Origin of the sequence: Comamonas sp. BIGb0152 (assembly GCF_024809975.1) — a bacterium.
GTDB lineage: Bacteria > Pseudomonadota > Gammaproteobacteria > Burkholderiales > Burkholderiaceae_C > Comamonas.
The window spans coordinates 346,029-457,896 of the sequence record NZ_JANUDY010000004.1; the positions used below are offsets into that span (position 1 = coordinate 346,029).

Genomic DNA, 111,868 nt, shown 5'->3' on the forward strand with positions numbered 1-111,868 from the left:
AGTAAGCCGCCTCGAACGCCACAAAGGTGATGACCGCCGACATCTCTGCCCCGATGGGCTTGCCGATCAGCAAGGGCACCAGCAGGAAGAACCACAGAATCACCATCACCAGCGGCACGGAGCGCATGCCGTTGACGTAGATGGTGGCAGGCAGCACCAGGAACTTCTTACCCGACAAGCGCATCAGCGCCAGCAGGGTGCCAAAGAAGATACCACCCAGGGTTGCGACGATGGTCAGCATCACGCTGAACACCAGACCCTTGATGATGAAGTTCTGGATCAGATCCCAGTTGTAGAACGAAAAATCAAGATTCAAATTCATCTCAGTGACCTCCGGAGCCGCCTGCGGCGATAAAGCCCGGGATACGGCTTCTCTTTTCAATGAAGGCCATGATGCGGTTGATCACGAATGCCGAGATCATGTACAGCGCGGTCACCGCCAGGTAGACCTCAATACCGCGAGAGGTTTCCTCTTGCGCCTGCATCGCAAACAAGGTCAGCTCGGCCACCGACACGGCAAAGGCCACCGACGAATTCTTGAAAATGTTCATCGACTCGCTGGTGAGCGGCGGAATGATGATGCGGTAGGCCATGGGCAGCAGCACATAGCGGTAGTACTGGAAGGTCGTGAAACCCAGCGCCATGCCCGCATAACGCTGGCCGCGCGGCAGCGCCAAGATACCGGCACGCAGCTGCTCGGCAATACGCGCCGAGGTAAAAAAGCCCAGCGCCAGCACCACCAGCAAGAACCCAGGCACTTGCTTGAGTGCGGGGAAGATGGAAGGCACCACGTGGTACCACAGGAAAATTTGCACCAGCAGGGGAACGTTGCGGAACAACTCCACCCAGGCATTGCCCAGCCGCACCGTCCAAGGCCGGTCAGGCAGGGTGCGCAGGGTACCGATGACGGAGCCGAGGATCAGCGCGATCACCAACGCACACAAGGAAACGGAGATAGTCCATCCCCACGCAGACAACAACCAGTCCAGATACGTGACATCACCGTTTTTACCGAAACAGCCCTGCACGACCTGGCGCTCAATCGTGTCTTCACAAAATACTTGCCAATCCCAATTCATAGGACTACCTCTTTTTTTGTCTTTGTAGCAATGTTTGGTACCAGATTGCAACTGTCAAAAACCAGTACCAACAAAAACGCCCCCCCAAACCCCAGGCTGGAAGGGCGGTACCTAAATGGTGTGCTTACTTGACTTCGTAGGCTTCCATGGGCTTGTCGTTGGGGTTGGCCCAAGCGTCCTTGGTTGCAGCGGACAGCGGCAAGCCCACCTTCACGTTGTTAGGTGGAATGGGTTGCATGAACCACTTGTCGTACAGCTTCTCCAGCGAGCCATCCTTGATCTGGCGCACGATGGAATCGTCCACCGCCTTCTTGAAGGCAGCGTCGTCCTTGCGCAGCATGCAGGCGATAGGCTCGACCGACAGCACTTCGCCGACGACCTTGTAGTCAGCAGGGGCCTTGGACTTGGAGATGTTGGCCGCCAGGATGGAGCCGTCCATGACGAAGGCGTCGGCACGGCCAGACTCCAGCATCAGGAAGCTGTCAGCGTGGTCCTTGCCCATGACTTCCTTGAAGGTCAGGCCATCAGCGCGCTTGTTCTTGCGCAGGGTCTGCACCGAGGTCGTACCGGTGGTGGTCACCAGGGTCTTGCCGTTGAGGTCCTTGATGCCGGTGATGCCGGAGTTGGCCTTCACCGCGATACGCACTTCTTCCACGTAGGTGGTGAAGGCGAAAGCAGCATCCTTTTGGCGCGACTGGTTGTTGGTGGTGGAGCCGCATTCCAGATCCACGGTGCCGTTTTGCACCAGAGGCACGCGGTTTTGCGAGGTCACGGGCTGGTACTTGATCTCCAGCTTGGCCAGGCCCAGTTGCTTTTGCAGATCGCTCACAACGTTCTCAGCCATCTCGGTGTGGAAGCCAACGTACTTGCCGTTGCCCAAGGTGTAGCCCAGGCCCGAAGACTCGCGAACACCCAGGGTGATGCTGCCCGACGACTTGATCTTGGCCAGGGTATCGCCCGCTTGCGCAAACGCGCTTCCTGCCGCAACCGCTGCCACCGCAAAAGCCAGCAAATGTTTCTTCATCATCAGACCTCCAGATAAATCAATTAAGTTGTCACCGGCTGGCCTCAACAGACGCCAAAGCGACAACTGACACGCTCCGTATTGTGCAGTCCGTCCAGATAATGCCAGCAGACTAAGCGCTGCAAACATCCGGAAAATTACCAATGAACTGCTAACAATTCATAGCCTTTTTCGAACATTTCGCGTACATCTAACCAACTGCAACATGAGCAATCCGCAAGCATTGCACAGAAATTTCGAACCGCATATTAGAAATTACCCTGCAATTCCACTGAATCTATATATTTATAGACGTCAAGGACTGTGCACAGGATTGCGGGCCACCAGGTAGTCCCACAGCGCCTGTGCGCCGGTTTTCACCGCATCGGTGGACTGCGGCTTTTCCCGGTATGCACGCACATCCATCGCCACTTCCCACTGGGCTGAGCTGGGGTAGTCGGCTCGCACCAGCTTCTTGGCTTTGAGATCTTTTTTGGCTGCGCTCTGCGGCAAAAAGGCCAAGCCGTGCCCTTCGATCGCCATGGCCTTGAGGCCTTCGGCCATGTCGGTCTCGTAGACGCGATCCAGATAGGCCGGCTCGGGCGCCTGTTTCAGTGCCAGATCGGTCACCCGGCTGAGGTAGGCCCCGGGCGCATAGCCCAGAAACGGCAGCGGCACATCGGCAGCACCGGGCAGCAGGAAAAGTGGCAGGCCATCGAGCCCGGGCTTGCAGTAAGGCGCCATCACCTCGCGGCCCAGGCTCACCATCTCATAGCGTTGCGGGTCCAGCTGGATGGGTTGGGACTCATGGTGGTAGGCAATCAGCAGGTCGCAGCCGCCTTCGACCAGGCGCATCACCGCATCGTGCACATTGAGGGCGATCAAGCGGCTCTTGAACAGGCCAAAATCATTGCGCAGGCCCGAGACCCAGGTGGGGAAGAAGGTGAAGGCCAGCGTATGGGGCACGGCAAAGTCGATGATGTCCTTGCCCGAAGACGAATGCACGCGCAGCATGGCCCGCGTGCTCTGCACCGCCTGCAGTATCTCGATGGCCTGGTTGTACAGCGTCTTGCCTGCGGGCGTGAGCCGCGTCGGGTAAGAGCTGCGGTCCACCAGGTCCGCCCCTGCCCAGGACTCCAAGGCCTGAATCCGCCGAGAGAATGCCGGCTGGGTGACATGGCGCAACTGCGCCGACCGGCTGAAACTGCGCGTTTCCGCCAGACTCACAAAATCTTCAAGCCACTTGGTTTCCATCCGCGCATTATCCACACGCCAGTCGCCGTCCGTTGCAAGTGGGCAGGTGACATGCGCGACTTCGCCGCCACATCCCCGGGAAATGGATGGCTTGCAAGCCCTCCGATCAAGGCCATAATCTGGCCCCACTGGCCCACCTGCCATGCGCGGCATTCGCTGCAGATACCCATCTATCCGATGCCGATGGTCCGCTCACAAGGCGGTTTGTGTTTTCCGCATTCACCTTGGGCTCCGCCGAGTCCTCTCGCGACCGCTTGTTATGGCATCACCCTCCCCTCACGCTCCGGGCGGCAGCAGCGCTGCCACTTCCACCACCTTGCCCAGCGAGCCCGCCCCTGCCAAGGGGCTGTGGCTGGAAGACTGGCTCACGGTCCTCATCATGGCGCTCTTGGCGCTCATCACCTTTGCCAACGTCATCGTGCGCTATTTCACCGATGGCTCCTTCGCCTGGACCGAAGAGATCTCGGTATTTCTGATGATCTTGCTGGCCATGGTCGCGGGCTCGGCCGCGGTGGCGCGCAACCTGCACATCCGCATTGAATTTTTTGCCGAGCGGGGCGATGCCCGCCGCCGCAAGGCCTTTGCCCGCTTTGGTGCGCTGACGGTGGCCCTGTTGTTTGCGCTGATCTGCGTGCTCAGCATCCGCGTGGTGGTGGACGACTACCGCTATGAAGAAACCTCGCCAGGCATCGGCCTGCCGCAGTGGTGGTATTCGATCTGGTTACCGGTGTTCTCGGCCTTGATCACCTTGCGCGCGCTGGGCCTGTACCTGCGCCAGGGCCGCGCCAGCTTTGCCCATGTGGCCACCGACGGCGACGAAGCCGCCACCACACCCACCACCAGGGAGCACGCATGATTGCCACCCTGCTTTTTATCGGCTTTATCTCCTTGATGCTGCTGGGCGTGCCGATTGGCGCGGCCCTGGGCCTGGCCGGCGCCGTGGCCATTGCGCTGGCCAATGCCGATGCGCAGTGGTTTGGCCTGCTGGCCATTCCGCAGAACTTCTATGCCGGCCTGGGCAAGTACCCGCTGCTGGCCATTCCGATGTTTGTGCTGGTGGGATCGATCTTTGACCGCTCCGGCGTCGCCTTGCGGCTGGTCAACTTTGCCGTGGCGATTGTGGGGCGCGGCCCGGGCATGCTGCCGTTGGTGGCCATTGCCGTGGCCATGTTTCTGGGCGGTATCTCCGGCTCGGGCCCGGCCAATGCGGCGGCCGTGGGCGGCGTGATGATTGCGGCCATGCGCCGCGCCGGTTATCCGGGCAGCTTCTCGGCCAGCGTGGTCGGTGCCGCTGCGGCGACCGACATTCTGATTCCGCCGTCGGTGGCCTTCATCATCTATTCCGTGCTGGTGCCAGGCGCATCGGTGCCTGCGCTGTTCGCAGCCGGCATGATTCCCGGCATTCTTGCCGGCCTGGCGCTGATCATCCCGGCGGTCTGGATGTCGCGCAAACACAAGATGGGCGCGCTGGAGGCCAGCCTGCCCCGCCCCGAGTTCTGGAAAAGCCTGCGCGACGCCGCCTGGGGCCTGGCCGCGCCGGTGCTGATTCTGGGCGGTATGCGCATGGGCTGGTTCACGCCCACCGAGGCGGCGGTGGTGGCAGTGTTCTACGGCCTGTTCGTCGGCATGGTGGTGCACCGCACGATTGGCTTTCGCGACCTGTTCCCCATCCTGCGCGAGGCCGGTGAGCTGTCGGCGGTGATCCTGATCGTGGTGTCGCTGGCGGGCATCTTTGCGTTCTCGCTGTCCACCCTGGGCGTCATCGACCCGATCACCAACGCCATCGTCAACTCGGGCCTGGGCGAATGGGGCGTGATGGCGCTGCTGATCCTGATGCTGATCACGGTGGGCATGTTCCTTGACGGCATCTCCATCTTCCTGATCTTTGTGCCGCTCTTGATGCCCATCATGCAGCACTACCACTGGGACCCCGTCTGGTTTGGCGTGATCCTGACCTTGAAGGTGGCGCTGGGCCAGTTCACCCCGCCGCTGGCGGTGAACCTGATGGTCAGCTGCCGCATTGCCGGCGTGCGCATGGAGTCGACCGTGCGCTGGGTCGGCTGGATGCTGTTTGCGATGTTCTGCGTGATGGTGCTGGTCATCGCCTTCCCGCAACTCGCGCTGTGGCTGCCCGCCAAGCTGGGCTACTGATTGGAACCGGTTCTGGGTGCAGGCGAAAAGGCCCGCACCCAGCGCCCTGGATTTGCATAATTTCCCCTTGAACCACCCGGAGACAACACCATGAAAACCCGTCAATTCCTTGCCACCGCCTTGGCCGCCGCTGCGGCGCTGAGCTTTGCCGCGCCCGCCGTGCAGGCGCAGAGCAATTACAAAAGCGAGTACCGCATGTCGCTGGTGCTGGGCACGGCCTTCCCCTGGGGCAAGGGCGGCGAGATCTGGGCCAACAAGGTGCGCGAGCGCACGCAAGGCCGCATCAACATCAAGCTCTACCCGGGCGTGTCGCTGGTGCAGGGTGACCAGACGCGTGAGTTCTCGGCCCTGCGCCAGGGCGTGATCGACATGGCCGTCGGCTCCACTTTGAACTGGTCGCCGCAGATCAAGGAGCTGAACCTGTTTGCGCTGCCTTTTCTGATGCCCGACTACGCAGCGGCCGATGCGCTGACCCAGGGCGAGCCTGGCAAGCGCCTGTTTACGCGCCTGGAAAAAGCCGGTGTGGTGCCGCTGGCCTGGGGTGAGAATGGCTACCGCGAAATCTCCAACTCCAAGCACGCCATCAAGACCCCGGCCGACATGAAGGGCCTCAAAATCCGCGTGGTCGGCTCGCCGCTGTTTGTCGACACCTTCAGCGCACTGGGCGCTAACCCCACGCAAATGAGCTGGGCCGATGCCCAGCCTGCGATGGCCAGCGGCGCGGTCGATGGCCAGGAGAACCCGGTGGCCGTCTACCAGGCCGCCAAGCTCAACACCGTGGGCCAGAAGTACCTGACCCTGTGGGGCTACATCAACGACCCACTGATCTTTGTCGTGAACAAGGACATCTGGGCCAGCTGGAGCAAGGCCGACCAGGACATCGTGCGCCAGGCTGCCATCGAGGCCGGCCAGGAAGAAATCGCCATCGCCCGCAAAGGCATGATCGAAGCGGGCAAGCCGCTGGTCAAGGAGCTGAGCGCCAACGGCGTCACCGTGACCGAGCTGAGCGCTGCCGAGCGCGAAGCCTTTGTGAAAGCCACCCGCCCGGTGTATGACAAGTGGAAGCAGCAAGTGGGTGCCGACCTGGTCACCGCCGCAGAAAAGGCCATTGCCGCCCGCAAGCAGTAAACCCTGCACGCTCCCAACAGCGAAGCCACCGGTTTGCACGCCGGTGGCTTTTTTGTGGCTGCGGCTACAGGCTGCCCCGCGCTACAGCCTGGGCGGCAGCAGCGCTTATTCGAGCTTGAAGCCCGTCTCCTTGACCACCTGCTTCCAGCGGTCCGTCTCGGCCTGGATCTGCTGCGCAAACACCTCGGGCGTGGTTTTCACGGGGATGTAGTCGTACTGCTTGAGCTTGGCCAGCACATCGGGCATCTGCATGACCTTGTCGATGTTCTGCGACAGCGCAGCGACGATCTCCTTGGGCGTGCCCTTGGGCGCGAGCAAGCCGGCCCAGGAGCTGAACTCCATGTCCTTGATGCCCAGCTCGACGAGGGTCGGCACATCGGGGAAGGACGCGGCGCGCTGGGGCAGCACCACGGCCAGCGCCTTGACCTTGCCGGCCTTGATCATCTCCACGGCGGCAAAGGAGTCGAATGAGAAATCGACCTCGCCGGACACCACGGCCTGCATCTGCGGGCTGGTGCCCTTGTACTGCGCGTTGATGATGTGCGGCGCCTTGATTACCTGCTTGAACTGCTCGGTGATCAGGTTGATGATGGCGCTGCCCGACGACGCCGTCAGTGGTTTGTCCTTGTTTTGCGCCAGCGCGATCAGCTCTTGCAGCGAATTGGCAGGCAAATCCTTGCGGGCAATGATGATGAAGCCCACCGAGCAGACCTTGGCCACCGGCGCAAAGCTGGCAGCCGCTTCATAAGGCGCCTTGTAGATGACCGGGCTCAGGGTCTGGGCACCGGCCGTGTTGAACAGCAGGGTGTAGCCATCGGCCTGCGCACGGGCCACTTCACCGGTGCCGATCATGCCATTGGCGCCGCCCCGGTTGTCGATGACAAAGGTGCCCTTCATCAGCTCGCCCATCTTCTGCATCACCAGCCGGGCCACCACATCGGTGGTGCCGCCTGCCGCAAAGGGCACGATCACGCGCACCGGCTTGTTGGGGTAGGCCGTCTGGGCCTGCGCCCATTGCGGCACGCTGGCTGCGCCTGCGGCGGCTACAAGGGTGGTGAGAAAATGGCGGCGCTCAATCATGTCCATGGCGATGTCTCCTGTATCGGTTCATATTTATGAAACCATTGTGGGCAGCGCTTGCCTGGCTGTCTAATACAAGAGAGCAATGCAACCATTCGCAGGCGCTATCGCAGCATGGTTGCACAGCGGCCCGGCCCGCTCCAAAAGCGCTTGCTCGCGGCTGTCTCCGATGCGTCTAGGCCCCGGTAAACGCCAGGGGTTCGAGCGCCCAGCCGCTGGCCAGACAACGCAGGCCCCGCGCGTCATGCGGACTGCGGCCCACAGCCCGCCTGGCGACCACGGCGGGCGAGCCGGTCTGGGGTTTGCAAGGCAAAGTGGCGGTCCCATCCCTCGCAACCGGCAAGCCGTCCAAGAGAGCCTATTTATCTAATAGTATTTCTCTTCTTTATTTCAAATAAACATAGTCAAATTACACCCATGGTAAATACCCTCATCTAGGGTAAATACCAGGGTTAGCTGTCACATATTTGTAAAAGTTCCGAGCTAATTCAGTCTATTTTTGGAACAATCAGTCTGATTTTTGGCTATTTATCTGGGATACATACCAATATAAACTTCATTCCATCGTTAAACAAAAGCTGCACCGCAAGCAACAAGGCCTGCAGGCACAGCAAAAGACGACGCGAATCGACCACCAGGCCGGACGCAATACCAAAGGAAAGAAAAATGAACGCACGTATTTTCGCTATCGCCGCTACCCTGGCCCTGGGTGCCACCGTTGCCCAAGCCAACCCTTTTGAAGGCGACCGTTCCATCGCTCCTCAAGCTTCCACCACCAGCGCTGTGAGCCGCGCTGATGTGCAAGCCCAACTGGCCGATGCCCAAAAGAACCACACGATGATTGCCCAAGGCAACCAATCGACCATGAACGCCTACGAGCTGGGCAAGGGCCAACTGAGCCGCGCTGAAGTGACCCAGGCTGCACGCCAGGCGCTGGCCAACGGCTCCATCCTCGAAGGCGAATAAGCCCTCCCCTCGCTGGCACTTTATGGTGCCGGCACCTTGTCCCTGGAGCGGCGCACACACTCCCCGCCCCATCGACACAGGCCGCTGCCCCCGCAGCGGCCTTTTTTGCGTCTGCACGCCGGCCGCAAGACAGGCCTGAAAGGCGCCACCACAGCGCGCGCTGACTTGCAACAGGTTCTATCATCCGGGAACCTCTGCACGCATCCTGTCCTCTCACTGCCAGACTTTCAGGTACCACGCGATATGCCCCATGCTTTTATGCGCCGCTCGATAGGAGCGCTTTTTTTTACGCTGCTGGTGCTCGTGCTTTGCGCCAATGCGGGCCAGGCACAGGCCCAAATCAAACTCCAGATAGGCAGCGGCACCACCGCCGCCGCCATGGACAGCAGCTCCGGACCAGCGTCCAGCAATGTCGTGACCACGCCCCGCGTGCGCGCCGAGCTGGTGGCGCTGGCGCCCCAAGGCATTGAGCCCGGAAAAACCATCGAGCTGGGCCTGTTGCTGGACCACCAGCCCGATTGGCACACGTATTGGGCCAACCCCGGCGACTCTGGCCTGCCCACCCAACTGCAATGGCAGCTGCCGCCGGCTTGGGATGCGGGCGAAATCGCCTGGCCTACGCCCCACCCGATACGGGTCGGCACCCTCGTCAACTACGGCTATGAAGGCCAGGTGCTGCTGCCGGTCACCGTGCAGATCCCCAGCAACTTCTCACCCGATGCCCGCGATGTGACCGTGCGCCTGCATGCCAACTGGTTGATCTGCCGTGTGGAATGCATTCCTGAAGAAGGCCAGTTCAGCCTCACGATCCCCACCAAGAGCAGCACGGCCTTGCTGGCCGACACCTTTGCCCAGGCACACGCCCAGGTACCCGTCGCACTGCAAGGCAGCAGCCAGGCCAGCGTCGATGGCGAGACCTTGAAGCTGCGCGTCTCCGGCCTGCCCGCTGCACTGCAAGGCCAGAGCCTGCAGGTGCTGAGCGAAAGCCCCGACACCTTGCACCACGCGATGGAAGCAGGCAAGGATTTCAACCAGCAGTGGGACGGTGCGGACTGGACGGCCGTGGTGCCGCTGTCTGCCAACCGGGGCCAGACACCTGACCATATTCCGCTGGTTTTGACCACCGATAAGCACACCGCTGTCGATGGCGCCATCGGCTGGCGCGCCGTGGCCCCCATCAGCGGCCAATGGCAGGCCGCTGCCGTGGCCCAGGTATCGCCCGAGCTGGCCGCTGCGCTGGCCAAAAATGCCCAGACATCTGCCCCCACCCCGCCGCCTTCCTCGGGCAACCTCTGGCTGGCCGTGCTCGGCGCGCTGGTCGGTGGCCTGATCCTCAACCTGATGCCCTGCGTGTTCCCGATTCTGGCGCTCAAGGTGCTGGGCTTTACCGCCCACGGCAGCCAGCTGCGCGAGCAGCGCCATGCGGGCCTGGCCTACACCGCCGGCGTGGTGCTGTCCTTCCTGGCGCTGGGCGCCCTGCTGCTGGCACTGCGCTCGGCGGGCCAGCAGCTGGGCTGGGGTTTTCAGCTGCAGTCGCCGCTGGTGATTGCCGCACTGGCAGCGCTGTTTACCGTGATTGGTCTGAACCTGGCGGGTATGTTTGAGTTTGGCAGCTTTGTGCCCAGCAGCCTGGCTGGCAAGCAGGCCAAAAGCCCCATCACCAATGCTTTCCTGAGCGGGGTGCTGGCCGTGGCCATTGCCTCGCCCTGCACGGCCCCCTTCATGGGTGCATCGATGGGCCTGGCCGTGAGCCTGCCTGCCGCCGAGGCCTTGCTGGTGTTTGCCGCGCTGGGCCTGGGCATGGCGGCGCCCTATCTGCTGGCCAGTTGGATTCCGGCCGTGGTGCGCTGGTTGCCGCGCCCGGGCGCCTGGATGGATACCTTCCGCCGCGCGATGGCCTTCCCGATGTTTGCCACCGTGGTCTGGCTGGTCTGGGTGCTGGGCCAGCAAAGCGGCATCGATGGCGCAGCCACCTTGCTGGCCCTGCTGGTGCTGCTGGCCGCGCTGGTCTGGGCGCTGGGCCTGCAAGGCCGCGCGCGCTGGGCGTTTGCGCTGCTGTCCATCGCAGGCGGGCTGTACCTGGCCAGCGCCATGGGCCACAACCTGACCACGCCCGCCCCTGCGCCCGGCCAGCAGGCCAGCGGCGCACTGTGGCAGCCCTGGTCGGCACAAAAGGTGGGCGAGATCAATGCCAGCGGCAAGCCGGTGTTTGTCGATTTCACCGCCGCCTGGTGCGTCACCTGCCAGTACAACAAGCGCACCACCTTGAGCGACAGCCAAGTGCTCTCCGCCTTCGAGGGCAAGCAGGTGAGCCTGCTGCGCGCCGACTGGACCCGCCAGGACCCGGCCATCACCCAGGCGCTGAACCAGTTAGGCCGCAGCGGTGTGCCGGTCTATGTGCTGTATGCGCCGGGCAAGGCACCGCAGATTCTGTCTGAGGTGCTGAGCGTCAAGGAAGTGGTGGATGCCGTCGCCCAGCTGTAAGGGCCACCAAAAAAAGCGCCGGCATTGCCCGGCGCTTTTCTTTTTGCAAACAGCCCAGGGCAGCCCGCTCAGCGCCGCCGCGCTGCCAGCTTGCGCACCTCCCGCACCAACTGGTCCACCTCGTCAAAGCTGTTGTAGAACGCCAGCGAGGGCCGCACGGCGGTCTCCACCCCAAAGCGCCGCAAGATGGGCTGGGCGCAATGGTGGCCGGTGCGCACGGCAATGCCCTCGGCGTTCAGCGCCTGGCCGACTTCATCGGTGGTGTAGCCCTCCAAGGTAAAGGCCAGTACGCTGGCTTTGCCCGGCACCGTCCCAATCAGGCGCAAGCCATCGATGCTGGCCAGCTGCGCCATGCCGTAGTCCACCAGCGCGTGCTCGTAGCGGCTGATCTGTTCGATGCCGATGCGTTCCACGTACTCCAGCGCAGCGCCCAGGCCCACCGCATCGGCGATGTTGCCGGTGCCCGCTTCAAAGGTATTGGGCAGCGGCTGGTAGACGGTTTTCTCGAAGGTCACATCGGCAATCATGTTGCCGCCGCCCTGCCAGGGTGGCATGGCCTCCAGCACCTCGCTGCGCCCCCAGAGCACACCAATGCCGGTGGGCGCAAAGATCTTGTGGCCGGAGAACACAAAGAAGTCCGCGCCCAGGTCCTGCACATCGACGGGGGTGTGGGCAATGGACTGCGCGCCATCGATCAAGGTGGTGATGCCCCGGCGCTTGGCGATCTCCACCACCTGCTTGACGGGCACCACCGTGCCCAGCACGTTGGAGACATGGCCGATGGCCACGATCTTGGTGCGGTCGTTGATCAGTTTCTGGTACTCGTCCAAGCGGATCTGGCCCTGGTCGTCCACCGGTATCACCCGCAGCTTGGCGCCCTTGGCGGCCGCCAGCTGCTGCCAAGGCACGATGTTGGCGTGGTGCTCCAGGTGGCTGATGATGATCTCATCGCCTTCGCCCACATTCGCCCCGCCCCAGGCCTTGGCCACCAGGTTGATGGCCTCGGTGGTGCCACGCACAAAGACCACCTCGCGCGCCTCGGGCGCGTTGATAAAGCGCCGCACCACCTCGCGGGCATGCTCGTAGGCATCGGTGGCGCGCGCGGCCAAGGTATGGGCCGCGCGGTGGATGTTGGAGTTCTCATGCGCATAGAAGTGGCTGATGCGCTCGATCACCTGGCGCGGCTTGTGCGTAGTGGCCGCATTGTCCAGCCAGACCAGCGGCTTGCCATTGATGCGCTCGGACAGGATCGGGAAATCACGCCGCACCGCCTGGATATCAAAACCCGGATGGCGGTCCTGCTGCAGCCCGGGCGCCGGGTCTTGGGCGCCGTGCGGCGCAGCCTTGGCCGGGGTGACAAAGCCATTGGGCAGTTGCAGCGCATGCACAAAGTAGTACTGCGGCGCAGCGCCCGGCACCGGAGCGGGCTGGGCCTGGTGGCCCAAAGGCGCGGCATCGGCGCCCCGTGGCCCGCGCAGATCGATGCCGTTCAGATGACTATCGGGCGCAGCACGGCGGGCCTGGTCGGCCAGTGCCTGCAAGGATGCACTGCTGCCCGAAGGTGCAGCTGCTGCTGACGGCGGCTGCAGAAAATAATAACCAGCGCCAGGGGCAGACGCGGAAACGGGCGCTGCCACCGCCTGGGAAGCACTGGCTTGCGGTGCAGCCGCATGGGGCACCCCTTGCACCAACCCGCCCAGGCGGGGCTCATAGGCTGGCAGCGTGGCCAGCACGCTATCAGGCGCGCCATTGCCCGCAGCGGCATGGGGCAGCAAGGCAGGGGCGCGGTGGGCCAGCGAGAGCACGGGTGTGGGCGAGGCGGGCAGCAGGTTGCTGCCTGGCAGCACACCGGCGGGCACGGGGGTGCCCGGCACGCTGGGCCCCAGACCAGCCGGGCTGGCCAAGGGCGAGCCTGGCGGCGCAATGTTTACCGGGGCCTGCACGCCCTGCGGCAAGCCCGGTGCGCCTGGCCGCTCAGCAAACAGCGCAGAGGCCATCTGCGCGAGCAGTTCGGTGGAGATGGGCGCGCCCGAGGGCTCGGGCAGGCCGGATACGGCGGAAACCATGGCGGCTCCTTTGCTCACTTGTAGGTATCGGGGTAGTCGTGGTACTTGTTGATCTCCACGTCATCGAGCACGGCCAATGCATCGGGCGTGTGCACGGCCAGCGAGCAGTACAGCGAGATCAGGTACGAGGCAATCGCATGGTTGTTGATGCCCATGAAGCGCACCGACAGCCCTGGCCCCTGCTCGCCGGGCAGGCCGGGCTGGAACAGGCCGACCACGCCCTGGCGCTTGTCACCCACGCGCAGCAGCAAAATCTTGGATTTGCCATCGGCCACCGGCACCTTGTCCGAGGGGATCAGCGGCACACCGCGCCAGGTGATGAACTGCGAGCCAAACAGGCTGACCGTGGGCGGTGGTGTGCCCCGGCGCGTGGCCTCGCGGCCAAAGGCGGCGATGGTGAGCGGGTGGGCCAGGAAAAACGCCGGCTCCTTCCAGACCTTGGTCAGCAGCTCATCGAGGTCATCGGGCGTGGGCGCGCCCGTCAGCGGGAAAATGCGCTGCTCTTCCGTCACCTGGGCCAGCAGGCCGTAGTCGGGGTTGTTGATCAGCTCGCTTTCCTGGTTCTCCTTGATGGTCTCGATGGTCAGGCGCAGCTGCTCTTTGATCTGGTCATGCGGGCTGCTGTACAGATCGGAGACGCGGGTGTGCACATCCAGCACGGTGCTGACGGCGTTGAGGAAGAACTCGCGCGGCTGCGCGTCGTACTCCACAAAGGTGCGGGGCAGCTGGTTCTCATGCGTCTTGGCGGTGCAGGCCACCCGGATGTCTTCCGGGTTCTTGACCTGGTTGAGCCGGTAGATACCCGCCTCGACCGGCACCCATTGGAGCAGGTGGGTCAGCCAGCGGGGGCTGATGGTGGAAAGCTGGGGAACCGTCTTGGTGGCGTTGGCTAACTGCCGTGCAGCACTGTCGCCCAATGCGGTCGTGCCGCCTACATTCGCTGTCATATCTCTCTCCGGTTGCGCGTGTGAATGAACAAGAAAATGATCGCTGGCGGGCGCTGCCGCCTCAACCGGCTATCGCCGCCAAGCGGCTCATATGCTGGGCCCGCACCAGGTAGTGCTGGTGCAGCTCCTCGCCGCGCAGCACCAGGGTGGACTGCGGCACCTGCAGCGCCTGGGCCAGCTTGCCGATGGTGGCCAGCGACACCGCCACCTGGCCGCGCTCGACCTCGCCGACATAGGAGCGGTTCAGATCCGCCTGCGCGGCCAGCTGCTCTTGCGACCAGCCCATGGCTTCGCGCGAGCGGCGCACCGCCAGGCCGAAATGGTGGGAAAAGTCATTCATAGCGCGGCCTCCTCGGCGGGCAGGGCCGGCTCGCCCAGCAGGCGCTGCCCAGCCCCTTGTGCGGCGATGTGTGCAGCGGCCTGCAGCGATGCCTGGGTCACATGGGCACCAGCGGCCACACTCTGGGTCAGCCAGACATTGCCGCCAATCACCGCGCCAGCGCCCAGGGTGACCCGGCCGAGAATGGTCGCGCCGGCATAGATCACCACGCCGTCTTCCACAATCGGGTGGCGGGGCTGGCCCTTTTGCAGATGGCCTTGCGCGGTCTGCACAAAGCGCTTGGCGCCCAGGGTGACGGCCTGGTAAATACGCACCTTGCGGCCAATCACCGCCGTTTCGCCCACCACCACGCCGGTGCCGTGGTCGATGAAAAAGCGCTCGCCAATCTGCGCGCCGGGGTGGATGTCTATACCCGTCTCGCTGTGCGCCAGCTCGGCCACGATGCGGGCCAGCAGCGGCAGCTGCAGCACATAGAGCTGGTGCGCAATGCGGTGGTGGATCAAGGCCAGCACACCGGGGTAGCACAGCAGCACCTCGTCCACGGTGCGGGCAGCAGGGTCGCCTTCATAGGCGGCCTGCACATCGCTGTCCAGCAGGCGGCGAATGCCGGGCAAGGCCAGCGCAAACTGGCGCGTCAAGGCCTGGGCTTGCTCTTCGGTGCCTGCGGGGCTGCGCTGGGTGTAGCGCAGCTCCAGCGCGATCTGGGTCTGCAGTCGGTGCAAGGCGGCATCCAGCGCGTGGGCCACATAAAAGTCTTCGCTCTCCTGCAGCAGGTCATGCGGGCCCAGCCGCATCGGGAACAGCACGCCCTTGAGCAAGCCCAAGGTCTGCGCCAGTGCATCGCGCGAGGGGAACTCGCGCCCGCCCGGCTCCTGGCTGCGCTGGTGGGAATCTCGCCACTGGCGGCGCTGCTCGGCCAACGCTGCGGCCACTTCTTGGATGGGGAAAGGGGTAGTCATGGGGTGCTCTCGTAGGGGTCAAAGCGCGCTATGCATCGGTACCGACGTCAGTCCTGCACCCAGGGCAGCTGGTGGTAGCGCCAGCCATCGCCATGGCCGCGCTGCTGCAAGGCATCGAGCTCGCCCTCAAAGCCCTCTTGCACGTTGAATACATGGCTGAAACCCGCGGCCTCAGCGGCCTGGGCGGCCAGCACCGAGCGCTTGCCACTGCGGCACAGCAGCAGCGCCACCGCCTCTTTGCCACCATGGGCGGCCAGGCGCGCTTCAAGCTCGCGCACAAAGCGGGGGTTGCGCGTCAGCGCCGTGCCAGTCGCCCAAGGGACATGGATGCTGCCGGGCACATGGCCGACAAAGGTGCGCTCCTCGGCCGAGCGCACATCGACGAGCACAGCCTGCTCCTGCAGCACCAGCTTCCAAGCCTGGGTGGGGGGCACACTGCCTGCGTAGCCCAGAGCCTGGTCTTGCGCCGTTTTCCAGGCTGCCTCCAGCACATCGGGCAGGCTGATATCGGTGGTCGTCATAGGGGGCCTTTTCTGTCAAATAGATGGGGATAGCCACCAATTTAGGCCTCTGGACGCCGTTGGAACACGAATAAAAATGCGCTTGTACATGCATTTTTCACATATAGGGCGGCCGCCAGCCCACCGCTTGCGCCTATAGATATCTGTGCTGAATAGGGCTATATTGAAACCAGGGTCACGCCGTGGTCGGGAGCCATTCAGCCACCGTCCGCTGCGCGCCTCTGCTGCCGCACTGCAACAGGCCAAGCGATGCGGTCGTTCCTCAAAACAGGGCTGCAATGCCCGCTGCCTGCACACTGCAAGGTGCTGGCAGCCGGCAATGACAGCCTCCTACAGGAGACAAAGATGGCTGTCATTACCCATTCCCATGAACTGCATTCCTCTGCCCCAACCCAGAGCCCCCACAGGCGCCATGTAAGCGCCAAACGGGTGTGCCTGGGGCTCGTGCTACTGTGCGTGGCTATCGCCGCGCTGGCCCTGCCGCTGGTGCGCGATGGTTTGCAGCTGATCCAGACGCAGTTGCACTGGCCAGCGCTTTCCAGTTGGCTCGCACAGGCACCCATGGCCAGCTGGCTGATGATGTTTGTCTGGGGCGCGCTGGTGCCCCTGTCCTTGATCGCGATGCTGCGCTACCACCGCAATGCGCTGGGTGTCGTCGCGGCGCTGGCCTTTGCGGCGGTGGCCGTCATCTGGTATGTGCACATGCCCGCACTGTCCACTTGCGGCGCGCTGTACCAAGCCAGCATCTGGTGCTCAGTCATCTCCTGGGGCTATAGCCTGAGCCTGGGCATCAGCAACGCCGTCTACCTGTTTGCGCTGGTGATGGCCTTGCTGGGCGGCATCAGCTTTGCGGCGATTCCCGAGGATGATGAGCAGCAAGACACCGGGCAGCAAGCGGCCCGGTAAAGGCGGTCATCGCTGGGGCATGTCGGCGTCGGTGTAGCACAGGCTCACCGTCGCATCCCCGGGTATGGCCGGCATGCTGGCGTTCCAGGCTTCCCAGGCCGCCACCATGCGGTGCAGGCGCTCGGGCAACACGCTGGCCATATTGGCGCGCTCGCGCTCATCGGCGCGCAGGTTGAATAAATAGTCCACGCCATCGACCCGCAGGTACTTCCAGTCGCCATCGCGCATGGCCCGCTGGCCCCGGTGGTTCATGCGCCAGAACAGGGGCTGGTCTTCGTGCCAAGCCGGGTCCTGCAAAAGCGGCAGCAGCGACTGGCCATCCCAAGGGTAATCCGGAGCGGGCTGGGCACCGCCAATCTCCAGCATCGTGGCACTCCAGTCCATGGTCATGCAGGTCTGGCGGCTTTCGCCAGCGGGCGCAATGACGCGCGGCCAATGGGCCACCCAGGGCACGCGGATGCCGCCCTCGGTGAGATCCATCTTGCCGCCCACCAGGGGCCAGTTGTCCGAGAAGCGCTCGCCGCCGTTGTCGCTGGTAAACACGATCAAGGTATCTTCCACCAGCCCATGCGCCTGCAAGCGCTCCACCAGGCGGCCAATGCCTTCGTCCATGTGGTGGATCATGCGCTGGTAGCTCTCGATATTGCCACCATGCAGGTGGTAGATGGCCTGCTTGTTCTCGACCAGCTCGCGCGACAGCGCCTCGTCGTCGCGGGTCTCCCAGGGCCAGTGCGGGGCGGTGTAGTGCAGGCTCAAAAAGAAGGGAGTGTCTTGCTGCGCGCCTGTGGCCATGCGGTCGATATAGTCCAGCGCATAGTCGCTGATCAGGTCGGTCAGGTAGCCCGGCTGCGCATGCTCGGCCTCGCCAAACCAGAGGTCATGCTGGCCGTTGGCGCCGCAGTGGCTGAAATAGTCCACCCCGCCCGACATGGGCCCGAAAAACTCCTCATAGCCCGATTGGAGCGGGCTGAAATGCGGCGGGTAGCCCAGGTGCCACTTGCCCATCAAGGCCGTGCGGTAACCCGCATCGCGCAGCAGCGATGGCAAGGTCGGGTGGCTGGGCGGCAGGCCCAGGTCGGGGTTGCCACGCGTGGCGGTACGGATGGGCTCTTCAGCCGCGCCGCGCAGGCGGTACTGGTAGCGGGCCGTCATCAGCGCAAAGCGCGTGGGCGAGCACACCGGCGAGTTGGAATAGCCCTGCGTGAGCTTGAGCCCCCCGGCAGCCAGCGCATCGATGTGCGGCGACACAGCGCCAAAACGGGCATTGCGGCCGCCATAGCAGCCCAGATCGGCGTAGCCCAGGTCATCGGCCACGATAAAGATGATGTTCGGTCGTTTCAACACAGGGTCTCGCTCACAGTCATGGCAGGCCGGCACCAGGGCGGTGCGCGGCCTGCGCCAGGCAGTTCAAGGTAAAACAAATCAGGGCTTATAGCCCGACGCCTGGATCACCGGCGTCCACTGCTTTTTGTAGGCCTGCAGGGCTTTGGCGGTCTGCTCGGCGTTGCTCACCACCGGGTCCAGGTAGTTGGTCGCAAACTGCTTGTGCACTTCCGGGTCCTGCATGACCTTGTGGATGGCGGCAGCGTAGCGCTGCACCTGGGCGGCAGGCATGGACTGGGGCGCAAAGAAGGTGTTCCAGCCGACGGCAGACAGGTTCACCCCAGCCTCCTTCAAAGTGGGCACATCGGGCACGGCGGCATTGCGGGCATCGCCACTGACAGCCAGCAGGCGCAGCTTGCCCGCCTGGTGCTGCTGCACCAAGGTGTCCAGCGTATCGACGGCGACGGGCACCTGGCCACCCATCAAATCGGTGAGCAGCGGGGCCGAGCCTTTGTAGCCCACCGCCTCGGCCTCGACCCCGGCCTGCTTGCCCAGCATCAGCGCAAAAAAGTGCGGCAGGCTGCCGGTGGCGGGTACGCCAATATTGGCCTTGGCCGGGTTGGCCTTGAGCCAGGCGAGCAAGTGCTGCATTTCCTTGACCGGCACCGCGCTGGACACCGCCACACCAAACACATAGCGGTTGACTTCGCTGACCGGTACAAAATCCTGCTCCGGGTCATAGCCCAGGTTGTTCACCACCAGCGGCGCCACTACCATCACGGCGGGGTTGGCCAGCATCAGCACGGGTTGGCTGGACGGCGCATTCTTGACGAATTGCGCCGCCACCCGGCCGCCCGCACCCACCTTGTTCTCCACAATCACCGTGCTGCCCAGGCTGGCTTGCAGCTTGTCGGCCACAATGCGCGCGACCCGGTCAGTCGCGCCGCCAGGCGGGTAGCCCACGACGATGCGCAGCACGCCATCCTGGGCCTGGGCGGGCAAGGCCCACAGCGAAGACGTGGTGGCCAGCACCGAGGCAGCCATGGCTGCGGACTGGCCGAGAAAATGACGACGTTGAACCATGGGGAGTGTCTCCGTTATGAACAGGGGCCCGCAACAGCAGGCCCATGCCCTCTATGGTGCCGCGTTTGATCTAGCCCAAAGGCATAAGCTTTTTCAGCCCAAGAACCTCTGCCTGCGCAGCATGCCTGCACTGTAGAAAACCCGGGCACAATTGTTCTAATCAACCATCGCCCGGATTTACCCGCAGTGCCGCCCAACCCCCTTGCCGATCCGCAGCAGCCCAGCGACCTGCTGCTCTACCGCCTGGCCAAGCTCACTGCGTCGGCGGGCCGGCTGGTCACGCGGCTGTGCGAGCGGCATTACGGCATCACCCGGCGCGAATGGGGTGTGCTGATGTGGCTGGCGCGGCAGCCCGGGCTGCAGCCCTCGCAACTGGCCGATTTGCTGGAGCTGGACCGGGCCCGCATCTCGCGCGCCATTGCCTCGATGCAGGCCAAGGGCCTGCTGCACAAAGCGCCAGCGCTGGGCAACCGCCGCCGCGCTGCGCTGCAGCTGAGCCCCACTGGCCAGCGCCTGCACGACGAACTGCTGCCCCAGGTGCGGCGCATCAATACCGACCTGGTTGCTGCGCTCGATGCGGACGCAGTGGCCCAACTGGACCAGAGCTTGCACCGCCTGCAGCAGCAGGCCAACCGGGCCGTGCAAGCGGACGACAGCGATGCCGCTTTTCCGCCGCGCCAATCGGGCCACCGCCAAAACCATTTAGCTTAATTTCCACCGTCTTTGATCCATACCCCAGCCTGGCAAACCAGCATCCCTCCCCAGGCATCGGCAACTGCGCGACAATCCTTGCCCATGAGCACGACATTTGCACCGCTGACCAACGACACCTTCTTGCGCGCCTGCCGCCGCCAAGCCACCGACTACACGCCGCTGTGGCTGATGCGCCAGGCCGGCCGCTACCTGCCCGAGTACAAGGCCACGCGCGCACGCGCCGGCAGCTTTATGGGGCTGGCCACGAATGTGGACTACGCCACCGAGGTCACCTTGCAGCCGCTGGAGCGCTTTGCGCTCGATGCCGCCATCCTCTTCAGCGACATCCTGACGGTGCCCGATGCCATGGGCCTGGGCCTGTCGTTTGCCGAAGGTGAAGGCCCGCGCTTTGCCAAGGTGGTACGCGACGAGGCCGCCGTGCAGGCGCTGGCCGTGCCGGACATGGACAAGCTGCGCTATGTGTTTGATGCGGTGACCAGCATCCGCCGTGCGCTCGATGGCCGTGTGCCGCTGATCGGTTTCTCCGGCAGCCCCTGGACCTTGGCCTGTTACATGGTCGAAGGCAAGGGCAGCGATGACTACCGCCAGGTCAAGACGCTGATGTACAGCCGCCCCGACTTGATGCACCGCATCCTGGAGGTGAATGCCGACAGCGTGGCCGCCTACCTCAATGCCCAGATCGATGCCGGCTCGCAAGCGGTGATGATTTTTGACAGCTGGGGAGGTGTGCTGGCCGATGGCGCTTTCCAGCAGTTCAGCCTGGCCTACACCAAGCGCGTGCTCAGCCAGCTCAAGCGCACTGGCGTGGATGGCACTGACGTGCCGCGCATCGTGTTCACCAAGGGCGGCGGCATTTGGCTGCCCGAGATGCGCGCGCTGGACTGCGAAGTGCTGGGCCTCGATTGGACCGCCAACCTCGGCCAGGCCCGCGCCATCGTTGGCGGCGAAGCCGGCGGCCCCGGCAAGGCACTGCAAGGCAATATCGACCCCAATGTGCTGTTTGCGCCGCCCGAGCGCATTGCCGAGCAGGTGCGCCATGTGCTGGAGAGCTTTGGCACGCCGCACACCGACACCAGCCGCTCCGGCCCCACGCATATCTTCAACCTGGGCCATGGCATCAGCCAGTTCACCCCGCCCGAGCATGTGGCCGCACTGGTCGAGGCCGTGCACAGCCAGTCGCGTGCGATGCGCGCCTGAGCGCTGCGCCGCCATCCAAGCCAAAGCCCCGCATGCGGGGCTTTGTTCATGGTGCTGAAAGGGCTCAGGCTTGCGGCGGCCGGCTGGCCAGCGCCTGCAGCAAGTGCTCGGTGCACTGCACCATGCTCACATGCTGCTGGGCCTGGTCGGAAGGGCACAGGGCCGCCTCTGCATCGGGCTCCGCAGGGACGGACACCCAGTGCAGCCGCGCCCCCAGGCTGGCAGCCGCCTGCAGCAAGCCGGGGCTGCGGGCAATCACCGCGACCTTGCCGGCTTCCATGTTGAAGCGGTCCAGAATCTGGCGCAGCAGCGTGGCCTGGGCATCCAGGCAGTCGCAGTGGTCATCGGGCGGATGCGGGCAAAAGAACACCGCATCGACCTTGGCCCCGACGGTGGCCAGCTCCTTGTACATCTGGCGGTGGTAGTCGTTCAGCGCTGCACAGTCGTACAGGCCCCGGCCCAGACCGGGCTGGTTGGCCACCAGCACCACATGCCAGCCAGAGAGGTTGAGCCGGGCGATGCTGATAGCCGCGTCGGGCATGGTTTGCCAGTCCGCATGGCCCGTCAACTGGCCCCGCACCGGCAGACCCACAATACCGTCACGCTCGAGAATCGCAAGTTTCATCGCAGGCTCCCTCAGAAGGCAGGCTATCGGGCACACCGCCCTGCAGGGCGGCGGCCATCCAGCTTATCAGGCAGCGACCAGGCGCGACAGATCGGCAATGCGGTTCATGGCCTCATGCAAGGTCGCCAGCAGGCCCAGGCGGTTGGCCTTGAGCGCTGGGTCTTCGGCATTCACCATCACATGCTCAAAGAATGCGTCGACCGGTGTGCGCAAGGCTGCCAGGGTCTGCAGGCTGGCGGTGTAATCGCCTTCGGCAAACTGGGCATCGGCCTTGGGCGCGACGGCTTGCAGCGCGGCAAACAGGTCCTTCTCGGCTTGCTCTTGCAGCAGGGCTTCGTCCACGCGGGCGCGCACCGGGCCATCGGCCTTCTTCAGGATATTGCCCACGCGCTTGTTGGCAGCGGCCAGCGCCGGTGCCTCGGGCAGCGCGGCAAAGGCACGCACCGCTTCCAGGCGCTTTTGCACATCGGCCAGGCGCTGGGGGCGGTAGGCCAGCACGGCATCCACTTCCTGCGCGCCAAAGCCTTGCTCACGCAGGCTGCCGGCCAGGCGGTCGTAGATGAAGTCGGCCAGCGCAGCGCTGGCGTCTTCGATCTTGTCGCCAAAGGCGGGCAAGGTGCTGACCAGCAAGGTGTCCAGGTCCAGCGGCAGGTCCTTTTCGACCAGCATGCGGATGACGCCCAGCGCATGGCGGCGCAGCGCAAACGGGTCGCGGTCGCCGGTCGGCAGGTTGCCTATGCCGAACATGCCCACCAGGGTTTCAAGCTTGTCGGCCAGTGCCACGATCACGCCCACCTCGCCGCGTGGCAGCACATCGCCGGCAAAGCGCGGCTTGTAGTGGTCTTCAATGGCGTCGGCCACTGCGGCATCGAGCTGGTCGTTGAGCGCGTAGTAGCGGCCCATGGTGCCCTGCAGTTCAGGGAATTCGCCCACCATGTCGGTGATCAGGTCGGTCTTGGCCAGCATCGCGGCCTGGTCGACCTGCTTGCCCAGCGCCGTGGCGCCCAGCTGCTGCGCAATGCTCTTGGCAATCGCGCGCACGCGCTGCACCCGCTCACCCTGGGTGCCCAGCTTGTTGTGGTAGACCACCTTGTCCAGCGCTTCGACGCGCGAGGCCAGGGTTTTCTTGCGGTCCTGGTCAAAGAAGAACTTGGCATCGGCCAGGCGCGGGCGCACCACGCGCTCGTTGCCACCAGTCACTGCCGATGCATCGGCCGGGCTGATGTTGCTCACCACCAGGAACTGGTTGGTCAGCGCGCCATCGGCGGCCAGCAGCGGGAAGTACTTCTGGTTGGCCTTCATCGTCAGGATCAGGCACTCCTGCGGCACATCGAGAAACTCTTTCTCAAAGGCGCAGACCAGCACATGGGGGCGCTCGACCAGGGCCGTCACCTCGTCCAGCAGGGCTTCGTCGTCAATCGGCTTGACGCCGCCGCCCACGCGCTCGGCTGCGGCCTGCAGCTGGCGCACGATCTCGGCCTTGCGCTCGTCAAAGCTGGCAATCACCGCCCCTTGCTCGGCCAAGGTCTTGGCGTAGCTGTCGGCATCGGCAATCACCAGCGGATCGACCAAGGCTTCAAAGCGGTGGCCGTGCGTGGTGTTGCCCGCCTTCAGGCCCAGCGCCTCGATGGACAGCAGCACCTCGGTGCCGTGCAAGGCCACCAGGCCGTGGGCCGGGCGCACAAACTGCACGCTGCTCCAGCCGGGCAGCTCGCAGTTGCTCTCCAGCTGGTAGGTCATCACCTTGGGAATGGGCAGCTTGGCGATGCTCTCGGTCAGCGCCTTTTGCAGGCCTTCGGCCAGGCTGACGCCAGCGGCCGTGCTGTCATAGAACAGCGCTTCGGCCTTGCCGTCCTGGACCCGCTTGAGCTGCGGCACCACCGAGGCATCAGCACCCAGCGCGGCGAGCTTCTTGAGCAGCGCCGGCGTGGGCTGGCCGTCTGCCGACAGGCCGACGGCCACGGGCATCAGCTTTTGCGACACCTGCTTGTCGGCAGCGCGGGGCAGCACATGGGTGATCAGCGCGGCCAGGCGGCGCGGCGAGGCATAGGCCGTCAGCTGCGAGGCGTCCCCGGCCAGGCCCTGCGCGCGCAATTGCTGCAGCAGCACCTGGGCAAAGGCATCGCCCAGCTTTTTGAGCGCCTTGGGGGGCAGCTCTTCAACAAACAGTTCAACCAGAAGATTGGGAGAGGAAGTCATCAGGATTTCCGGGTATGGCGCAGCGCAAAGATCGACAGGCCCAGGGTCAGCAGCGGGAACCATACGTTGTAGAGTTCACTGACCAGGACCTGCACACCGCGCTGCGAGAAAAAGCGGTCAGCAGCAATGGGCGATACCGCAATCGGTCGCCAAGGGCTGAAAAAACGTTCGGCGCTCAAAGGCCACAACAGGGCAATGCCGCTGCCGCCGCTGGTCATCATGTCCAGCAAGGGGTGCGACAAGGTGCAGGCAAACACCCAGGCAAAGCCAGCCAGGCGCGACAACTTCCACCAGCGGGCCAGCCACAGCCCTATCAAGCCCATCAGCAGCGCAAACAAGGCCGTGTGGGTGATGCCACGGTGGGCCCAGATGCCACTGCCGGCGCTGCCAAACTGGTAGGGAATGCCATCAAAATCAGGCGCAATCGCGGCCAGCGCCCCCACCAGCAGCATGCTGGGCGGCACACGGCGGCTGCCCAGCGCCAGCGCTGCGGCAACCGGTACGGCGACATGCGTGAAGATGGTGGGCATGGGCTGCGCCTGGGTGCTGCGGTTTAGGCCGCAGCCTTGGGCGGGATCTGCGCAACCCAGTCACGCGGCGCCATCGGGAAGCCCAGGCGCTCGCGGCTGTCGTAGTAGCTTTGCGCCACGGCGCGCGCGAGGTTGCGGATGCGGCCAATGTAGGCCGCCCGCTCGGTCACGCTGATGGCGCCACGCGCATCGAGCATATTGAAGGTGTGGCCGGCCTTGAGCACCTGCTCATAGGCGGGCAGCGCCAGTTGCTGCTCCATCAAGAGCTTGGCCTGCTTTTCATGGGCGCCAAAGGCCTGGAACAGAAACTCCGCATCGGAATGCTCGAAGTTGTAGGTGGACTGCTCCACCTCGTTTTGGTGGTACACGTCGCCGTAGGTCAGGCCATCGGTCCACTGCAGGTTGTAGACGTTGTCCACGCCCTGCAAATACATGGCCAGGCGCTCCAGACCGTAGGTGATCTCGCCAGTCGCCGGCTTGCAATCGATACCGCCCACCTGCTGGAAATAGGTGAACTGGGTCACTTCCATGCCGTTGAGCCAGACTTCCCAGCCCAGACCCCAGGCGCCCAGCGTTGGGTTTTCCCAGTCGTCTTCGACAAAGCGGATGTCGTTCTTCTTCAGGTCAAAGCCCAGCGCAGTGAGCGAGCCCAGATACAGATCGAGGATATTGGCCGGCGCGGGCTTGAGCACCACCTGGAACTGGTAGTAGTGCTGCAGGCGGTTGGGGTTCTCGCCGTAGCGACCATCCTTGGGGCGGCGGCTGGGCTGCACATAGGCGGCTTTCCAGGGCTCGGGGCCAATGGCGCGCAAGAAGGTGGCGGTGTGCGAGGTTCCTGCACCCACCTCCATGTCATAAGGTTGCAATAGTGCGCAGCCCTGGTCGGCCCAGTACTGCTGCAGCTTCAAAATGATTTGTTGGAAATTCAACATGGAGAGTCTGGTGGTGGACGCAGCCTGCTGCCAGTGCCCGCGATGGGCCGCACAGCAACAAGATCGGACTGCATGCATGCCTTGCTGCCTGTCTGCACCAGCAAAGCGGTCAAAACATTTGATTTTAGTGCTTTCAGCGGGGCCATGGGCGGCGATAACCGCGCATGCCAAGGACAAGGCCGGCCCAGTGCCTTCGTCTGCCAGCAACAGCCTGCGTGGGCACCCCGCCTACCGGGCATCTGCGATCTCATTTTGATAGCAGTCCATCCGTATCCAGCAAGCAAAAGAAAAGCGCCCGAAGGCGCTTTGTCAGAGGGGATCCATGGGCTGGGCCCATTCAAGCCGCTTCCCAGCGCTTGAGCACCAGGCAGGCATTGGTGCCGCCAAAGCCAAAGCTGTTGGACAGCACCTGCTTCAACTCCGCCACCCGTGCCTTGGTCACCAAGGGCATGTCGCCCAGGGCCGGATCCGGGTGGTCCACATTGGCCGAACCGGCAATGAAGCCCTTCATCAGCATGATCAGGCTGTAGATGGCCTCTTGCACGCCGGTCGCGCCTTGCGAATGGCCGGTCAGCGACTTGGTCGACGAGAACGGCGGGATACGGTCGCCAAACACCTTGCGGATCGCGTGCAGCTCGGGCACATCGCCCACCGGGGTGGAGGTGCCGTGGGTGTTGATGTAGTCGATCGGGATCGGCAGGCCTTCGATGGCCTGGGCCATGGCCGCCGCAGCCCCTTCGCCCGATGGCGCCACCATGTCTTCGCCATCCGACGAAATGCCAAAACCGACAATCTCGCCCAGGATGGTGGCGCCGCGTGCCTGGGCATGCTCCAGGCTCTCCAGCACCAGCGCGCCGCCGCCGCCAGCAATGACAAAACCATCGCGGTCGCTGTCATAGGGGCGCGAGGCCTTGGTCGGGTCGTCGTTGTACTTGCTGGACATCGCGCCCATGCCATCAAACAAGATGGCCAGGCCCCAGGACAGCTCTTCGCCGCCGCCGGCAAACATCACATCCTGCATGCCCCAGGAGATTTGCTGGGCGGCCGCACCCACGCAGTGCGCCGAGGTCGAGCAGGCCGAGGTGATCGAGTAGTTGATGCCCTTGATCTTGAAATTGGTCGCCAGGTTGGCCGAGACCGTCGAGCCCATGCAACGCGTGACCTGGTAAGGCCCCACGCGGCGAATGCCTTTTTCACGCAAGGTGTCGGCAGCCTCTATCTGATGGGCGGGCGATCCACCGCCCGAGCCCATGATCAATCCGGTACGCGGGTGGCTGATTTGTTCGGGTGACAGGCCTGCCTGGGCAATGGCTTGCTGTAAGGAAATCTGGGCGTAGGCCGCAGCATCTCCCATGAAGCGCAATTGCTTGCGATCAATGAAATCTTCTACATTGATGCGCGGAATGCCCGCGACCTGACTGCGCAGGCCCATTTCCTTGAACACCGGCATATGGTCGATACCGGAGCGGCCTTCGCGCAGCGAAGTCTCCACGGCCTCCAACCCCACACCGATACAGGAGACGATGCCGGCCCCTGTAATAACCACCCGACGCTTCATGCTGCGTTTTCCTTGCCGTCGCCTTCACGCAGGAACAACCCCACGCGCAGGTCGTTGGCGACATAGATTTCCTTGCCGTCAGCGAGCAACCGCGCATCGCCAATGGCCATGTTCAATTTGCGCTTGATCACCCGCTTGATGTCGATTTCGTAGGTTACCAGCTTCACGTCGGGGCCGACTTCGCCGGTGAACTTAACCTCACCGGCGCCCAGGGCGCGGCCGCGACCTGGCAGGCGCAGCCAAGTCAGGTAAAAGCCGATCAGCTGCCACATGGCGTCCAGGCCCAGGCAACCGGGCATCACGGGATCGCCCTGGAAGTGGCATTTGAAGAACCACAGATCGGGGTTCACGTCCAACTCAGCGACAATTTTTCCCAGTCCGTGCGAGCCACCGTTTTCGTCAATTTCGGTGATGCGGTCGAACATCAGCATCGGCGGCAGTGGCAGGCGGCCACTTTCGGGGGTAAACAACTTGCCCTCACCCGAGGCGATCAGTTGTTCATAGGAAAAAGATTCAGCCATTGTCAGTCCAACTTCTGGTGGCGGTCACTCCGCCGCATTTCTCTGATGGTGCCAGGCACCACTACCTGCAGCTATGCATTATCGTGCTTATCGGCCCAGCCGTGCGCGACAAAGCCGTGGACTGCGCTGTGCTTTGTGGGCCAGATTTGGCCTTTATGCGTTTTTTAACAGCATTTACATTTGTGTTTACCGGGCCATGGGCTGGCCATCCGTGCCGCCAGCACCCACCATGCAGATGCCTTCTGCCGGCAACCTGCCTGTTAAACACGGCAACTGCGCAGCCGCTTAGCCTCGGCGCTGCCGCGGACGCATCCAGGCCAGCAGCAACACCAGCAAGCCAAGACCCCACAGCGGCCACAGGCCCCAGCGGCCCGCCCACTGGGCAAACCAGGTGGGCGTTGCATCCACGCCTTGCACCTGCGCCAGCAACACCCCCCGGCTTTGGTGGGGCAAGGCCTGTTGTACCCGGCCATCGCGGTCAATCACAGCCGTCGCGCCGGTATTGGTGGCCCGGATCATGGGCCGCGCCAGCTCCAGGCTGCGCATGCGGCTGATCTGCAAATGCTGGTCGATGGCAATCGAGTTGCCAAACCAGGCGATGTTGCTGGCATTGACCAGGATCGTCGGCGATTGCGCACTATCAACAAAGCGGCTAGCCAGCTCCTCGCCAAACAAATCCTCGTAGCAGATATTGGGGGCCCAGCGCTCGCCCGCCCAGCCCAAGGAAGGCTGGCTCATGCCGCCCCGGTTGAAATCGCCCAGCGGAATCTGCATCAAATCGGTGAACCAGCGGAACATCGGCGGAATGAATTCGCCAAACGGCACCAGGTGGTGCTTGTCGTAGCGGTAGGCCTCGGCGCTGCCGGGCACCAGGCCGAGCATGGAGTTGGTGTACCCCTGCTCAAAATCGCCCAAGGGCACGCCAATCAGCGCCGCCTGCTGGCCGCTGGCAAAGCGCTGCTGCAGATCCTGCCAGTAGCCATGCGGCGTCTGCTGCAGCAGCACCGGGATAGCGGTCTCCGGCGCAATCACCATGTCCGCCTGGCTTTGCTGCAGCTGCTGCGCATACCAGGCCAGGGCCATCGGGATGCCCGAGCTGGCCTGGAACTTCTCGCCCTGCGAGATATTGCCTTGCAGCAAGGCCACCGACACCGGCGGGTTGGGCGTTGCAGCCACCGAGGCCTGGGGCAGGCGCTGGGCCAGCCCCACCACAACCGCCACCACCACCAGGGCGACATAGCCGGGCCAGCGCGCGGCATGCGCGCCGCGCAAACCCGCCAGCCACATGGCGCCTGCCGATGCGACGGCACCAATGCCATAGACCCCGATCCAGGGCGCCAGGCCTGCAAGCGGCCCATCCACATGGGCATAGCCGCCCGCGCCCCAGGGGAAACCGGTCCACCACTGGCCGCGCGCCAACTCGGCCAGCAGCCAGAGCGCGGCAAACAGCAGCACGGCGCCCGCCAGGCGCTCACCCCGCCAGGCCACGAACAGGCCGCAGACAGCGGCGTAGTACAGCGCCAAAAAGGCGGCCAACGCAAAGACGGCCAGCACAGCCAAAGGCGCCGGCAGGCCGCCATAGGTGTGCATGGAGATAAACAGCCACCAGAAGGTGGCGCAGAGCCAGGCGCAGGCAAAAATCCAACCGATCAGCACCCCATGCCAGGCGCGCTGCACGCGCGTCAGCGCAGCGGGCAGCACCGCCAAGGACAGGATTTGCAGCCACCACAGCGGCTGGCCATAGCGGCCCGGGAAGCCGTCCGTCTGCCAGGGCCATGCCAGGGACCAGGCTTGCAGTACCCCGGCCAGGATCGCCATACAGGCCCACAGCCAGGGAAAGCGGCGGGGTGACTCATAGAGTGAATAAGAAGAATAGGAAGCGGGCACAGGTCAATCAGGTTTGGCAGGGAGAACCACCGCGCGCTCTTCAGGCGCAGCCGCTGGGCGCACTATACGCGATCCCCTTCTGGCCCTGGCGCAGCCAACGGCGCGGCGCGGCTATCTGAAGCAAACAACGGCAACAGTCGATAGAAATAAACAAATGCGGTAATTTTGCGACAAAGGAAAATGCATTTGAGAACAGTTATCGATTGCAATATAAAATTACAAACAAGTTATCCGCCCCCTTCGTCCAACCTCCTTCCCTGACCGCACCATGCCCTACGCACGCTATACGCCGGTGGTCCACGCAGTTCTGCTGGCCATCGGCGCCACCGGCTTTACCGCCCCTGTTCTGGCCCAGACCGCTGAGAAGACCGACGCCGCCAGCACCACCTTGGAGACCGTGACGGTCATCGGCTCGGTGGACGACCTGCAAAGCCTGGACTTCTACGCCCCCAACTCCAGCGCGGTGCTGCGCAAGAATGAGATCGATGCGCTGGGCGCACGCAAGCTCGACCAGGCCCTGCAGTACCAGGCCGGCGTGCTCAGCGAGCCCTTTGGCGCGGACAACAAGGTCGAGTGGTTCAAGATTCGCGGCTTTGATGCCTCGGTGTCGCTGGATGGCACCCCCACCTCGCCCAATGGCTACTTTGTCTGGAAGCCCGAAGTCTTTGGTCTGGAAACGGTCGAAGTCGTCAAAGGTGCCAACTCGCTGATCTTTGGCGCCTCGGAAAGCGGCGGCATCGTCAACCTGGTGACCAAGCGCCCGCACAAAGAACGCGCACTGCAGCTGAACACCGAAGTGGGCAACCAAAAGCGTTTGGGTGCCAGCGTCGACTACAACGACATTGCCAACAGCGATGGCACCGTGTACTACCGCTTCGTGGCGCAGGCGCGCCGCGAGGACGGCCAGCAGCGCGAAACCAATATGAAGAGCTACTACCTGGCGCCCAGCGTCACGATGGAGTTCACACCCCAAACCTCGCTGACCTTGCTGGGCAGCGTGCAGCGCGAAGATGGCCGCCCCACCAACGGCTTCCTGCCCGCCTACGGCACCATCACCGACACGCCCTACGGCCGCATTGACCGCCGCCTCAACGCTGGCGAGCCCGGTGTGGACCACCTCAAGCGCACCCAGTCCAGCCTGGGCTGGTTGCTGAGCCACCAGATCAACAGCGACTGGAAGTTCACGCAGAACTACAAGTACACCCACCTCGATCTGGACCAGGTCAACACCTTTGCCTATGGCTCGGACAATGACCGCACGCTCGCGCGTGGCTACACCTACACCGATGGCAGCTCCAAGAGCCATTACCTGGACAACCGCATCAGCGGCAAGATCAAGCTGTCTGACAGCATCCAGCTGCGGCCTACCTTCGGTATCGACTACCTCAAGTCCGACACCGATGGCCTGAACAACGGCTTTGGCTTTGTGCCGGGTCTGGACATGTTCAACCCCGTCTATGGCGCGCCTTTCGACATCACCGGCACGCCTTATGGCCTGCACTCCAAGCAGTGGGGCGCTTACGCCTCCACCCAGCTGCGCGTGGGCAGCCACTGGAACTTCAATGCCGGCATCCGCCATGACAGCGCCAAGAACACCGGCTCGGTCAGCGGCTCCGACGCCGCCTACGATGTGAGCAAGAACAGCGTCAATCTGGGCGCGATGTACATCACCGACTTCGGTGTCTCGCCCTACATCAGCTATTCGGAATCCTTCAAGCCCATCGCCGGCGTGGACAGCCAAGGCACGGCCTACAAGCCCTACGAAGGCAAGCAAAGCGAAGTGGGTCTGAAGATGGAGCCCTCCTGGCTCAACGGCACCCTGACCTTGGCCTACTTCGATGTGAAGGAAAAGAACGCGCTGATCTCGGACGCCTCCAACATCCAGTCGCAATCGGGCAAGCGCACCAACAAGGGCGTGGAGCTGCAGGGCGACTTCAAGCTGGGCGCGGCCACTGCTATCAAGGCGGCCTACACGCACAACAACTCCAAGCAGGACATCTCCACCAGCCAGACGGTGCGCACACCGCTGATTCCGGACAACCAGGTCAGCCTGTGGCTGAGCCACAGCCTGAGCCTGGCCAACAGCCAGAAGCTGACCGTGGCTGCCGGCGCCCGCTACAACGGCCAGACCGAAGACCAGCGCTACAGCCCCGGCAAGCGCATCTCCGGCTACACCTTGCTGGACCTGATGGTGCGCTACGACCTGAGCCGCGAATGGGCGCTGCAGCTCAATGCCCGCAACCTGACCGACAAGACCTATGTCAGCGGCTGTGACTTCTACTGCTACTACGGCGGTGGCCGCACGGTGGATGTGCAACTGCAGTACCAGTGGAAATAAGCAGCTTGTGGCAAGCGCTGCGGACAGCTTCTGCAGCGCTTGATGCACGCTTCTGTGGGACCCCACCTCCATGACGACCTCTTCCGGCAGCACCGCCCTGCCTGCCGCCGACACCGGGCCCGCACAGTGGTCCATCCGGGCTTTGCTGACCGTCGTGTTCCTGGGCCTCACCGCCGGGGTGCAGATGAGCGACTATGGCCTGCAGGCCATCTCGCTGTCGGCCATCCAGAAAAGCTTTGCCATCAGTGATGCCGCCATCGGCGCGCTGCAAGGCCTGGCGGGCGTGCTGGTGGGCAGTGCGCTCGCCATTCCGCTGGCCCGGTTTGCCGACCGCTTCTCGCGCAAGCGGGTGCTGCTGTGCCTGATTGCCGCCTCCACGGCGATGATGGTGCTCAGCGCGCTGGCGCCCAACTTCCCGCTGTTTTTTCTCGGCCGCTCGGCCGCCGGCATCACCGAGTTTGCGATGGTGCCGCTGGTCTACTCGATGATTCCGGACCTGGCCCCCCAGCGCCACCGCGTGCTGGCCAACCTGGGCTTTGCCGCGCTGGTCTCCAGCGGCGCCAGCGCCGGCTTTTATTTTTCGGGCGCTATCCAGAGCACGGCGGTCGCGCTGATTCCGGGCGATATGGATGCCTGGCGCAAGGCCTTCTTGCTGCTCTCCGTCGCCGGCCTGCCCTTGCTGCTGGCAGGTTTCTTTACCGCCGATCCCGCCCGCCACATCGCCAGCAGCGATGGCGCCAGCGGTGCCTCGCTGCGCCAGTTCCTGCGCCTGCGCTGGCAGTCCGTGGCGCTGTTTGTCGGCATCGCCGGCAGCCTGATGGTTGCCGTACAAGGCCTCAACCAGCTGATCGCCCTGGCGCTGGAGCGGCGCTTTGAGGCCACGCCCGCCCATATTGGCGAGGTGATGGGCCCGATCCTGCTGGTCAGCACCCTGGGCTGCCTGCCCGTGGTGGCCTGGCTGGACCGTTGGCTGGCCCGGCGTCTGGGCCAGGCGGTGCGCCCGCTCATCATGGGCGTCTGCGCGCTGCTGGCTGTTCCGGCGGTGCTGATGCTGTTCTCCACCGCCTCGCTGCCGCAGGCTTTTGTGGTGGTGGGTCTCTTCCTCTTTATCACCTGCACCGCCAATGCGCTGGTGCCCACCATGCTGCAGGACCTGGCGCCCGCAGCGCTGCGCGCGCGCATCTTTGCGCTGTGGAGCTTTGTGGTCTCAGTGTTCAGCGCCCTGGGCCCGCTGCTGGCGGGCTTTATCTCCACCTGGGTGGTGCAGGGCCATTTGCTCAGTGCCATCACGGTCACCGCCGTGCCAGCGCTGCTGGTATCAGCCTGGTGCGCCTGGGGACTGTTTCAGCGCAGCCGCCCCCAGGCAGCGCTGCAACGCTAAACCGCTGGCGGTTTGCCGGCCGTGGCGCAGTGCTGCGCAAAGGCCCACAGGCGCGCGGCCTGGCCCAACACGCTCTCCTGCTGGTCGCTTTCCTGGTGGCCGCTGTCCGGGTTCAGCAGCAACAAGGCAGGCGCCGCGCTGGTGGAGCGGCGGCGCACATTGGCCAGCAGCTTGGCGGGCTCCCAGTAGGGCACCCGATCATCCTTGAGTCCAGCTGTGCACAGCAGCGGCGGGTAGGCCGCCTCGCGCACGTTCTCGTAGGGCGACAGCGCCGCGATGTAGTCATAGGCGACCGGGTCGGCCAGCGGGTCGCCCCAGTCCGGCCGCAGCAGCGGAACCAGCGGGTGGTCGGCATCGCTCATGGTGTTGAGCATGTCCACAAAGGGCACCTGCGCAATCACGCCGGCCCATTGCTGGGGCTGCATGTTCATGGCACCACTCACCAACAGGCCACCGGCCGATATGCCATGCGCCACCGTCTGCTGCGAGGTGGTGTAGCCCAGCTGCTGCAGATGCAGCGCGCAGGCGATGAAGTCGGTCATCGAGTTGCGCTTGTGCGCGCGGCAACCGCCCTGGTACCAGTCATGGCCCTTTTCCGAGCCGCCACGCACATGGGCAATCGCATAGCGGTAGCCGGCATCGACCCAGGCCAGCGCGGGCAGCGAAAAAGAGGCCTCGTGCGCGATGCCGTAAGCGCCATAGCCCGTCAGCAGCAGCGGCTGGGGCTGGCTGCTATCGATATCCTTGCGCGAGAGCACCGTCAGCGGCACCCATTGGCCGTCGTCCGCGCGCGCCTGCAGGCGCTCGATGCGGTAGTTCGTCGTATCCAACCCGCTCCAGGTTTCGCGCCCCATCTCGGTCATCTGGCCATCGGCCAGGCGGATGTCCAGCCAGCGCGGCGGCTGGGCCGGTGTCTGGTGCTTCAGGCGCACATGGCTGGCATCCCAGTGCTGGCCGGGCAGCAGCTCCAGCGTGTAGGCCGGCTCGTCAAAGCGGATCGTGGTTTCTGCCCCGTCGCGCTGCAGCAGCACCAGCTGGTGCAGCCCGTCGACGCGCTCCAGCCGCACCAAGGTGCTGGCAAAGGGCTGCATCTTGATGATGGGCACGCCAAGGCGGTGGGCGGCCAGGGTTTGCTGGGGCTGCAGGTGCTCGGGGTCCAGCCGCAGAATCTGCCGGTCAGTGGCGCCCCCGGCATTGGTCAGCGCCACCAGGCTGCCATTCCATTCATTGACCTCGTAGCGGATGCCGCGCTCGCGCGGGCGCAGCAGCCGGGGCGCCGCATGCTCCTGGCCAGCGGCGATCAGGCGGACCTCGCTGGTGTCCGGCCCGAACAGGCTCAGCACCACAAAGCCATTGGCCGCCGTGCGCGCCACGCGCATAAAGAGCGCCGGGTCGGTCTCCTCATGCACCAGCACCGGCTGCCCGCCCTGCAGCGCGCTGCGGTACAGGCGCGAAGGCCGGCTGTGCGCGTCGCGCCAGATCCAGAACAGGTCTTGCGACGACGGCGAAAAGGTCAGCCCGCCATAGCCAAAGGCGTCCTCGGTCACCAGCACCTGGGTTGTGCCCGTGTGGGTGTCGAGCACGCAGATGCGATGCCGATCGTTGCCGATCAGGTCTTCCGCCCAGGCGTAGTAGCGCTCATCGGGGCTGGCCTGGTGGTCGGTGGCGCGGTAGTAGACATGGCCTTGCGATTGCACGGCCTCATCGACCAGGGTCTGCACCCGGCCATCCGAATGGCGGCGCACAAACACGCGCTGGCCGCCCGCCCCGGGCTGGCTGCTGTAAGCCCAGCCTTGCAGCGCGGCGGGCGGCGCCAGCGCGGTGCTGCAGACATGGGCGGCCATCGCATCGTAAAAGCGCTGCGCCGATGGGGCCAGCGGCGCCAGCATCTGCGCCGCATAGTCGCGCTCAGCCTGCAGCAGGCTGCCCAAGGGCTCGGGCAGGTTGTCCATCGTGCGTGTGCCGGTCTCGGGCACGTACTTCAGCCAGGCAAAGTCATCATTGCGCCGGCGGCCCAGCTGTTCAATCCAGTGGTCTTGGGGCTCGGCATGGGGGGCGTTGATGGCCGGCCAAACCGGCTGGGCTGCGCCGGATGCGTCTGCCGGGGTGGGGGCTTGTGGGGATGTGGGCATGGATCAGCATTTTAGGGAGGCTTGGCAGCACCGTCAGCCTGAGGGCCGAACGCTTGCCCGCTGCGGGCCCTGCCGGAAGCGCCCCTAAAAAAATGGCAGTGAATCCGGGATTCACTGCCATGGGGGCATCGGTGGCGATAGGCCGGCACCCAGCTGGCCTGGCCGTCCTCAGGCGTCCGCTGCAGGGTCCGACACCGGCGCAGCCCGCTGCACGCGGAACCAGCGCACGGCGCCGCCCTTGGTCAGCAGCACCTCAAAGTGCAGGCCGCCCAGCATGATGTGGGCGCCGCGCTTGGGCACATGGCCCAGCTCATGGGCAATCAGGCCGCCAATGGTCTCAAAAGATTCATCGGGGTCACTGCTCTCCAGCACCACGTTGAACTCGTCGGCCACCCGCTCGACGGGCGTGTCGCCCGAGATGCGGAAGGTGTCATCGGCCAGCGCAAAGATGTCGCCCTCGTCTTCGGGCAGATCGAACTCGTCCTCGATCTCGCCCACGATCTGTTCGAGCACATCCTCGATGGTGACCAGGCCCGCCACACGCCCGAACTCATCGATGACGATGGCCAGGTGGTTGCGGTTGCCACGGAACTCACGCAGCAGGTCGTTGAGGCCCTTGCTCTCGGGCACAAACACCGCCGGGCGCAGCAGCGCACGCAGATTGAGTTGGGGGGAGCGTTGGAGCTTGAGCAAATCCTTGGCCATCAAGATGCCAATGATGTTTTCCTGCTCACCCTGGAACACCGGGAATCGCGAATGGGCGGTGTTGATGACGGTATGCAGCACCGACTCGTAGTCGGCCTCGATGTCCACCAGGTCCATGCGGGGGGCGGCAACCATCACGTCGCCAGCGGTCATGTCTTCCATTCGGATGACCCGCTCCAGCATCACGCGGGAGTCCGCGTTGATGACATCGTTGCTTTCGGCTTCCGCCAGGGTTTCGATCAACTCGTCCGCAGAGTCTGGGGCCGGGTGAATCAGTTCAGCGACCTTTTGAAAAAAGGTGCGTTTGTCTTCCTTGTCGGGGAAGCGCGAGGGATGGGGGTCTGACACTGTCGTGGAATGCAGGACGTGCGGTAGTGAAACAAGCAATCAGGATATCAAATTGCGGATTTCCTCCGAAATCGCTGCTGAATTCTTCAGCAGTTTTTCAGACGCCCCTCCTCCACCGTTCACTGGCCCGATTTGTGGCGGCCCTGCTGCACATCGCGCCGCACTTCCTGCACCGTGGACAGAAAATCCCAGAACTGGCGCGCCTGCTTTTTGAACTGGTAGTCCATCTCGCCCATCTGGTCCTCGACCAGGTCAGCCATGCGCGTGTCAAAGCCGGCGGGCGGCAGCTTCAGATAGGCCTCGGATTCCGAGCCATCGCGCTCCACCGTGGCGCCAGCCTTGCGGGCGATTTTCAGCATCGCGGTGTTCTCGGACAGGGCGTGGATGAACAGCATCTGCACCCCTTTGGTGCGGGCATCCATGGCCGCACGCTCGAACAAGCGGCTGCCCAGACCCTTGCCGCGCCCTGTTTTGAGCACAGAAACGCCAAACTCGGCGCAGCTGGCCATGTTAGACGACGGCGGCGCGTAGGCCACATGGGCCATGGCGATCAGCTTGAGGTGGCGGTTGTAGATGCCAAAGATCTCGTCGCGCTCGAAGTTGAGGCTGTCCACATAGCGCTCGATCTGCGCATCGCTGGCCTGGTAGCCAAAGCGCAAATAGCGGTCCTGCGCATCGAGGCCCTGCAGATGGGCGAGGATGCGCGGGCGGTGACGCTCACTGAGGGCGCGGATGGGAACCATAGAGGCAGAAGGTCGGGGCTTCTTGCCGTCTGGGGAAGTTTTGCTGTCGCCCAAGCGGCCAAAGAAGGGGAAAAACGCCATCATGCCGTTGGCAACGGATGAAGGGAACCATTCTTTAGTCGTGATCATAGGGCGAATATACGGGTTAACCCGTGCATTATCAATCATGCTGCGATGCAGCATATTTCGTGCCTATGGCTTACCCTCAGCTTACAAAGGGTATTCAGCGCCCGTGCCCATGCGGCTTTGCGCCGCTAGTGGCCACTTTGCCATGCGGCTTTGAGGGCGTGCCGGTGGCGGCACGATCGCAGCGCCCTTTGCGCTGGCGCAAGCCTGAGGCGCTTTACACGCCGGGCAAAACCGGCAGCGCTGTGGTGAGCTTGACACGGTCCAGCACAAAGCTGGTCTTGCAGTCCTGCACCGCAGGGTGGCGCAGCAAGGTGTCCATCACAAAGCGGCTGTAGTGGGCCATGTCGGCAACCACCACCCGCAGCAGATAGTCCATATCGCCCGTCAAGGCCACGCATTCCACCACTTCGGGCCAGCTTTGCACGCTGGCGCGGAAGAGATCCAGCGGGTTGCGCTTGCTCGCCTCGGTGAACTTCTCCAGCCGCACATTCAGATACGCCGTCATCGACAGGCCCACCGCCTCGGGCTTGACCAGGGCCACATAGCGCTCGATGACGCCCACCTCTTCAAGCCGCTTGACCCGGCGCAGCACCGCGCTGGACGACAGGCCCACCTGCTCGCCCACGACGTCATAGGTCTCGCGGCCGTTGTGCTGCAGGCGCTGCAAAATGGCACGGTCGAGCTTGTCCAGCGGGTAGGCGGTGGTGGTCATAGAAGAGGCCTCAATGGTTTTTGCTGCACTGCAACAGCGCAACACAACAGGATGACGCAATTTTAATGCTTGGTTTTTGATACAAACACATAAAACAAGCTAAACCAGTGGGTAGGGCGTGATAAATCGCCAAAATGCTGCGCGTCAAGACCGGTACAGTGGATCCAAAGCAGCCAGCCCATGCTGGCGACACCCGAGACGATCCACAGGAGACCTGCGATGACAGCCGCCATCCCCCACCAGACCACCGAATTCACGACCTGGGACAACCCCATGGGCACCGATGGTTTCGAGTTCATTGAATATGCCGCGCCCGATCCGGTCGCCATGGGCAAGGTCTTTGAGGCCATGGGCTTCAAGCCGGTGGCGCGTCACCGCCACAAGAACGTCACCCTCTACCGCCAGGGCGAGATCAACTTCATCATCAACGCCGAGCCTGACAGCTTTGCCCAGCGCTTTGCCCGCCTGCACGGCCCCAGCGTCTGCGCCATCGCTTTCCGCGTGCAAGATGCCAAGGCCGCCTACGAGCGCGCGCTGGGCCTGGGTGCCTGGGGCTATGCCGGCCAGGCCGGCCCGGGCGAGCTGAACATTCCCGCCATCAAGGGCATCGGCGACAGCCTGATTTATCTGGTGGACCGCTGGCGCGGCAAGAACGGTGCGCAAGCCGGTGATATCGGCAACATCGGCTTCTTCGATGTGGACTTTGAGCCGCTGCCCGGCATCAGCGCCCAAGAGGCCCTGAACCCCCACGGCCATGGCCTGACCTATATCGACCACCTGACCCACAACGTACACCGGGGCCGCATGGACGAGTGGGCCGGCTTTTACGAGCGCCTGTTCAACTTCCGCGAGATCAAGTACTTCGACATCGAAGGCCAGGTCACCGGCGTCAAGAGCAAGGCCATGACCAGCCCCTGCGGCAAGATTCGCATCCCCATCAATGAAGAGGGCAAGGAAAAGGCCGGCCAGATCCAGGAGTACCTGGACATGTACAACGGCGAAGGCATCCAGCACATTGCGATGGGCTCGGACAACCTCTACGAGACGGTGGACCAGTTGCGCGCCGGCGGCGTCAACCTGCTCGACACCATCGACACCTACTACGAGCTGGTGGACAAGCGCCTGCCTGACCACGGCGAAAACCTGGCCGAGCTGAAAAAGCGCAAGATCCTGATCGATGGCACCGGCCAAAAGCTGCTGCTGCAGATCTTCAGCGAGAACCAGCTGGGCCCCATCTTCTTCGAGTTCATCCAGCGCAAGGGCGACGACGGTTTTGGCAATGGCAACTTCAAGGCACTGTTCGAGAGCATTGAGCTCGATCAGATGCGCCGCGGAGTGCTATAGGAAAAATTGAACGGCCGCCGCTTTGATCTTCCTCAATTTGCCATGCGGCCTCTCTATACTCCGGAGCGATTTATCAATCTGGAAACAATTGTGAAACGCTCCGTCACCCTCGCCGCCGTCCTGTCTGGTTTCATGTTGGCTGCCAGCGCGCAAAACGCCAGCCAACCCCTGACCTTTGTGGTGCCCTACCCTGCCGGTGGCCCGCTGGATACCTCGGCCCATCTGCTGGCCCAGGGCGCACAAAAGCAGCTGGGCGCCATCACGGTGGCCAACAAACCCGGTGCCGGTGGCGCCACAGGTGCCGCCTTGGTGGCGCATGCCAAACCGCAGGAAAACATGGTGCTGATGGGCGCGGTGGCCACGCATGCCGTGCTGCCCCACCTGGGCAGCGCCGTGCAGTACGACGCACAAAAGGATTTCAAACCCCTTATCTTGGTGGCGCGCGTGCCCAACGTGCTGGTGATGAAAAAGAGCCGTGCGGACCAGCTGGGCATCAAGACCACCTCGGAGATGGTCGCCTACATCAAGGGCCACCCTGGCAGCCTGAAGATGGGCTCGGGCGGCAACGGCAGTATCGGCCACATCTCGGGCGAGATGCTCAAGTCGCTGGCTAACCTGCAAATGCCCAGCGTGCCTTACGCCGGTGCGGCACCCGCCCAAAAGGCGCTGCTCGGTGGCGAGATCGATGTGGTGTTTGACAACCTGGCCTCGGCCCTGCCGCTGGTCCAATCGGGCGAGTTGCTGGCTCTGGCGGTGACCACCTCGGACCGCAATGTGGCGCTGCCCCAAGTGCCCCCGGTGAACGAAGCAGTGCCGGGTTTTGACGTCGCCACCTGGTTTGGCGTATTTGCCCCCGCCAGCCTGCCCGACCAAGATGCGCAGAAGTACGCCTACTCGTTCCAGGCCGCACTGACCGACCCGCGCTTCAAGGCCGAGTACCTGAAGATGGGCATCGCCCCCGAAGACATGCGCCTCAAGGAGCTCTCGCACTTTGTCTCGCAAGAAGGACGCAAGTTTCAGTTTCTGATCAACACGATCAAGATCAAAGCCAACTGAGCGCCTGCAGACCACAGACTGCGGGTGCCCGGCTGGCTTCTATAACAAAGAAAGGAGCACAGCATGGGACAAGCACCCGTGGTTTATGGACAATCCGACCGGCCACCGCGCGGCGACTACAGCCGTGCGCAGGAAGACTACACCTGCGCACAGAACTACGCCGCCTACACCGAGGCCGACCACGACACCTACCGGCGCCTGTATGCGCGCCAAAAGGCCTTGCTGCCAGGGTTGGCCAGCCAGGCCTTCATCGACGCACTGCCCTCGCTGGGCGTCGAGGACCGCATCCCGCGTTTTGAAGACATCAACCAGCGCCTGCGCCAAGCCACCGGCTGGGAGATCGTCGCCGTCCCGGGCCTGATCCCGGAGGTGCCATTCTTCAGCCTGCTGGCCAACCGCAAATTTCCCGTCACCGACTGGATCCGCAAGCCCGAAGAGTTCGACTATGTGGTCGAGCCCGACATCTTCCACGACCTGTTCGGCCATGTGCCCTTGTTGTTCAACCCGGTGATTGCCGACTATGTGCAGCGCTACGGCCAAGGTGGCCTTAAGGCCGAGCGCCTGGGCGCCTGCGAGATGCTCAGCCGCCTGTACTGGTACACGATCGAGTTCGGCCTGATCCGTGAGCAGGGCGAGATCCGTGCCTATGGTGCAGGCATCCTCAGCTCATCGGGCGAGCTGCTGCACTCCGTCACCAGCCCCCTGCCCCAGCGCCTGCCGCTGTCCTTGGAGCGCACCATGCGCACCCGCTACAAGATCGACAGCTACCAGCAGACCTACTTCGTCATCGACGATTTCCAGCAGCTGTTTGACATGACCGAGGGCGATTTCACCCCCGTGTACGCCGCATTGCGCGGCCTGCCGGAGCTGGCCGCTGACGCGCCCGACTGATCGAGGGCGGCCCAGGCTCAGCGGTAGCGCTTGCCGGTGTGCGAGGGCAGCTCGGCAAACAATGCCTTGTACTCCTGCGCAAAGCGGCCAAAGTGCCAAAAGCCCCAGGCCAGGGCCGCATCAGAGACGCTGCTGCCTTGCTTGATCGCGCGGCGTGCACCATTGAGGCGCACGGCGCGCAGATAGCTTTGCGGCGAGATGCCCAGCACTTCCTGGAACGAGTACTGCAAGGCCCGGCGGCTCACCGCCAGGGCCTGGCACAGGTCCTCCACCGTCAACGTGCCATCGGCGCCAGTCGCCACCACCCGCTCCCGCGCCAAGCTGACGATATGCGCGCGCCGCTGGTAGGACAGCTGCTCATCGGCATCGCCCTCCACCCCGTCGCGCAGCACGGCGGCAATGGCGGCCAGCACATCGCCCGCCATCTCGTCCAGCTGCCGGGGCGGCAGGGCTTCGCGGGCGGTGGGTGCCAGGCAGTCCTGCATGTCGGCCAGCAGAATCGGCAGGCGCCAGCGCTCATGGGCAGAGACCGGCCGCAAATGCGGCTGCGCCAGCTGGGCCTGCAGCCGTTCGCGCTCGCAAGCCGTCAGGTAGGGATCGAGGCTGGCTTGGTCCACGACAAAGTCGATGATCTCCATGCCGCCCGGCGAGACAAACTCAAACGGGCCATCGCCCGAGAAAACAATCGCATGCCCCTCACCACAAGGGCGGTTGCAAAACATGGTGTTGCCCGGAATGCTGCGCGGCAGCCCAATGGCCAATTGCCCCGCACGCAAGGCACCGGTCTGGTGCAGTGCCTGGCTGGAAAACTCGCGCCAGGCCTGGATGGGCCCTAAATGCAGGCTGGTCACCCGGCCTTCAAAACTGCCGGCCGACAGCTGCTCGTAGCGCTGGTTCCAGCCCTGCAGCAAAGCTGCCTGCTCATCGACATCACAGGTCTGCGCTACCTGCGATGCCGGTGCGCCCAAGGCCAGGCTACCGCTCAGCGGTGGTGATGGACAAGGGGCGCTCAGGGGCATAAAGGCGCAGCGGCAGCGGTAGGCATACCGGCATGGTCATGCAAAAAGCGGACCAAGGTCAACCCAGCCTTCCCCTTAGCCAGATTTGCCGAAATCGGATAGAGTGCGGCCCGCATTCTTGCCACCATCAGGACCATGCATGCCAGACCGCATCCCAACACCGACAACGAGGTAGAACATGGCCGATAACGCAACGCAGACGGGCGGGAGTTCCGCGCACCCAAGCAATTATTTCGAGCAGCGCCAGCTCAAGCGTGGCGCAGCGGGCTGGCTGCTGCTGGTCGGCCTGGGCGTGGCCTATGTCATCTCGGGCGACTTCGCCGGCTGGAACTTCGGCCTCAAGACCGGTGGCTGGGGCGGCCTGCTGGTGGCCTCGGCACTGATGGCCACGATGTACACCTGCATGTGCTTTGCATTGGCTGAGCTGGCCACCATCGCCCCCACCGCCGGCGGCGGCTACGGCTTTGCCCGGCGCGCCTTTGGGCCCTGGGGCGGCTTTCTGTGCGGCGTCGCCATCTTGATGGAATACGCGATTGCCCCGGCGGCGATTGCCACCTTTATCGGCGCCTACTGCCAGTCGCTGTTCGGCATCGATGGCTGGATGGTCTACCTGGGCTTTTATGCCGTGTTTCTGGGCATCCACATCTATGGCGCGGGCGAGGCCCTGCGCCTGATTTTTGCCGTCACCGCGCTGGCAGTCGTTGCGCTCGTGGTCTTCATCGTCGCCATGGTGCCGCATTTCCAGGTCAGCAACCTGTTCGACATTGCGCCTACCGAGGCCTGGGGTGCCAGCAGCTTTCTGCCCTTTGGCTACATCGGCATCTGGGCCTGCATTCCCTATGGCATCTGGTTCTTTCTGGCGGTGGAAGGCGTGCCCCTGGCTGCCGAAGAAGCGCAGGACCCGCGCCGCGATCTGCCGCGCGGCTTGATCGGCGCCATCGTCGTGCTGGTGCTGTTCTGCGGACTGATCCTCGTGCTGGCACCGGGTGGGGCCGGCGCTGCGGCCTTGATGAACTCGGGCAACCCGCTGGTCGAAGCGCTGGAGTCCAGCAAGGTCCTGGGTGGTCCCACCTGGATCAGCCGCTTCGTCAACTTTGTCGGCCTGGCCGGGCTGATCGCCAGCTTCTTCTCGATCATCTACGGCTACTCGCGCCTGGTGTTTGCGATGTCCCGCGCGGGCTACCTGCCCCGGGGTTTATCCTTGACCACCCAGCGCAAGACCCCCTATCTGGCCTTGCTGGTGCCCGGCGCCATCGGCTTTGCGCTGTCCTTGACCGGCCAGGGCGATCTGCTGATCCTCGTTGCGGTGTTTGGCGCCACCATCTCCTACGTGATGATGATGGCCTCGCACATCTGGCTGCGCATCAAGGAGCCGAACCTGCCGCGCGCCTACCGCACGCCGGGGGGCGTGTTTACCTCGGGCATTGCGCTGGTGCTGGCCTGCATTGCCGTCGTGGCCGGCTTTCTGGTAGACCCTCGGGTGCTCATCGGTGCCGTCATCGTCTACGCTGTCTTCGTCGCCTACTTTGCGCTGTACAGCCGCCATCACTTGGTGGCGGACGCCCCCGGCGAGACAACACCCTGACAAGGCCCCTGCCCCATGCCCTATTTCCATACCGTTGGCGCAGAGCGCCATGTGTTCGCCTCGCTGCGTGAGCTGATGGCCAAGGCCACCCCTGCCCGCTCGGGCGACCACCTGGCCGGCGTTGCGGCCCGCCATGACACCGAGCGCGTCGCCGCGCAAATGGCCATGGCGGATCTGCCCCTGGCCCACTTTCTGCAAGAAGCGCTGGTGCCCTATGAGAGCGACGAGGTCACCCGCCTCATCATCGACAGCCATGACCGCGAAGCCTTTGCGCCAGTCGCGCACCTGACGGTGGGTGGCTTTCGCGACTGGCTGCTGTCGGACGCCGCCAACGAAGCCAGCTTGCGCGCGCTGGCACCCGGCCTGACCCCAGAGATGGTGGCGGCCACCTCCAAGCTCTGCCGCAACCAAGACCTAATTTTGATCGCGCAGAAATGCCGCGTGGTCACCCGCTTTCGCAGCAGCATCGGTCTGCCCGGCCGCATGTCCACGCGGCTGCAGCCCAACCACCCCACGGACGACCCCTCGGGCATTGCCGCCAGCCTGCTCGACGGCCTGATGTACGGCAATGGTGACGCCGTCATTGGCATCAACCCGGCCAGCGACAGCATCGCCGCCGTCAGCACCTTGCTGTACATGCTCGACGAGGTCATCCAGCAGTACCAGATCCCCACCCAGTCCTGCGTGCTCACCCATGTGACCACCAGCATCGAGGCCATTGGCCGGGGTGTGCCGGTGGACCTGGTGTTCCAGTCCATCGCCGGTACGCAAGCTGCCAACCGCAGCTTCGGCATTGACCTGGCCCTGCTGCAAGAGGGCTATGAAGCCGCGCAGAGCCTGGCACGCGGCACGGTCGGCAACAACGCCATGTACTTTGAGACCGGCCAGGGCAGCGCGCTGTCGGCCGGCGCCCACCATGGGCTGGACCAGCAGACCTGCGAAGCGCGCGCCTATGCGGTGGCGCGCAAGTTCGAGCCACTGCTGGTCAACACCGTGGTCGGCTTTATCGGCCCCGAGTACCTCTACGACGGCAAGCAGATCATCCGCGCTGGGCTGGAGGACCATTTCTGCGGCAAGCTGCTGGGGCTGCCGATGGGCTGCGACATTTGCTACACCAACCATGCGCAGGCCGACCAGAACGACATGGATGTGCTGCTGACCCTGTTTGGCGTGGCCGGCATCAATTTCATCATGGGCATTCCGGGCTCGGACGACATCATGCTGAACTACCAGACCACCTCCTTCCACGATGCGCTCTACCTGCGCAAGACCCTGGGCTTGCGGCCCACGCCGGAGTTTGAGGCCTGGCTGCAGACCATGGGCATTGCCCAAGCCGGCGGCCCGGGCCTGCGCCTGGCCGAGGACCTGCCCGCACCCTTTTCGCAAGCGCTGGCCCAGCTCAATTGAAGTTCTTCATGTCCCCACGCCCTTCTGCCCCAGCAGCCCTGCCCGCCCCGGCCGAGCCCGCCAGCCCCGCCGTTACCCCCAACCCCTGGGAGCGCCTGCGCCAGTTCACCAGCGCCCGCATCGCGCTGGGCCGCGCCGGCACCAGCCTGCCCACCCGCGCCCATCTCGACTTTGCCTTGGCCCATGCCCAGGCGCGCATGGCCGTGCACACCGAGCTTGACATGGATGGGCTTGCGGCCGGGCTGCAAGCGCTGCACACCCAGCCGGTACTGCGCCTGCACAGCGCAGCCCAAGACCGCCCCACCTACCTGCAGCGCCCGGATCTGGGCCGGCGCCTGAGCGCCGAGTCGCGGGCTCTGCTCCAGGGCCTGCCCGCCGCCAAAGCCGATATGGCGTTTGTGGTGGCCGATGGCCTGTCGTCGCTGGCCATCGAGCGCAACGCCCTGCCTTTTCTGCGCCAGATGCTGCCGGCCATCGCTGAGCAATGGCATATCGGCCCGATCTGCCTGGTGCGCAATGCACGCGTAGCGCTGGGCGACGAGATTGGCGCGGCGCTGGGCGCCTCGCTGGTGGTGGTGCTGATCGGCGAGCGCCCGGGCCTCAGCTCCCCCGACAGCATGGGTTTGTACATGACCTGGCAGCCCCGCCCGGGCATGACCGATGAGTCGCGCAACTGCATCTCCAATGTGCGCGAGCAAGGGCTGAGCTATGCCCAGGCCGTCCACAAGCTGCACTACCTGATGCAGCAGGCGCGCCAGCGCCAGCTCTCGGGCGTGCCGCTCAAGGACGAGTCCGACACGCTGGCCGCGCCCCAAGAGGCCCGCCAGGCCTTCATGCTGGGCAGCACCGGCTCGCAAACGCCCCGCTGACGCCTGGGTGCCAGCGCCAGACACACCGCGTCTGCTAGGCTGGTGGTCTTGCCCCTTCGCCTGCGCCACCATGTCCGCCTCCACCGCTTTGCTGCCCGCCGATCTCCAGTTCATCGAGCGCGGCTGGCTGTCGGCCAATAACACGGTTTTTACAAGCGGAGTGACAGCGGTGGTCGACACCGGTTACTGCAGCCATGCCGAGCAGACGGTGAACCTGGTCGAGGCCAGCTTGCAGGGCGTGCCGCTGCAGCGCATCGTCAACACCCATTTGCACAGCGACCACTGCGGCGGCAATGCCGCCTTGCAGCAGCGCTGGCCCCAGGCCCGCACCAGCATTGCGCCCGGCCATGCACAGGCGGTGGCCGATTGGGACGAGGCCCAGCTGAGCTACCGCCCTACCGGCCAGGACTGCCCGCGCTTTCAGATGGACGAGCTGCTGCAGCCCGGCACAGAAATCGAGCTCGGTGAACAGCGCTGGCAAATCCATGCCGCGCCTGGGCATGACCCGCATTCGGTGATCCTGTTCGAGCCCGCCTCGCGCATCCTGATCTCGGCCGATGCGCTCTGGGAAAACGGCTTTGGCGTGGTCTTTCCGGAGATCGAAGGCACAGCGGCCTTTGACGAGGTAGCGGCCACCCTGGATGTCATCGAGCGCCTGCAGCCCCTCTTGGTGCTGCCCGGCCATGGCAGTGCATTCAGCGATGTGGGCAGCGCCTTGCACACGGCCCGCCAGCGGCTGGAGCGCTTTGTGCAAAGCCCCGAGCGCCATGCCCTCTATGCCGCCAAGGTGCTGCTCAAGTACAAGCTCTTGGAATGGCAGCAGCTGCCGCTGGTGGAGATCAACCGCTGGCTGGCCGCCACGCCCTACTACGGGCTGCTGCACCAGCGCTACTTTGCCGACCAGGACCTGGCGCAGTGGCATGCATCACTGGTGGCTGACCTGGAGCGCTCGGGTGCTGCCCGGCGTGAGGGCGAGCTACTCATCAACCAGTAGGCACGCCCCCGCAGCGCCATGCGGCACTGCGGAATAGCGACTGGTCAGGGCAGCTCTTTGGACAGGTCCGGCTCACCCTCGGGCTTGGGGCCTACCGAGCCCAGACGGGCGCGCAGGGACTGGGGCTGGCCCGTCAAAATGGCCGCATAGCTGGTGGTGTTGGCCAGCACCTTTTTCACATAGTCCCGGGTTTCGGCAAAGGGCACGTTCTCGGCCCAGATGGCGCCATCGAGCACCGGGCCATTGCGCCAGTTGCGTGGCCGGCCGGGGCCCGCGTTGTAGCCCGCAGCGGCCAAGGCCATCGAGCCATCAAAATCATCCAGCGCCAGCTTCAGGTAGGCAGTGCCCAGGGTGATATTGGTGTCGCGGTCATTGATGCTCGCGGGTGTGAAATCGGTCATGCCGATCTTGCGGGCGGTCCAGCGGGCAGTGGCAGGCATGATCTGCATCAGACCCGAGGCACCGACGCCCGAGCGGGCATCCATGATGAAGCGGCTTTCCTGGCGGATCAGGCCATAGACATAGGCGGGGTCCAGGCCAATCTCGCGCGAGCGGCTGACCACCGCATCCTTGAAGGGCATGGGGTAGCGCTGGCCGACGTCGACCACCGTCTTGGTGCGCTCGCTGGTGTTGATGCAGCGGTCCCAGATCTGGCGCTGGCAGGCCAGCTCGGCGGCCGCCAGCAGCTCGGCATCGTTCATGCCGCCGCGCTGGTGCAGGTTGGTCATGTAGTTCCATTCGCGCACCCCTTCACTGCGCAGGCCCAGCTGGATCGCATAGAGCGCACGCGCCAGGCCCGCATTGCTGCGCACCAACTGGCGCGCCTGCTCGTCAATGGCAGCGGGCTGGGTGGCGATGACGATGGGCTGGCCGAGTTCCTCCTGCGCCAGCTGCTCGTAGAAACCTTGGGTGCCGGCAATCTTCTGCAACAGCTGGCGCGACTGCTGGGTCTGTGCCTCGCTGATGCGCCCCGCCTGCAAGGCCTTGGCCTGCCAGTACATCCAGGTGGGGTCCTCGCGCTCCTCGGCGCTCATGGCCTCGATGCTCTTGCGCACCTGCAGCCACTGGCCGGCCCGCAGCGCGGCGCGGGTCTTCCAGGCCAGCAGGTCGTCGCTCAAGTTGGCTTCCTTGCCCACCTTGGCAAAGCTGGCCAGTGCGTCGGGCGACAGGCGCGTGGCCTGCGTCTTGCCGATCACGCCCCAAACCCAGTCGCGGCGCGGCTGCGACAGCAGCTCATTCCAGCGGCTGTCCATCAGGGTGGCGGCACCCTCGGGGTTGTCCGCCGCGATCTTGATCAGCGCCAAGGTCGCCAGCTCCTGCTGCTCCGAGGACTGGGTCTTGGGTTTGGCGGTCAGGTACTTGCTGGGCGACTGCAGCATGCTGGCAAAGGCAGGCAGTTGCATAGGCGCTACCACCTCGACGGCGGCCCGGGCCGCACGCGGGCGGCTCGTCTCCATGGTCTGGCGCGCCCTGCGCCAGATGTCATCGGCCTGCAGGCCGCCGGCCGAGAACAGCTCTGAGGCCGCCAGATTGCAGCCGTCTTCCGAATCGCGCTGCGCATACCAGTTGTTTTTGACCGTGCTGGCCAGCGGTTCGCGCTGGCCGCCCTTGGCCAGGTCGATCACCGCCGCATAGCAGCGCAGCTCGCGGTCGTCGCCCATGCGGAACGCCGGGTACATCGCATTGAAATTGCTCCAGTCTCGGCGCTGGCCCAGCAGGCGCAGCCAGTCGTTGCGCAGGCGGTCTTCCTGGTAGGTGCCGGCCCAGCGGGTCAGGAAGGCCTGCACATCATCCTGCGTGGCCTCATTCAGCCGGGCGCGCAGCTCCCAGTAAGCAGCCCAGGGCTCGAGCACATGGCCGCGCGCATTGGGCAGCAGCTGCGTGAGCTTGTTTTTCTCGCGCTTGCGAAAGGCTTGCTGCATCTCGACGATGACATCGTCGTTGACCATGCCGCTGCTGACCGACGGGCTCGATTGCAGCTGAACCGGCGTTTGTACAGGTGCTGCGCCTTGCAAAATAGTCTGGGCTGCGAGCGGGACCGTGCCACTGACCAGCAGGGCCGCTATCCAAGGGGTAAACAAAACATTCCTACGCATAGCCGCTCCAGGTTGCAAGAAAGCGGCGCTATCCAGCGGCGCCAGGGTGAACCCTAAAATCATACACACCGCTAGGCCTGCACACCGTCTCCAGGGCTGCATTCTTCGGCATCCGCTTACACGCACTTACCCAATCGCCCCCAGCCTGTAAAAAAGATACCTAGTTTTCACGGTAACCCATTTGCCTGCGACCTCACTTTTGGCTGTCAGAATGGCTGACCCAGCGTGTTTCTGTAGGGATATTTGCAATGGATAAAAAAGCCGTGCGCCAAGCGCTCATCGAACAGCGTCTGCATATGCCCGATCGCCTGGAGCGCGCCGAACAGCTCCAGCAGGTGCTGCGTTTTTGGCTGATGGAACGCCAGGATGCCGTGATCGGCGCCTACTGGCCGATCAAGGGGGAGTTTGACCCCCTGCCCGCGCTGCACCGCTGGAAGGAAGACGGCGCACTGATGGACGAGCCCAAGCTGCGCCGCATCGGGCTGCCCGTGGTCAACAAGCAGCACAAGACCTTGAGCTTCCACGCCTGGTACCCCGGCTGCCCCATGGAGATGGACGCCTACGACATCCCCAAGCCGCAAAACACCGAACTGGTCGTGCCCACCTTGCTGTTTGTGCCCTGCGTGGGCTATGGCCCGGGCGGCTACCGCCTGGGTTACGGCGGCGGCTTTTATGACCGCACCCTGGCTGCGCTTGAGCCGCGCCCGTTCACGGTGGGCCTGGGCTTTACCAATGGCTTTGTCGATGACTTCGAGCCCGAAGCGCATGACCTGCCGCTGGACGCCATCCTCAACGACAACGGCGTGGTCTGGCCCCTGAGCGAATCCTGAGAGGGGGCAGGGCTGCAGACCCCTGCCACCCCGCGCAAGTCCCCCTGTGGGGCCGCGCATACGGTATAAAACCGATGGCGTTTAATTCACTGAATGGTCTAGATCATGCTGCAGCTTTATATCGGCAACAAAAATTATTCCTCCTGGTCCATGCGCGCCTGGGTGCTGCTGCGCCAGGCCGGCATCCCTTTCGAAGAGAAATTTGTCCGCTTCGACGGCTTTGACAGCCAGTCCGAATTCAAACGCACGATGACGGCGCTCAGCCCCACCGGCACGGTACCGCTGCTGCGCGATGGCGATACCAGCGTCTGGGACAGCCTGGCGATTGCCGAATATGCGGCAGAGCAGTTCCCCGAGAAACAGCTCTGGCCCCAGGACAAGGCAGCCCGCGCCAGCGCGCGCAGCATTTGCGCCGAAATGCATGGTGGCTTTACCGCCCTGCGCAGCGCCTGCCCGATGAACATCGAGGCGGACTTGGCCGAGGTCGGCCGTATCGTCTGGCGCGACAACGCCGCCGTGCGCAAGAATGTCGAGCGCCTGTGCAGCATGTGGAGCCACCTGCTGGCCCAGCATGGCGGCCCCATGCTGTTTGACCAGTTCAGCATTGCCGATGCCTACTACGCACCGGTGTGCTCGCGCCTCAAGACCTACCAGCTGCCCGTACCCGGCGAAATTGCGGCCTACATCGAGCGCGTGCACCAGCTGCCAGGCGTCAAGGCCTGGATCGATGCGGCGCTGGCCGAGCAGGATTTTGTGGCGATGGACGAGCCTTATCGGGCTGAGCGCTGAGCACGGTCCCCAGCAAACCGCGCCTGACGCTGCCCTTCGGGTGTCAGACGCGTTTTAATCAAAAAGCTTGGACAGGCCGGTACACGCGCGCATCCAACGGCGCATTGATGCTGATGAGGTATGCAAAGCGCTCGTCCTCCGGCAGCAAGCCCTGGATGGACTCAAACAACGCCGCGTGAGTCAGGTTCTGGCGCATCAGCGCTTCCACTTGTGGCGCATCCGTCGTCCATGCACTGCGGCGCAAAGCGCGCTCGGCCACGTCGTCGGCATTCAAGGGGCCATAGACATAGACCAGTTCATGGGCGATGGCCTGCCACTGCGCCGCTGACACCTGCCCACTGCGCAGCACATGGTCTTGCATGGCCTCCTCGGTGGCGGCTTGCTGGCTCTCGCGTTGCGCATCGTAGGCCGCCTGCCATTGCTGCTCGGTCAGCGCAGGCACTTCGTTGCCCAGGGCTGCAGCATCCTGCATGGCCATACGCCGCCACTGCGCCAGGCCCGGCATGGGCAGCGACAGCTGAAAGTCCATCATCTCGGCATACATGCGCGTGTTGAGCTGGCGCAGGTTCTGCGGTGTAGCAGCCACCACCGCAGCTTGCAAAGGCCGGGCTGCGAGCCACTGGGCCAGCTCCTGCATGGGCGTGTGCTGTGGAAACTGCTGGTACTGGATATGGCGGGGATAGTGCTCCGCACGAAACACCGGGTTGGTGCCAGCCCCCAGCGCAGCGCCGTTGTCGTAAAAACGGACCAAGTCCGTGCAGAAGTAACGGTCCGCCAACTCCAGCACCAGCGCAAGGCTGCCGTTCTGCGCATGGGTGCCTGCCCAAACCTTGACACTGGGCATTTCGTCAATCGTGTAACGCCCGGCCGATGCATAGCCCAAGCTCTTGAGTTGATGCATGACCTGGCGCACCTGCGGGTCCGTGAACTGCAGTTTCTCCAGCTGCATTGTGATGCGCGGCACCACGCCTTGCTGGGCGCTGCCAAGGGCCTGCGCATGCTTGAGCATGCGCGAAAAATACCAGCGAATGCCGAACTTCAGCAGCACAAACAGACCCACAAAGGTCAACGCAACGGTGGCCAGCACCACGCCAATGGTTGTCCACATAAACCCCTCCCTCTTTGTAATACTACGGATTGGCGAGCCAGCCATAGGGCCGCACGCCGCGCCGAGCAGCATAACGAGGAAGCACCATTAACGCAAAGAACTCATAAGGTCCGTAAATACTGCGTCCCGATAAAGCGCTCCGGTTGCACACCATGTGGGAATATAAAAAGCGTCTACCGATGGCTCACCCGTCGGTAGACGCTTTTGTTTCAAAACCAATCAGTGCTCAAATCCCTTTGGACGAAGGATGCGCAAATGCATCCCGGGTTTCGGCGTTCAGCGGGTAGTTGATGTTGATGCCCTTGGGCGCAATCGGCGACATGAACCAGCGGTGGTAGAGCTTCTCCATCTCGCCCGACTGCATCAGGCCCGAGACGGTCTCGTCGACCAGCTGCTTGAAGGCGGGGTCGTCATTGCGCAGCATCAAGGCCTGGTTCTCGGTGCGCAGGCTCTCGCCCACAATTTCGTAGTTGTGTGGGTCACGCGCATTGGCGATCTGGCCGGCGAGCAAGATATCGTCCAGCACAAAGGCGGCGGCCTTGTCGCCCTGCACCAGCAAGAAGGACTCGGTATGGTCCTTGCCCGGCACATTGTTGATGTCCAGCTTGCTGGCCCGGTCGGCCTGGCGCAGCAGGCGGAACGAGGTGGTGCCGGTGGTGGTGGCCACCGACTTGCCTTGCAGATCGGCAATGCTCTTGATACCGGACTCCTTCTTGACCAGCATGCGCACGTTGTAGCGGAAGATGTCCGGCGAGAAGGCCACCTGCTTTTGCCGCTCCACCAGGTTGGTGGTCGAGCCGCACTCCAGATCGACGGTGCCGTTTTGCACCAGCGGAATGCGGTTGGCCGAGGTGACGGCCTGGTAGTTCACCTTCAGCGCGGGCAGCTGCAGCCGGGTTTTGATGGCATCCAGAATATGCGCGCAGATGTCCATGCTGTAGCCGATGGGCTTGAGATTGGCATCCAGGTAGGAGAAGCCGAACGAGGCCTCACGGTAGCCCAGGGTGATGGCACCCGCGCTTTTGATCTTGTCCAGCGTGCTGCTGCTTTGCGCCATAGCGCCCACCGAAACACACACCAGCGCAGCCAGAGCCACCGCACGCTTCACACCCGTTTTCACTTGCATATCCATGATCCTCCTGGCAACCCATCGGTGCCGGCCAATGCCTTGCGGCGTTTTAGAACTTTTGCTCCTTTTTTATTTTTTTTGGATCATATGTTCCATATCGCACAATAGCTACCCGTGATTTCCCTAAATCTGAAGAAAGACCAGCCGCCATGGGCGTAATCGACCAATTGCGAGACCGCTTTGCCTCCCTGAGCCCGTCGCTGCAACAGGTGGCGCGCTATGTGCTCGACCACCCCAATGAGGTGGTGACGCAATCGATGCGCAATGTGGGCCTGCATGCCCAGGTGCCGCCCACCACCTTGGTGCGTTTTGCCCAGACTTGTGGTTTTGAAGGCTGGAACCCGTTCAAGCAGGCGCTGACGGCCGATATGGGCCTGGCCAGCGAATCGGGCAACCAGTACGGCGAGCGCGCCCGCAGCCTGATGGGCCGCGCGCAGGACAAGCAGCTCACCGCCGAGATGTTTGCCATGCAGCGCAGCAACCTGGATGTGACCGAGCAGCACAGCGCAGCGCGCCTGACTGCCGCCGCCAAGCTGCTGGAGAAGGCCGGCCAGGTGCATGTCATGGGCATGCGTGCCTGCTTTCCGGTGGCGTTCTCGCTGGTCTATGTCTACCGTTTGTTCCGCCGCTCGGTGCATCTGCTCGAAGGCATGGGCGGCGTGCGTGAGATGCAGCTGCGCGCCATCGACCAGGGCGATGTGCTGGTCGCCATCAGCTTTGCGCCCTACTCGCAGGAAACCGTGCAGGCGGTCGAGCTGGCCCGCGCGCGCGGCTGCAAGGTACTGGCCTTGACCGACAGCCTGGCCTCGCCGCTGTCGCTGGCGGCCGATGAAACCCTGCTGTTTGCCGTCAACAGCCCGTCCTTCTTCCCATCGGTCACCGCCGCCCAGGCGCTGGCCGAGTCGCTGCTGGAAGTACTGGTCAGCCGCGCCGGCCCACAGGCCGTGGCCCGCATCGAGTCGGCCGAGGGCGAGCTGCACAGCAGCGGCGTCTATGTGCAACCGGTACGCAAGTAAAGCAAGTTACGCAGGTAAACTGCCGCGATGAATACTTATATGGTCGGCGGCGCAGTGCGGGATCGCCTGCTGGGTCTGCCGGTGAATGACCACGACTGGGTGGTGGTGGGCTCTACACCCGAGGCCATGCTGGCCCAGGGCTTTGTGCCGGTGGGCAAAGACTTTCCGGTGTTTTTACACCCGCGCACACATGAGGAATATGCACTGGCCCGCACCGAACGCAAGTCCGGCCGGGGCTACCGGGGCTTCAGCATTGCCACCTCGCCCGATGTGACCCTGGAGCAGGACCTGGCCCGGCGCGATCTAACCATCAATGCGATGGCCGCCCCGGCCGATTGGAATGGCCGCGACCCCGTCACCGACCCCTATGGCGGCCAGGCCGATCTGCAGGCCAAGGTGCTGCGCCATGTGACCGAGGCATTCCGCGAAGACCCCGTGCGCATCTTGCGCCTGGCGCGCTTTGCCGCCCGCTTCCATGGTTTCAGCGTCGCGCCCGAAACCATGGCCTTGATGCGCCAGATGGTGGCCGAGGGCGAAGTCGATGCCCTGGTGCCCGAGCGCGTGTGGCAAGAGCTGGCACGCGGCCTGATGGAGGCCCGGCCCTCGCGCATGGTCGAGGTGCTGCGCGATTGCGGGGCGCTCGCCCGCCTGCTGCCCGAACTGGACCGCCTCTGGGGCGTGCCCCAGCGGGCCGACTACCACCCCGAGGTGGATACCGGTATCCACGTGATGATGGTGCTGGACCGCGCCGCCCAGCTGGATGCGCCGCTGCCCGTGCGCTGGGCCTGTATTGCGCATGACCTGGGCAAGGGCACGACCCCTGCCGATGTGTTGCCGCGCCACATTGGCCACGAAGAGCGCAGCGTGGCGCTGGCCCGCGCCGTGCACCAACGCCTGCGCGTGCCCAGCGACTGCGCCGAGCTGGCGCTGATGGTTGCTGCCGAGCATGGCAACATCCACCGCAGCCCCGGCATTGCGCCGGCTGCCGTGGTGCGGCTGCTGGAGCGCTGCGACGCCTTTCGCAAACCCGAGCGCTTTGCCGACGCCCTGCTCGCCTGCCAATGCGATGCCCAAGGCCGGCTGGGGCTGGAGGACAAGCCCTACCCCCAGCGCGACGCGCTGCTGCGGCTGCTGGCCGTGGCGCAGGCCGTCAGCACCAAGGACGTGGCAGAGCGTGCCGCCCGCTCAGGCCGCAAAGGCGCGGAGATTGGCGCGATGGTGCATGAGGCACGCTGCCATGCGGTAGCGCAGGCCACAGCAGTGGACGCAGCAGCAAACCCTGCAAGCGGGCAGCCTTAAAACCTCAGCAGCCCAGCCGCGTGCCAGCGCAATCAGGCTGGCGGGGGCGGCACCGCGTGCAGCAGCACCGGCACCTCGCCATCGCCGTTGACGCTTTCCAGCTGCACGCCAAAGCCCCACAGGCGCGCCGCGTGTTTCAGCACCTCTTGCACGTCCTCGGCCAGCGGGCGGCCCTGGTACTGGGTGTGGCGCAGGGTCAGGCAGCGGTCGCCGCGCAGGTTCACGTTCCAGACCTGGATATTGGGCTCGCGCGCGCCCAGGTCGTACTGCTGCGACAGGGTCTGGCGCAGGTTGCGGTAGCCGTCTTCGTTGTGGATGGCGCTGACCAGCAGCTCGCGCTCGCTGGCGTCGTCATGGATAGCGAACAGGCGCATGTCGCGCATCAGCTTGGGGCTCAGGTACTGGCCGATAAAGCTCTCGTCCTTGTAGTTCTGCATGGCGTGGTGCAGCGCCGGCAGCCACGGCGTGCCTGCCAGATCGGGGAACCAGCGCCGGTCTTCGTCGGTCGGGTGTTCGCAGATGCGCTGTATATCGCGGTACATCGCAAAGCCCAGCGCATAGGGGTTGATGCCGCTGTAGGCGCGGTGGCCGGCGGGCGGCTGGTAGATGACATTGGTATGCGATGACAGCCATTCGATCATCACGCCGTCGGTAAGCCAGCCTTCGTCGTACAAGGTGTTGAGCAAGGTGTAGTGCCAGAAGGTGGCCCAGCCTTCGTTCATCACCTGGGTCTGGCGCTGGGGGTAGAAGTACTGGGCGATCTTGCGCACGATGCGCACCACCTCACGCTGCCAGGGCTCCAGCAAGGGGGCGTTCTTCTCGATGAAGTACAGCAGGTTCTCTTCTGGCTCTTTGGGAAAACGCTCCTGGTGCTGCGCCGGGCTGTTTTTGTCCGGCCGCGCCGGCAGGGTGCGCCACAGCTCGTTGATCTGCTGCTGGACATAGGCCTCGCGCTGCTCACGCTCGGCGCGCTCGCGTGCCAGGGTCTTCTTGGAGGGGCGGCGGTAGCGGTCCACCCCCAGGTTGGCCAGCGCATGGCAGGAGTCGAGCCACTGCTCCACGGTGGCGATCCCGTGTTTTTCCTCGCACTGGGCAATGAAGTCCCGCGCATAGAGCAGGTAGTCGATGATGCTGCCCGCATCCGTCCACATGCCAAACAGGTAGTTGCCCTTGAAGAAGCTGTTGTGCCCATAGGCCGCGTGGGCAATCACCAGCGCCTGCATCGCGGTGGTGTTCTCCTCCATCAGGTAGCTGATGCAGGGGTTGGAGTTGATGACGATCTCGTAGGCCAGGCCCATATGGCCTCGGCGGTAGCGGCGCTCGGTGGCCAGAAACTCCTTGCCATAGCTCCAGTGGCGGTAGCCCACGGGCATGCCCACACTGGCATAGGCGTCCATCATCTGCTCGGCCGAGATGACCTCCAGCTGGTTGGGGTAGGTGTCCAGGCCATAGCGCTCGGCCGTCGCGGCAATCGCCGCGTGGTAGCGCTCGATCAGCTCGAAGGTCCAGTCGCTGGGGTCGGGCAGGGGCTGCCTCGGTCGCTGGCCCGCAGGCCGGGGCGTGGCAGGCACCTCGCGCTGGGAGCGGTCACCGGAAAATGGGGCCTTCCAATGCTGGGAGCCCTTGCGCCGGGCCAGCACAGGGTATTGAGAAGGGTTCATACCGCTACCCCCTCCTTCTTGAACAGGTCACGAAACACCGGGTAAATATCGCCGGCCTCTGCCACCTTGCGCATGGCGAAGTGCGGGAACAGCGGCAAGAGCTGGCTGTATTCCTCCCAGAGGCTTTGCTCTTGCGGCACCACTTGCACATAGGCAAAGTAGCGCACCAGGGGCAGGATCTTGTCAGCGAGCAGGCTGCGGCAGTTGCCACCATCGTCGCCAAAGTTGTCGCCGTCGCTGGCCTGGGCCACGTAGATGTTCCAGTCCGCTACCGGGTAGCGTGCACGGATGGTCTGCTCCAGCAGCACCAGCGCGCTGCTGACCACGGTGCCGCCGCTCTCGGTGGAATGGAAGAACTCGTCCTCGCCCACCTCGGCCGCCTGGGTATGGTGGCGGATGAAGACGATGTCGATCTTCTCGTAATGGCGCGTGAGGAACAGGTACAGCAGGATGAAAAAGCGCTTGGCCAGGTCCTTGCGCGCCTGGTCCATCGAGCCCGATACATCCATCACGCAAAACATCACCGCCTGGCTGCTGGGCTCGGGGACCTTGGTGCGGCTGCGAAAGCGCAGATCCAGCGGATCGAGAAAAGCCACCTTGCCCATGCGCGCCTGCAGCCCGGCGATGCGCTGCTGCAGCTCGGCCAGGGCTTCGCTGGTGCCGTCGTCCTGCGCCAGCAGCTCAGCCAGCGCGTCTTCCAGCGCCTTGAGTTCGCGGTTTGGTGCCTTGGTCAAGGCAATGCGCCGGCCCAGCGCACCGCGCATGGTGCGCAGCACGGCCAGGTTGTGCGGCGTGCCATCGTGGCTGTAGCCGGCGCGGCGCGTCTTGTACTGCAAGGTGCTGGCCATGTGGGTGCGCAGCAGGCGCGGCAGGGCCAGGTCTTCAAAGAACAGCTCCATGAACTCTTCCTTGGTCAGGGTGAACGTGAAGTCGTCTTCGCCCTCGCCGCCGTCACTGGCCTGGGAGCCGCCACCGCCTGCGCCACCCTGGGGCCGGGCAATGCGGTCGCCTCGCACATGCTCGGTATTGCCCGGGTGCACGGTGTCGCGCACCCCCCCCTGCCCATGGTGAAAGCTGGGCTCCTGGATGTCCTTGCGCGGGATGGTGATGTTCTCGGCCTGCTCGATGTGCCGGATGTCGCGCTTGGCAACAGCGCGGCGCACCGCATCGGCAATCTGCGCCTTGTAGCGGCGCACAAAGCGCTCGCGGTTGCCTACCGACTTGTTCTTGCCGGCGAGCCTGCGGTCGATGATTTGCAATGCCATCTCTGCCCCCCATGCATGGCCCGGCACGTTCGGTGCCGGCTTGCCGTTCTCAATGCCTCAGCTGCTCTTGCGCACGCGCAGGTACCATTCGCACAGCAGGCGTACCTGCTTGGGCGTGTAGCCCTTGGCCTCCATGCGGGTGACGAAATCCTCGTGCTTGCGCGCGTCCTCGGCGCTGGCCTTGGCGTTGAAGCTGATGACCGGCAGCAGCTCTTCGGTGTTGGAGAACATCTTTTTCTCGATCACCAGGCGCAGCTTTTCGTAGCTGGTCCAGCTGGGGTTCTTGCCCTGGTTGTTGGCACGCGCACGCAGCACAAAGTTGACGATCTCGTTGCGGAAATCCTTGGCATTGGCAATGCCGGCGGGCTTTTCCACCTTCTCCAGCTCGGCGTTGAGCGCGTTGCGGTCAAACACCTCGCCGGTGTCGGTGTCGCGGTACTCGCTGTCCTGGATCCAGTAGTCGGCGTAGGTGACGTAGCGGTCGAAGATGTTCTGCCCGTACTCGCTGTAGCTTTCCAGATAGGCGGTCTGGATTTCCTTGCCGATGAACTCGGCGTAATGCGGCGAGAGGTACTCCTTGATGTAGCTGGTATAGCGGGTCTCCAGCTCGGCAGGAAACTGCTCGCGTTCGATCTGCTGCTCCAGCACATACATCAGGTGCACCGGGTTGGCCGCCACCTCGGTGCTGTCGTAGTTGAACACCTTGGACAGGATCTTGAAGGCAAAGCGCGTGGAGATGCCCGACATGCCCTCGTCCACGCCCGCGTAGTCGCGGTACTCCTGGTAGCTCTTGGCGCGCGGGTCGGTGTCCTTGAGGCTTTCGCCGTCGTAGACCTGCATCTTGCTGAAGATGCTGGAGTTCTCGGGCTCCTTCAGGCGCGTGAGCGCCGCAAACTGCGCCATCATCTTGAGCGTGCCCGGCGCACACACGGCACTGGCCAGCGAGGACTCGCGGATCAGCTTTTCGTAGATGCGTACTTCCTCGGACACACGCAGGCAGTACGGCACCTTGACGATGTAGACGCGGTCGAGAAAAGCTTCGTTGTTGCGGTTGTTGCGAAAGGCCTTCCACTCGCTCTCGTTGCTGTGGGCGAGCACGATGCCATCAAAGGGAATGGCGCCAAAGCCTTCCGTACCCTTGTAATTGCCCTCCTGCGTGGCCGTGAGCAGCGGATGCAGCACCTTGATGGGCGCCTTGAACATTTCGACGAACTCCAGCAGGCCCTGGTTGGCCAGGCACAGGCCGCCCGAGTAGCTGTAGGCGTCGGTGTCATCCTGGGCAAAGTTCTCCAGCTTGCGGATGTCTACCTTGCCGACCAGGCTGGAGATGTCCTGGTTGTTCTCGTCGCCGGGCTCGGTCTTGGCCACGCCCACCTGGCGCGAGATGCTGGGGTAGCGCTTGACGACCCGGAACTGGCGGATGTCGCCGCCGTACTCCTCCAGGCGCTTAACGGCCCAGGGCGAGAGCACATGGTTGAGGCAGCGGCGCGGAATGCCGAACTGCTCTTCGAGCACCGGGCCATCCTCCACCGCATCGAACAGGCCCAGCGGTGATTCGTTGACGGGCGAGCCCTTGAGAGCGTAGAACGGCACTTTCTGAATCAGGTACTTCAGGCGCTCGGCGATGGAGCTCTTGCCGCCCCCCACGGGGCCCAGCAGGTAGAGGATCTGCTTGCGCTCTTCCAGGCCCTGGGCGGCATGGCGGAAGAAGCTCACCACCTGCTCAATGGCGTCTTCCATGCCGTAGAACTCTGCAAACGCGGGATAGCGGCGGATCACCTTGTTGGCAAACAGGCGAGAGAGGTGCGGATCATTGCGGGTATCGGTCATCTCCGGCTCGCCGATGGCGGCCAGCATGCGGTGCGCAGCCCCCTCGTAGACCATGGGGTCACGCTGGCACAGAACAAGAAACTCGTCGAGCGACATTTCCTCTTCGCGCAGACGCACGTAGCGGGCGGCAGAGTTGCTGATGACATCCATACGACCTCCGTGGCGGCACCAAAGGGGCTGACCATGCCGCAAAGTTGTTAGGGACCCTCTGCAAAACTCCCGGTGGTGGTCTGAACGCGTCCATACCATTTAGCGAGGGTTTTGCAGTGCCTCCCTAGGCATCCGTTATCGTGACTTGGTTTTAGCACCTTACGTCCGCTTTGACCAGATCACATGTCCTACACAGGGATGTCCACAATGCAGGCAATATTTCTGGTTACGGCGCCAGCACCCGCGCCGGGCCTGAAAGAGGCCCGCAGACCTCCGGATTTGCACGCAGCGAGGGGCCGCCATTGCGGTGCCAGACGGCGCCCCCGCATCGTCATAAAAACGACACAGCAGCGTCATACCACTGCCATCCGAGCCACCGATACTCCGTGCGCACCACAGAGCATGTTGGCCCGGATTTCTCATGGGCCTCTGTGGTGCATCCAAACACCACATAACATCCCACGGAGTTACCGATATGAGCGCAGTGCTGACCTCGCGTCGCCGTCTTTTGCAATTTCTGGGCAGCGCACCATTGCTGCCTTTGTCCGGCTCCCTGTCTGCAGCAGGCCTGCTGACCGCCTGCGGCGGTGGTGGTGATGACGATGGCCCAACGGCCCCCTTCAAGTCGCTGAGCTTCTCCAACATGGCCGCGCCCAACCTGAGCAACCCGGCAGCGATGGCGACCACTTCGACCACCGCGGTGATGACCATTCTGTACGCCGACGACAGCAAGCGCGAAGTAGCGCTGGCCTATGAATCCTTCTTTGTCACCGGCGACATGGTGGCCGACGGCAAGGGCGGCAAGATCCTCGCTGGCGGCTACTACGACATCAACAACCAGCCCATCATGGACAAGTCGGTGCCCGGCAGCGAGCGCCATTTCTTCTCTGACTGCCCCGATGGCTCCTCGATCGTCCAGGTTGCCGATGCCAAGGTCGACGGCGTCAAGGGCAAGCCCGTGTTTGCCGTGGTGCAGTTCGAATACGCCTCCAAAGACCTGTCGGGCGCCGATGCCTACGGCACCCTGCCCTCGCCCATTGCCGTGCTGACCCTGGACCAGAACCAGGACACCGGCAAGCTGAGCCTGGTCAAGTACCACAACGTCGATATGTCCAAGGCCCACGGCCTGTGGATCACCTGCGGCGCCAGCCTCTCGCCCTGGAACACCCACCTGTCCAGCGAAGAGTACGAGCCCGATGCCTTCACCGCTGCCAGCTCGGCCCAGTTCAAGGCCTTCAGCAAGCACGTGTTTGGCAACGAGACCACGGCCAACCCTTACCACTACGGCCACCTGCCTGAGATCACCGTCAACAAGGACGGCACCGGCTCGGTCAAGAAGCACTACTGCCTGGGTCGCATCTCGCACGAGCTGATCCATGTGATGCCCGACAACCGCACCGCGCTGATGGGCGATGACTACACCAACGGCGGCCTGTTCATGTTTGTGGCCGACAAGGAAAAAGACCTGTCCGCCGGCAACCTGTATGTCGCGCATTACACCGATGTGCTGACCGACACCTCGACCGCCAAGATGGAGTGGATCCACCTGGGCCATGCCACCAGCGCCGAGATCGAAGCGCTGGCGAACAGCGTCAAGCCGACCGACATCATGGAGTCGCTGACCACCGACCCGAAAGATGCCAGCTACACCGCCGTGTTCCTGGACGGCAAGGCCGCCTGGCTCAAGCTCAAGCCCGGCATGGAGAAGGCGGCAGCCTTCCTCGAAACCCACCGCTACGCCAACCTCGTCGGCGGCTCGATGGCCTTTACCAAGATGGAAGGCACCACCGTCAACATCAAGGACAAGGTCGCCTACTCGGCGCTGGCCAACATCCAGACCTCGATGATCAACGGCGACAAGGCCTGGAATGCCAAGCACAACGTGAGCTTCCCCAAGACCGTGAAGGCGGGCGGCGTGCTGGCCCACAACCTGGGCGGCGGCATCAAGGACCGCCAGGGCGCCACCATCAACAGCGAATGGGTGCCACAGCAATCGCACATGCTGATGATGGGCGAGGACATTGCCGCTGACGCACTGGGCAACACCTCCAACCCTGACAAGGTCGCCAGCCCGGACAACCTGAAGTTCTCCGAAAAAATGCGCACCCTGTTCATCGGTGAAGACAGCGGCAACCACGTGAACAACTTCCTGTGGGCCTACAACGCCGACACCAAGCAGCTCTCGCGCATTCTGTCGACCCCTGCCGGCGCAGAATCCACCGGCCTGCATGCCGTGGATGAGGCCAACGGCTGGACCTACATCATGAGCAACTTCCAGCACCCCGGTGACTGGAGCGCGTTGCATGCCAAGATCAAGGACCAGCTCGATCCGCTGATCAACGCCAACTACAAGAACAAGTTTGGCGCCTCGGTGGGTTACCTGACCGGCACGCCACAAGCGGTCAAGTTGTAAGCCCGTTCAGAGAGCGCGTGGCCACTCGCGCGCTCTCTGCAAAAACAGCCATGCCATCCAACCGGATGGCATTTTTCATGGGCAAGCGCAGTTACAGAACCGACTGCAACCAGCGCACGATCTCGCCCGGCGGCATCGCGCCGGAGATGCGCGCGGCCTCATGCCCGCCTTTGAACACCACCATGGTCGGGATGCTGCGGATGTTGAAGGGCTGGGCCACATGGGGATAGGCCTCGGTATCGAGCTTGGCAAAGCGCAGCCGGGGCTCCAGCTGCTTGGCCGCCTGGGCGTAGCCCGGGGCCATCTGCAGGCAGGGGCCGCACCAGGGTGCCCAAAAATCGACCACCACGGGGATATGGTTGCGCCCCAGCTGCTTGGCAAAGCTGTCAGCATCCAGCGCCACCGGTTCGCCGCTAAACAAGGGCTGGTGGCAGCTGCCGCAATCGGGCTGCTGGGCCCACTGCGCGCGCTGCACGCGGTTGGTGGTATGGCAATGGGGGCACACAATGTGCAAGCTGTCTTCGGTCATGGGGCAATCTCCTGCTGCCCATCATAGGCAGCGATGCAAACGGCCAGTTGCAGGCCAGAGCCGCATATTTCAAGCCAGAGAGAGCAGCACCGGCTGGTGGTCGGACAGCTGCGTGGCGCTGTCGCTGTGCCAGGCCCGCACCTGGCCGCGCAGGCTGTCGCTGACCAGCACAAAATCACAGGCCACTGGCGCAGGGCCCCAAGTACGGTCAAACACACAGAAGGTGGCTGGCTGCGGTGCATTCCCATGCAGCAGCGGCCAGCTGTCATGCCACAGCGGCGAGCCATCGGCCTGGGCAGCCACCAGGGCGGCATAGGCGGCCTCGCCAGCGTGCATGTTGAAGTCTCCGCACAGCACCGCATGCGGGGTGTGCACGGGGGTGGTATAGGGCGTGGCAGCGGATGCAGCACCGGGCGGTTCCTGCAATTGCGCCAGTGCCTCAGCATGGATGGCCCGCAAGGCCTGCACCTGCGCCAGGCGTTGGCTGGGGCTGTGGTATTCCAGGTGGGTGCACATCACCCGCACCAGGCCCAGGGCTGGGTCGCGCACCGTTACCACCAGGCAGCCCCGGGGCATGCTCACTACGCCGGCCTCGGCCCGCCAGGGCAGGCGGTGCTGCGCTACCTCGGCCACCGGCAAGCGGCTGGCCACCACATTGCCAAAGCGGCGGCGCTGGCCGTTGGCATCAAAGCCATCGGTGGTGGCGCCAAAAAACAGCTGCCAACCCGGCAGCAGTGCCTGCAGCTGCGCCAACTGGTCACCCGGGGTACCCGCCAGCGCGCCGTGGCCCACGGCCACTTCCTGCAGGCACAGCACATCGATGCCGCCTGCGCTGTCGCCCATGGCCAGCGCATGGCGCACGATGCGCGCCGGATCGGCCAGGCCATCGAGGCCGCAGCACCATTGCACATTCCAGGTCAGTATTTGCATGTGGAGAACTTTGTGGATAACGGCAGCGCCGGTTGCCCAAGATTGTGCAGCAACCGCGATGCCTCAGGCAGGCACGGTGCTGGCGTGCTGCGGCAGGTAGCTCGGCCTGTCCGCCGTCATCCCGCTTTTGACGTGCTGCGTCAACGCATCGGCCAGCACCTCATCAGAGCCCGATTCGAGCGCATCGAGTGCGCGCCCCACGATCTCCTGCGGGCTGGACTTGGGCGCATCCAGCCCCCGTGTCAGGTCCGTATCCACATAGCCCATGTGCAGGCCCAGCACTTGCGTCTTTTGTGCGGCCAACTCATAGCGCAAGGAGTTGGTCAGCGACCAGGCAGCGGACTTGCTGGCCGAATAGGCGGCCAGCTCGCTGCCGTTTACCCACGATGCGACCGACAACACATTGAGCAGCCCACCGCCGCCCTGGGCCGCGAGAATGGGCGCAAAGGCCTTGCTCATGCGCAGCACCGCGAAGAAGTTGGTCTCGAAGATGCGCCGTGCGACCTCTTCGCTGTCTGCGGCAAGAAACCCGCCTGGCTGGGCGATGCCGGCATTGTTGATCACCAAGCTGACATCCGAGGCCTGCGCGGCGGCAGCCGCCACGTCCTCAGGGCTGTTGACATCCAGACGCAGCGGATAGACACCGGCTTGTGGGGTGATGGTGGCAGGATCACGCGCAGCGGCGTAGACCTTGCGGGCGCCCCGAGCGAGCAACTCGCGGACAAAGGCCTGGCCAATGCCCCGGTTGGCACCGGAGACAAGAACAACAGCGTTTTCAATTTTCATAGGAATCTCCAAGTTTTCTGAGGGGAGGAAATGCGCTCACTTGCGCTTGATGACGACTTTGCCTTTGGCATGGCCCGCGTCCACGTAGGCCAGTGCTTCGTTGGTGGCGTCGAACGGAAAGACGCGGTCCACCACCGGGCGGATAGCGCCGGATTCGATGAGCGCGGTGATCTCGCGCAGCTGCGGGCCATTCGCGGTCATGAACAGGAACGCGTAGCCAACACCCCGTTTTTGAGCCCTGCGCCGAATGCCCGCACTCAACATCCGCATCACCCATTGGACGAATCCGGAAGCAGCGATCGCTCTGCCGAAGTCGGGGTCGGGTGGGCCGGAAATGGAGATCAGCTTTCCACCGCTGTGGAGCACGCGCAGGGAGGCATCGAGCGTCTTGCCGTTCTGGCTGTGGAGCACCACGTCGTAGCCGTGCAAGAGGTCTTCGACGTGCTGCGCCCGGTAGTCGATGACGATATCCGCACCCAAACTTTTGACGAAGTCCGCGTTGGCTGCACTGGCGGTCGTGGCCACCGTGGCGCCCAGGTGCTTGGCCAGCTGGATAGCGAAGCTGCCCACACCGCCCGAGCCCGCTTGAATGAACACCTGCTGGCCGGGGGCCAATGCGGCTTTCTCGACCAGGGCCTGCCATGCCGTTAAACCCACCAAGGGGATGGAGGCCGCTTGCTCCATCGTCAGGCCCTGGGGTTTGAGCGCCAGTGACGCCTCTTTGACGGCTACAAACTCCGCAAAGCTGCCGATGCGCAAATCATCGAGCCGCGCATAGACCGCATCGCCCAATTTGAATTTGCGCACCCGCGCTCCGACTTGGACCACCACACCCGCCACATCGTGGCCCAAGATGAGGGGCAGGCGATAAGGCAAGATGCGTTTGAACTCGCCATGGCTGATCTTGGCGTCCAGCTGGTTGACGCCGGCGGCATACACCTCCACCAACACCTCATCCTCACGCAGTGGCGGCATACCGACATCTGCCAGCCGCAAGGCCGGCCGGCTGGCATAGCGGTCCAGAACAAATGCCTTCATATTTCTTCTTTCATATGACGATCATCATATTAAATGATAAAAAAAACAGCGCTATGCGCCAGGGGTGGCTTGAGCGGTCGGCGGAACCAGGTGGTTGAGCGCAGCTTCGCGCAGGCTGTCCGACAGGGCCGGGTCATCCACAGCGCGGGCCAGCAGCAGACTGCCCACCATGGTGGACAAGGTGACGAGTGCCTGCTCGTGCGCGCCGGCTTGCCCCCAGTCAGGCGATTGGCGGGCGATGAGATCCACCATGGCCTTGATGTGCTGGGTGGCCACGCGGCGCACTTCAGGGGCCTGGCGCGCGGTTTCGGAGCCCAGCGCTGCCAAGGGACAGCCTTGCTCCACAAGCTGCACATGCGCCTTGGAGAGATAGGCGCTGAGCATGGACTCCAATGCCATGGCGGGCGCGGCCTTGGCTACCATGTCAGCGACGGCTGCGGCAGACTCCGCACAGGCCTTGCTGGCGGCTTCTGCCAGCATCGCCTCGCGTGAGGCGAAATGGGCGTAGAAGGCGCCATGCGTCAGGCCTGCCTCCTTCATGATGTCGGCAACCCCCGTCCCGCCGTAGCCGCTGCGGCGAATGGCCCGGGCAGCCACGGACACAATACGCTCGTGCGTGGCTTGCTTGGCGGCGGCTCGGTCGTTGGTGGAAGTTTTTCGCATGATAGACATCATACCTAATTTTTTCGAAGTCCGTGCATGGCAGGGCTAAAGCCGCAAACCCGTGGTGCCCAAACCCTACACGTCCGACACGTCCGATAGCGCCCCTCGCCGTCTTAAAGCCGCTGGCCCTGCGCACTCAGCCATTGGAACACCTGCAAAACAGTGTCCGAGCGCGCGGGCCCCGCTACCCCTGACAGCCACCAGGTCGTGCCTGGCAAGCGGGGATAGCCAGGCAGAATCTGCAGCTGCCCGCGCGCAAGGCTGGCGTCCACCAACAGGCTTGGCAGGCAGGCCATGCCGCGCCCCTCCAGAACGGCATCCAGCACAAGGCGGGCATCATCGTAGATGGCAGGCTTGCGAAAGCCGTCCAGCGGCCCCAGAAACAGCGCGGCCGTCGCCTCGCTCGTCAGGCTTTCTTCCAGGCAAATCAAATCTGTGTGCAGGTGGTGCTGCGCTTGGGGAATAGCGCCCAGTTTCTCGGCGATGCCGGCAGGGGCCACCAGCAACCACTCGTCTTGCAGCAACGGCAGCTCCTGGAGTCCAGGCTGCAAAAGAGGCCGGTTGCTGATGGCCATGTCGACATCAATTTCATCGACAAAGCGGGCACTCTCATCCACCGACAGCACCAGGCACAGCTCGGGCAGCAGGGCCTGCAGCAGCGGCAACCTGGGCTGCAGCCAGCCATACAGCAAGGGCGCCGGGCACACCAAAGACACCAGGCCCGGATCCAGGTAGGTGGCAATGCGCCCCAGGCCGCTGCGCAGGACAGTCAGCGTGCGCTGAACGCTGCGCAGCAGCACTTCGCCCGCAACCGTCAACTCCACGCCACGCCCGGCGCGGCGGAACAGCGGCTGCATCAGCTGCGCTTCCAATTGCTGCACCTGGTGGCTGATGGCCGACTGGGTGACATGCAGCTCGTCCGCTGCACGCGAAAAACTGCCGTGCCGGGCCGCCGCCTCGAACCCCATCAACAGCTTCATGGAGGGAATACGCTGCTCAGACATATGAGAAATATTAATTAATTCTGACAAATCTTATCATTTGATCTCATACCTTTCGCCCGCCACAATACCAATTGGTCCGATAGTTCGGTGGTAGCAGACCCCATGTTTGGGGCAACAGGATGAGTGATGAAAACAGATCGAGATGCCATGCCCGACAGCACAAATACGGGAAACACAAGGGCAGCAGGCGGCCCGATGGCAGCCCCAAGCCGCCCGCTGGGCTGGTGCATGCCCGACGAGGTCGACGCCCACAAGGCGACGTGGATGGCTTACGGCGCGTCCAGCGCCATCTGGCCACGCGCACAAGTGGCGCAACTGCAACTGGCCCTCGTGCGCATTGCCAATGCCATTGCCGCTTACGAGCCCGTCAACATGCTGGTGCGCCCGGCAGACATGCAGGCAGCGCGGCAACTGCTGGATGCGAAGGTCACCCTGATTGCCGCCCCGCTGGACGACCTGTGGATGCGTGACACCGGCCCGGTTTTTGTGCGCAATGCCCACGGTGAGCGCGCTTGCGTGGGCTTTAACTTCAACGGCTGGGGCAACAAGCAAGAGTTTGGCCATGACCGACAGGTGGCCGCCTTGGTGGCTGCGCAGGCGCAGCTGCCGCTGCTCGCCACAACGCTGGTGCTGGAAGGCGGGGCCTTGGAGGTCGACGGCCAGGGAACGGCCATCATCACCGAGAGCTGCGTGCTGAACCGCAACCGCAATCCAGGCTGGAGCCGGGCTGATTGCGAAGCAGAACTGCAGCGTCTGCTCGGGATTCGCAAGGTGATCTGGTTGCCAGGCATCAAGAACATGGACATCACGGATGCGCATACCGACTTCTATGCCCGCTTTGTGCGCCCCGGTGTGGTGGTCGCCCACCGCGAGATGAACCCGGCTTCTTATGACTACGCGCTGACACGCCAGCATCTGGAGATACTGCAAAACGCCACCGATGCGGACGACCAGCCGCTGGAGGTGATCGCGATCGATGGCCCAGGCCAGATCCGGCCTGGGCACAATCCCAAGACATTTGCCGCTGGCTACATCAACTACTATGCCAGCAGCCAGGCCATCTTCCTGCCCGAATTCGGCGATGCCCAGGCCGATGCCCACACCAAGGCGCAGTTCGCGCAGCTCTACCCAGGACGGGCAGTGGTTCAAATCAACATCGACCCGATTGCCGCAGGTGGCGGCGGCATCCACTGCACCACGCAGCAGGAAATTAGCTAGGAGCCAACAGCATGCAACGACGACAATTTCTCTCGGCCAGCACCGCGCTGGCGGCCAGTGCAACTGTGGGTATGCCAGCGCTGTCCGCTCCTGCCACCAGCACCAACAACGGATGGCACATGCCAGACGAAGGCGAGCGCCATGCTGCAACCTGGATGGCCTTTGGCGCCAATGACGAGGTATGGGGCAGGCGCCTGAAATCAGGCGCGCAGCAGAACCTGGCCCTGATTGCACAAACCATCGCCAGCGTGGAGCCCGTTCACATGCTGGTCAATGCGGAAGATTACGACCTGGCAGCGCGGCTGTGCGGCAGCAAAGTCAAGCTGGTGGTGCAAACCATTGATGATCTGTGGATGCGCGATACCGGCCCGGTCTTCGTGAAAAAGCCAGGCGGCCTGTTCACCGGGGTGGATTTCAACTTCAATGGCTGGGGCAAAAAGCAGTACCACCGCAACGATGCGCGGGTCGCCGCCTTTGTCTGCCAACAAGCCGGTGTGCCCGTGCTCAAAAGCAGCTTGATTTTGGAGGGTGGCGGCATTGAGGTCGATGGCCAGGGCACGGCCATCATCACGGAAAGCTGTGTGCTCAATGCCAACCGCAACCCGGGCGTCAGCAAGGCGCAGTGCGAGCAGGAACTGCAGCGGGTGCTGGGCATCGACAAAGTCATCTGGTTGCCCGGTATCGCCGGCCGTGACATCACCGACGGCCACACCGATTTTTATGCCCGTTTCTGCGCGCCTGGGGTCGTGGTTGCCGGTTTTGAAAACGATAGGTCTTCGCCCGAGCATGCCATCACCCAGCGCCACCTGGATATCTTGCGCAAAGCCACCGACGCGCGTGGCCGCCCGCTGAAGGTGGTGCGCTTGCCGGGGCCAGATGAGGTGCGGCCCCAATACGAAAACAAGGACTTCGCTGCGGGCTACATCAATTTTTACGTCTGCAATGGTGCCGTGATCAGCCCTGAGTTTGGCGATACCCGGGTCGACCGCAACACCAAGGCCATTTTGCGTGAGCAATTTCCGGGCCGCGAGATCGTGCAACTCAATATCGATGCCATCGCGGCGGGCGGTGGTGGCATCCATTGCACCACGCAGCAGCAACCCGCCTGACAGCTGCCCTCCAGGGTCCGCAGGCGCTAAGCCTGCGCAGAGGCCGCTTCGCGCAGCTGGAACACATTGCCCTCGCAGTCCATCGCATTGCAGGCGCGAAAGCCCGGCCCCGCCCAGGCGTCTTGGAGCAGCGCGCCGCCGAGGCTGGCGGCCTGCGCGCCAGCGTCCGCCAGTGAAGGGACGCAGACAAAGAACTTCAGCGCCGCGCTCTCGCGGCGCTGGGGTGGCGCGGTGATGTGGATGCGCTGGGCGATGGCTGCCGGGATGGCATGCAGCTCCAGCTGCAGGGCGCCCGATACCAGCACCACCCAGCCGGGCTCGCGCTGCAGCGCGTGCAGGCCCAGCACCTGGCTGTAGAACTGCGCGACGCGCTCGGTGTCTTTGACATACAGAACCACGCCAGCCTGGGCTTTTGCGGACATACAAGACTCCTCAGCCAAAGAGCGCCACTCTAGCGCCTTTACTTGATCCCTGCCCGCATAAAGCTCTGCACAAACTGGCGCTGAAACAGGATAAAGCCGACGAGCAGCGGTGCCGAGGTCATCAAGGTCGCGGCAGTGATGGTGGACCAGTCCACCCCCTGCTCCACGCTGGAGAACACCTGCAGCCCCACGGTGAGCGGGCGTGACTCCACACTGTTGGTGATGATCAGCGGCCAGAGAAAATTGTTCCAGTGAAAGCTCACCGACACCAGCGCAAAGGCGGTGTAGACGGGCCGGGCCAGCGGCACATAGACGCGCCAGAGAATCTGCAAGGTGCTGGCGCCTTCCACCCTGGCGGCCTCGTCCAGCTCCTTGGGGATGCCCATAAAGGTCTGGCGTAGCAGAAAGATTGCAAAGGCCGAGGCAAAGTACGGCAGACCAATCGCAAACAAGGTATCGACCAGGCCCAACCGCGCCATGGTCTGGTAGTTCTCGACCAGCAGGATGTCGGGCATGATCATCAGCTGCACCAGCACCAGCGCAAAGGCGATGTTCTTGCCCCGGAACTGGTAGCGCGCAAAGGCAAAGGCGGCCAAGGTGGACAGCACCAGCTGCGCCGCCAGGATCATGGCCACCAGCAAGGTCGTGTTCAGAAAGTAGCGCGCAAACGGCGCCGCATCCCAGGCATGGCGAAAATTCTGCAAGGTCCAGGGGGCGCTCAGGTCAAAGCGGATCGCGTATTCGCTGGGGTGGAAGGCCGTCCAGAACGCATAGGCCAGCGGCAGAATCCACAGCAGTGCCAGCAGCCAGGCGGCAGCGGTGTCCAGCCAGGTGTGGCGGTAGATGACGGCAGGGGCTTGGCTGCTGCTCATTGGTAGTGCACCTTCTTGTCCAACACAAAGAACTGGAACAGCGCCACGCTGGACAGCACCACCACCAGCACCACGGTAATGGCGGCTGCGTAGGCCGTATCCCAGAACTTGAAGCCCACCTCATACAGGTGGTAAAGCAGCAAGGTGGTGGCATTGTCCGGGCCGCCCCGGGTCAGGATAAACACATGGTCCACCAGGCGGAAGGCATTGATCACCGCATTGACCAGCACAAACACCGTGGTCGGCATCAGCAGCGGCCACTGCACCCGGCGAAAAAAGTACCAGCGCGATGCACCCTCAATCGCCGCCGCCTCCTTGAGGCTGGGGTTGAGCGTTTGCAGGGCCGCCAGGTAGAAGATCATGAAAAAGCCGGCTTCCTTCCACACCGCAACGAGGGTGACGGCCCCCAGCGCTGTTGATGGGCTGCCCAGCCAGTTGTGCGAAGGCAGGCCCAGCGCACCGGTCACCTGCTCCAGTAGGCCGTACTGCGGCGTGTAGAAGAACAGCCAGATATTGGCGACCGCAATCATCGGCAGCACCGTGGGCGTGAAATACGCCATGCGCACAAAAGTGCGGCCCGCAATGCGCTCGTTCACCCACACCGCCATCAAGAGCGCCAGGCCGATGGAGGCTGGAATGGTGGCCGCTGCAAACCAGAGGTTGTTGCGCACCGCCTGCCAGAACACCGGGTCGTCGGCCATGGCCTCGTAGTTCTCGATGCCCACCCACACCGCCGCCCGTGCGCCCTTGGGGGTGGAGTAAAAACTGTCGATCAAGGTCGCCACTGCCGGCCAGTGGGTGAAGGCGACCAGCAGCACCAGCGCAGGCAGCAGCAGCAACCAGGCGTGGATGCTGCGCTGGCCGCTGCCGGCGATGGACGAGGAAGAGGCGCTCATGCGTTTGGTTTCTGTTAACAGGGCTGGTTCATTCCCAAAGCCTGACCCGCCATGGCCTTCAAGCAGGCCAGGCCGGATGGGGCTTTATTGGTAGCTGCGCAGGATGCGGTCCGCTTCCTTCTGCGCATCCTTCATCGCTTGCGCCGAAGTCTTGGTGCCGTTCAGCGCAGCCTGCACCGCGTCGTTCAGCACCTTGGTCACGCGCTGGTTGTCATGCGTGGAGAACTCGGCCACCGAGACGGGCAGCTGGTCGCGCGCGACCAGCGCTGGCGGGAAATCCTGGCCGTATTTCTTCAAGATGGGCGTGTCGTAGGCGGCGGGTGAGACGGCCACATAGCCGCTGTCCATGCTCCACTGCGCAGCGCGCTCGGGCTGGGTCACCCACTTGGCAAACTCAAAGGCGGCCTGCTGCTGCTCCTTGGGCGCCTTTTTAAAGATGTAGAAATTGCCGCCACCGGTCGGCGATCCGCCCTTGCGCACATGGCCGGCGATTTGGCCGACCCCGAAATCAAACTTGGCGTTGGCCTTGATATTGGTCAGGTTGCCGGTGGTAGTGATGATGATCGCGGCCTTCTTTTCCAGGAAGTCCTTGGGGGTCGTGCCCCACTCGATCACGCCCTTGGGATGTACGCCTTCCTTGGCCAGGTTGACCCAGAAGTCCAGCGCCTCAATCACCTTGGGGTTGTCGAAGGTCACCTTGGTGCCTGCCTCGTTGGCCAGCAGCACATCGTTGGGGGTGGTCAGGGTCTGCAGCATCCAGTAGGCAAAACCGGTCGACGGGATCTGGATGCCGTACTGGCTGACATTGCCGTTGGCGTCTTTCTTGCTGAGCTTCTTGGCCGCTTCGCCCAGCTCCTTCCAGGTGGCCGGGGCCTTGTTCGGGTCCAGGCCGGCTTCCTTGAAAGCATCCTTGTTGTAGTACATGACCACGGTGGAGCGCTGGAAAGGCACACCCCAGGTCTTGCCACCCGTCTGGCTGTTGGCCATGAACGCCGGGTAAAAGCCCTTGAGCCAGGCCTTGTCGGCATCAGTTTTGGCGAAGTCGTCAATCGGCACGATCGCGTCTTCATCGATCAAGGTGAACATATCGGTCGACAGCAGCACCGAGGTGGCCGGCGCCTTGCCCGATTTGTTGGCAGTGAGCGCCTTGACGATGGTCTCCTGGTAGGTGCCCGCGTAGATCGGGGTGATCTTGTACTGCGGATGCGCCTTGTTGAAATCATTGGCATAACCATCGATCACCTTGGTGATCGGGCCGCCCACAGCGACCGGGTAGTAGAAAGGCACTTCCAGCGGATCAGCCGCATGCGCCAGGCCGGCACCCAAGCCCAGCATGGCGACGGCCGAGGCGGCCAGGGTCTTCAAAAAAATATGGCGTTGCACGGAATCACTCCTCGGGTTATGCGCCTGCACGCAGGCGCTGCACAAACAGTTCAGTCAAAGAAAAAGGGCTTGCCTCAGGCCATGCGCCGGCCATTGGCATCGAAGAAATGCATGTCTTCAGGGCGCCAGGCCAGGCGCAGCGCCTGCCCCACCGCTACCGCCTGCTGGCCGGGGGCCCGCACGGTAATCTGCTCGCTGCCAATCGCGCAACGCAGCACCACATCGGCGCCCAGGTATTCGGTACCGATGACCTGCGCATCCACGCCCTCAGCGCCCAGGCAATGCACCGCCTCGGGCCGCAGACCCAGCGATGCCGCGCCAGCTGGCACCGGCAGCTGCACCTGGCTGCCGGCAATGGCGCCTTCACTGAGCCGCAGCAGGTTCATCGCTGGCGTGCCGATAAAGCGCGCCGCAAAGGTGCTGGCAGGGCGGGCATACATCTCGCGCGGGGTCGCGCATTGCTCGACCCGGCCCTGGTGCAGCAGCACCACCTGGTCGGCCATGCTCATGGCTTCGGTCTGGTCATGGGTCACATAGACAACGGTCAGCCCCAGGCGCTGCTGCAGCTCGCGCAGCTCGGCACGCATCTCCTGGCGCAGCTGCGCGTCCAGGTTCGACAGCGGCTCGTCCATCAGGCAGACATGGGCCTGGGCCACCAGGGCCCGGCCCAGCGCCACGCGCTGCTGCTGGCCGCCGGAGAGCTGGCCCGGCTTGCGCTCCAGCAGCTGCGACAGCCCCAGCAGCTCGGCGGTGTCCTTCAGCCGCTGCGCAGCCTCGGCCTTGGACACCTTGCGCACCGCCAGCCCAAAGCCAATGTTCTCGGCCACCGACAGATGCGGAAACAGCGCATAGTTCTGGAACACCATCGCAATGCCGCGCTGCGCCGGCGGCAACTGCGTCACATCGCGCCCCCCAATCAGCACCTGGCCGGCGCTGGCCGTCTCCAGCCCAGCGATGATGCGCAAGGTTGTGGATTTGCCGCAGCCCGACGGCCCAAGCAGCACGCAAAAGCTGCCTGGCGCGATCTGCAGATCGACCGAATGCAAGGCCTTGGTGTTGCCCCAGGATTTGGCAACCTGCCGTAACTCAATAGATGACATCGCGCCAGTGTATGAAAGCGCGATGACAATTTGTTTACAAGCTTTCCCTTAGCTGACAAGGCGCTCCAGGTAAGGCGGGTCTATCCACCCTCGAGATTTGCTTACAACCATGACAGATGCTGCGGTGCAGCACATTAAACCGTGGTCGTCAGAAATTCGATGCTGTCATTGGTCGCCAAATCCACCCGTAGCCAATCAGACTCAGGAAGTCCTGGCTCCCCAAAGGAGTGAACATGCACGCGGCAGCGATCGGGGTGCCAGCGGTTCCACAACAATGAGCACTGAATACGGTTCTCGCCATTGCCCATTCTTGCAATGGCTTGGTGCTGTCCATTGACTGCGCAGTGCAGCTGAACACCTTGCCAGTGCGGCGCTGTATACACTTGCGAATCTTCCGCAGGGTCATCACCATCGTCTTGCAGCATTTGCGCTTCTTGCCGCTGCAAGTCCTCTGCCATGGCGATTTCTGTAGGAGGTGTTGGGTGCTCACTCTCTATCAGAGTGACCACCAAGCGGTCATCTTTTTTTATCGGATGAAAATCTCCCCAATGCGCATGCGCCTTGCGTCCATCCAATATTTCATACATCCCAGACGCATAAATATCCGCAAGCACTTCGCCGTCAGCAGACATACCCAGTAGCAGCGAATACATCAGCGCCTGATCTATGCCAACACGCCATAGCAGCGTTCCATTCAACTCGACTTGCAGACAACGCATCGGCACATCTCCCTTCTCGTGTTCATGCGCCAGCGTAGCCTGCTAGAGCCAGCGCGCAATCCCGGCCGCCATCAAGCTCAGCACCACCGTCGTCGCAATCGGCAGCCACAGGGTTCTGCCAAACAGCCGGATCTCAAAATCCCCCGGCAAGCGCCCCAGCCCCAGCTTGCGCAGCAGGGCGGCAAAGCCGTTGAGCAGCAAGAGCGCGAGGAAAATCACAATCAGCCAGCGGATCATCGCAGCGCCTCCGGCAGGGTAGTGGGTGGGAAAGCCATCATGCGGCGCGGTACACCTGCTCGCCGGCAATCCAGGTTGCTTGCACGCGCAGGCGGCCAATGTCGGCGGTGGGCACGCTGAAGATATCGCCGTCCAGCACCGCAAAACTGGCTTCAAAGCCGGGGGCGATCTGGCCGAGCTGGCCCTCGAACGGCGAGAGGCTGGCCGCGCGTGCGGTGTAGAGCAGCAGGGCCTGCGCCACCGTCAGCGCCTGGCTGTCGACAATGGGCGCACCGTTGTAGGCACGGCGCTGCACGGCAGCCTGGATGGAGACAAACACATTGTCCGGATCGGCCCAGGTGGTGGCCGGGGCGTCGGATGACAGCGCCACATGGTCGATCTCGTCATAGAAGGTCTTGAGCGCGTAGGACTGGTCAAACTCCGATGCAACCAGGTTCTCGGTATAGGCCTCGTACTCGGCAAACATAAAGATGATCTGCGTGGCCACGCCCCACTGCATGGGCATGGCGTTCATCTGTGCGATCTGCGCGGGCTTGAGCAAGGTGGCGTGCTCCAGCCGCACCGATGGAATACCGCAGGGCAGCCAGGGCTGCTTGTCAGCAAAAAAGTCGATCACCAGCTGCAAGGCCGCATCGCCCATCGCATGCACCGCCATCTGCGCGCCGTTGGCCACCGACCATTCATAGGCCTGCGCCAGCGCCGCGCTGCTGAGCAAGGACATGCCGAACAGGCTGCCGCTGTGCTTGTAGGCACAGCTGCACCAGGCCGTCTTGCCGGAGATGGAGCCATCGGCAAACAGCTTGATGCCGGCGATCTTCACCCGGCCGTCCTTTTGCGCGGCCTCTAGCCCCGCCCGCAAATCGCCTTTGCAAGGCTCCCAAGAAAAATACAGCGCCGCCTGCTGCTTGAAGCCAGCCTGGGCCGCATCGCGGTAGACATCGAGGTGGTGGAAAGGCTGGGTGAAGGCCATCATGTCGGTGACCGCCACAATGCCGCGCTCGCTAAAGCGCTGCGAGGTGCGCGCCAGGCTGCCCACCGCCTGCGCGTAATCCAGCACCGCCTTGGCGCGTTGCACCACGCTGTTGGCGGCCAGCTCGGTCAAAACACCATTGGGCGTGCCATCGGCATCGCGGCCAAAGTGGCCGCCAATGGGATCGGGCGTGTCCTTGCCAATGCCCGCCAGCGCCAGCGCACGGCTGTTGCAAATGCCCGAATGGCAATCAGATCGGCCCACATACACCGGCTGCGTGGTCGATACCAGATCCAGGTCATGGCGGGTGGGCGTGCGCCCCTCTTTCAGCTTGGACTCGTCGTAACCCCATCCCTCAATCCAGTCATTGGGCCCCAGCCCCGCCTTGGGGTGGTTTTTCAGCGCCGCAATCAGCCCCGGAATATCTTCAACCAGCGGCACCGTGCAAGGCACCGCATCGACGATCTGCGACAAAAAGGTAGGGTGCGTATGCACATCGATAAACCCCGGCACCACCGTGCGCCCCTGCAAATCCACCTCACTGTCCGCCACCGGCTGCGACGCATCGCCCACATGCCCCACCCAGCGCACCAGCCCATCCTCCACCACAAAAGCCGTCGCGAAATCGCTCTCGCTGCGGCCGGTAAAAACATGGGCATGGGTGAACAGACAAGAGGGCATGGCAAGGGGCGCAAAAGCAAAGGCGGCAAAGAAGCCGCCATTGTCCGCGATTGCAGTAACCACCCAACAAACCGCTGCCCCCGGATGTTCAAAACAACCAACCACGCAGCAAGCGCAGCGCCCGCACCACCACCACCCATGGCGAGATGGGCGCGTAGGCGCGGCGTCGGGGGCGCAGACAATATGCCGGTATGGCAAGCCCCCGCAACAAAGCCTACGCGCCCATATCGCCACCCCAAAACGAAGACCATCTACGCCCCAACCAATGACAGCACCGCCAGGGCAGTCACCCCACAAAAAATGGCCAATAAACAAAAAGAAAGGCCATCCGAAGATGGCCTTTCAATCAACATTTACACCGGGTCTGTATGCCCTGGGGCTCGGTTCAGCATTTGGGTTCGCTTGTCTGCGCTGAGGGAAAGATAGCGCTCGTACTGGCGGAGGATGTCGGCGATCAACTCCTCGCTGCGCAAATACTGCACGTCATAACCCGAACGCCCATCTTCAAAGAAAGTCACCGGCTCGTACATATAGCGGCGCTCCTTGCTGCCAGCGCTCTCCCGCACCGTGAAGGTGGGAATACTGCGGCGCACCGCACGCACGCCATAGACAAAGTCACGCAGCTTTTCGACGGGCACGACCAGACGCACTTCGCTGTCGGCATCGCCCTCCAGGCTGTCTTGCACATGGGCTTGCAGGCCGCGTTTTTCCATCTCGGCCGCCACTTCGTTCATGGCGGGCAAGGCGGTAGAGCGCAAGAAGCGCTGCACATCGGCCTTCAGCGGCTGGTGCACGATCTGCTCCAGGCGCTTGCGCCAGTGCTGGCCGCTCCAGAAGTTGGTGGCGGGCGCCAGGTCAGGCGAGTAATGGGCCAGGTCGGCCACCATGCCGCGCCACAGCCCAACGCAGAGCACCAGCATGATCAGCGCCACCGGCAAGGCCGCAACCAGGGTGACGGCCTGCAAGGCGCCCAGCCCCCCGGCCAGCAGCAGCACGATGGAGGTAACGCCCAGCAGCACGCACCAGAACAGGCGCTGCCAGACTGGCGACTCGTTGTTGCCCCGGGACGCGATGGAATTGACCACCAGCGCACCCGAGTCAGCCGAGGTGATAAAGAACACGCCAATCAGCAAGACCGCCAGCCAGGACACTGGTTTGACCCAGGGAAGGTACTCGAAGAAGCGGAACAGCAAGGCGTCCACATTGGTCGCGGTTTGCGCCAGCGCGCCGCCTGCCAGGTGGGCATCGGCCCAAATGGCGCCGTTGCCAAAGGCCGTCATCCACAGCAGGTTGAAGGCGGTGGGCACCAAGAGCACGCCGATGACAAATTCACGCACCGTGCGGCCCCGCGAGATGCGCGCGATGAACATGCCGACAAAGGGCGACCAGCTGACCCACCAGGCCCAGTACAGAATCGTCCAGCCGCCAAACCAGCCCTCTTCGCGCGAGGGCGCATAGGCAAAGGTGCGCAGCGACATGCCCACCAAGCCCTGCAGGTAGTTGCCAATGTTCTCGCTCAAGGCTTTAAAGATATGGGCCGTGGGGCCGGCGATGATGACAAAGCTCAGCAGCAGCACCGACAGCAGCATGTTGAATTCACTCAGGCGGCGCACGCCCTTGTCCACTCCCAGCAGGGCTGAGAGGCTGGCCAAGGTGACGACCACCACGATCACGGCCACCAGAAACCCGGAGGTCTGGGTTTCCCAGCCCGTCAGGGTGTTGATACCGGCGGCAATCTGGCGCGCGCCATAGCCCAGGGTGGTGGCGATACCGGCAATGGTGCCCACCAGCGCAAACGCATCAACGCCGTGGCCGATGGGCCCGTTGATACGCTCTCGCAGCAAGGGGTACAGGCCCGAGCGCATGGTCAGCGGCAGGTTGTAGCGAAAGCCGAAATAGGCCAGCACCAGGCCCATGGTGCCGTAGACCGCCCAGGCATGAAAGCCCCAGTGGAAGAAGGTGGCTTCCATGGCCTCACGCGCAGCGGCCGGCGTACCTGGCTCCTGCGTGGCGGGGTTGAGGAAATGCTGCAGCGGCTCGCCCACACCAAAGTACATCAGGCCAATGCCCATGCCCGCTGCAAACAGCATCGATGACCAGGAGACAAAGCTGAACTCGGGTTTGGCATCATCCGGCCCCAGGCGGATATCGCCATAGCGGCTGGCGGCCAGCACGACCAGAAACAGCAAAAAGGCGCTCAGCGCCATCACGTAGAACCAGTCAAAACTGGCCACCACCCAGCGCTGCGCGCCCGAGAACAGGCGGTCTGCTGCCTCGGGTGCCAGCACGCAGACGAGCAGCAAGGCGCTGAGCACCAGCAGCGCGGGTACGACGACGGGCAGTGACATGGTCGAGCCAAAGCGGTTTGGCAACGGCGCCGTTGTCGGCGCTGTCGGCTGCGGCGACGGCGGCGCCCCGGCAGCAGGCGCTGCCGAGGTATCGGGAGAAGGATTTGTCATAGGTACACCAGGAACGGGGCGAGCCTCTTCTTTGGCAGGCGCGCCACAACAGCGCCCCCCTGCTCCCCATGAGCCATGGTCCGGCGCTGCAAACCTATCAGTATGCAATAAGCATTAGAAAACTTCTATGCGGTTGCAATTATTGTCAATCCGCAGCAATCCCTAGATGGCTGGCACCAGGGCCTGGCTGGGTCGGCCCCGGGTGGCGGGCCCTCTGCAGCCGCCCCACCGACAGATGGGCGTTGCGCTGGCTATCCCGGCCTCTTGCTTGCATTAGGCCATGAGAAAAAACGCCGGCCATGGACTGTTGCATATTAGCAACGCCATACCGCACAGCGCTGGTCCGCTCAGCGCTGCACGCCCCAGCGCTTGACGGTGACCCGTTCGAGCGGGTGAAAGCCCAGGTTCTCGACCAGCAGGCCAATGATGATCACCAGTGCCAGCCCGGCAAACACCTGGTCGGTGTAGAGCTCGTTGCGGCTTTGGAAGATATACCAGCCCAGGCCGCCCTTGCCTGAGGAGGCGCCAAACACCAGCTCGGCGGCAATCAGGGTGCGCCAGGCAAAGGCCCAGCCAATCTTCAGCCCCGAGAGGATGGAGGGCAGCGCGGCAGGCACCAGGATCTGCAGCACATAGCGCGCGCCGCGCAGGCCGTAGTTGCGGCCGGCCATGCGCAAGGTCTCCGGCACCGCCTGAAAACCGGCATAGGTGGCCAGCGCCAGCGGCCAGAGCACGGAATGCACCAGCACCGCCAGCAAGCTGGCCTGCCCCAGGCCCAGCCACAGCAAGGCCAGGGGCAAGAGCGCAATGGCGGGCAGCGGGTTGAACATGCTGGTCAAGGTGGTCAGCACGTCGCGGCCCCATTGGCTCGATACCGCCAGCACCGTCAGCAGCAAGGCCCCGGCCACACCCAGCAGATAGCCCTGCAGCAAGATGCCCAGCGATATCGCCGCCTTGCCCAGCAGTGCGCCGTTGCCCAGCTCGCGCAGCAAGGTGGCTGCTGTCTGGCCAAAGGTGGGCAGCAGCAGGTCGTTGTCCTGCCAGCGCGCTGCCAGCTCCCAGGCCAGCGCCAGCAGCGCCAGGATGAGGGCCTTGCGCAGTGCCGGGTGCTGCAGCAGCCGCCGGGCCAGCGGCAGGCGTCGCACCGTCAGCTGCGCGGGCGCATCGGGCAGCGGGTATTCCGCCTCGGGCCGGATCGGCGGCAGGGCCTTGGCATCGCCAGGCCATGCAGAAAGGGGGGTGGATGCCATCGGGGTCTCTTTTCTGGTATCAGGCCACGCGGCGCAAGCCGGTGGCTGCGCTGCTGCTGGTGTCACCGGCGGTCTGCGCGCCGGCCCGCTCTTCATCGAACAGCAGCCGGTGGATGCGCTGGTGCGCGGCCTCGAACTCGGCGCTGCCGCCGCTGGCCAGGCCAAAGGCATGGGTGTTGATCTCTGCCCGCAGCCGCCCCGGGTGGGGCGAGAGGATGGCCACGCGGCTGCCCACCACCAGCGCCTCCTCGATCGAATGGGTGACAAACACCAAGGTAAAACGCAGCTCCTCCCACAGCGCCAGCAGCTCCTCTTGCATGCGGCGGCGCGTGAGGGCATCGAGCGCAGCAAAGGGCTCGTCCATCAGCAGCACCTTGGGGTGCATGGCCAGCGCACGGGCAATGGCCACGCGCTGCTTCATGCCGCCCGACAGCTGGTGCGGGTGCACATCGGCAAAGCGGCTCAGCCCCACTTTTTCCAGGTAAAGGTCAGCACGTTCACGCGCCTCGGCCTTGCCGGTGCGGCGCGAGGCCAGCAGCGGAAACATGACGTTCTCGCGCACCGTCTTCCAGGGCGGCAGCTGGTCAAACTCCTGGAACACCATGACACGGTCAGGCCCGGGGCCCTGCACCTGGGCACCTCCCAGGCGGATAGCGCCTTCACTGACCGGCACAAAACCGGCCATGGCCTTGAGCAGGGTCGATTTGCCGCAGCCCGACGCCCCCAACAGCACAAAGCGCTCGGCCGCATGCACCTGCAAGCTCACCTGGTGGGTGGCGCGCAGCACCCTCGCACCCGTCACATAGTCGATGCTGACCCGATCGACCTCCAGCAAGGCAGTGCTGGCGGACACCTGCTGGCTGGGCACTGGCGGGCTGGTGCTAACACGGCTGATCAGGCGGTCAGCCAGCTCGGCCTCGGCCAGGCTGGCATAAGGCTCGGCGGCGCTGCGCAGCCAACTGCCCCGCGACAGGGCAACATCGCCATCTTGCGCAAAGGCGTAGGGCCAGCGCATCTCAGTTCCCCCCGGAGATGCGGGGGTCGTCAAAGAAATAGTCGCGCACCGATTCGGGCTTGGTCTTGATCACCCCTACCCGCTGCAGGAACTGGCCCAGGCCTACGGTGTTCTGCGGCTGGATGGTGAACTGCACCTGCGGGTTCTTGATGATCTGCAGCACCAGGTTGCGGTCGACCTTGCCGCCGCCACCGCTCTTCAAAAAGATATCAGCCGCCTGCTCGGGGTTGGCCTGCACAAAGCGGGCCGATTCATCAAGCGCATCAAGGAAGGCGCGGTAGGTCTTGGGGCTTTCCTGGCGGAATTTCTCGGTGGCGTAGAGCACGGTGGACGAGGCGGGCCCGCCCAGCACCTCGTAGCTGTTGAGCACAATACGCGCATTAGGATTACCCGCCAGCTCCACCTCCTGGAATGGCGGATTGCCAAAGTGCGCGGTGATCTCGGTGCCGCCCTTGATGATGGCCGCTGCGGCATCGGGGTGCGGCAAGGCCACCTGCAGCTTGTCGAGCCGCTGGTAATGCTGCTCGCCCCAGAGCTTGGCCGAGGCGTACTGCAGCACCCGCGACTGCACCGAAACACCAACGGCCGGCGTGGCAATGCGGTCCTTGTCGGTAAAGTCGGCAATGGTCTTGACCTGCGGGTTGTTGCTGACCAGGTAATAGGGGAAGTTGCCCAAGGATGCCACGCCCTTGACATTCTGCTTGCCCTTGGTGCGGTCCCAGAGGGTGAACAACGGGGCCACACCAGCGCCGCCAATATCGACATTGCCCGAGAGCAGCGCATCATTGACCGCCGGGCCGCCCGAGAACTGCAGGTAGCTGACCTTGATATCCACACCCTGGGCCTTGCCCTGCTTTTCAATGAACTGCTGGTCTTGCGCCACATTCAGCAGCAGGTAAACGATGCCGTACTGCTGCGCAATGCGCAGCTGGCCTTCTGCCGCCTGCGCGCCACCGGCGCTTACGCCCCAGAGCACGGCGGTGGCGGCCAGCACGGCGGCGGCATGTTTGCTGGCAGCTCCCAGGCCGGAGCTGCGGGCGGTGGCAGCGGGGCTGCCAGAAGGTGTCGAGGCCTTTTTGCCGGGCTGCTGGTTGCGCAGCGCCCATGGTTTGCGGATGTTCATAGTGCTTGTGAAGGTATGGCTGGAGTCGTTGGGCCGCAGCGCAGCACCACCGCGCTGCAGCAGCGGGTGGGCGGGTACTGGGGGCTGGCGTCAATCGCCGCTGTCAGGAGGAGCGGGCAGCGCAGCCGCAATGGCGAGCGCCGGCGATCAACAACAGGCGGCAGCCAGGCGGAGCGACAGCAGAAACAGCTGCTGGTGGCGCTGCGGGCGCGGCAGCCCGGTCAGGCGCGATGGGTGCAGTGCGGCGTTCATACCGGCACATCCCCTTCGATCGTGGTGCGGTAGAGCTTGCGGCGCTGGCCGGCTGGCACGCCGGTGGCCAGGTGCAGCACCGCGCGGTTGTCCCAAAAGACCAGGTCCCGGTCACGCCAGTGGTGGCGGTAGACAAACTGCGGCTGGGTGCTGTGGGCAAACAGCTCGGCCAGCAGCGCGGCCGAGCGGCCCTCGGGCAGACCCAGAATGCGGGTGGTGAAATGCTCGCTGACAAACAAGGACTTGCGGCCGGTTTGCGGATCGGTGCGCACCACCGGGTGGACAGCGGGTTTGACCTCGGCCACCTGCGCGGCACTCAGCGCCGGGCGGAAAGCATTGCGCTCGCGCAGTGCCTCATATTTCAGCAAGTAGCTGTGCTCGGCCAGCAGGCCCACCAGCTGCTGCTTGAGGGTATAGGGCAAGGCCTCGTAGGCGGCGACCTGATCGGCAAACAAGGTGTCGCCCCCCACATCTGGCAGCTCTTGCGCATGCAACAGCGATCCCATCGCAGGCTGGGGCTTGTAGGACAGGTCGGAGTGCCAGTACGCACCGGCATCGCCCAGGCCCACCGGCTGGCCGTTTTCGATGATGTTGGAGACGATCAGGATCTCGTCATGGTCCGCCAGTTGAAAGTTGCGCAGCACATGGCGCTGCAGCGGCCCAAAACGGCGGCTGAAGGCAATCTGCTCAGCAGGTGTGATGCGCTGGTTGCGGTAGACCACCACGCTGTGGTCCAGGTGCGCCTGCTGCAGCCGGGCAAAGTCGTCCGGCCCCAGGGGGCGCGACAGGTCCAGGCCGACGACTTCGACGCCCAAACGGGTCTGGGTGCCGCTGGGCTGCGGGATCGGCCGCACGCTGAAGCCCTGCGCACCTGCGGCAACGCCCGCCTGGTGGGAGCTGTCAGGCACGGGGCGGCGGAAGAAAAACGGGTGGGCGGTCAGAACATCAAACAACGCGGACATGGCAGCTTTCCTTGGCGGACCAGTGATGGACCCACTGTAGAAGGCGCGCTGCGATCAGAAAACGAATTAAAACGCGTATCTTTATGCGCAAATCGATGATCTGCAGGCCACCCACGGCCTGCCCGGGTTGCACAACGCGCTGCCCTACGCGCCGTCATACCGGCGTCATGCAACGCGGCGATCATCGCAGGCTGTCGGTGCACAACAAGCCAGCCTGCATGTTCCGCGTCGGGGCCCCAGATGGGGCGCCCTGGCCTGGAGCCATGTGTCAGGGCTTGGCACCGGCAGCCCAATTTTTGGTGGTCACCAGGGAGATGCAAGGCATGGCACTGCTGTGCCCACCAGGCCCAGCGTGCCCAACCGGCCCCCGCCAGCCGCTCTGTGCGGCCCCTCCTTGCCACCCCTTTTGCACCCACCTAGGCGCCGCAAGCGCTGGCCGCCCAGCAGGCTTCAGGCTACAGCCGGTGCATGCGGTCGCCCTGCACAAAGCCGGCTGGCTCCCAAGAGGCCACGCCTTTGCTGAGCATGATGGCCTTGAAGAACTCGCCCATCTCATGCTCCATCATCAGCTTGGCCGCCTTGCTGCGGGCGATGACCTCAAGCTGGTCGAGCTTGGCACCCAGGCCGCAGTTGATCAGGAAATGGGCCTGGCTGGTGTAGCCCAGCACGTCCATGCCGGCATCCTGCGCGGCCACGGCAATGCCAGTAAAGTTCACATGCGCGGTGATGTCCTTGAGGCCCACCAGCACCAGCGGGTCGCTGTCGACCTGGTGCAGGTGGTGGCATACGAGGGTGCCCATATGGCGCTGCGGGTGGTAGTACTCGGACTCGCCAAAGCCATAGTCGATCAGCAGCACCGCGCCGCAAGTGATGCGGTCGGCCAGGGTCGCGACAAAGGCTTCGCCCTGGGGATGGATCTCGGTCAGGTACTCGGCTTCCGGCGGCAGCTCTGGCTCTACCGGCGGGCGCAGCTGGGTGGGGCGCTCCGCCCAGGCAAAGCGGATGTCCTCGCCATCCTCTGACACGCTGCCCACCACCACGCCACGCTCTTGCCACACGCCCTGCTGGCGCAGCAAGAGCTTGACCGGCATGGCATCGAGCACCTCGTTGCCGACCACCACGCCCTGCATCTGCGCGGGCAGGCTATCGGCCCACTGCACCTGGTCGCCAAAGCGGGCCAGGCGCTCTTGCTGGCGCAGGCGCAGGCTGCCGGAGACGTCGACAATCGTGTAGCGCGTGCAGGCGGTGCCCAGGGTGGACAGCAGCTGCTCGGCCAGGGCACCGGTGCCGGCGCCAAACTCCCAGACCTCGCTGGTGCCGGTATGCGCAAAGGCATCCTGCACCTGGACGGCCACCAGCTCGCCAAACACGGGCGAGAGCTCGGGTGCGGTGACAAAGTCACTGCCGTGCTCCGGCATCACGCCAAATTTGCTGCGGCTGTTGGCGTAGTAGCCCAGACCGGGCTCGTACAGCGCCATGCGCATGAATTCATCAAACGGGATCCAACCACCGGCCTGGGCAATAGCCTCAGCCATGCGCTTGGCCAGCACAATCGTTAAACTAGAGGGTTCTGTATTCACCCCCCTATTGTCGCCGCTTGCTGAGCGCTTGCCATGCCCATGCCTACATCGACCCCACGCACTGTACTGGTCACTGGCGCTGCCAAGCGCCTGGGCCGGGTGATTGCGCTCGGGCTGGCCAGCCATGGCTGGCAGGTGGCGGTGCATTACCGGGGCTCGGCTGCAGAGGCCGCGCAGACCGCCGCCGAATGCGCAGCGCTGTCGGGCCTGAGCGGGCATTTTGACGCCGATTTCGAGGACGAGGCCGCCGTACGCGCGCTGCTGCCCCGGGTGGTGGCGCATTTCGGCCAGGTCGATGCGGTGGTCAACAGCGCCTCGCTGTTCGAGCACGACAGCGCCACCGATTTTGGCTATGCCGCGCTGGAACGCCATGTGCGCAGCAATACGGCGGCACCCATTGTGCTGGCCCAGCTGCTGCACCAGCATATCTGCCAGCGTGGCGACCAGTCCCAGGGCGTGGCGGTCAACCTGCTGGACCAGAAGCTGTGGAACATGAACCCCGATTTTGTCAGCTACACGCTAAGCAAGGCGGCGCTGGAAGCGGCCACGACCTTGCTAGCCCAGGCGCTGGCACCCCGATTGCGGGTGGTGGGCGTGGCGCCGGGTTTGACCTTGACCAGCGATTACCTGAGCCCTGAGCAGTTCGAGGCACTGCACCGCATGAGCCCGCTGGGACGATCTTCCACCGCGCAAGACGTTGCAGCCACCGTGCGCTTTGCGCTGGAAAACAGCTCCATCACTGGCACCAGCCTGCTGGTGGACGGTGGCCAGCACCTGATGCGGTTTGACCGCGATTTTTCGATGATGTAGCGATTCTTCGCTGCCTTGCTGCTTTTATGACGACATTTGACACCGGGTTGCAAACCCTGAGCTTGACGGGCCTGCGTTTTGATGCCAATTTAGGCATCCTCGCCCACGAGAAAACCGCGCCCCAACCCATTTTGGTGGATGCGCAGATCAACCTGGGCCAGCAGCCGTTGGCACCCAGCGATGACGACATCACGCATGTGCTGGACTACCGCAAGGTGCGCCATATCATCATCGATGAATGCACCGCCGAGCATGTGAACCTGCTCGAGACCCTGATCGGCAAGGTCGCGCAGCGCCTGATGCAGTTGCCCAACGTGCGCGGCGTGCGCGTGAAGATCGCCAAGCTAGAGATTTTTGACGATTGCGAAGTTGCAATCCACACCGAAACCGGACAATGGTGAACCTATGAATGCCCCCACCGATACCGCACTCCTTCAGCCCCAGCCAGCAGCTGCCCCCGGTTGGGACTTCGACGATGCCGCCAGTGACGATGCGCAGGACGCGGTCTCCAGCGAAAAGCGCCTGAAGATCCAGCGCGAAAACCACAAGCTGGAAAAGCGCCTGTGCCGCGAGGTGGCGCGCGCCATTGGCGACTACAACATGATCGAGGACGGCGACAAGGTGATGGTCTGCATGTCCGGCGGCAAGGACAGCTACACCCTGCTCGACATCCTGATGAAGCTGCGCGCCCGCGCGCCCATCAAGTTTGACCTGGTGGCCGTCAACCTGGACCAGAAGCAGCCCGGTTTTCCCGAGCATGTGCTGCCCGAGTACCTGAAAAGCGTGGGCGTCGACTTCCACATCGAAAACCAGGACACCTACAGCGTGGTCAAGCGCGTGGTGCCCGAGGGCAAGACCACCTGCGGCCTGTGCTCGCGCCTGCGCCGCGCCATTCTGTACCGCGTGGCCGACCAGCTGGGCTGCAACAAGGTGGCGCTGGGCCACCACCGCGACGACATCGTGCAGACCTTGATGCTCAACATGTTCCATGGCGGCATCATGAAGGCCATGCCCCCCAAGCTGGTCAGCGACGACGGCAAGCATGTGGTGATCCGTCCGCTGGCCTATGTGCCCGAGAAGGACACCGAGCGCTGGGCCCAGTACCGCGACTTTCCGATCATCCCCTGCAACCTCTGCGGCAGCCAGGAAAACCTGCAGCGCCAGATGATTGGCGACATGCTGCGCGAGTGGGACCGCAAGCATCCGGGCCGGGTCAACAACATGTTCCGCGCACTGCAGCATGTGGTGCCCACCCATTTGGCCGACCCCAAGCTGTTCGACTTCCAGAACGCCAAGCCCACCGGCATCGCCGATGAGAACGGTGACAAGGCCTTCGACCACGACGATCTGCCCACCAACCCCTCCTTGCCCGCAGGCATGCAGGTGGTACAGCTGGGTTGATTCCCGGCATTACGAGCCATGCAGCCCTGCTTGTCGCCCCTGACTGACAGCCGCTGCGGCTCCCACCGTTTATTGTTGAGCGCATGCGCTGTGTCTTTATGGCGCAGCGCTTTTTTTTCGGGAGATTGCGCCATGTTTCTATCCTTTGACAAGGCGGCGTTGCCAGGCCTGCCGCAGTGGCGGCGCATCGCCGGTATTGCGGCCATGGCCTGCGCCAGCCTGTGGCTGGCCGGTTGCGCCGGCGTGCGTACCATCGACAGCGATGTGCAAAGCTATTCGACGTTGCAACAACTGCCTTCGCCCCCGACCTACCGGTTGCAGCTGCTCCCCTCCCAAATCGCACTGGGGCCACAGTTTGATACCGTGGTGCAACAGGCCGAGGCCTCGTTGGCGGGCGTTGGCTTGCGCCGCGACGACGCCCAAGGCAGCGTGATCGCGCAGATCGATGCGCAGGCCCGCTACATTCCAGACAGCTGGCTGATGCCCGGCAGCCCTTATCACCCTTATGGCGGCTTGGGCTGGGGCCCCGCCTGGGGTTGGGGCTGGCGCGGCGGCATGATGTGGCGCGACACCGGCCCCTCGCTGCACTTCCGCGCGGTGCAGCTGACCTTGCGCGACGTCAAGACGCAGCAAGTGGTGTACGAGACCTCCGCCCGCTACGAAGATGTCTGGGTCGATGACCAGGTGATCTACCGCATCCTGTTCGACTCGGCCCTCAACGGCTTTCCCAAGCCCCCGCAAGGCCCGCGCCGCGTCAGCACCACCACGGCAGGAGCGCCCGCCGCGACCCCAGCCGCACCGGTGCAGGCCACGCCCGCCGCCAAACCCTGAGCCTTGAAGACGCATGCACAGCACCCAGATCATTGCCATCCGCCACGGGGAGACCGATTGGAACCTTGCCGCACGCATCCAGGGCCATACCGATATACCGCTGAACAGCAACGGCCAGCAGCAAGCACAGCGGCTGGCCCTGGCGCTGGCAGACACACCGCTGGCCCATATCTACAGCAGTGACCTGCAACGCGCCTGGGGCACCGCCCAGGCCTTGGCACAAAGCAATGGCGCGCCGCTGAGCGCCCATGCGGCCTTGCGCGAGCGCTGTTTTGGCGACTATGAAGGCGCGCGCTTTGCCGATATCGAGCTGTCTGACCCGCCCTCGGCCTTGCGCTGGCGCAAGCGGGACCCGGTGTTTGCACCGCCCCAGGGTGAGTCCTTGCTGGCGCTGCAAGCCCGCGTGGCCCAGGTAGTGGCCGAGTTAGCCGCCAGCCATCTGGGCCAGCAGATCGCCCTGGTCGCCCATGGCGGCGTGCTCGACAGTCTCTACCGCCTGGCCACCCGCCAGGACATCCAGGCCCCCCGCACCTGGGAGCTGGCCAACACCGGCGTCAACCGCCTGCTCTGGTCCCCGGACAGCGGGCTGACCCTGGTGGGCTGGGGCGATACCAGCCATCTGCACAAGACAGGCCTAGACGAAACCATACGTTAGCCAAACCGCTCAGGCCTGCCCGCATTTCCCAACCGCTTGACACGCTTTAGTCCGCAGCCAGGCTGGCGCGCGCGCGCCGCCGTGCATGGCGAGGGCGGAGCGGAGGCATTTTGAGACAGATTTTGTATCTAGGTGCGCATGGCTTGTTGAGACAACACACCGCGCCGTCAGACAGAGCCGATAAAATAACAACGTATGTCAGCATTCACTCTCTTGACAGCAATCAAGTGACATTTAATTACTTTTAGAATTCACTAATTGCTTGATCATTATTGATAGTAGTGCGACCATCTATAGACGAGTTCAATGACTCCTCTGCTAGATTACTTAAAAGGTATTGACCCTTATATGCCAGACGCCGAGCTGACCCGTAAACCCCTGCCCACCCCCTCCTTGCGCCAGCTGAGCTGTTTCAAGGAAGTGGCTACGCACCGCAGTTTCAGCCGTGCCGCGCAGGCCCTGTCCATGAGCCAACCCGCACTGTCCTCGGCCATCCGTGAGCTGGAGACCTTGCTGGGCACCGCGCTGTTTGACCGCAGCACCCACCATGTGCGCCTGACATCCGCAGGGGAAGCCGTGCGCCCGCAGGTGGAATGGATGATCAACAATTTTGTGCAAGGCGTGCAGGACCTGCAGCAGTTGCTCAAATACCAGGCTGATACCGTGCGGATCAGCTGCATCCCCTCCACCACCCACCTGCTCGCCCCTTGGTTGGCCACCTGGCAGCAGACCCACCCGATGGTGGACCTGCAGTTGCACGACATGCGCAACGACGACCTGCTGGCCTCGGTGGCCAATGGCAGCTCCGATATCGGCCTGGGGCTGGAGTTCACGGTTCCCCCTTCGGTAGAAACCCAGTTTGTCACCGAAGACGAGGTCATGGCGGTCATTCCCGCCAAGCACCGCCTGGCGCAAAAGACCGACCTCAAATGGACCGACCTCAGTGATGAACCCCTGGTGGTGCTCTCGCGCGGCAGCACCTACGAAATGATCGTCTCGGTACTGGAGCAGCAAGGCGTGGGCACCAGCCACACCGAAACCCTGAGCTATACCGAATCCCTTTATGCGCTGGTGCAAAGCGGCCTGCGCATTGGCCTGCTCTCACGGCTGTATACCCAAGGGCATCAAAACGATGACTGGGTCACCGTGCCGCTCAAGGCACCGCTGCTGTCCCGCCGCATCTGCCTGATGACGCGGGCCGCCAATGGCAGCCGCCGCGCCATCGTGCAGGAGTGCTGGGACTACCTGCGCGAGAACATGAGCTCCGAATCGCCCCCCAACAAGCGCGCCAGCAAAGCAGCAGCCTGAGCCTAGACCAGGGCGCCCTGCCCGGGCGCTCCGCCCACCAGCCCCAAGTGGCGGTAGGCGGCCTGCGTCGCCATACGGCCACGCGGTGTGCGCTGCAAAAAGCCCTGCTGGATCAAATACGGCTCGATCACATCCTCGATCGTACCCGGCTCCTCGCCAATACTGGCGGCAATATTGTCCAGCCCCACCGGCCCCCCATCAAAACGGTGCACCACCGCTTCGAGCAGCTTGCGGTCCATGACGTCGAAGCCCAAAGGGTCGACATCGAGCATGGCCAAAGCACGGCTGGCGATCTCTTGGGTGATGCGGCCATTGCCTTTGACATCGGCGTAATCACGCACCCGGCGCAGCAGCCTGTTGGCAATACGCGGCGTGCCCCGGGAGCGACGGGCAATCTCCAAACCGCCCTCGTCGTCGGTCGGCGTGTTCAGCAGCCCGGCACTGCGCATTACGATCCGGTTGAGCTCTTCCGTCGTGTAGAACTCTAGCCGCGCCACAATGCCAAAGCGGTCGCGCAGCGGGTTGGTGAGCATGCCAGCCCGCGTGGTGGCCCCCACCAAAGTGAAGGGCTGCAAATCCAGCTTGATCGAGCGTGCGGCCGGGCCTTCGCCAATCATGATGTCGATCTGGTAGTCCTCCAGCGCCGGGTAAAGTATTTCTTCGACCACCGGCGAGAGGCGGTGAATCTCATCGATGAAGAGCACATCATTGCGCTCCAAATTGGTGAGCAGCGCCGCCAGATCCTTGGGTTTTTCCAATACCGGGCCGCTGGTCTGGCGCAGGTTGACCCCCAACTCCGAGGCGATGATGTGCGAGAGCGTCGTCTTGCCCAGACCCGGGGGGCCGAACAGCAGCACATGGTCCAGCGCCTCGCCGCGTTTTTTGGCCGCGCCAATGAAAATCTCCAGCTGCTCACGCGCCTTGACCTGGCCCACATACTCATCGAGCTGCTTGGGACGAAGCGCGCGCTCCAGCACCTCCTCCTGTGGCGAGGACTGGCTCGCGGAAATCACGCGGTTGTCAGGGCGGGGAGCGGGTGCAGTAGCGAAGGAATCGGTGTGGATAGTCATGGGTCAATGCAGGCGCGGCGAGGATCCTAAGAACCTGTTCAAAGTCTCCTCGCGCCGCGACAGTGTCTTTGCGAGATGGGATGCGAGGGGGGCACCTAGCCGCGTAATACCGCAGCAATAGCCGCGCTATTGCGAGGATTTGCAACGACGCAGACCGCTCGCAAAGCCACTGTCCCTATGGGTTGGAGTGAAATCGGGAGATTTCTGCGCGCTGGCCCTTGCTTGCACCCCGGTGCAAGCTGCGTTTCATCGCTTCGAACTCATCCCGATTGCACTCCAACGCGGCTGCGTAGAGACTTTGAACAGGTTCTAAGGCGCAGCCCACACATAATAAGCCAGTCCGTCGTACAAAAGCGCCGCATCGCTGCGCCAGGCATCGCGCGCCTGGGTTTGCGAGGTGTAGTGGTGCACGCCGGGCACATACTGGTAGGCCCGGTAGATGGGCTCCACCCCGTCACCTGGCTGCGTGGGCGACCACCAGGCAATGCCCTCGTAGCGCCACGAAGGGTGGTAGGTCTGCACAAACTGCTGCTCGGCCTCGCTCGTGGTGTAGAAATGGGCGACCACCTCCGGGTTGAAATAGCGGTGGACGGGCACCATGCGGGGATGCTCGCCAGCGGCGGCATAGAACGCGATGCCATCGAACACCAGATCATTGGGAAAAACGGCAATCACCTGGTCGCGCTCGGCCACCGACAGGGTGTAGAACTCGCCCCCCGACTGCCGTACCTGAAAGCGGTACACCGGCCAATGCGTATCGCTGTTCAACACCGCATAGGCGCCCAGCCAGGCCGAAAAGCTGGTTGCAATGGCTTGGTCCAACCGGCCATAGACCACCCGCCCGTCTTTGGCGGCGCACCAGTTGTCACCACCGGTCAAGGTCCCGGTCACTCGGCCGTTGACAAACAAGGCCGAGCCGCTCGATCCAGCTTCAATACCGCCCTGGCTCCAGAGCACGCGATAAAAACCTCTATCCGGCTGGGATTGCGGCATGCAATCCAAGCCTCGTCCAACAGCAGCTACGGTGCAGGCAACGTAATCCTCGAAGATACCGGACGCCATCATCATCCAGTCCCCATGCGGATGGTGCAGGCTTGCCACCTCCGCACCCAGGGGCAGTGTCGTCGCATCCCAGCCCGCAAACAGGGCACCCGCCGGGGGCACTTCGTCTAACTGCAGCAGGGTCATGTCATGGGAGATGCTCGAAGCCAGCCAGCGCGCTCCGCTGTACTGCTCTGCATGGCCGGCAAACAGCTGCGTGCTGTTGCAAGACTGCGAGTAATAGAACCAGGAGGTCTGCAAGGTTGATGCTGTCGTCTGATCCTTTACACAATGTGCTGCCGTCAGCACATAGGGGGTCAAATCCTGGCGGGGGTTGTTGAGCAAGGTGCCGGTGCACTGGAAGGTGCGGGCCTGGCTCACATAAAATATACGGATTACGGCATCGCGCTGGTCGAGCAGGGTCTCCTGGCAATTCACATCCAGCTGGCAGGCGTTGTATCGGCGTTTTTCCCTCGGCGCGGCAGCATCAACAATGCTAAGCACTTCAACTAAGCTAGGCGGCACCACGATCTGCGAGACCTGGGGCATGGCCCACTGCAGGCTGCTGCTTGGCAGCGCCGCCGGCAGCAAGATCTCCAACACCGGCGTGGGCCCCACATCGGGCGTCCACCAGGTGCGCGCCCCGGTCTGTGCATCGGCAGCCAAGCGCTCCAGCAGTGCAGCGCCCGTCACCTCGTAGCTGGCGGGAGACCCGGGTGATGCATAGAGACGGAACACGGCCATCGCCGGCAAGGCGGCAAACTCCAGACCCAAACGCAGGCCATGGGCATCAGCTGCTACCCACTGCAGTGCCGCCACCTGCTGGCCCGATGCCAGGCTGCGCCACTGCAGCAGCCGCCCGACCTTGGCCGCAGTGTCCATGGTCTCCAGAGTGCGCGCCACGCCAATCTGGCGAACGCCTCCTTCATCCGGAGCCAGGTCTTTGAGGCCCTGCCAGGGCGGCAGTACCACGGGGACCACGGCAGCGGCCGAGAGCAGCACGGCATCCTTAGCCAGCACCGCGCCTGAGGCCGGCGGCATTCTGCGCGCATCCAGCTGCAAGCCCGCATGGGCCCAGCCGCAGCTCCCCGCCACCAAGAGCGCCGACACTAGGCGCCGCCAATGCCCCGAACCTGCCAAACCAAAGCAAGACACAATGCGACAAGACATGATGGACTCCTCGCTGTTGCGACAGGGAACATGCCGCCGATCAACACAAACTACTGACCAGATACAGTCAATCTAAAGCAAGCACTCACATCAAGCAAGCTATCCACTAGTACAAAAACAAAACATTGGTTAACTGCGCAAAGAAAAGGGCCTGCGAACAGGCCCTGGGGTGAGGAAGGCAGTGCGTCTGCCGTCGCGGTGGCGCCGATCAGCCGCCCAGCCAGTGCGAGGCTCCGTCAGTAAAAAACCTGTCAAAGCGGCCGTAGGTGCTGCGGCCTCGTGGCGCCAGGCAGCGGCTATTGCTGCCGTACAGGGTGCCAATCACACGGCCATCGCTGAACAGCGCAGATCCGCTGCTGCCACCCTCGGTCCTCCCCAGGCTCCAGCTAACTTGGTAGAAACCGCCGTTCGCATCTCCCCCACTGCAGCTGAAGCCGCCGCCACTGAAGGTCTGGCAGCTGACATGGTCCGCGACAACGCCCACGGTGTACTTGAGCAGGTCGCCACCGGGGTGATGCAGGCCGTAGATGTCTTTGCCCTTTGGGGCCAGGTTTGTTGCATCCCAGCCTGCATAGCTCACCCCCGCCGGAGGCATCTCGTTGAGCCGGAGCAAGGCGGAATCAGTCGTGGACGTGGCGTGCAGCAAGCTCGCACCGGCGCTGCGCCATGCATTGTTGGCACCAGGCACGCCAGAATTGCAGCTGCTGGAGCGGTAGAGCCAGCGGGTCTGCAAGGTCGAGGCCACCGACTGGGTGGAGATGCAGTGATTGGCCGTCAGGAAGTAAGGCACGTAATCAAGTTTGGGGTTATTCAGCAAGGTCCCGGTACACAGATAGGACGCGCCGTTGTCTCGGGTGAATAACATTCGGGCCACCGCATTGCGCTCAGTTTGGTAGTGGTCGGTGCAGGACGCATCCATGCGGCAACTGTCCAGCGCATCGGCTTTGGTGGAATCTGTCTGCTCCCTTTCAGCCCATTCAGAATCGGTTGGCAACGACAGGTTGTAGTAAAGGTGCGAAACCATGGGGATCGCGATGCGCAATGCCTCTGGGGGCATTCCCGCTGGCAGCACCACTTCCACGGTGGTGTCGCCTGCACCGACCTCGGGCGTCCACCAGGTGCTGGCCGCTGCGCCAGCCGCTCCCGCCTCGCGATTCTGCGCCAGCAGTGCGTTGATTTCCGCGCTACGGCGCTCGACGATGGCGCCGGGATGCTCCTGGCTGTAGATGCGCAGCAGCGCGCCATCGGGCAGCTGCTCAACCAGCACGCCGGCACGCACGCCATAGGCACCCGTCGACTGGATATTGATGGCCGCGACCTGCTGGCCGCTGGGCAAGGCAGTCCACTGCAAAGCCGACTGGGTTTGCGCCACCGAGGTGGTGGCGGGCACTGCGCGCGGGGCACCAATCTGCAGCGCCGGGCCGGTAGCCTCATCGCTTGCCAAGGTCTTTTCCATTTCCAGCTCGGGCAGTACCACCCAATGCGTTGGCACCCGAGCGCCTAAAGGCACCGGCACAACTTTAGACGATTTTATGGCCGACGCCGGCAATACGACCGAGTCCAGAATATAGGTTGTAGGCTGGGCCACCGCCATGCCCGCGATCCATAAAAGGCCGAGCACTGAATATTTTGAATAGGCCATGATATATCCACTCCAGTTCAACTGCGATTTAAACGCCCGCAAACAGCCGAATGGCGGCTTGCTCATTTATTCTGACAAGAATGCATTAAACCATTACCCACAACAGTAAATTAAGCAGCAGCTAGTAACAACGATGCACAGCGGATTCGCTCTCATTCCCTACACACCATGGATTCACACAAAAAAACGCATCCATCAATTTGATTTTTTATTCTCTTTATTCAATATCAAAATCCAGACTCCGTTTTCAGTAGCAGGTTCACAGCTTTAATAATTTTGCCAGGCTCCTGAAAAATGGATGTTATTAAAAGATACCAATACTACTCAACGATTTATAAATACGCAGCCGTGCAGCCGCTTGCGTCTCATTACTAGGGACCCTCTGCAAAACTCCCTGCCGTGGTCTGAACGCGGGCTCGGGCGATCCGCTGCGTTGTCTTCCTTGTCAATAGCTACGGCTCGACTGCAAAAGACGCCTTGCGTCTCATCCCGATCCGCGTCCATCCCGCTTGGCGAGGGTTATGCAGAGGATCCCTAGAGATCCCTCTGCAGTCCCCCGTGGATATCCGCTTCGCACTTGAAGCATGTCCCCAGACGAAAAAACCTGCCGTTTCACGGGCAGGTTTTCAGCGATGGGACGCGATCAGAGATGGACTTATCAGCTGGCCAGCCAACTCCAGATGCGGCTGCTGAACACTTTGTCGAAGCGGCCATATTCGTCGGCAAGGTCGGGGGTGTCGCAGCTGGCGCCACCGCCAGACAAGGCCGCGATCACACGACCCCTGCGGAACAAGCTGGAGCCGCTGCTGCCGCCCTCGGTCGTGCCTTGGCTCCAGCGCACCGTGTAGAAGTTACTGTTCGCATCCCCGGGGCTGCAGTCATAGTCTTCGCCGTCAGGTTTGCACTCTCTATAGCCCGTAACGGCCCCGACGCTGTACTTGAGCAGGTCACCCCTGGGGTGGTGCAGGCCATAGACCGCCTCGCCCGTCTGGCCTGCAGTGCGTGCATCCCAGCCGGCCAAGGTCACGCCAACAGGCGGCATCTCATTGAGCTGGAGAAACGATAAATCGGTGGCGCTAGCGGCGTACAGCAAGGTGGCACCGGCACTGCGCACTGCAGCATTGGCACCGGGCACGCCGGAGTTGCAGCTGCTGGAGCGGTAAAACCAGTTGGTCTGCAGCGTCGATGCCGCCGACTGGGTCGAGATGCAGTGGCTGGCCGTCAGGAAGTACGGTGCATAGTCGCCCTTGGTGTTGTTCAGGAGGGTACCGGTACACATGGAAGAATCGCCATCGGAGTGCGTGAATACCATGCGGGCCACTGCATTGCGCTCGATCTGGTAATTGCTGGTGCAAGAAGCATCCAGGTTGCAACGGCCCGAGGCCTTGGCCGTCTCGGCCAGTTCCGCCTTGGTTGGCAAGGACAAGTTCTGGAAGATGTGCGAGACCACGGGAATCGAAACGCGCAATGCATCCACAGAGGTACCGGCTGGCAGCACCACTTCGACAGTTGCATCGCCTGCGCCGACATCAGGCGTCCACCAGGTGTTGGCGGCAGCGCCCGTTTCGCCGGCCTTGCGGTTTTGTGCCAGCAGGGCATTGATCTCGGCACCGCTGCGCTCAACGATGGCATGGGGGTGCTCTTGGCTGTAGACGCGCATTTTTGCACCATCGGGCAGGCTGTCGACCAACACGCCGGCGCGCAGGCCATAGGCGCCTGTCGACTGGATGTTGATGGCCGCCGCCTGCTGGCCGTTGGGCAAGGCGCTCCACTGCAGGGCCGACTGGGTCTGCGCGACGGAGCTAGTGGCGGCAACCGTACGCCGCGAGCCAATCTGCAGTGCACGGCCGGTATCGCTGACGGTCTTTGGCGCCTCCAGCGCTGGCAACACCACAAAATGGGTCTGCACCGCAGTGCCCAAGGGCAGGGGCGCCACTGCCACCGATTTGATGGCCGAGGCGGGCAGCACCACCGAGTCCAGGATATAGGCCGTGGGCCGGTTCGCACCGCCGTTGTCGCCGGAGCCACCGCCGCAACCGGCCAGGGCCAGGGCCGCAGCCACCCCCGTGGTCCACAACAGGCTGGGCACTGCATACTTGGGATATTTCATGGATTCGTCTACTCCGCGTCAAATGGTAGTCAAGATGCCTGCGAGCGGCCAGATTACCGGTCGCTTTTTCATTCTCTGGACGCCAGGTGTCATCAACGATTCCATTGGTAACCATCAAAAAACCCAATAAATACTATAAAAACATAGACTTATCACATCACCCAACAGCAATAAATTAACAACTTCAAACTAAATGCAAAAAATAATAGTCATTGACTATTTAGATTCCCTCTTAATCCAACGCGTCCTCGGGTGGGCTGCAGCCATTGCATCGCAGTCTTTTTAGCTATGACCGTCTCACGGGCCCGGTCGGTCACGTCCATACGGCGAACCTGGGGGCCAGCGGGCACCAGTGGTCAAGCACCACCCTGGCCCACCCTCGCCCACCCTCGCCCGCCCTGGCTGAAAGGCACTTGGGCCTTTCAGCATCTCCCATGACGAAAAAAACCTGCCGTTTCACGGGCAGGTTTGTCGGCAATCTGAGGGTCTGCAACAAACAGGCCCTCAGAAGCTGCGGCTGCAAGGCCGCAATCACACGCTCACGCTATCAACTAGCCAGCCAGTTCCAGATGCGGTTGCTGAAGACTTTGTCAAAGCGTCCGTAGTAGTCGGCCGCGTTGGGGGTCAGGCAGCTGGCGCCGCCACCATACAGGGTAGCAATCACGCGGCCATTGCGGAACAGCGAAGAGCCACTGCTGCCGCCCTCGGTCGTGCCCTGGCTCCAGCGCACGCTGTAGAAGCCGCTGTTCGCATCGCCGGTGCTGCAGGAGATGGCTTCACCGCCTCCAGAGGAACAGCTCATATAGCCCGCCACAGCGCCCACGCTGTACTTGAGCAGGTTGCCGCCGGGGTGGTGCAGGCCATAGACCGCATCGCCCGTCTGGCCCGCAGTGCGTGCATCCCAGCCGGCCAAGGTCACGCCCACCGGTGGCATTTCATTGAGCTTGAGCAGCGCCGAATCCGTCGCGCTGGTGGCGTACAGCAAGGTGGCACCGGCACTGCGCAGCGCAGCATTGGCACCGGGCGCGCCGGAGTTGCAGCTGCTGGAGCGGTAGAACCAGGCCGTCTGCATCGACGAGGCCGAGGCCTGGGTCGAGATGCAGTGGTTGGCCGTCAGGAAGTACGGTGCATAGTCGCCCTTGGTGTTGTTCACCAGGGTACCGGTACACAGGTAGGACTTGCCATCGGAGCGGGTGAACACCATGCGGGCCACCGCATTGCGCTCAGTCTGGTAGTTGTTGGTGCAAGAAGCATCCAGGTTGCAGTAGGCCGAGGTGTCCGCTTTGGCGGCCTCTGCCTTGGTGGCTTCTGCCAACTCAGCCTCGGTGGGCAGCGACAGGTTCTGGTAGATGTGCGAGACCACGGGGATCGAGATGCGCAGCGCATTGGCTGCCGTGCCGGCAGGCAATACCACTTCCAGCGTCGCATCGCCTGCGCCTACATCGGGCGTCCACCAGGTGTTGGCGGCCGCGCCGGTCTCGCCGGCCTTGCGGTTTTGTGCCAGCAGGGCATTGATCTCGGCACCGCTGCGCTCAACGATGGCATGGGGGTGCTCTTGGCTGTAGACGCGCAGCTTGGCGCCATCGGGCAGGCTGTCGACCAGCACGCCAGCGCGCAGGCCATAGGCGCCTGTCGACTGGATGTTGATGGCGGCCACTTGCTGGCCATTGGCCAGAGCGCTCCACTGCAGGGCCGACTGGGTCTGCGCCACCGTGCTGGTGGCGGCCACGGCGCGCTGCGTACCAATCTGCTGTGCCGGGCCGGTATCGCTGACGGTCTTTTCTGCTTCCAGCTCGGGCAACACCACAAAACGGGTCTGCACCGAAGCCCCCAAGGATGCCGGCGCTACTGCGGCCGATTTGATGGCCGAGGCCGGCAGCACCACCGAGTCCAGGATATAGGCCGTGGGCTGGGTTGCACCACCGTTGTCGTCGTCGGAGCCAGAGCCACCGCCGCAACCGGCCAAAGCCAGTGCCGCCGCCACGCCCGTGGTCCACAACAGACCGGGCACTGCATACTTGGGATATTTCATGGATTCGTCCACTCCGTGTTCATTGGTATTGATGGTGAAAGCCAGCCAAACAGATGTCCAGCTGCCTGAGGATGCCAGCGCGGGCTATTTTGCCAGCGCTTTGAGCGCCTGTTTGATACCGTCGGTTACGCTGATGTCGGCAGGTAACAGTTTCAGAGCGGCAGCCGCATCCTTGTCGCTGTAACCCAAGGCCACCAGGGCTTGCAAAATGTCGACCTGGGCATCGCTGCTTGCGGCCGTCCGCGCACCCATGTCTGCGCCCAGCTTGCCTTTCAGCTCCAGCAGCAGGCGCTCTGCGGTCTTCTTGCCAATGCCCGGCACTTTCACCAGCCGCCCCGCTTCTTGCAACGAGATCGCCTGTGCCAGGTCCTCAACCCCCATGCCGCTCAGGATGGACAGCGCCGTGCGCGGGCCCACGCCGGTGATCTTGATCAGCTCGCGGAAAGTCTGGCGCTCCTGGGCGCTGCCAAACCCGTACAGCAGCTGCGCATCCTCACGCACGATAAACTGCGTCAGCAGCGTGATGGTTTCACCAACGGCTGGCAGGTTGTAGAAGGTGCTCATGGGCACCTGCACCTCATAGCCCACACCATGGCAATCCACCAATACTTCGGGTGGGTTCTTTTCCACCAGGGTTCCGCTCAATCGGCCTATCATTTGTATCTTTCCTTGTAGCTTGTGTGCGGCCGCCCTGTGTGCGTCGCCTGCCGCCTGCAAGCATACTGAATTTTTCACTGGAATTTACCGCGTGATCCTGCGCCACACCTTTACGCCCCATAACAACAACCGCATTGCCAACCTCTGCGGGCCGGCCGATGCGCATTTGCGCCAGATCGAAAACCACCTGGGCGTCAAGATCGCCCACCGCCACGAGCAGTTCAAGATCGACGGCCCCAAGGCCGTCGCGGGCGACACGCTGGAGCTGTTGCAGGCGCTCTACGAAATGGCCGATGGCCCCATCAGCGAGGACCAGATCCAGCTGATGATGGCGGGCGACAGCGAGATGATGGCCGCGCCCGAAGATGGCATTGTGCTGAACACGCGCCGCGCCGATCTGCGCGCCCGCACGCCCAACCAGAATACCTACCTCGAGAATATTGCCGCGCACGATATCACCTTTGGTATCGGCCCGGCAGGCACCGGCAAAACCTACCTGGCGGTGGCCTGCGCGGTCGATGCACTGGAGCGCAGCCAGGTGCAGCGCATTGTGCTGACCCGCCCTGCCGTGGAAGCGGGCGAGCGCCTGGGCTTCTTGCCCGGCGATCTGTCGCAGAAGGTCGACCCCTATCTGCGCCCGCTGTACGACGCGCTCTATGACCTGATGGGCTACGACAAGGTGCAAAAGGCGTTTGAGCGCAACGCCATCGAGATCGCACCACTGGCCTTTATGCGCGGCCGCACGCTCAACAACGCCTTCATCATCCTGGACGAGGCCCAGAACACCACGCCCGAGCAGATGAAGATGTTCCTCACCCGCATCGGCTTTGGCGCCAAGGCTGTGGTTACTGGCGATGTGAGCCAGATCGACCTGCCCAAGGGCCAGATGAGCGGCCTGATCGATGCCGAGCAGGTGCTCAAGCGGGTCAAGGGCATTGCAGTCAACCGCTTTACCACCGCCGATGTGGTGCGCCACCCGCTGGTGGGCCGCATTGTGGATGCCTACGACAAGCAGCGCCGCTCCAGCCGCGACGACTGATCCCCTCCAGCGCCCCCCCACGGGCGCAACCCTGCCAATAAAAGACCGACATGGCGTTGAACCAACTCACCCTCTCGCTGCAATTTGCCCGTTTTGATGGCGTGGCCGAGCACCGTGCGGCGCTGACGCGCAGCCAGGTCACGCGCTGGATTCGCCATGCGCTGGCCGATGATGCCGAGATCACCGTCCGCATTGTCGATAGCGAAGAGGGCCAGGCGCTGAACCGCGAGTACCGCCACAAAGACTACGCCACCAATGTGCTGACCTTTGACTACCAGCAAGAGCCCACGGTGCTGGCCGACCTGGTGCTCTGCGCCCCCGTAGTGGCGCGCGAGGCGCTGGAACAGAACAAATCGCTGCAAGAGCACTATGCCCACTTGCTGGTGCATGGCACCTTGCACGCCCAGGGCTGGGACCATGAGACCGGTGAGCAGGATGCCGAAGAGATGGAAGCCTATGAGACGGCCATCCTGCAAGAGCTGGGTTTTGCCGATCCGTACCAGAAGTAAGCCGCGCAGCCCTGCCTGGGCCGTCAGCCATCGCGCATTGGGCGCTTCTGCCTCAAGGCAATGCTGACTTTTGGGCGACTAATCCAGCGGTTTCTCGGCACCATTCCTACCTAGAATCCTCCTCACAAAGGCCATGCAGGCGGCGGTACACCGCTGCTGCAGTGCCCACAACAGGAGGAGACATGCTCGACACCACGATTTTGCTGGCCGCCGCGCTAGTGGCCGGCGCGCTCAACGCCGTTGCTGGCGGCGGCAGCTTTTTGACCTTGCCTGCGCTGGTGTTTACCGGGGTTCCACCCGTGGTGGCCAATGCCACCGGCACCGTTGCGCTGCTGCCCGGCTATGCCGCAGGCGCCTGGGGCTTTAAAGACGATATGCAGGCCCCACCCGGCCTGTCAATGCAGGCCGTTATTGCCCTTGCCCTGCTGGGCGGCGCGGCAGGGGCCGCGTTGCTGCTGGTCACGCCCGAGGCGGCCTTCCGCAAGATCGTGCCTTGGCTGCTGCTGGCGGCGACCGCCATGTTTGCCTTTGGGCCGCAGCTGCGCAAATGGGCCACAGGTGCCCAACATGGCGGCACGCCATCGCGCAGCAAGGCCGCGCTGGGCATGTTGGCCGTCTCGGTCTACGGCGGCTACTTCAATGGCGGGTTGGGCATCTTGCTGCTGGCCTTGCTGGGGCTGCTGGGCCAGACCAATCTGCATGCGATGAATGGCACCAAGAACCTGGTCTCTGCGCTGCTCACCGCCATTGCGGTCGCCATCTACGCCGCCGGCGGCGTGGTGCAGTGGCAGCCGGCCTTGCTGATGATGGTCGCTGCCACCTTGGGTGGCTACCTGGGCGCCCGGGTGGCGCGCAAGATTGCGCCGCAGTGGCTGCGCGCCGGCATTGTGCTGACCGGTTTGGTGATGGCGGTGCTGTTCTTCTTGAAGGCTTAGAAGGCTGCACCTGGCCGGCCACACCTAGCCGGCCGCACCTAACCGAGCCGGGGCGCCTTGACCACCTCGATCAGCGCATCCAGCGCCGCAGAGCGGCTTTGCGGATGCCAGACAAAGGCACCCGCTGTCAGCGCCGTCTGGCCGTGGCTGCTGTGCAGCGGTACAAAGCGCACACCGGCCATGCCGGCCCGCTGCATGCACGAGGGCACCAGCGCCACGCCCTGGCCAATAGCCACAAGCGCAATCACCGCCAACCACTGGCGCACCGCATGGCTGGTGCGCGGGTGGATGCCCGCGTTGTGCAGGCAGGCGATCACATTGTCGTAATTGGCGGGGCTGACATCGCGCACAAACATCACAAAGCGCTCATGGGCCAGGCTGCGCAAATCCAGGCTGGCTTGCTGCGCCTGCGGGTGGTTCTCCGGCAGGCAGCAGACCAAGGTATCGGGGGCCAGCGGCCACAGCTCCAGCCCCGGCGCGGGCGTGATGATATTGACAAAGCCCCCTTGGAGCTGGCCGCGCAAGATGGCCGCCTGCTGCTCGGTGGTGGACATCTCATGCAAGGTGATGTCGATATCGGGCCGCTGCTGGGCAAAGGCCTGCATCACATGGGGCAGGTCGCGGTAGATCATCGAGCCGGTCACGCCAATATCGAGCTGGCCCTGGCGCCCCTGGGCCACATTGCGTGCCACGTCGGCGGCGCGCTGGATCTGGCTGAGCACCTGGCGCGCCTCGATCAAAAAGGCGGCGCCGGCATCGGTCAGCCGCACCTGCTTGGCATCGCGCTCCAGCAGCCGCACGCCCAGGTCCTCTTCCAGCGATTTGATGGCCACTGACAACGGAGGCTGGGTGATGGCCAGGCGCTGGGCCGCGCGGCCAAAATGCAGCTCCTCGGCCAGCACCACAAAATAACGCAGCAAATGGGTCTTCATCTGCGTATCATGCCCCAGCCAATGCGGGCTGGCCGCCCGGCGAGGGGGATGGCCCGGCACCGCGCTGCGCATGGCACCGCCTAGTACGACTTGGGCAGGCCCAGCACCTTCTCTGCGATAAAGCACAGAATCAGCTGCGGGCTTACCGGCGCCAGGCGCGGAATCCAGCTCTCGCGCATCAGCCGCTCCACATGGAACTCCTTCGCATAACCCATGCCGCCATGGGTAAAGATGGCCGTCTCGCAAGCCTTATAACCCGCCTCTGCCCCCAGGAACTTGGCCGCATTGGCCTCAGCCGCGCAAGGCTGGTGCCGGTCATACAGCCAGGCCGCTTTCATCGCCAGCAAAAAGGCCGCCTCCAGCTCCATCCAGCGCTCAGCCAGCGGGTGCTGGATGCCCTGGTTCTGGCCAATCGGGCGGTTGAACACCTCGCGCTCGCGGGCGTACTGGGTGGCGCGGCCCAGCGCCGCACGGCCCAGGCCAATGGCCTCGCAGGCAATCAGAATGCGCTCGGGGTTCATGCCATGCAGGATGTATTCAAAGCCCCGGTTCTCCTCGCCAATGCGGTCTTCCACGGGGATGCGCAGCCCATCGATGAACAGCTGGTTGGTGTCCACGCATTTGCGGCCCATCTTGGCGATCTCATGCACCTCGATCTTGCTGCGGTCAAAGTCGGTATAGAACAGCGACAGGCCTTCGGTGCCCTTGCATTCCTCCACCGGTTTGGTGCGTGCCAGCAGCAAGATCTTGCTGGCCTGCTGGGCGGTAGAGATAAACACCTTTTGCCCATGCACCACATAGTGGTCGCCATCGCGCACCGCCCGGGTCTTGAGCTTGAGCGTGTTGAGCCCCGTGTTGGGCTCGGTCACGCCAAAGCAGGCCTTGTCCTTGCCGGCAATCAGCGGCGGCAGCATGCGCGCCTTTTGCGCGTCTGTGCCATAGACCACAACCGGGTGCAGGCCAAAAATATTCATGTGCACGGCAGATGCGCCCGACAGGCCGGCGCCCGTGGCCGCAATCGTGTGCATCATCAAGGCCGCCTCGGTGATGCCCAGACCGGCCCCACCATAGGCCTCGGGCATGGCAATGCCCAGCCAGCCGGCATCGGCCAGCGCCCGGTAGAAATCTTCGGGAAAAACGCCATCGTTGTCACGCGCATGCCAGTAGTCGGCATCAAACGGGGCACAGACTTTCTCGACGGCGTCGACGATCTGTTGCTGCTCTTCGGTCAGGGCGAAATCCATGGTCTTGCGGTCCTCAATATCCAATCAGTGGCGCGGTGCCTTGCACGGCGCAGGGTCACATCGCAGCTCAGGCCGGCCGGCGCACGCGCTCTGGGTTCTCGCCATACGGCGGGCTGTAGATCACCAGCAGCTTGGCAGGCGTGTCGCTGGTGGTCTGGAAGATGTGCATCTTGTCGGCCGGAAAAAAGCAGGTATCGCCCGGCACCATCTCAAAGCTCTCGCCTTCGACCTCCACATGGGCCGTGCCTTCCAACAAGTAGCAGGCCTGCTCCATGCCGGGGTGGGCATGGGGCAGCGCGCCGCCGCCCTTGGCAATCTCGCCCAGCACCACTTCCATGTGCTGGGCGCCCACATTGGCCTGGCTCACTAGGCGGCGGTTGATGGTTCCGGTATGGTTGGCCGGGCTGTAAGCCTCTACCTCGGAGGCGCGGATCAGGTAGCGCGAAGTCATCGTGTTGCGTTCATCGTGAGAGGGGTTCAAGGGACGCTGCATCCATAGGGGCTATGGCGCGCTGCAGCGGCATTAAGGTATCTGTGCAAATCGTTGCAGCGCTTATTGCGCAGGGATATCGGCCTGCTTGACCAAGCGCCCCCAGTACGCCAGCTGCTCGCTCACATACTGGGCAAACTCCTGCGGCGTCTTGGTAGGCCAGACTTCAAAGCCGATCTGCTCGAGCTGCTTTTGCACGGCCTCGTCGGCCAGCACCGCCTGCAAGGCGGTGTTGATCTTGTTGACCACTTCCGGGGGCGTGCCCGCAGGCGCAAAAATGCCATTCCAGGAGGTGATGTCAAAGCCCGGCAAGGTCTTGCCGATGGGCGGCACATTGGGCAGGATCTTGCTGCCCTTGGCGGCGGTCACAGCCAGGGTACGCACCCGGTCGGTCTTGAGCATGCTCCAGCCCGATCCCAGATCCACCACATACATCTGCACCTGGTTGCCCATCAGGTCGGTCAGCGCCTGCGGGCTGGATTTGTAGGGCACGCCGACGATATCGGTCTTGGACAGAAAACGCAGCGTCTCGGACGCCACCAGCGAGGTGCTGTTGGGCGTCGCATACGAAAGCTTGCCCGGGTTGGCCTTGGCGTAATCAATCAGCGCCTGCACCGAATCGGCCGGCACCGAAGGGTGCACCGCCAGTGCAAACGGCAGCTCGCCGACGCGGGCAATCGGCGTGAAATCCTTGACCGGGTCGTACTTCAGGCTTTTGACCAGCCAGGGGTTGGCCGAATGCGAGGTATTGGTCGTCATGAACAAGGTGTAGCCATCGGGCTTGGCCTTGGCCACCAGCCCCGCCGCAATCTGCGCATTGGCGCCTGCGCGGTTATCCACAATCACCGGCTGCTGCAGGCGCTCCCCTAGCTTTTGGCCCACCGCCCGGGCTACGGCATCGGTGCCGCTGCCTGCCGCAAAGGGCACGATCATCGTGATCGGTGCATTGGGGTAGCTGCCCTGCGCACCGCTGGCACTGGCTGCCATGGTTGCAGTGGCGAGGGCAGTCAGGGCGAGGGTCGCCCACCATTGGCGTCGTTGCATGCTTTTGTCTCCTGTTTTTAGTCAAACCTCTCCGGGTCCGAGCTTGCATGGTGCAGTCGTCAACGATTCGCGTCCAATGTTTTATATGGATGGTTTGATATACAAATCGAATTCTTAGATGGAGGGGTAAATACTGTGAAAAAAACAGGTATTTCAACCATAAGGCCCTAGCAAGCTTCCTAAAATTCACGATTTCCGTATGAATTTTCACCAGGACATCACTATGCAATGCAGCAGTTTTATCGCCACCAGCATCGACGGCTTTATCGCCAAAACCGATGGCAGCCTGGACTGGCTCGATGCGGCCAATGCCACCGTGCCCGAGGGGGAAGATTGCGGCTACGCGCAGTACATGGCCGGCATCGATGTGATCCTGATGGGCCGCAAAACCTTTGAGACCGTGCTGGGCTTTGGCGCCTGGCCGTATGACAAGCCGGTCTATGTAGTGTCCCGCCAGTGGAGCGCCCTGCCCGCTGCCGCGCCTGCCACTGCCCAGCTGTGGAAAGACAGCCTCCCCGCCCTCAGCACCCATCTGGCCGCCAACGGCGTGCGCGCAGCCTATGTCGATGGCGGGCAGCTGATCCAGTCCTTCATCAATGCACGACTGCTTGACGAGATCACCATCACCCGCATTCCCGTGCTGCTGGGCAGCGGCCTGCCGCTGTTCGGGCCCCTGGCCGACGACTGCAACACGGTGGCGGCGCAGCATCTGCAGACGCGGAGCTATGACTTTGGGTTTGTGCAGAGTGACTACCGGCTGGAATATGTGGCGGCCGGGGAGTAACGAGCGATCTCGGCTTTACGGCTGCGTTTGGATATACGCGCTTGCTGCCGGATGCAGAATGATCATTCTTATTGAACCGTTCAAGGTGCGTTTGATACCCTTGCTCCATGACCGCCATGCACGTTTTGCTTGCAGCGCTGATTGCGACAGTTTTGGATGAATAAGGCTACGTAGCCCATCAGCATCTGCGCCATTATGTTGCATTTTGCCAAGCGATAGGACATGCAAGCGGTCTGAGATAAGCATCACCCTCAAAAAATAAAACGCAAAGCTACCTTTTTAAAATTTACAATTTTTAGGAATTATAAAAAATCCTTCAAATCTTTTTCTATAAGATGCGTCTTGACTTATCAAATGATAAGTCCAGTAGACATACAAATCTTGCCACTCAAGAACATCACGCATGCCTCCAAAAAAACTTGAGATTTCCACGAATTTACTTATTTTTCGCCCACTCAGATTCAGCACATCCACGGAGTGAGACGCAAAGTAATCTTGCCGTATTTTTGTATAAACATCATTTTTCTTATGGAAAATATTATAATTTACACCAAAATCCCCAAAAGACCAAGGCATAGCCAATTCATAGACATGTAGAGATTTTTCATTCTCTGCGTGAAGCACATGCTTGACCACCACTTCATCTTTCGTGCATTTTTCAATACGCAAGTCGAAACTTACATTCGCATAGGAATTAATGGACTGGATAACTATTAAAAATGAAAAAATCCACTTCATGGTTTTAGATCCACTTCTAGATGCTCAAATTTCAACAAAGTCAGATCAGCCTTTATTTTTCTCGGTAGCATGCGGCTGGCGCTGCATATCCGCACTTACCAGCCAACATTAAAAAAATTCCTTGCTTTTCTCCTATAGTCGTGATCGCAATGAGACCAGCCTCTTCAGTGTAAACAAATCTCAAATTATATACCTCGAATTCCCTATCGATCAAGTAAGCGAGATATTTTTTACCTAAAATAGATCTACTACTTATTCCTGAAATAGTGTATTTGACATTATCAAAAACCCAAGATTCCATATGTCTATTTAATTTTTTTGGCACCGCAAACTTAAAATTATCCGCATTAAAACAATAAAAACCATTAGTTTTCGGACAAAATTCAACATTACCGACATAGTGATACCATGCGCTATACCGAGGATTGTCGCTCAAGAGAAATTGATTTTCTGGATATTTGATATCAAAATAAAGCCATTCCTTGGCATTAGACAAGCCAGAAATTAACAAAATGATTACCGAGACAATATGCTTATTCATACATACAATGTCTCGTCAAGTGTCGAGGGGGCCTCGCCCGCCAAGGCTTCATCCAGCTGGTGGCCGTTATCCAAGGTACTAGATAATTCATTTGCGACATTAGCTAACCCCATCCTCTTCATCAGTAAATTTAATTAATACGCCTCTAATCAGCCAATAGTTAATTAGCCACGCCATAAAACAACCAAGAAGAAAGCAAAATAGACTATCATATATAGTACCCATTATGGCTCCAGCGAAATAATATGCAACTCCGACGATCACCCCTAATGATTTCAAAAGGGAAAATTTCTTTTTACTGATTTTCATTATCTTCCAATTAAATTTTCATTTGCACGGGCAGTCCAATTTATCTCTATTTGCGAATATTCCATACGCTACATTAATTACTCCGAGTTGAACTGCCCCGCCCAATGTGGGCTGCACAAACCTATAAAAGCCTGCCGTATTGTTTATGGTCACTGGAACGGTTGCCTCTGGACGCACCCAAATATTCCTCGGGAATGCACCTATAGATGATGCATATCTTTCCGTACCAAATAGCTCACCACTCGATGCTCTCAACCTTGTTTGAGCCATAACACACGTGCCTAACTACTACTTATAAGATGCAGGCATATCCAGCGTTGTTGTTCTAGACGGGCAAGGATAGCGCACACATAATTGCATTTTGGCAATCAATCATTGCGCCAACAACCGGCTTCATATTTTAATCCGTCTTCTCTTATCTCATTTTTAATATAAATTAGCTTCTGATTATAAATCGCCGCCCGCGTAATCAATCCATCATCGGACGAAGGTTCAAAAAAACGCAAATAATTACCAAGGGGCACATACATTCCTATTTCTTTTTCAACATATTCTTTTGGAGTATAGGGAGGGAATACACAAATGTAATCATATTTAACTTTGATTTCCCTACTGCCCTGGATCAAAATAATCAAAACGCAAAGGAAAATATATAAAGTATTATTTAAGATTCTCATGGTATTTTTATTGCTGTATCAAGCAAACCAGTAGTTTCATCAATGAACCAAAGCTCCCCATTCCCTAACTTCTCATCGCAGTTCATTTCGCAATCATTTTTATCATCCGAGAAAGCTGAACACTCACGGCCTTTGCTATTGTTGTGATAATCCATAATTTCTTCTTTTTCAGGTTGTTTACGTTTTTGGGTCCCGTATACCTCATGGGTATCACCTACCTTTTTTGCCTGTTCAACACCCATTCTTAGACTCATGATGCAGGACCAGTAGCAGTGTCTGAATGCATCTCCGACCCCATTATGAAGCTCGTGAATCGCGAATTTCTCTTTAGACCTTTTAAATGCTTCTGAATTATCAGCTCTAGTATTCCATGCATCTAATGGCCCAATATTCCAAATGTGAGCAATCTCTTCTATCAGCCCTAAAGAATCATATTTCGTTAATGGATTGCGAACATACCCACTCGAATGAAGTCCTCCAAGCAAACCGATTGGGTCTTGGTTAATATAATCACCTACTCCCGGCTCATAATACCGATGCCGGTTGTAATAAAGCCCCGTCTCCCCATCCGCATGCTGCCCCGGCAACCGAATCGGCTGGTACAAATCCCCCGGGTTATGCTCCGCCCTCACATTCCCCCAGGCATCTAATTGCACCGCCCAATCCAGCCGGCTGTCTTCCCGGATCAGCGCATTGGGCGTTCCCAGGTGGTCGCAGAGGTAGTGGCGAATCTCTACCTTTTGCTCCGCTTCTTGGCGTTGGTCGCTCACCGTTTGCTCGTAGTCCTGCAGCTGCTCGCGCATAAAGGCCTGCACATCCTTGGACATGGACATAAAGGCTATGTTCTGGGGCAGGGATGCGTTGAGCGCTTTGATATCTGCGAGGGCGCTGCGCAAGGCGTCTTGCACCACGCCTGGTGAGGTGTTGGCCAGCAGTGCATCGCCCAGGTCTGGTTCGGCTTTGCTGGCTCTTCGCAGCTGGATGAGTGGGGTAAACGACCCTGGCTCGTAGATGGTGTGGATGACTTCTGGTTGGGCTGCACCGTCGTCATCTTTGGCGTTGGCGCTGTTGAAGCGCTCGGTGTGGATGAGGCGGTCGCCGTCCCAGCCGAAGTAATCTGTTTCGCTCAGGTCACCTGCTTCTGAGTTGGCCGGCATGCTGTATTTGGCTAGTCGCCGTCCAAAGGCGTCATAACGGTACTGCTGGGCGGTTCGTTTTTCGTTGTCTGTGACGATTACCTGCACCAGTTGGTTGCCACTGTCATACATCAGCTCCAGCTTGCGGCCCGTGGCGTCGTCCAGGCTCTGCACCCGGTTGCCTCGGCTGTCATATTCGTAGTGGATCTTTGCGCCTTGGCTGCTCGCGTCTTCCTGGTTTTCGTAATAGGCCACGCGGTTGCCGGCCCAGCGTTTGCTGGTGTGCAGCGGCTGGTTGCTGCTGGGGTCAGGATCCGCCTGCAACGGATTGAAGTCGCTGCGCAGCAGTTGCTCTTTGGTGATGGGGTTGGCTTGAGCGGCGGCGCGTTGTTGGGCACGCAGGCGGTCGGTTTCGTTAAGGTGGCCGGTGATGGCGTCTGGGGTTGCGGGCTTTGTCTCTGGCCCGGCGATGGGCAGGCGGTTGCCTGCTGGGTCAAACTGCCAGCGCTGCGAGCCAGCATGCGGCGTGTGGGAGCCTGTCAGGCGCCCCGCTGCGTCGTAGGCAAAGCGGCTGATGCCGGCGTGGCTGCGCATGCCAACCATTTGGCCCAGGCTGTCGTAGTAGTACTGCTTGGCGCTCATGGCGCCGAGCAGCGTTGGTGGCACGCGGCGGGTGTTGCCACCGCCTTGGGATGCCCCTGGGATGGAGAGCATGTCATCCAGCGCACTGCCTTGCTCCAGGCCCAGCCACTGCATGGTTTCCATGCGCCCAGCTGCATCCCAGCCGAGCTTGCGGTAGAGGGGTTTGGCGGTGTTCTCGCCAGGTGTTTGGCTATTGATATCAGTGAGGACTTGGCGGTGGATCTCTCGGTG

At 62.9% G+C, this 111,868-nt stretch carries 98 protein-coding genes (1 of these 98 running past the window's edge); 34 read left to right on the forward strand and 64 right to left on the reverse strand.

The features are described 5' to 3' along the window. From M2375_RS10520 to M2375_RS10535, 4 genes are all read right to left on the reverse strand, one after another. Nucleotides 1–322: the 5' end (the start) of an amino acid ABC transporter permease gene (locus M2375_RS10520; RefSeq protein ID WP_259165820.1), read on the reverse strand. It extends 350 nt beyond the left edge of the window; the window shows 322 of its 672 coding nt (coding positions 1–322); its start codon is at nucleotides 320–322; its stop codon lies off the left edge, out of view. Nucleotide 323: 1 nt separating this feature from the next. Beyond that, nucleotides 324–1,079 carry an amino acid ABC transporter permease gene (locus tag M2375_RS10525; protein WP_259165825.1) on the reverse strand — a complete coding sequence of 252 codons (756 nt, stop codon included), beginning with the start codon at nucleotides 1,077–1,079 and terminating at the stop codon, nucleotides 324–326. Nucleotides 1,080–1,203: 124 nt separating this feature from the next. Beyond that, nucleotides 1,204–2,103: an amino acid ABC transporter substrate-binding protein gene (locus M2375_RS10530; protein ID WP_259165827.1), complete on the reverse strand. Its 900-nt coding sequence runs from the start codon at nucleotides 2,101–2,103 to the stop codon at nucleotides 1,204–1,206. A gap of 294 nt (nucleotides 2,104–2,397) precedes the next feature. Continuing rightward, nucleotides 2,398–3,336 (reverse strand): LysR family transcriptional regulator, encoded by a 939-nt coding sequence (locus M2375_RS10535; protein WP_259165829.1) that lies wholly within the window; start codon nucleotides 3,334–3,336, stop codon nucleotides 2,398–2,400. A gap of 259 nt (nucleotides 3,337–3,595) precedes the next feature. Here M2375_RS10535 and M2375_RS10540 point away from each other — a divergent pair, with 259 nt between their 5' ends. The 3 genes from M2375_RS10540 (at nucleotide 3,596) to M2375_RS10550 (ending at nucleotide 6,615) form a co-directional block, all read left to right on the forward strand. Beyond that, entirely contained in the window at nucleotides 3,596–4,192 is a 597-nt protein-coding gene (locus M2375_RS10540; protein ID WP_259165831.1) for a TRAP transporter small permease, read from the forward strand. Next, nucleotides 4,189–5,487: a TRAP transporter large permease gene (locus M2375_RS10545; protein WP_259165833.1), complete on the forward strand. Its 1,299-nt coding sequence runs from the start codon at nucleotides 4,189–4,191 to the stop codon at nucleotides 5,485–5,487. The genes M2375_RS10540 and M2375_RS10545 overlap by 4 nt, the downstream gene beginning before the upstream one ends. A 90-nt stretch (nucleotides 5,488–5,577) precedes the next feature. Then, nucleotides 5,578–6,615, forward strand: a complete 1,038-nt coding sequence (locus M2375_RS10550) for a DctP family TRAP transporter solute-binding subunit (protein WP_259165834.1) — start codon at nucleotides 5,578–5,580, stop codon at nucleotides 6,613–6,615. A 105-nt stretch (nucleotides 6,616–6,720) separates the two neighbouring features. Here the strand turns inward: M2375_RS10550 and M2375_RS10555 are convergent, their stop codons facing one another. After that, entirely contained in the window at nucleotides 6,721–7,701 is a 981-nt protein-coding gene (locus tag M2375_RS10555) for a tripartite tricarboxylate transporter substrate binding protein (protein WP_259165837.1), read from the reverse strand. 660 nt (nucleotides 7,702–8,361) lie between these two features. On the opposite strand from M2375_RS10555, the gene M2375_RS10560 reads away from it, so the two are divergent. Then, on the forward strand, nucleotides 8,362–8,661 hold the full coding sequence (locus tag M2375_RS10560; protein ID WP_259165838.1) for a hypothetical protein: 300 nt from the start codon (nucleotides 8,362–8,364) through the stop codon (nucleotides 8,659–8,661). Between the two features lie 243 nt (nucleotides 8,662–8,904). Next, nucleotides 8,905–11,145, forward strand: a complete 2,241-nt coding sequence (locus M2375_RS10565; protein ID WP_259165843.1) for a protein-disulfide reductase DsbD — start codon at nucleotides 8,905–8,907, stop codon at nucleotides 11,143–11,145. A 68-nt stretch (nucleotides 11,146–11,213) separates the two neighbouring features. Here the strand turns inward: M2375_RS10565 and M2375_RS10570 are convergent, their stop codons facing one another. The 5 genes from M2375_RS10570 to M2375_RS10590 all read right to left on the reverse strand — a co-directional run bounded on the left by M2375_RS10570 (nucleotide 11,214) and on the right by M2375_RS10590 (nucleotide 15,978). Then, nucleotides 11,214–13,211, reverse strand: coding sequence for a family 2A encapsulin nanocompartment cargo protein cysteine desulfurase (locus M2375_RS10570; RefSeq protein WP_259165846.1), 1,998 nt, complete (start codon nucleotides 13,209–13,211; stop codon nucleotides 11,214–11,216). Between the two features lie 14 nt (nucleotides 13,212–13,225). Then, nucleotides 13,226–14,158 (reverse strand): family 2A encapsulin nanocompartment shell protein, encoded by a 933-nt coding sequence (locus tag M2375_RS10575; RefSeq protein ID WP_259165850.1) that lies wholly within the window; start codon nucleotides 14,156–14,158, stop codon nucleotides 13,226–13,228. 61 nt (nucleotides 14,159–14,219) lie between these two features. Beyond that, nucleotides 14,220–14,498 carry a helix-turn-helix domain-containing protein gene (locus tag M2375_RS10580; protein ID WP_259165853.1) on the reverse strand — a complete coding sequence of 93 codons (279 nt, stop codon included), beginning with the start codon at nucleotides 14,496–14,498 and terminating at the stop codon, nucleotides 14,220–14,222. Beyond that, nucleotides 14,495–15,457: a serine O-acetyltransferase EpsC gene (gene epsC / locus M2375_RS10585; protein ID WP_259165856.1), complete on the reverse strand. Its 963-nt coding sequence runs from the start codon at nucleotides 15,455–15,457 to the stop codon at nucleotides 14,495–14,497. Before epsC ends, M2375_RS10580 begins: the two co-directional genes overlap by 4 nt. Nucleotides 15,458–15,504: 47 nt before the next feature. After that, nucleotides 15,505–15,978 (reverse strand): rhodanese-like domain-containing protein, encoded by a 474-nt coding sequence (locus M2375_RS10590; RefSeq protein WP_259165859.1) that lies wholly within the window; start codon nucleotides 15,976–15,978, stop codon nucleotides 15,505–15,507. A gap of 345 nt (nucleotides 15,979–16,323) precedes the next feature. On the opposite strand from M2375_RS10590, the gene M2375_RS10595 reads away from it, so the two are divergent. Then, entirely contained in the window at nucleotides 16,324–16,884 is a 561-nt protein-coding gene (locus tag M2375_RS10595) for a hypothetical protein (protein WP_259165863.1), read from the forward strand. Nucleotides 16,885–16,890: 6 nt separating this feature from the next. On the opposite strand, the gene M2375_RS10600 is transcribed toward M2375_RS10595, so the two are convergent. Continuing rightward, entirely contained in the window at nucleotides 16,891–18,228 is a 1,338-nt protein-coding gene (locus M2375_RS10600) for a sulfatase (RefSeq protein WP_259165871.1), read from the reverse strand. Nucleotides 18,229–18,306: 78 nt separating this feature from the next. Continuing rightward, on the reverse strand, nucleotides 18,307–19,290 hold the full coding sequence (locus M2375_RS10605; protein WP_404979305.1) for a Bug family tripartite tricarboxylate transporter substrate binding protein: 984 nt from the start codon (nucleotides 19,288–19,290) through the stop codon (nucleotides 18,307–18,309). 186 nt (nucleotides 19,291–19,476) lie between these two features. Here M2375_RS10605 and M2375_RS10610 point away from each other — a divergent pair, with 186 nt between their 5' ends. Both M2375_RS10610 and hemE read left to right on the forward strand, forming a co-directional pair. Further along, nucleotides 19,477–20,001 (forward strand): MarR family winged helix-turn-helix transcriptional regulator, encoded by a 525-nt coding sequence (locus M2375_RS10610; RefSeq protein WP_259165878.1) that lies wholly within the window; start codon nucleotides 19,477–19,479, stop codon nucleotides 19,999–20,001. 84 nt (nucleotides 20,002–20,085) lie between these two features. After that, the gene (gene hemE / locus M2375_RS10615; RefSeq protein WP_259165880.1) at nucleotides 20,086–21,201 is read left to right on the forward strand and encodes a uroporphyrinogen decarboxylase; all 1,116 of its coding nucleotides are present in this window, start codon (nucleotides 20,086–20,088) and stop codon (nucleotides 21,199–21,201) included. 64 nt (nucleotides 21,202–21,265) lie between these two features. On the opposite strand, the gene M2375_RS10620 is transcribed toward hemE, so the two are convergent. The 7 genes from M2375_RS10620 to lnt form a co-directional block, all read right to left on the reverse strand. After that, a complete protein-coding gene (locus M2375_RS10620; protein ID WP_259165881.1) occupies nucleotides 21,266–21,826 on the reverse strand; it encodes a histidinol phosphate phosphatase in 561 nt (186 codons plus the stop codon). Nucleotides 21,827–21,892: 66 nt separating this feature from the next. Beyond that, nucleotides 21,893–24,025: a glycine--tRNA ligase subunit beta gene (glyS, locus tag M2375_RS10625; RefSeq protein ID WP_259165884.1), complete on the reverse strand. Its 2,133-nt coding sequence runs from the start codon at nucleotides 24,023–24,025 to the stop codon at nucleotides 21,893–21,895. Further along, entirely contained in the window at nucleotides 24,025–24,555 is a 531-nt protein-coding gene (locus M2375_RS10630; RefSeq protein ID WP_259165888.1) for a metal-dependent hydrolase, read from the reverse strand. The genes glyS and M2375_RS10630 overlap by 1 nt, the downstream gene beginning before the upstream one ends. A gap of 23 nt (nucleotides 24,556–24,578) precedes the next feature. Next, nucleotides 24,579–25,487: a glycine--tRNA ligase subunit alpha gene (glyQ, locus tag M2375_RS10635; protein WP_259165893.1), complete on the reverse strand. Its 909-nt coding sequence runs from the start codon at nucleotides 25,485–25,487 to the stop codon at nucleotides 24,579–24,581. 337 nt (nucleotides 25,488–25,824) lie between these two features. Further along, the gene (fabB, locus tag M2375_RS10640) at nucleotides 25,825–27,045 is read right to left on the reverse strand and encodes a beta-ketoacyl-ACP synthase I (protein WP_259165894.1); all 1,221 of its coding nucleotides are present in this window, start codon (nucleotides 27,043–27,045) and stop codon (nucleotides 25,825–25,827) included. Further along, nucleotides 27,042–27,566 (reverse strand): bifunctional 3-hydroxydecanoyl-ACP dehydratase/trans-2-decenoyl-ACP isomerase, encoded by a 525-nt coding sequence (gene fabA / locus M2375_RS10645; RefSeq protein WP_116926625.1) that lies wholly within the window; start codon nucleotides 27,564–27,566, stop codon nucleotides 27,042–27,044. The genes fabB and fabA overlap by 4 nt, the downstream gene beginning before the upstream one ends. A gap of 285 nt (nucleotides 27,567–27,851) precedes the next feature. Continuing rightward, the gene (gene lnt / locus M2375_RS10650) at nucleotides 27,852–29,453 is read right to left on the reverse strand and encodes an apolipoprotein N-acyltransferase (protein WP_404979306.1); all 1,602 of its coding nucleotides are present in this window, start codon (nucleotides 29,451–29,453) and stop codon (nucleotides 27,852–27,854) included. A gap of 268 nt (nucleotides 29,454–29,721) precedes the next feature. Here lnt and M2375_RS10655 point away from each other — a divergent pair, with 268 nt between their 5' ends. Further along, nucleotides 29,722–31,791: a TonB-dependent siderophore receptor gene (locus M2375_RS10655; protein WP_259165900.1), complete on the forward strand. Its 2,070-nt coding sequence runs from the start codon at nucleotides 29,722–29,724 to the stop codon at nucleotides 31,789–31,791. A 70-nt stretch (nucleotides 31,792–31,861) separates the two neighbouring features. Further along, entirely contained in the window at nucleotides 31,862–33,172 is a 1,311-nt protein-coding gene (locus M2375_RS10660) for an MFS transporter (RefSeq protein WP_259165901.1), read from the forward strand. Here the strand turns inward: M2375_RS10660 and M2375_RS10665 are convergent. From M2375_RS10665 to M2375_RS10680, 4 genes are all read right to left on the reverse strand, one after another. Beyond that, the gene (locus M2375_RS10665; RefSeq protein WP_259165902.1) at nucleotides 33,169–35,304 is read right to left on the reverse strand and encodes a prolyl oligopeptidase family serine peptidase; all 2,136 of its coding nucleotides are present in this window, start codon (nucleotides 35,302–35,304) and stop codon (nucleotides 33,169–33,171) included. The two genes, M2375_RS10660 and M2375_RS10665, sit on opposite strands and share 4 nt — an antisense overlap. 168 nt (nucleotides 35,305–35,472) lie before the next feature. Next, entirely contained in the window at nucleotides 35,473–36,357 is an 885-nt protein-coding gene (locus M2375_RS10670) for an HlyC/CorC family transporter (RefSeq protein WP_116926628.1), read from the reverse strand. 119 nt (nucleotides 36,358–36,476) lie between these two features. Then, entirely contained in the window at nucleotides 36,477–37,100 is a 624-nt protein-coding gene (locus tag M2375_RS10675) for a GNAT family N-acetyltransferase (RefSeq protein ID WP_404979307.1), read from the reverse strand. Nucleotides 37,101–37,443: 343 nt separating this feature from the next. Continuing rightward, nucleotides 37,444–37,941: an Lrp/AsnC family transcriptional regulator gene (locus M2375_RS10680; RefSeq protein ID WP_259165908.1), complete on the reverse strand. Its 498-nt coding sequence runs from the start codon at nucleotides 37,939–37,941 to the stop codon at nucleotides 37,444–37,446. A 219-nt stretch (nucleotides 37,942–38,160) separates the two neighbouring features. Between M2375_RS10680 and hppD the strand changes: the two genes are divergently transcribed. The 3 genes from hppD to phhA all read left to right on the forward strand — a co-directional run bounded on the left by hppD (nucleotide 38,161) and on the right by phhA (nucleotide 41,232). Further along, nucleotides 38,161–39,285, forward strand: coding sequence for a 4-hydroxyphenylpyruvate dioxygenase (gene hppD, locus M2375_RS10685; protein WP_259165910.1), 1,125 nt, complete (start codon nucleotides 38,161–38,163; stop codon nucleotides 39,283–39,285). Nucleotides 39,286–39,375: 90 nt separating this feature from the next. Next, complete coding sequence (locus M2375_RS10690; RefSeq protein WP_310473169.1) at nucleotides 39,376–40,341, forward strand: tripartite tricarboxylate transporter substrate binding protein; 966 nt, start codon at nucleotides 39,376–39,378, stop codon at nucleotides 40,339–40,341. Between the two features lie 63 nt (nucleotides 40,342–40,404). Next, a complete protein-coding gene (gene phhA / locus M2375_RS10695; protein ID WP_259165913.1) occupies nucleotides 40,405–41,232 on the forward strand; it encodes a phenylalanine 4-monooxygenase in 828 nt (275 codons plus the stop codon). 17 nt (nucleotides 41,233–41,249) lie between these two features. Here the strand turns inward: phhA and M2375_RS10700 are convergent, their stop codons facing one another. Then, nucleotides 41,250–42,251, reverse strand: coding sequence for a helix-turn-helix domain-containing protein (locus M2375_RS10700; protein WP_259165914.1), 1,002 nt, complete (start codon nucleotides 42,249–42,251; stop codon nucleotides 41,250–41,252). A 178-nt stretch (nucleotides 42,252–42,429) separates the two neighbouring features. On the opposite strand from M2375_RS10700, the gene eat reads away from it, so the two are divergent. From eat to M2375_RS10720, 4 genes are all read left to right on the forward strand, one after another. Next, nucleotides 42,430–43,836 carry an ethanolamine permease gene (gene eat, locus M2375_RS10705; protein WP_259165916.1) on the forward strand — a complete coding sequence of 469 codons (1,407 nt, stop codon included), beginning with the start codon at nucleotides 42,430–42,432 and terminating at the stop codon, nucleotides 43,834–43,836. A 15-nt stretch (nucleotides 43,837–43,851) separates the two neighbouring features. Beyond that, a complete protein-coding gene (locus M2375_RS10710) occupies nucleotides 43,852–45,243 on the forward strand; it encodes an ethanolamine ammonia-lyase subunit EutB (RefSeq protein ID WP_259165919.1) in 1,392 nt (463 codons plus the stop codon). An 8-nt stretch (nucleotides 45,244–45,251) separates the two neighbouring features. Next, nucleotides 45,252–46,112 (forward strand): ethanolamine ammonia-lyase subunit EutC, encoded by an 861-nt coding sequence (gene eutC / locus M2375_RS10715; RefSeq protein ID WP_259165920.1) that lies wholly within the window; start codon nucleotides 45,252–45,254, stop codon nucleotides 46,110–46,112. Between the two features lie 70 nt (nucleotides 46,113–46,182). Further along, nucleotides 46,183–47,106: an MBL fold metallo-hydrolase gene (locus M2375_RS10720; protein WP_259165921.1), complete on the forward strand. Its 924-nt coding sequence runs from the start codon at nucleotides 46,183–46,185 to the stop codon at nucleotides 47,104–47,106. A 44-nt stretch (nucleotides 47,107–47,150) separates the two neighbouring features. Here M2375_RS10720 and M2375_RS10725 read toward each other — a convergent pair whose 3' ends face one another. After that, a complete protein-coding gene (locus M2375_RS10725) occupies nucleotides 47,151–49,202 on the reverse strand; it encodes a transglycosylase SLT domain-containing protein (RefSeq protein WP_404979308.1) in 2,052 nt (683 codons plus the stop codon). A 248-nt stretch (nucleotides 49,203–49,450) separates the two neighbouring features. On the opposite strand from M2375_RS10725, the gene M2375_RS10730 reads away from it, so the two are divergent. Beyond that, nucleotides 49,451–50,032: a 5-formyltetrahydrofolate cyclo-ligase gene (locus tag M2375_RS10730; RefSeq protein WP_259165926.1), complete on the forward strand. Its 582-nt coding sequence runs from the start codon at nucleotides 49,451–49,453 to the stop codon at nucleotides 50,030–50,032. 105 nt (nucleotides 50,033–50,137) lie between these two features. Next, nucleotides 50,138–50,821 (forward strand): glutathione S-transferase family protein, encoded by a 684-nt coding sequence (locus tag M2375_RS10735; protein WP_259165929.1) that lies wholly within the window; start codon nucleotides 50,138–50,140, stop codon nucleotides 50,819–50,821. A gap of 58 nt (nucleotides 50,822–50,879) precedes the next feature. On the opposite strand, the gene M2375_RS10740 is transcribed toward M2375_RS10735, so the two are convergent. Next, entirely contained in the window at nucleotides 50,880–51,929 is a 1,050-nt protein-coding gene (locus M2375_RS10740) for a hypothetical protein (protein WP_259165932.1), read from the reverse strand. Between the two features lie 226 nt (nucleotides 51,930–52,155). After that, nucleotides 52,156–53,055 carry an amino acid ABC transporter substrate-binding protein gene (locus M2375_RS10745; RefSeq protein WP_404979309.1) on the reverse strand — a complete coding sequence of 300 codons (900 nt, stop codon included), beginning with the start codon at nucleotides 53,053–53,055 and terminating at the stop codon, nucleotides 52,156–52,158. 152 nt (nucleotides 53,056–53,207) lie between these two features. Between M2375_RS10745 and M2375_RS10750 the strand changes: the two genes are divergently transcribed. Next, a complete protein-coding gene (locus M2375_RS10750; RefSeq protein ID WP_259165934.1) occupies nucleotides 53,208–54,074 on the forward strand; it encodes a MurR/RpiR family transcriptional regulator in 867 nt (288 codons plus the stop codon). A 27-nt stretch (nucleotides 54,075–54,101) separates the two neighbouring features. After that, nucleotides 54,102–55,373: a multifunctional CCA addition/repair protein gene (locus M2375_RS10755; RefSeq protein WP_259165941.1), complete on the forward strand. Its 1,272-nt coding sequence runs from the start codon at nucleotides 54,102–54,104 to the stop codon at nucleotides 55,371–55,373. 32 nt (nucleotides 55,374–55,405) lie between these two features. Here the strand turns inward: M2375_RS10755 and M2375_RS10760 are convergent, their stop codons facing one another. The 3 genes from M2375_RS10760 to M2375_RS10770 are packed head-to-tail and all read right to left on the reverse strand — an operon-like array spanning nucleotide 55,406 to nucleotide 60,279. Further along, a complete protein-coding gene (locus M2375_RS10760; protein WP_259165943.1) occupies nucleotides 55,406–57,034 on the reverse strand; it encodes a SpoVR family protein in 1,629 nt (542 codons plus the stop codon). Further along, the gene (locus tag M2375_RS10765; RefSeq protein WP_259165944.1) at nucleotides 57,031–58,299 is read right to left on the reverse strand and encodes a YeaH/YhbH family protein; all 1,269 of its coding nucleotides are present in this window, start codon (nucleotides 58,297–58,299) and stop codon (nucleotides 57,031–57,033) included. The genes M2375_RS10760 and M2375_RS10765 overlap by 4 nt, the downstream gene beginning before the upstream one ends. Nucleotides 58,300–58,356: 57 nt before the next feature. Then, complete coding sequence (locus tag M2375_RS10770) at nucleotides 58,357–60,279, reverse strand: PrkA family serine protein kinase (RefSeq protein ID WP_259165946.1); 1,923 nt, start codon at nucleotides 60,277–60,279, stop codon at nucleotides 58,357–58,359. Nucleotides 60,280–60,754: 475 nt separating this feature from the next. On the opposite strand from M2375_RS10770, the gene M2375_RS10775 reads away from it, so the two are divergent. Then, a complete protein-coding gene (locus tag M2375_RS10775; protein ID WP_259165949.1) occupies nucleotides 60,755–62,692 on the forward strand; it encodes a PhoX family phosphatase in 1,938 nt (645 codons plus the stop codon). Between the two features lie 91 nt (nucleotides 62,693–62,783). Here M2375_RS10775 and trxC read toward each other — a convergent pair whose 3' ends face one another. From trxC to M2375_RS10805, 6 genes are all read right to left on the reverse strand, one after another. Further along, a complete protein-coding gene (gene trxC / locus M2375_RS10780; protein ID WP_259165951.1) occupies nucleotides 62,784–63,221 on the reverse strand; it encodes a thioredoxin TrxC in 438 nt (145 codons plus the stop codon). 69 nt (nucleotides 63,222–63,290) lie between these two features. Beyond that, nucleotides 63,291–64,151, reverse strand: a complete 861-nt coding sequence (locus tag M2375_RS10785) for an endonuclease/exonuclease/phosphatase family protein (protein WP_259165959.1) — start codon at nucleotides 64,149–64,151, stop codon at nucleotides 63,291–63,293. A 63-nt stretch (nucleotides 64,152–64,214) separates the two neighbouring features. Further along, a complete protein-coding gene (locus M2375_RS10790) occupies nucleotides 64,215–64,937 on the reverse strand; it encodes an SDR family oxidoreductase (protein ID WP_259165960.1) in 723 nt (240 codons plus the stop codon). A 36-nt stretch (nucleotides 64,938–64,973) separates the two neighbouring features. Beyond that, complete coding sequence (locus tag M2375_RS10795; RefSeq protein ID WP_259165962.1) at nucleotides 64,974–65,975, reverse strand: NADP-dependent oxidoreductase; 1,002 nt, start codon at nucleotides 65,973–65,975, stop codon at nucleotides 64,974–64,976. A 51-nt stretch (nucleotides 65,976–66,026) separates the two neighbouring features. Continuing rightward, nucleotides 66,027–66,650, reverse strand: coding sequence for a TetR/AcrR family transcriptional regulator (locus M2375_RS10800; RefSeq protein ID WP_259165963.1), 624 nt, complete (start codon nucleotides 66,648–66,650; stop codon nucleotides 66,027–66,029). Between the two features lie 101 nt (nucleotides 66,651–66,751). Then, nucleotides 66,752–67,618, reverse strand: a complete 867-nt coding sequence (locus M2375_RS10805) for a LysR family transcriptional regulator (RefSeq protein ID WP_259165964.1) — start codon at nucleotides 67,616–67,618, stop codon at nucleotides 66,752–66,754. Nucleotides 67,619–67,837: 219 nt separating this feature from the next. Between M2375_RS10805 and M2375_RS10810 the strand changes: the two genes are divergently transcribed. Together M2375_RS10810 and M2375_RS10815 are read left to right on the forward strand one after the other, a co-directional pair. Next, a complete protein-coding gene (locus M2375_RS10810; RefSeq protein WP_259165966.1) occupies nucleotides 67,838–68,860 on the forward strand; it encodes an agmatine/peptidylarginine deiminase in 1,023 nt (340 codons plus the stop codon). 11 nt (nucleotides 68,861–68,871) lie between these two features. Further along, a complete protein-coding gene (locus tag M2375_RS10815; protein WP_259165967.1) occupies nucleotides 68,872–69,969 on the forward strand; it encodes an agmatine/peptidylarginine deiminase in 1,098 nt (365 codons plus the stop codon). Between the two features lie 26 nt (nucleotides 69,970–69,995). Here M2375_RS10815 and M2375_RS10820 read toward each other — a convergent pair whose 3' ends face one another. The 14 genes from M2375_RS10820 to M2375_RS10885 form a co-directional block, all read right to left on the reverse strand. Then, nucleotides 69,996–70,391, reverse strand: a complete 396-nt coding sequence (locus M2375_RS10820) for a VOC family protein (RefSeq protein ID WP_259165969.1) — start codon at nucleotides 70,389–70,391, stop codon at nucleotides 69,996–69,998. A 38-nt stretch (nucleotides 70,392–70,429) separates the two neighbouring features. Then, complete coding sequence (locus M2375_RS10825; protein ID WP_259165972.1) at nucleotides 70,430–71,263, reverse strand: carbohydrate ABC transporter permease; 834 nt, start codon at nucleotides 71,261–71,263, stop codon at nucleotides 70,430–70,432. Beyond that, nucleotides 71,260–72,159: a carbohydrate ABC transporter permease gene (locus tag M2375_RS10830; protein ID WP_259165974.1), complete on the reverse strand. Its 900-nt coding sequence runs from the start codon at nucleotides 72,157–72,159 to the stop codon at nucleotides 71,260–71,262. Before M2375_RS10830 ends, M2375_RS10825 begins: the two co-directional genes overlap by 4 nt. Before the next feature lie 84 nt (nucleotides 72,160–72,243). After that, on the reverse strand, nucleotides 72,244–73,494 hold the full coding sequence (locus M2375_RS10835; RefSeq protein ID WP_404979311.1) for an ABC transporter substrate-binding protein: 1,251 nt from the start codon (nucleotides 73,492–73,494) through the stop codon (nucleotides 72,244–72,246). A 122-nt stretch (nucleotides 73,495–73,616) separates the two neighbouring features. Further along, nucleotides 73,617–74,642, reverse strand: coding sequence for an ABC transporter ATP-binding protein (locus tag M2375_RS10840; RefSeq protein ID WP_259165979.1), 1,026 nt, complete (start codon nucleotides 74,640–74,642; stop codon nucleotides 73,617–73,619). A 134-nt stretch (nucleotides 74,643–74,776) separates the two neighbouring features. Beyond that, a complete protein-coding gene (locus M2375_RS10845; protein ID WP_259165981.1) occupies nucleotides 74,777–75,361 on the reverse strand; it encodes a hypothetical protein in 585 nt (194 codons plus the stop codon). Between the two features lie 42 nt (nucleotides 75,362–75,403). After that, nucleotides 75,404–75,598: a DUF2905 family protein gene (locus M2375_RS10850; RefSeq protein WP_182326675.1), complete on the reverse strand. Its 195-nt coding sequence runs from the start codon at nucleotides 75,596–75,598 to the stop codon at nucleotides 75,404–75,406. A 37-nt stretch (nucleotides 75,599–75,635) separates the two neighbouring features. Then, nucleotides 75,636–77,249 (reverse strand): amidohydrolase, encoded by a 1,614-nt coding sequence (locus M2375_RS10855; protein ID WP_259165986.1) that lies wholly within the window; start codon nucleotides 77,247–77,249, stop codon nucleotides 75,636–75,638. 353 nt (nucleotides 77,250–77,602) lie between these two features. Next, nucleotides 77,603–79,597, reverse strand: coding sequence for a BCCT family transporter (locus M2375_RS10860; protein WP_259166087.1), 1,995 nt, complete (start codon nucleotides 79,595–79,597; stop codon nucleotides 77,603–77,605). Between the two features lie 458 nt (nucleotides 79,598–80,055). Continuing rightward, nucleotides 80,056–80,958, reverse strand: coding sequence for an ABC transporter permease (locus M2375_RS10865; protein ID WP_259165987.1), 903 nt, complete (start codon nucleotides 80,956–80,958; stop codon nucleotides 80,056–80,058). Nucleotides 80,959–80,977: 19 nt separating this feature from the next. Next, a complete protein-coding gene (locus tag M2375_RS10870; RefSeq protein WP_259165988.1) occupies nucleotides 80,978–81,973 on the reverse strand; it encodes an ABC transporter ATP-binding protein in 996 nt (331 codons plus the stop codon). A 1-nt stretch (nucleotide 81,974) separates the two neighbouring features. Then, on the reverse strand, nucleotides 81,975–83,096 hold the full coding sequence (locus M2375_RS10875) for an ABC transporter substrate-binding protein (RefSeq protein ID WP_259165990.1): 1,122 nt from the start codon (nucleotides 83,094–83,096) through the stop codon (nucleotides 81,975–81,977). Between the two features lie 248 nt (nucleotides 83,097–83,344). Further along, nucleotides 83,345–84,310 (reverse strand): TauD/TfdA family dioxygenase, encoded by a 966-nt coding sequence (locus M2375_RS10880; RefSeq protein WP_259165994.1) that lies wholly within the window; start codon nucleotides 84,308–84,310, stop codon nucleotides 83,345–83,347. Nucleotides 84,311–84,765: 455 nt separating this feature from the next. Then, nucleotides 84,766–85,845, reverse strand: coding sequence for a class I SAM-dependent methyltransferase (locus tag M2375_RS10885; protein WP_259165996.1), 1,080 nt, complete (start codon nucleotides 85,843–85,845; stop codon nucleotides 84,766–84,768). An 84-nt stretch (nucleotides 85,846–85,929) separates the two neighbouring features. On the opposite strand from M2375_RS10885, the gene M2375_RS10890 reads away from it, so the two are divergent. From M2375_RS10890 to M2375_RS10915, 6 genes are all read left to right on the forward strand, one after another. Continuing rightward, nucleotides 85,930–86,700, forward strand: coding sequence for an SDR family oxidoreductase (locus tag M2375_RS10890; protein WP_404979312.1), 771 nt, complete (start codon nucleotides 85,930–85,932; stop codon nucleotides 86,698–86,700). Between the two features lie 26 nt (nucleotides 86,701–86,726). Beyond that, nucleotides 86,727–87,101 (forward strand): dihydroneopterin aldolase, encoded by a 375-nt coding sequence (locus M2375_RS10895; protein ID WP_259165999.1) that lies wholly within the window; start codon nucleotides 86,727–86,729, stop codon nucleotides 87,099–87,101. A 4-nt stretch (nucleotides 87,102–87,105) separates the two neighbouring features. Beyond that, a complete protein-coding gene (gene ttcA, locus M2375_RS10900; protein WP_259166000.1) occupies nucleotides 87,106–88,101 on the forward strand; it encodes a tRNA 2-thiocytidine(32) synthetase TtcA in 996 nt (331 codons plus the stop codon). Between the two features lie 132 nt (nucleotides 88,102–88,233). Further along, on the forward strand, nucleotides 88,234–88,932 hold the full coding sequence (locus M2375_RS10905; protein WP_259166001.1) for a hypothetical protein: 699 nt from the start codon (nucleotides 88,234–88,236) through the stop codon (nucleotides 88,930–88,932). 13 nt (nucleotides 88,933–88,945) lie between these two features. Further along, nucleotides 88,946–89,587, forward strand: a complete 642-nt coding sequence (locus M2375_RS10910) for a histidine phosphatase family protein (protein WP_259166003.1) — start codon at nucleotides 88,946–88,948, stop codon at nucleotides 89,585–89,587. A gap of 306 nt (nucleotides 89,588–89,893) precedes the next feature. Then, complete coding sequence (locus M2375_RS10915) at nucleotides 89,894–90,895, forward strand: LysR family transcriptional regulator (RefSeq protein ID WP_259166004.1); 1,002 nt, start codon at nucleotides 89,894–89,896, stop codon at nucleotides 90,893–90,895. 2 nt (nucleotides 90,896–90,897) lie between these two features. Here the strand turns inward: M2375_RS10915 and ruvB are convergent, their stop codons facing one another. The 6 genes from ruvB to ruvA form a co-directional block, all read right to left on the reverse strand. Beyond that, nucleotides 90,898–91,965 carry a Holliday junction branch migration DNA helicase RuvB gene (ruvB, locus tag M2375_RS10920; protein WP_259166008.1) on the reverse strand — a complete coding sequence of 356 codons (1,068 nt, stop codon included), beginning with the start codon at nucleotides 91,963–91,965 and terminating at the stop codon, nucleotides 90,898–90,900. Between the two features lie 309 nt (nucleotides 91,966–92,274). Further along, nucleotides 92,275–94,176 (reverse strand): trypsin-like peptidase domain-containing protein, encoded by a 1,902-nt coding sequence (locus tag M2375_RS10925; RefSeq protein WP_259166009.1) that lies wholly within the window; start codon nucleotides 94,174–94,176, stop codon nucleotides 92,275–92,277. 208 nt (nucleotides 94,177–94,384) lie between these two features. Next, nucleotides 94,385–95,668 carry a serine protease gene (locus M2375_RS10930; protein WP_259166010.1) on the reverse strand — a complete coding sequence of 428 codons (1,284 nt, stop codon included), beginning with the start codon at nucleotides 95,666–95,668 and terminating at the stop codon, nucleotides 94,385–94,387. Nucleotides 95,669–96,476: 808 nt separating this feature from the next. Then, nucleotides 96,477–97,928, reverse strand: a complete 1,452-nt coding sequence (locus tag M2375_RS10935; protein WP_259166011.1) for a serine protease — start codon at nucleotides 97,926–97,928, stop codon at nucleotides 96,477–96,479. Between the two features lie 547 nt (nucleotides 97,929–98,475). After that, nucleotides 98,476–99,960, reverse strand: coding sequence for a serine protease (locus M2375_RS10940; protein ID WP_259166012.1), 1,485 nt, complete (start codon nucleotides 99,958–99,960; stop codon nucleotides 98,476–98,478). An 84-nt stretch (nucleotides 99,961–100,044) separates the two neighbouring features. Next, complete coding sequence (gene ruvA, locus M2375_RS10945; protein ID WP_259166017.1) at nucleotides 100,045–100,617, reverse strand: Holliday junction branch migration protein RuvA; 573 nt, start codon at nucleotides 100,615–100,617, stop codon at nucleotides 100,045–100,047. Nucleotides 100,618–100,708: 91 nt separating this feature from the next. On the opposite strand from ruvA, the gene M2375_RS10950 reads away from it, so the two are divergent. The 3 genes from M2375_RS10950 (at nucleotide 100,709) to M2375_RS10960 (ending at nucleotide 103,100) form a co-directional block, all read left to right on the forward strand. Next, nucleotides 100,709–101,656 (forward strand): PhoH family protein, encoded by a 948-nt coding sequence (locus tag M2375_RS10950; protein WP_259166018.1) that lies wholly within the window; start codon nucleotides 100,709–100,711, stop codon nucleotides 101,654–101,656. Between the two features lie 50 nt (nucleotides 101,657–101,706). Then, nucleotides 101,707–102,165, forward strand: coding sequence for an rRNA maturation RNase YbeY (ybeY, locus tag M2375_RS10955; RefSeq protein WP_259166021.1), 459 nt, complete (start codon nucleotides 101,707–101,709; stop codon nucleotides 102,163–102,165). Between the two features lie 182 nt (nucleotides 102,166–102,347). After that, a complete protein-coding gene (locus tag M2375_RS10960) occupies nucleotides 102,348–103,100 on the forward strand; it encodes a sulfite exporter TauE/SafE family protein (RefSeq protein ID WP_259166023.1) in 753 nt (250 codons plus the stop codon). Between the two features lie 38 nt (nucleotides 103,101–103,138). Here M2375_RS10960 and M2375_RS10965 read toward each other — a convergent pair whose 3' ends face one another. From M2375_RS10965 to M2375_RS10980, 4 genes are all read right to left on the reverse strand, one after another. Next, on the reverse strand, nucleotides 103,139–104,032 hold the full coding sequence (locus M2375_RS10965; protein ID WP_259166024.1) for a LysR family transcriptional regulator: 894 nt from the start codon (nucleotides 104,030–104,032) through the stop codon (nucleotides 103,139–103,141). A gap of 80 nt (nucleotides 104,033–104,112) precedes the next feature. Then, on the reverse strand, nucleotides 104,113–105,276 hold the full coding sequence (locus M2375_RS10970) for an acyl-CoA dehydrogenase family protein (RefSeq protein ID WP_259166025.1): 1,164 nt from the start codon (nucleotides 105,274–105,276) through the stop codon (nucleotides 104,113–104,115). A 67-nt stretch (nucleotides 105,277–105,343) separates the two neighbouring features. Further along, nucleotides 105,344–105,727 (reverse strand): cupin domain-containing protein, encoded by a 384-nt coding sequence (locus M2375_RS10975; protein ID WP_239809628.1) that lies wholly within the window; start codon nucleotides 105,725–105,727, stop codon nucleotides 105,344–105,346. 102 nt (nucleotides 105,728–105,829) lie between these two features. After that, on the reverse strand, nucleotides 105,830–106,810 hold the full coding sequence (locus M2375_RS10980) for a Bug family tripartite tricarboxylate transporter substrate binding protein (RefSeq protein ID WP_404979310.1): 981 nt from the start codon (nucleotides 106,808–106,810) through the stop codon (nucleotides 105,830–105,832). A gap of 223 nt (nucleotides 106,811–107,033) precedes the next feature. On the opposite strand from M2375_RS10980, the gene M2375_RS10985 reads away from it, so the two are divergent. Beyond that, nucleotides 107,034–107,594, forward strand: a complete 561-nt coding sequence (locus M2375_RS10985) for a dihydrofolate reductase family protein (RefSeq protein ID WP_259166026.1) — start codon at nucleotides 107,034–107,036, stop codon at nucleotides 107,592–107,594. A gap of 279 nt (nucleotides 107,595–107,873) precedes the next feature. Here M2375_RS10985 and M2375_RS10990 read toward each other — a convergent pair whose 3' ends face one another. From M2375_RS10990 to M2375_RS11005, 4 genes are all read right to left on the reverse strand, one after another. Next, on the reverse strand, nucleotides 107,874–108,332 hold the full coding sequence (locus tag M2375_RS10990; protein WP_259166027.1) for a hypothetical protein: 459 nt from the start codon (nucleotides 108,330–108,332) through the stop codon (nucleotides 107,874–107,876). A 52-nt stretch (nucleotides 108,333–108,384) separates the two neighbouring features. After that, nucleotides 108,385–108,873 (reverse strand): hypothetical protein, encoded by a 489-nt coding sequence (locus tag M2375_RS10995; protein WP_259166028.1) that lies wholly within the window; start codon nucleotides 108,871–108,873, stop codon nucleotides 108,385–108,387. A gap of 677 nt (nucleotides 108,874–109,550) precedes the next feature. Continuing rightward, nucleotides 109,551–109,859 carry a hypothetical protein gene (locus M2375_RS11000; RefSeq protein WP_259166029.1) on the reverse strand — a complete coding sequence of 103 codons (309 nt, stop codon included), beginning with the start codon at nucleotides 109,857–109,859 and terminating at the stop codon, nucleotides 109,551–109,553. After that, a partial coding sequence (locus M2375_RS11005) for a DUF6973 domain-containing protein (RefSeq protein WP_310473170.1) occupies nucleotides 109,856–111,868 on the reverse strand: 2,013 nt, incomplete at its 5' end. The genes M2375_RS11000 and M2375_RS11005, both read right to left, overlap by 4 nt.

Bases quoted from the DNA above. Each gene is read 5' to 3' on its own strand.
- M2375_RS10970 (WP_259166025.1), bottom strand. From the start codon at position 105,276: ATGGATTTCGCCCTGACCGAAGAGCAGCAACAGATCGTCGACGCCGTC.
- epsC (WP_259165856.1), bottom strand. From the start codon at position 15,457: ATGACTACCCCTTTCCCCATCCAAGAAGTGGCCGCAGCGTTGGCCGAG.
- M2375_RS10755 (WP_259165941.1), top strand. From the start codon at position 54,102: ATGAATACTTATATGGTCGGCGGCGCAGTGCGGGATCGCCTGCTGGGT.
- M2375_RS10740 (WP_259165932.1), bottom strand. From the start codon at position 51,929: ATGTGGACAACCATTGGCGTGGTGCTGGCCACCGTTGCGTTGACCTTT.
- M2375_RS10870 (WP_259165988.1), bottom strand. From the start codon at position 81,973: ATGCGCTGGCCCTACGCCTTTGCGCAAGATGGCGATGTTGCCCTGTCG.
- M2375_RS10775 (WP_259165949.1), top strand. From the start codon at position 60,755: ATGAGCGCAGTGCTGACCTCGCGTCGCCGTCTTTTGCAATTTCTGGGC.
- M2375_RS10855 (WP_259165986.1), bottom strand. From the start codon at position 77,249: ATGCCCTCTTGTCTGTTCACCCATGCCCATGTTTTTACCGGCCGCAGC.
- M2375_RS10535 (WP_259165829.1), bottom strand. From the start codon at position 3,336: ATGGAAACCAAGTGGCTTGAAGATTTTGTGAGTCTGGCGGAAACGCGC.
- M2375_RS10795 (WP_259165962.1), bottom strand. From the start codon at position 65,975: ATGAAGGCATTTGTTCTGGACCGCTATGCCAGCCGGCCGGCCTTGCGG.
- M2375_RS10570 (WP_259165846.1), bottom strand. From the start codon at position 13,211: ATGGTTTCCGCCGTATCCGGCCTGCCCGAGCCCTCGGGCGCGCCCATC.
- M2375_RS10815 (WP_259165967.1), top strand. From the start codon at position 68,872: ATGCAACGACGACAATTTCTCTCGGCCAGCACCGCGCTGGCGGCCAGT.
- M2375_RS10620 (WP_259165881.1), bottom strand. From the start codon at position 21,826: ATGAAACTTGCGATTCTCGAGCGTGACGGTATTGTGGGTCTGCCGGTG.
- M2375_RS10975 (WP_239809628.1), bottom strand. From the start codon at position 105,727: ATGACTTCGCGCTACCTGATCCGCGCCTCCGAGGTAGAGGCTTACAGC.
- M2375_RS10550 (WP_259165834.1), top strand. From the start codon at position 5,578: ATGAAAACCCGTCAATTCCTTGCCACCGCCTTGGCCGCCGCTGCGGCG.
- eutC (WP_259165920.1), top strand. From the start codon at position 45,252: ATGTCCCCACGCCCTTCTGCCCCAGCAGCCCTGCCCGCCCCGGCCGAG.
- M2375_RS10830 (WP_259165974.1), bottom strand. From the start codon at position 72,159: ATGAGCGCCTCTTCCTCGTCCATCGCCGGCAGCGGCCAGCGCAGCATC.
- M2375_RS10960 (WP_259166023.1), top strand. From the start codon at position 102,348: ATGCTCGACACCACGATTTTGCTGGCCGCCGCGCTAGTGGCCGGCGCG.
- hemE (WP_259165880.1), top strand. From the start codon at position 20,086: ATGAGCACGACATTTGCACCGCTGACCAACGACACCTTCTTGCGCGCC.
- M2375_RS10980 (WP_404979310.1), bottom strand. From the start codon at position 106,810: ATGCAACGACGCCAATGGTGGGCGACCCTCGCCCTGACTGCCCTCGCC.
- M2375_RS10720 (WP_259165921.1), top strand. From the start codon at position 46,183: ATGTCCGCCTCCACCGCTTTGCTGCCCGCCGATCTCCAGTTCATCGAG.
- M2375_RS10770 (WP_259165946.1), bottom strand. From the start codon at position 60,279: ATGGATGTCATCAGCAACTCTGCCGCCCGCTACGTGCGTCTGCGCGAA.
- fabA (WP_116926625.1), bottom strand. From the start codon at position 27,566: ATGGCTGAATCTTTTTCCTATGAACAACTGATCGCCTCGGGTGAGGGC.
- M2375_RS10630 (WP_259165888.1), bottom strand. From the start codon at position 24,555: ATGCCCACCATCTTCACGCATGTCGCCGTACCGGTTGCCGCAGCGCTG.
- M2375_RS10655 (WP_259165900.1), top strand. From the start codon at position 29,722: ATGCCCTACGCACGCTATACGCCGGTGGTCCACGCAGTTCTGCTGGCC.
- M2375_RS10545 (WP_259165833.1), top strand. From the start codon at position 4,189: ATGATTGCCACCCTGCTTTTTATCGGCTTTATCTCCTTGATGCTGCTG.
- M2375_RS10725 (WP_404979308.1), bottom strand. From the start codon at position 49,202: ATGCGTAGGAATGTTTTGTTTACCCCTTGGATAGCGGCCCTGCTGGTC.
- M2375_RS11000 (WP_259166029.1), bottom strand. From the start codon at position 109,859: ATGAGAATCTTAAATAATACTTTATATATTTTCCTTTGCGTTTTGATT.
- M2375_RS10985 (WP_259166026.1), top strand. From the start codon at position 107,034: ATGCAATGCAGCAGTTTTATCGCCACCAGCATCGACGGCTTTATCGCC.
- M2375_RS10845 (WP_259165981.1), bottom strand. From the start codon at position 75,361: ATGCGTTGTCTGCAAGTCGAGTTGAATGGAACGCTGCTATGGCGTGTT.
- M2375_RS10575 (WP_259165850.1), bottom strand. From the start codon at position 14,158: ATGACAGCGAATGTAGGCGGCACGACCGCATTGGGCGACAGTGCTGCA.
- M2375_RS10765 (WP_259165944.1), bottom strand. From the start codon at position 58,299: ATGGCATTGCAAATCATCGACCGCAGGCTCGCCGGCAAGAACAAGTCG.
- M2375_RS10700 (WP_259165914.1), bottom strand. From the start codon at position 42,251: ATGCCCCTGAGCGCCCCTTGTCCATCACCACCGCTGAGCGGTAGCCTG.
- ttcA (WP_259166000.1), top strand. From the start codon at position 87,106: ATGAATGCCCCCACCGATACCGCACTCCTTCAGCCCCAGCCAGCAGCT.
- M2375_RS10905 (WP_259166001.1), top strand. From the start codon at position 88,234: ATGTTTCTATCCTTTGACAAGGCGGCGTTGCCAGGCCTGCCGCAGTGG.
- glyQ (WP_259165893.1), bottom strand. From the start codon at position 25,487: ATGTTGAATTTCCAACAAATCATTTTGAAGCTGCAGCAGTACTGGGCC.
- M2375_RS10565 (WP_259165843.1), top strand. From the start codon at position 8,905: ATGCCCCATGCTTTTATGCGCCGCTCGATAGGAGCGCTTTTTTTTACG.
- M2375_RS10940 (WP_259166012.1), bottom strand. From the start codon at position 99,960: ATGAAATATCCCAAGTATGCAGTGCCCGGTCTGTTGTGGACCACGGGC.
- M2375_RS10790 (WP_259165960.1), bottom strand. From the start codon at position 64,937: ATGAAAATTGAAAACGCTGTTGTTCTTGTCTCCGGTGCCAACCGGGGC.
- phhA (WP_259165913.1), top strand. From the start codon at position 40,405: ATGGGACAAGCACCCGTGGTTTATGGACAATCCGACCGGCCACCGCGC.
- M2375_RS10910 (WP_259166003.1), top strand. From the start codon at position 88,946: ATGCACAGCACCCAGATCATTGCCATCCGCCACGGGGAGACCGATTGG.
- M2375_RS10820 (WP_259165969.1), bottom strand. From the start codon at position 70,391: ATGTCCGCAAAAGCCCAGGCTGGCGTGGTTCTGTATGTCAAAGACACC.
- M2375_RS10560 (WP_259165838.1), top strand. From the start codon at position 8,362: ATGAACGCACGTATTTTCGCTATCGCCGCTACCCTGGCCCTGGGTGCC.
- M2375_RS10850 (WP_182326675.1), bottom strand. From the start codon at position 75,598: ATGATCCGCTGGCTGATTGTGATTTTCCTCGCGCTCTTGCTGCTCAAC.
- M2375_RS10800 (WP_259165963.1), bottom strand. From the start codon at position 66,650: ATGATGTCTATCATGCGAAAAACTTCCACCAACGACCGAGCCGCCGCC.
- M2375_RS10680 (WP_259165908.1), bottom strand. From the start codon at position 37,941: ATGACCACCACCGCCTACCCGCTGGACAAGCTCGACCGTGCCATTTTG.
- M2375_RS10895 (WP_259165999.1), top strand. From the start codon at position 86,727: ATGACGACATTTGACACCGGGTTGCAAACCCTGAGCTTGACGGGCCTG.
- M2375_RS10735 (WP_259165929.1), top strand. From the start codon at position 50,138: ATGCTGCAGCTTTATATCGGCAACAAAAATTATTCCTCCTGGTCCATG.
- M2375_RS10665 (WP_259165902.1), bottom strand. From the start codon at position 35,304: ATGCCCACATCCCCACAAGCCCCCACCCCGGCAGACGCATCCGGCGCA.
- M2375_RS10915 (WP_259166004.1), top strand. From the start codon at position 89,894: ATGACTCCTCTGCTAGATTACTTAAAAGGTATTGACCCTTATATGCCA.
- ruvA (WP_259166017.1), bottom strand. From the start codon at position 100,617: ATGATAGGCCGATTGAGCGGAACCCTGGTGGAAAAGAACCCACCCGAA.
- M2375_RS10860 (WP_259166087.1), bottom strand. From the start codon at position 79,597: ATGTCACTGCCCGTCGTCGTACCCGCGCTGCTGGTGCTCAGCGCCTTG.
- M2375_RS10840 (WP_259165979.1), bottom strand. From the start codon at position 74,642: ATGTCATCTATTGAGTTACGGCAGGTTGCCAAATCCTGGGGCAACACC.
- M2375_RS10810 (WP_259165966.1), top strand. From the start codon at position 67,838: ATGGCAGCCCCAAGCCGCCCGCTGGGCTGGTGCATGCCCGACGAGGTC.
- M2375_RS10750 (WP_259165934.1), top strand. From the start codon at position 53,208: ATGGGCGTAATCGACCAATTGCGAGACCGCTTTGCCTCCCTGAGCCCG.
- M2375_RS10660 (WP_259165901.1), top strand. From the start codon at position 31,862: ATGACGACCTCTTCCGGCAGCACCGCCCTGCCTGCCGCCGACACCGGG.
- M2375_RS10590 (WP_259165859.1), bottom strand. From the start codon at position 15,978: ATGACGACCACCGATATCAGCCTGCCCGATGTGCTGGAGGCAGCCTGG.
- M2375_RS10730 (WP_259165926.1), top strand. From the start codon at position 49,451: ATGGATAAAAAAGCCGTGCGCCAAGCGCTCATCGAACAGCGTCTGCAT.
- M2375_RS10760 (WP_259165943.1), bottom strand. From the start codon at position 57,034: ATGAACCCTTCTCAATACCCTGTGCTGGCCCGGCGCAAGGGCTCCCAG.
- M2375_RS10835 (WP_404979311.1), bottom strand. From the start codon at position 73,494: ATGCTGGGCTTGGGTGCCGGCCTGGCGCATGCGGCTGATCCGCTGGAA.
- M2375_RS10890 (WP_404979312.1), top strand. From the start codon at position 85,930: ATGCCTACATCGACCCCACGCACTGTACTGGTCACTGGCGCTGCCAAG.
- M2375_RS10995 (WP_259166028.1), bottom strand. From the start codon at position 108,873: ATGAATAAGCATATTGTCTCGGTAATCATTTTGTTAATTTCTGGCTTG.
- M2375_RS10580 (WP_259165853.1), bottom strand. From the start codon at position 14,498: ATGAATGACTTTTCCCACCATTTCGGCCTGGCGGTGCGCCGCTCGCGC.
- M2375_RS10785 (WP_259165959.1), bottom strand. From the start codon at position 64,151: ATGCAAATACTGACCTGGAATGTGCAATGGTGCTGCGGCCTCGATGGC.
- M2375_RS10710 (WP_259165919.1), top strand. From the start codon at position 43,852: ATGCCCTATTTCCATACCGTTGGCGCAGAGCGCCATGTGTTCGCCTCG.
- M2375_RS10555 (WP_259165837.1), bottom strand. From the start codon at position 7,701: ATGGACATGATTGAGCGCCGCCATTTTCTCACCACCCTTGTAGCCGCC.
- fabB (WP_259165894.1), bottom strand. From the start codon at position 27,045: ATGAAGCGTCGGGTGGTTATTACAGGGGCCGGCATCGTCTCCTGTATC.
- hppD (WP_259165910.1), top strand. From the start codon at position 38,161: ATGACAGCCGCCATCCCCCACCAGACCACCGAATTCACGACCTGGGAC.
- M2375_RS10990 (WP_259166027.1), bottom strand. From the start codon at position 108,332: ATGAAGTGGATTTTTTCATTTTTAATAGTTATCCAGTCCATTAATTCC.
- M2375_RS10805 (WP_259165964.1), bottom strand. From the start codon at position 67,618: ATGAAGCTGTTGATGGGGTTCGAGGCGGCGGCCCGGCACGGCAGTTTT.
- M2375_RS10675 (WP_404979307.1), bottom strand. From the start codon at position 37,100: ATGGTTCCCATCCGCGCCCTCAGTGAGCGTCACCGCCCGCGCATCCTC.
- M2375_RS10865 (WP_259165987.1), bottom strand. From the start codon at position 80,958: ATGGCATCCACCCCCCTTTCTGCATGGCCTGGCGATGCCAAGGCCCTG.
- M2375_RS10605 (WP_404979305.1), bottom strand. From the start codon at position 19,290: ATGGTTCAACGTCGTCATTTTCTCGGCCAGTCCGCAGCCATGGCTGCC.
- M2375_RS10525 (WP_259165825.1), bottom strand. From the start codon at position 1,079: ATGAATTGGGATTGGCAAGTATTTTGTGAAGACACGATTGAGCGCCAG.
- eat (WP_259165916.1), top strand. From the start codon at position 42,430: ATGGCCGATAACGCAACGCAGACGGGCGGGAGTTCCGCGCACCCAAGC.
- M2375_RS10885 (WP_259165996.1), bottom strand. From the start codon at position 85,845: ATGGCTGAGGCTATTGCCCAGGCCGGTGGTTGGATCCCGTTTGATGAA.
- M2375_RS10925 (WP_259166009.1), bottom strand. From the start codon at position 94,176: ATGTCTTGTCGCATTGTGTCTTGCTTTGGTTTGGCAGGTTCGGGGCAT.
- ruvB (WP_259166008.1), bottom strand. From the start codon at position 91,965: ATGACTATCCACACCGATTCCTTCGCTACTGCACCCGCTCCCCGCCCT.
- M2375_RS10595 (WP_259165863.1), top strand. From the start codon at position 16,324: ATGGCTGTCATTACCCATTCCCATGAACTGCATTCCTCTGCCCCAACC.
- glyS (WP_259165884.1), bottom strand. From the start codon at position 24,025: ATGACTTCCTCTCCCAATCTTCTGGTTGAACTGTTTGTTGAAGAGCTG.
- M2375_RS10825 (WP_259165972.1), bottom strand. From the start codon at position 71,263: ATGAGCAGCAGCCAAGCCCCTGCCGTCATCTACCGCCACACCTGGCTG.
- M2375_RS10880 (WP_259165994.1), bottom strand. From the start codon at position 84,310: ATGTCCGCGTTGTTTGATGTTCTGACCGCCCACCCGTTTTTCTTCCGC.
- ybeY (WP_259166021.1), top strand. From the start codon at position 101,707: ATGGCGTTGAACCAACTCACCCTCTCGCTGCAATTTGCCCGTTTTGAT.
- M2375_RS10935 (WP_259166011.1), bottom strand. From the start codon at position 97,928: ATGAAATATCCCAAGTATGCAGTGCCCAGCCTGTTGTGGACCACGGGG.
- M2375_RS10530 (WP_259165827.1), bottom strand. From the start codon at position 2,103: ATGAAGAAACATTTGCTGGCTTTTGCGGTGGCAGCGGTTGCGGCAGGA.
- M2375_RS10875 (WP_259165990.1), bottom strand. From the start codon at position 83,096: ATGAACATCCGCAAACCATGGGCGCTGCGCAACCAGCAGCCCGGCAAA.
- trxC (WP_259165951.1), bottom strand. From the start codon at position 63,221: ATGACCGAAGACAGCTTGCACATTGTGTGCCCCCATTGCCATACCACC.
- M2375_RS10745 (WP_404979309.1), bottom strand. From the start codon at position 53,055: ATGCAAGTGAAAACGGGTGTGAAGCGTGCGGTGGCTCTGGCTGCGCTG.
- M2375_RS10965 (WP_259166024.1), bottom strand. From the start codon at position 104,032: ATGAAGACCCATTTGCTGCGTTATTTTGTGGTGCTGGCCGAGGAGCTG.
- M2375_RS10540 (WP_259165831.1), top strand. From the start codon at position 3,596: ATGGCATCACCCTCCCCTCACGCTCCGGGCGGCAGCAGCGCTGCCACT.